The sequence below is a fragment of the Psychromonas sp. SP041 genome, assembly GCF_000470315.2.
Lineage (GTDB): Bacteria > Pseudomonadota > Gammaproteobacteria > Enterobacterales > Psychromonadaceae > Psychromonas.
Genome location: NZ_CBRF02000004.1, coordinates 1 through 115,343 on the forward strand (window position 1 = coordinate 1; position 115,343 = coordinate 115,343).

A 115,343-nucleotide genomic window follows, 5' to 3' on the forward strand; every position below is an offset into this window, starting at 1 on the left:
TTATACCGATTACATTAAATAAGTGATCTAAATTTTGCGCAGGAAAAATGAGTTAGTTCAAGGCGAAAATTGAGCTAAATGGTTGTTCCCTTTACGAAATTTACAACGAAGAAATAAGTTATTTTAACAAGTAAAATAGATAACTTAATTAGTGTGATTGGTATTACGCATCGTCTTAGTGTCAGGGTTAAAGATTGAATAATGTATTTTGATTGGTAATGGGTATATTCTTTGAATCTAAGTTGCTTCTAAATGAAGCGTTATATATTTATCTAATTTGGAGCCGATATGTCTTATGAACGAATAATGGGGTTAGAGATTATTAATGATGGCGATTATCAAAAATATCGTGAAGGTATGATGCCAATACTTCATTCATTGGGTGGCAGCTTTGGTTTTGATTTTAAAGTTAATGAGGTGTTGAAGTCGAAAACAAGTAGCTCTATAAATCGAGTGTTTACTATTGAATTCCCGAGTAAAAAAATAATGGAACAGTTTTTCACTGATCCTGAATATCTTGCGGTAAAGGCTAAATACTTCGATAGCGCGGTAAGGTCCGTTACCATTATTTCGATGCATGAAAAGTAAATTTAACAATATTGTATGGTATAAGTTTTAACTGATGATTCTAGTCGTCAACTTTAATTATACTTTACATTTTAAAACTACTTTGTCGCAGTGTTATAAGTACGCTATGGCTATTCTATTTCATAGCTACGTTATGGCATTATTTTAGTCGTTAAAGTAGATTTTTGGTTCCTGCTAACTCTGTTGAAGCCATTAATATATCGGTTCACCTATTAATGTCGGTTTAGTAATTAGAATCTTATCGGGCGCTGTTTGCGGAGATGTTTTAATTCCATCAAAAGCATACTGTTCACTTATTTCTATTGCTTGTGCTACCTCTAATAGTTCTTGTTCGATTGCATCTCGAAGTATTGGTAATCCGACAATGGAGCCAATAATCATTATGGTCATGATTAAAATAAGTTCAGTCGTTATTACAAAACCTTTCTGATTTTTTCTATACGTCATCATGTTTTATACCTATTCAGGATAATTATCTTTGTTGTACATCCATAATATTACAATGTCACAATACATAGAGCATTATGTGTGCCACCTTTAATAATATCGATAGAAATACATCATTCATTTTTAGTTTTTGTGAAACATGATGGTGTTTAAGAAATGGTTTCGTAGAGCATCACATTATCAATTGCTTTGTCTTTTGGTTCGTAATTTGCATGTCACTTAGAGTGAGCTAGTTTAATTTGACATTAATTAGTCTTAAATGTCCCAGAGAAGGTTAACTTCTTGTTAAATATCAGTCAGGAGATGGAAATGAAAGCAGTAACTACATTAAGGGTATTTGTCGCAGATGATAGTAAGCCGAGTAAAATGTTAACTATTATTTTATTACAAAGCTTAGGTTGTACTGTGACTGGCGCTGATGATGGACTTGAAGCGTTAGAAATAACAAGTAAACAACCGTTCGACCTTATTTTTTTAGATGAAAACATGCCCGGTTTATTGGGGAGTGATGTCGCTGAGCAATTGCATAATAATAAAGGTAATGATGAAGGCCTAGGAATCAATGCAAACACGCCCAAAATATCGCTAACGGGGATTGTTGGTGAAGAGTCTATCAATGATCTATATGCAAAAGGCATTACCCATCATATTGAAAAACCAGTGACAAAAACGATATTGGAAAGCTTTTTGAAGCAATGGAATGAAGACTAATTTTTTTGTTTTTTTAGAAGTAAATATAAAGAACGAATAACTTTTTTGAAATGGCGGTTTTTTATAAGTAATTGTTTTTTAAATAGATATAGGTATAGGTAAGTGTTTTTCATTCTGATGATGAAGTTAATGCTTAACGTCTCTTGTAAATACATTATAAGTTAACCATATCGTCTTTTTATAAGGTTTGGATTATTCATTTTCATTCAAGTGTTTTTTAATTCATTTTAAAACGGCTGAAATGATACTTTTCAGTTTCAGTTTCAGTATCAGTATCAATACCAATCAAATACTAAAACCCTAAAATAAATGTCTTTAATCTTATCGCAGTATCGTCATACTCGATTATTGAATGTCTAAAAACTATTTTAAACCCACTTATTTGCAAAATGCGATTCAATATAAGAATATTTAATCTCATTTTGCATATTGCTAATTTTTCGTTTGTCATTCTACTTTCCTTTTTTAAGGTAACTAACTGTTCTATAAGTTTTAAATAAATATTCATTGTATATTTTACAAGCTGGTCTAAATGTTGCGATATAACCAGAAACCCTCGAATTAAAAACATTATATGTGTTTAGTTGAAAACGAAGGTAACAGGAGAATGGTATGAGCATGATTAAATTAGTATTGGTTTGTTTTATTGGCGTCTTATTTTTACAGCCAACGGTTGCTGTAGCTGGTGGCCTTATGTTTGTAGAAACAGCGGATAGTAGAAAGTCTAAAAATATAAGAAAATTGGTGCAATGGACTCATAGCCGATTAGTCTTCAATAAAGTGCTTGAGCGTATCGCTGTTGGGCAAGAAGAAACGTTACAAATAGAAGTATTGAGTAAAAATGAGGCGTTAGTATTAGCCAAAGAAGTAGGGCGAACCAGCGTGATGGTTTGGTATTCAGATCAAACCTCAGAAACATTCTTATTTACAGTCACTTCAGATTTAAGTGTATTGCATCATGCCATCAAAGATATTCATCCTAATATATCGCTCACATTAGCACCTGATAGAGATGCGCTCGTGTTACGTGGAAAAGTGCCGACGATTAAATACCGTATTGCAGCAGAAGCCGCAGCTCGTAACTACTTTGAAGCAGGCCAAGGGAGCAGTGATAACGTGTTATTACAATCATCTCCACTGAATGCAGTAGTTGATAATTTACGTATGCAAAATAAAAGCATTCAACCTCAATCGAAAAGGAATACTCGTTCTGCTGCAATTATCAATTTGATCTCTGTTGAAACTTTGCCTGAAGATATTGTTACACGCGTTAAAACCAATATTGATTTGGTGGGTGGTGAGTCGGTTACAGTTACTCGTGTACAACATGGTGACATGCCTGATGCGAACCAAGATACTTTATTACTAAAAGGTTTTGTCGATAATCAAGTTGAGCTGGTTAGAGTGTTAACAGTTGCCTCTAGGCTAGTAACGGGGGAAGAAGTCAAAAAATCTAAAGAAGCAGTTATTTCAATTTTAGCGAATGAATCTGGTGGATTGTTTAACGGAAAGAGCAATAAAAGCTCAGGCGGTTTAGGTGGACTGGGGTTAAGTAGCGCATCTAGCGGCAGCGCTGATAACAATATTGCATCTAACATTGGGCGAGCAAAGTTGTTATCTGTCGCTGGTGGGAAATTGTTGTCAGTGATTGAAGTACGCGACTTGCCATTAATACGTGTATCGGTACAAATGTATGAAGTGAATAAACGTCGCTTAAAACAATGGCGTCCTGACTTCTCTGTGTTAAGTAATGGATATGATAAAACGGGCGGTAATTTTGGTTTAGAAGGTGCAACTGCAGACGCATCATCGTCGTCAAAAGTGAATAACGCCTTACAAATTTTAGGAGGTGGGTTAGTTAATAACTTACAAGTGATCGGTAAAGACTTTGCATTTGACTTGTTATTTTCGATGTTGGAAGAAGAAGGGATATCGAAAACATTATCTCGTCCTACTTTAACTGTTTTAGCAGGAGAAACTGCTGTCTTTTCTGCGGGTGGTGAAGTGCCACTTCCAACGGCGTTCGCACCAAGCGGGATTGTTAGTGGAGATCAAGTCGGATCAAATACATCAGGCGTCTTCAGCGGCACTACATTTAAGTCATTCGGTGTGCAATTACAAGTTCGTGCAATGGTAGATGAAAATGATCGCATCACATTGGACTTAAACCCGACCATTTCGACACCTGATACGCTTTTAACTCAACAAATATCAGATAGCACTGGCAGCGGCTTAAATACGTCTGCGTTTAATGTGAGAAGTTTAAGTACATCGACTCGTTTACGCGATGGGCAACCGATGGTGATTGGTGGGTTAGTAAGCCGTGATATTAATGACAGTCGAGACTTTACACCTGGCGTGAGTGATATTCCGATACTTGGAAAGTTGGCTGAAGCGACATCTGAATCAGACTCCGAACGAGAGTTATTCATTATCGTGACACCAACGATTGTAAGAGAGTTAAAACACGAAGTTAATTTATGGCAGTTCCCTACAACAGGAGCGTTATTACAAAAATCTGTCTTTAATGTAAATCATGCATTCAATTCTTCTCATAAGGAAACTACAAAATGAAAATTAACCTATTTTCTTCAATGTTTATTTTATTGAGTGGTTTGATCATCACTGGTTGTGCCAATAACAATACTATTAATCAAGTATATGCACCAAATGAGCAATTAGATGAGGTCTTAACACGTTATGTTAAAATTAAACAAGAGAGTCGCCAATGTGAAGCTAACCAACAGCCGTTATCAGAAGCATGTAGTTTGAGCTCAGATGGGCGTCATGAAACGTGTTTGAAAAATCAAATCAATAGTGTTAATTGTACGAATGCAACAGCCCAAAAAGCAATCGATACCAGTAAGTTAGTGATTAACCTTAATTGTCACGACATTAATCAACCGATGGTGGACTGTTTTAGATTAGCATCTGAATTGAGCGCTTTATATTTAAAATACCCCAATCATCAGCGCGTCATCATGGCAAGTGCTTTAGTTGAATTTGAAATTGGTAATACAGGTGCTAGCCAACAATTATTAGATCTGATTTTATCTAAACGAGGTGCTTATCCTGAAGCGGCAATATTACGCAGTAGAATTGCAATGGAAGAAGGTAATTTGAGTCTTGCTAGAGCAATAGTCACACGCCAACTAAATATTACCCCTTACGAATCTAATTTATATGAGCTTCAAGCTGCTTATTATTACCTTGAAGGTAAATACTCTAAAGCCTTGCTATCAATGACTTCAGCAGAACGTTTTATGGGCAATCATTGGAGAATTGGTTATCACCGTGGAATTATTTATGAAGCACAGAAGGAATGGTATAAAGCTTGTAAAGAATATAAGGGCGTTTTAGAAGAGCAGCCAAGTAATAAATTATTAAATGCTAAAGTATTGTTATTGAGAGAACATGTACCTTGTCGCCTTAATTAAAAAATCTCTAATGAACAGCTATATTCATAAAATGTCATTCATTTGAATCTGAGTATGGGTTAGCAATGACTCAATAAACCCGAGTAGTTTCGCCAATACTCGGGGTTTATTGGTTCAGTTAAGAAGTGAAAATAACTACATTCATAGAACTAAAGAGGGTAGTTATACCAATGGAATTAAATAAGTGATCAGATATTGCGCAGGAAAAATTAACACTAATAAGGCATGAGTTGTAGGAGATAGTTGTTCTCACTTCAAAACTCACAACGCAGTTAGGGGTAATTTTAACCAGCAAGAATGATCACCTTATTAATTCTTTTGGAATTAATGCAAAACATGCAGTTATCCAGTGTTAAAACCCTGTAAATAATCCTATGTAAAGTAAAAAAGATTTAACTGCCTCGTCAAACCTTCTGCAATCACACTCGTCAACTGTTATCAATATAAAATAATGAGGGTTCTATTATTTATTAAATTTAATCGTTATTAATGAGCTTATAAATGATGGCTAAATCTAAACCACTTCAGCCAAAATGAGACGAATACGTTATGATTTTCTTCATCTTTTTATATTTATATCAATTTATACACGTCACCATTCAAGGTGCAGAAATCAGCAAGTTATAAGGTAAACAGACGCTAGAATGGGAGAGGAAGATCTAACGGGTTAAGTCGAGACTTTCTAACAACGAAGGTATTTACTTCACAGCTTGCCCTCTAGGTCACCAACTTTACCTTGTAACCTTCGATAAGGACTAGCCGCTACTATTACATGACCACCATGTTGCGTTTTGATTTGGAGTCCAAGCTAACACCTGAGTAAAGCATCTTGAGGATAACGGGTATATACCTATAAATAGAGGATAATTGCTCGGAACAATACCGCCATTATGCTTTCTCTTTTAATTATTTAGTCCTTTCTCGCTTATCAGTTACTTATTAATAAGCGTATTTATTATTTATTATTTATTATTTATTATTTATTATTTGTTATTTATTATTTGTTATTTTGATGGTGAATGCCCATAAAATAATGAAGAGATAAATTACTTTGTAAAATTTTTATATCTTTTTTATTCGTATTTTAATTGTTATAGCTAGCGGTATGCCTGCTTTTATCAACTTTGATTTGCATTTTGCAATTCAGAATAGAATTAATATGAAAAAAACCGTATGCCTCTATTATTTTCCTTTTCCTATTCTTATTTTGATTTTTAATTATCTGATTGATTTTTATCTTAATTATTTTATTTTTATTTTTTATTTTTAATTTAATTAAAAGGTGGCATAACAATCGCAATAGTAGATACAAGCTCAAACGAATTGAGTTTGTTTATTACTCATTATTCATTTTTATAACAATAGAGGTAAATATCATGAAAACAATTAAAAACAACAAACTAGGCAAGAAAAAAGAAGCTGGCTTTGTAATGACTTCAGAGCTGTTATTATTGTCTACTACTATTGTAATTGGACTTGTCGTTGGTTTAACAACAATGCGTGATGCTGTTACTGCCGAAATGGAAGATGTTGCTGAAGCGATTGGCTCTCTTGATCAAAGTTATGCATTTGACGGTTTAATAAATGGTGAAGGGACTGCTGAAATCAGTGGGTCTGGTTTTATCGATGCAGTTGATGTTAATGCGGGTGATGGTCAAAAGTTTGAATTTATCGTTTCTGACTTTTCTGAATCGGCTGCTGCAATTGATGGAACAGCAAGTACAGCTGCTAATTCTTCAAGTAATACCGGTAGCCTTAAGTAACTCGAGACCTTACTGACAGGTTCAAATTAATGCGCCTGTCCTCACTTTTTATTTGATTAATGGGGTGGTTTATGAAAGTTAAATTAACGGGTAGTGCAACAGGTGCTATGCTCCTTTTTACTGCATCGGGTATGCTGGCTTCTGTTCTTGGTATTCGTCAAATTGACAAGATGTCAACGGTATCAGCTTGGACTGTCAGTAGTCATCTAGAATCAGGTCAAGTCATTACACAACGGTCATTAAAAAAAGTGCGTATCGATCAGGATGATGTGTCTGGCACCATTCAAAACCCTCGTCAATTAATGGGGAAAACATTAAAAGTAAATAAACAGGCCGGTAGTGCCATTTATCCAAGTGATCTCAAAGTTAAAGAGAAGAGGTCTTTATCACAAGCAATTCCCTCAGGTAGGGTTTTATATACCCTAGAGCATGTTCAAAAAGGCATGCCTTACGGACAAATGAGTGATGGTGACCGTTTTGATGTCGTTGTTAGAAGTCGAAATGGTGTACGTACAGTTGCACGAGATATTCAGTTGATTGGCATTAATTATCCAGCTGCTAAAAAAGCAGATGATAATGGTTTAAAAAACATGTTGTTACCTAAAAAAAGTCAAGATGCTAACCAGCCTGGTGTGTCATTAATCGTGGCGATAAGACCTTCAGACGTTCATGCATTAACCAGTATTAGAGCAAGCGATACCATTGCGATGATTTTTCATAGTGCACATGATATTGCACAGGGCACTCAACTGAATATTGATCCTAAGCAGCGCTTTCGTAATGTTGAAATGGTTGCAGGTATACGACGTTCAAATGTAAGAGTGAACCAATAATCGATGTTGTTTAGATTTTAAGAAGAGGTGGCTTATCATGGAAAACTCGAACATAACATTAGATCTTACTGAACTTGAGAAAGAAAATATTGCGTCAGAGCGTTTCCGAGAATTACGTCATTTTTTACATAATCGTCTGATTGATGGGATTGAAGAACAAAACATACATTTATTAAAAGACATCAATCAGGTAGAACGTCGTTTAAACCTGTTACTTGATGAAATGCATCCTAGATTAAATCCTAAGTTAAGTGTCAACGAACAAAAAAACTTAACTTTACAAATCATGCATGAATTAACGGGGTTAGGGCCAATATCAGGTTTAATGGAAGAACCTGGGGTGACTGATATTTTGATAAATGGCCCACATGAAATTTGGGTTGATAGAAATGGTCGTCTAACAAAAACTAATTTACGCTTTGATAATGAGAGCCACTTGAAACGTTTTTTAGACCGTATTTTAAGTACTCAAGGTAGACAGTTAGATGCACGTCAACCGATGGTCGATTCTCGTTTACCAGATGGCAGTCGATTACATGCAGTGATTCCACCTCTTTGTGAATCTGGCCCAATCGTCTCTATTCGTCGATTTCATACTGAGGATTTGAGCACTCAGCAACTGATCGATAAGGGTTTTTTAAGCCAAGCTATGATGGATTTTTTAGCATTAGCTGTGTCGACAGGGATCAATATCGTGATCGCCGGCAGTGCAGGAGCAGGTAAAACAACCTTACTGAATGCAATATCAGGTTTCATTCCTGAGACTGAACGTATTGTAACGGTTGAAGAAACGGCTGAATTACAATTAAAACATCCTCATGTTATTTCATTAGAATCTCGACATACTAATAGCGAAGGTAATGGAGCGATTAGCTTGAGTGACTTAGTTAGAAATGCATTACGTATGAGGGCAGATCGCATTGTGGTTGGAGAAGTACGAGGTGTTGAAGTCTTAGACATGTTACAGGCGATGAATGTCGGACATGATGGAAGTTTAACCACGTTACATGCGAATAGTCCAAATGACGTGATTAGTAGAATGGAAACATTAGCGCTAATGGGCAATGAAGGTTTTTCAACCGTCGCTATTCAACAAATGATTCGCTCTTCATTACAATTAATTATTCAAGTGATGCGTTTTCAGGATGGTAGTCGTCGAGTGGTCAGTATTTGTGAGTTTATTCAGAACGACGATAAAGAACAGATTCGAGAATTATTTCATTTTAAACATGCAGATAATAGCCACCCTGAGTGTATTGAGGGAAGCCATAATGCAACTGGCAATGATTCTGAGTTAGGGACTAAAGTTGCATTTAAAGGCTATACCAGCGAGCAATTTAATCGGTTGTTAAAGGTGGAGAAATGATGATAAATATAGAGTCTATCGGTTTATTTTTAAGCCTATTTATCATGTTAATTATCTTTTTTTATTGGTTTAAGAAATTGAATCTAAAAAAAGCTAATTCTAATAAAACATTTCCTGACAACACACTTAAAGCTGAGCTTCATGAGCAGACTAAGAATAAGCCCGTATCTGCATTAGGTAATCATTTACAAACGCTTAATATAAATTTACCTCCTGCGCTTATTATTATTGGTATTGGCGTGATTGCTGTCTCTGTTTTCATGTTGTTATTAGAACTTTTTCCTAAACATATTCCATTAGCGGCGATCGCGGCTATGGCGGTAACGGTGTTTTGTTTCAATAGCATTAGTGATTTAGCTAAATATAAAATAAAACGAGTAGAAAAAGGATTAGCTGAAGCGATGGATATGATGAAAGCCGCATTGACTAGTGGTCAGTCACCACATCAAGCAATTAATTTAGCCGCGGAGTCAGGAAAGGGAACCGTTAAGTTCTTGTTAATAGGTATGTTAGGGCGTTTAGATATGGGGTGTACGCCGGAACAAGCAATTAACCAACTAACGACTAAATATAATTGTGTTGCTACTCGACTATTTGCCCAGGTTATTATTGCTCGTTACCAATCAGGAAGTGATCTTACCTTTATGCTGGATTCGGTTAATCGTATTGTCCGAGATAGACAACGTCATCAATTACAAATTGATACTCATTTATCAGGGACTCGTTACGCAGCAATCTTATGCGGTGGTTTACCTTATATTTTGATCCCTATTTTATTATGGCAGCAGCCAGATTGGTTTGACACGCTATTAAAACATCCATCTGGTCCAACTTATCTTGGTGGTGCATTATTTTTACAGTTTTTTGGTTATTTATGGCTACGTCGTATTGCGAGGATAGAGCAATGAATATGTTTAATTGGTTGGATTTTATTTTTTTATTGATGTTGATTATTTTTCTCTACTTTTTAAAGCAAAGTTTAAGGGAGGAAAGTAAATTAATTGAAGACCCATTTAATCACTCAAAGAAAAGCTATTTAATTTACCCTCAAAAATTGATCCGCCAATGTGGTATTCCATTAGAACGTTTCTGGTTATGGTACTGGGCTGTAAAGTGGGGCTGTGCGGTTATATTTGTTGCATTGGCACTTGAACTCTCATTAGGTGTTTGGAGTGTTGGTGTTATCGGTATTGTCACGTTTTTATTTATGGATATTTATTTATTACTTAAACGAAACCATCGTCAAAGTAGAATAAATTTGTCATTAGTCTTTTTTATTAATTTATTAATTGTTTTTTTGAAGTCAGGTTTATCATTGAGTCAGGCCTTTCGTAAAGCCGCCCATTTCGGTTTGCAAAAAGATAACCCTTTAGCTGCTGAGCTTGAATTAATTGCCTATGAGCTTGATGCAGGTCGAGAGCGAGCCATTGCTTTTAATAACTTATCGGCAAGAACAGGTGTAGAAGCTTTAAATAAACTTGCCGTTATCATTAAAGCTGGGATAGAAGTGGGTAGCCCTGTAAGTGATGGGCTTCAGTCATTAGCTGATTTTCTCCGATTACAACAAGATCAGCAACTTACCAGTCGTATCAACAGAAAAGCATTAGAGTCTACGTTACCGATGGCAATGGTTTGTTTTCCGATGTTCTTTGTTTTAGTTTTTTTTCCCGCTGGGCAGCAAATTAGTGAAATTATGGCCTTACTTGGCGACATATTATAAGTGTGTTTTTTTTGTCACGAACTACACTAAATAGAAAAAGGAATTGATATGGCTAGATCAACATTGTGTAAAGTAATACCTGCAAAGGCTAGCTTAAATAAACAAGGTGGTTTTGTATTAACGATTGAATTAATCCTGATCATTACTATTTTAGTGATTGGTAGTTTTGTCGGAATCACTGCTATTAGAGATGCATTGTTTAAGCAAAAAATAAAACAACAAGACAGAAGTGTTTTGGTTGCAGACAGTAATAATAATGTACTGGGAGAAGTGATTAATTTTGATGAACATGACGCCCCTCAGTTACTTTATATTGACCGTACAACGACTAACCCACCTAAAAATTACCGCGCATTAATTGGTGTTCGTGATGATCGCTTTACTAGTAGAGAGCCTATTTATTACACTGCGTTAAATTGCCAAGGCGACCCTTGTATTAAACCAACCAGTAATGAGACCTTAGATAGTTCAGGCGTCAGTCGTTTACCTAATACAGGCGCGGTTAGTTATTTCCAAGCATTACAAAATGGTCCAAATTACGCGATAGGTCGTTCGCCTAATGGCCTTCCTGGCTTTTTATACAAAGAAACCTTCGAAGCTTGCCCTATGCCTGAAATTATCGGAGGCATAGGATCGCCAATCGGGTCTCGTTACATATCACAAAAAGTAGTCACAGGAGAACCCTGTGAATCGCCTGTTAATTTACCGCTAGATGCTGGACAGGCGCCATTAACATGTTCTTCATCAGATAGCAGTATTCCATTAAGTGCTAGCTGTGATTCTGCTTGTGGAACAGACAGTGGAGGACAATGTGCTTGCCCAGCAGGTTATTATTCAGTAACTGGTGGCCTAGTAGATAGGTTAGGTTTACAAGGACAATGTTGTCCTAATGGTACTGAATTAGAGGATTCAAGCCAACTAGGGATTGGTGTTAATGCTTTATGCTCAGGCCTGAACCTTAAAAAAGCAGTATCGGTACCTAATATAAATGATCAAACACAAAATGCGTTAGAACCATTTATTCCTCCTTTTCAAGTTAATTTGCCTGCTTTAGGTGGAAGAATCGATGGTGATCAATGGTTTAATACGGCTCCCAACGGAGAATAGAGCCGCTAGAAATAACAGAAAGTAATTTATGAATTAGAAGGGAAGAAGGCTTAATTGTTTCTTCCCTTTTTTTATATTTTGAATTTAAGCACCACTTTGATTGGAGGGGCGCAATTTGCAATTTGGAAGTCACGACTAATAATTTGATTTGCATTTTGCGAATGACGATAAAAGTAAATACTTAGTAAAATATAGGCTGTTATTTAATCCTTTATATTCAATAGATTACAGCGTTTATAAATGTTTTTTTATGTTGGTCTATAATTTGCAATGTTGGTATTAATCTATTTAAAGTCACGAAGGAATCAAATACTATGAAGGCATCTAAAATTCAACGCTCTGAGTTAAGCCATGACCTTAAAAAGCAATGCGTTAGCACATCATCAGTGTTAGATAACTTAACTGACATCATTGATAGTGCGATGAAAAATCAGCATTTTTCTATGGTTTATCAACCCCTTTTTTCTATGCAAAATAGTAAATTAATTGGTTTTGAAGCATTGGTTAGATGTCACTCCCCTCAATTTGGTCTTATTTCACCAGATAAGTTCATCCCTCATGCTGAAGAAAGTGGTCAGATTGTTGAGTTAGGTGAATGGATATTCCAACAAGTACTATTGGACCTAAAGCGTTTCCTTCAGTATGGCTTAAAAGATATTGTTGTTTCTCTAAATATTTCTGCAGTACAGATCGTCAACTCAGATATTTTCAGTCAAATAATGAGCCTCATGGACAAACTAGATATTCCGCCACGTTGTATCAAATTAGAACTAACTGAAACTGCATTGATTCAAAACCCAAAGGTTATTGCTAAAGTTTTTAATGCTTTTCAAAATGAAGGTGTTGAAATTTGGGTCGATGATTTTGGTACTGGTTTTGCTTCTTTAAGTTTATTACGAGAGTTTAAAGTCAATGGTTTGAAAATCGATAAAAGTTTTGTCGATGGTATTGCTACTTGTAATGATGACTTTACTTTGTGTAGCGCGATAGTCGCTATGGCTCAACGCCTAGGCATGCATATTGTTGCTGAAGGTATTGAGGATGAAGTGCAATTACAAATTCTTAATCAATTAGGTTGTGATACGGCACAAGGCTATTTATTAGGAAAGCCTGCCTCATTTGAAGATAATTTATATCGCTGGGGATGATCGATAATTAGAGCATGAGTATTCGTAGATAGAGACTTTTATCTACGGATTATGGAATGCTTAATGGCCAAGCTAACATTCAACTAACGTTGGCAATATATATACCCATCTCCACTCAATATGCAAAATCAGCAAGTCCTGCGGGGCGCCAATTCGAAAACCAATATTGCGTTGTAACATTCGATAAGGACTCGCCATTGTCATCATGTTAGACCCTTTGTTGGTATCCGAGTTAATGGCTGAACAATGCATCTTGATTGGTAATGGGTATAACTTTATATTTTATTTTATGGTTAAAGTCATTATTTAGTGAATTAAATCAATATAAATAAACCCAAATGGGGTATTTTAAGTAAACGGTACTATAGTTGTGTTGTTATTTATAGTTTGTAATGTATTGGCTAATAAAGAAGAAAATGTAAATTGGTGATTAAAATATGCATAATTTAATTGATGAAAATGTTATCGAACAAATGAAAGATGACTTAGATGATGAAACTTGCCATAAGTTGATTGGCTTGTTCATTGAGGAGACAACTTCGTTATTAGCCGATTTAGAGAAAGCGTTTGAGGTGATGGATTTACCAACAATCGAAAGTGTTACTCATATACTTAAAAACTCTGCTGCACTGTATGGGGCAGTTTCAGTTGCAATAGCCGCTAAAGATATAAATGACAGATTGTCTTCGCCATCAAAGATGATTACTCGTGAAGATAGTCAGTTGTTAGCATTGATTAATAAAACACTGAAAGTGTATAACAGCAAATATAACAAGGCTCTTTAGTAAGGGAATTACATGTCAAAAACATTACAAAAAACGTTAGTTTATATTGTAGAGGACAGTTTATCTAGTGGTGCTTTATATAGTTCTCAGCTTGAAAAGGCTGGCTATGAAACCCGGAATTTTGTTGATGGATATTCTGCTTTGGCGGCGATTAAAGAAAGAATGCCTAGTGTTATTATTCAAGACGTTTGTTTACCAGATATTAGTGGATTAAACGTTCTACAGTTCGTTAACCGTCAAGACTCACCTGCACGTGTCATTATTATCACTTCGAATAGTTCGATAGAAACGGCTGTCGATGCAATGCGTTTGGGTGGTTTCGATTTTATTGAAAAACCTTTCTCTCGTGAGCGAATGATAACGTCGGTACGAGATGCGGTGAAGCAACTTCATTTAGAAGAAGTTGAATCTAAAAAAGTAACAGTAGAAACATCGACGACACCAGAACTGTCATTTATTGGTGAATCCTTAGCAATGAAAACAGTATTTCGTCTGCTTGATAGTGCACTACGTAGTAAAGCAAGTGTATTTGTTACTGGTGAAAGTGGTACAGGTAAAGAAGTTTGTGCTCAATATTTACATAGCTTCAGTGCTAGAAAAAATGCTCCTTTAATTGCCATAAATTGTGCAGCAATTCCGAGAGATTTATTTGAATCAGAATTTTTTGGTCACATGAAAGGATCTTTTAGTGGGGCCGTCTCAGATAGAAAAGGCGCAGTAGAAGCAGCCAATGGAGGTACTTTATTTTTAGATGAAATATGCGAAATGGATTTAAACTTACAAGCTAAATTATTACGCTTTCTACAAACAGGGACGTTTAGTCGAGTGGGGAGTACTGACGTCATTCAAAGTGATGTACGAGTGGTTTGTGCAACTAATCGCAACCCTGCTGCGGAAGTTGGTGAAGGGCGTTTTCGAGAAGATTTATATTATCGTTTAAATGTAATCCCTATCCAATTACCGCCACTACGTGATAGAGGCAAAGATATATTGCTCTTAGCGAATGCTATTTTAACGGATAAAAATGAAGCTAACGACAAAGAGTTTGTACAGTTCTCATCAGATGTTCAGTCAATGTTTATGCAATACGATTGGCCAGGTAATATTAGAGAATTACAAAATATAATAGAGAATATGGTCGTTATACATTCGGGTACTGATATTACTTCTGATATGTTGCCAGAAACTTTTGGTAAAAAAAGTCTTTCTGCGATTAAACCAGCCTCTATTACAACAGACAGTCATATTAATGTATCGAGTAAAGAAGCAAATATCAAAGATATCATTCCGATGTGGTTAATAGAAAAAAACGTGATAGAACAAGCGATTAATATTTGTGATGGGAATATCCCATTAGCAGCTGCTCATCTTGGGGTTAGTGCATCGACAATTTACCGTAAAATTAAGAGTTGGCAAGGTGAGGCCATTTAATCATTTTACCCATTTAGTTGTTAACGTCATTGATTTAAAAGCCTTGTTTATCAAAGACTAGGTTTATTATATCCGTTACCGATCAAGGTGCTTTGTTCAGTCGTTAGCTTGGACTTTAAATCAAGGCGTAACATGATGACAATGGCGAGTCCTTTTTGAAGGTTGTAATGCATATAGAAAGTGTCGATTTAACCCGTTAGATCTTCCGCTTTCTACCTAGCATCCGTTCACTTCACCGCTTGTTGAATTTTGCACCTTGAATGGTCACGGTTATAAATAGAGCATTGTCTGTAAACAAACATTAATCAGAGTAGATTTCTTAAGCTTAGTCTTTTAGTTGTTAGTTATGTTATTAACAATGAGGAGCATTCTATAGGCAAGTTATTATTTGGTTTATCATTCATTACGAATATTATTGTTTTAATTAATAAAGTAACAGAAATGAACTTCGGTTAAGCAAAGTAGAAATACGATGCGGGGTTAATCAATTTATTCAATCCTTTAATTTACCTGTTTATTCATCTATTTGTTAAGCAATTTCTTTATGAGTGTATTTTACATCATAAAATGTGATGCAAATTGATTTGCATAATGCGAATCTAAATATGAAATTATTTTTAATTAATGTAGCCAATGTGAATTAAATGTTTTACTTATCAATGATGTAGCTTTGTTTTTATTTGTTCTTCTCATTATGGAGTATTAATTGCTTTATTATAAGCATTAGTCACTACATAAAGGCAAGCTGATGAAAATATTAACTAAATTATTGATGACGATTTCTTTTGTATGTTTTGTTAATCCAATAAATGCAAATTGCGCTGCAAACAAAAGTACTTCTTTAAATACACATGCTCCATTAAATAAGCATGAAACTGAAAGTATCGACACTAAAGCTTTAACATTTGCTGTTGTTCCTCAACAATCGGCCGCTAAATTAGCAAGGAATTGGATCCCCTTGCTTAAATTTATAAGTGACAAAACAGGGGTTGAACTAAAGTTTACAACCGCTCCTGATATTCCAACATTTGAAAGACGATTAGCGGCAGGTGATTATGATATCGCTTATATGAACCCATATCACTATGTAGTGCTTAGCGAGAAAGTTGGTTTTAATGCCTTGGTACATGAAAAAGAGAAGAGAATTAAAGGGATTATCGTTGCGAATAAAAACAGTGTGATCGATCAACTTGATGATCTCTCGACCCAACGAATTGCCTTCCCAGCGCCAGCTTCTTTTGCTGCAACGCTAATTCCAAAAGCTAATTTAATACAGAATAAAATTAGTTTTGATAGTCAATATGTGAACTCTCATGATGCGGTATACCGTAATGTTGCTGAAGGGCGTTTTGTCGCAGGTGGTGGCATCATACGTACTTTTAATGCATTGCCTGAAGATGTTCGAAATGAATTAAAAATTATTTGGACATCTGCAGGTTATACACCTCATGCCATTGCGACTTATCCAAGTGTTAGCGAAGAAACGAGAAAAAAACTAATAGCAGGATTTTTAAATATTGAAGTGAGTGATCAACTATTGATGCCATTAGCAATGAAAGGTTTTGTTAAAGCCATTGATAAAGATTGGGACGATGTTCGTGATTTGAAAATTAATTTCTTATTAGGAAAAAACTAAATAATTTAAGCGTATTTACAAGGAAGTTATATGTCATTTAGATTCAAAACCATGTTATTGATTGGGGTAACAGAAGCACTGTTTTTGTTGTTATTACTTTGGCAGTCTTTATCTTATATTGAGCATTCTGGTGAAGAATCTTTATATAGACGAGCGAGCGAGACGTCACACCTCTTCAGTTTATTGGCCACAAATTCAGTCATTTCATCAGATATCGCATCACTTGATGAAATTACTTTGCAAATAGCAGAACTCGAAGATATTCGCTATATACGCATAATCGATAATTTCGGTGTTCTCGCTGAAGCAGGTGATACAAGTAGCTTAGATAATGGTTTTTTTGAAGACTCTAACGTTTCTGAAATTGATGATGGCATATTTGATGCTCAAAAATTAGTGTCAGTTTCGGGGATCGAGTTTGCTAAAGTGCAAGTTGGTTTATCGGTAGATTCTTTATTATTATTTGCAAATAACGCGCGTTATCGTTTAATTATGATCGCTTTAGCCGATCTCTTTATGGTTGCTTTTGTTTCTCTTATTTTGAGCATGTATTTAACTAAAGGTTTGCTGGCTTTACAAAAAGTAGCGTTGGCCGTTACAAGAGGAGATATGAGTTCTCGAGTGAGGATCATATCAAAAGATGAACTCTCAGATACCGCTCGAGCCTTTAATGTCATGTTAGATAAAGTGAATTCTGACCAGAAAAAGCTCAATGAAAATGCCATTAACCTTACTAAAGCTAAACAAATAGCCGAAGATGCATCCCAAGCTAAATCTAGATTTTTATCACAAATGAGCCATGAAATACGTTCTCCTATGAACGCAGTTTTAGGCGCAGTTAATTTAGTTGCAGAAAAAATAAAAGAGCCACCTGAATATATTCGTTTATTAAATACTGCACAAACAAGTGGTAGTGCATTACTTGATGTCGTTAATGACATACTCGATTTTTCTAAAATTGAAGCGGGTCATATGGAACTGAAATACAGTGAAATTGACCTAGCAGCTTTAATTGAAGATGTACTTAATAGCGTTGAAGCAAAAACGGTTAAAAGTGAGTTAACGTTATTGGGTGATGTATCTCCAGGTGAAATTGGCCGTGTTGTTACAGATGGGGCTCATTTTCGCCAAATCTTAAATATTCTTGTTGATAATGCCTGTAAGTTTACTGACCAAGGTGTCGTAATGGTCACATTGAGTCGCATTATGTTAAAAACGGGAGAGGAAATGCTGCATGTTAGTGTCAAAGATTCTGGCATGGGTATTAAAGAGAGCTGTCTTTCTAAAATATTCGATGAGTTTGAACAAGTCGATTCAACATTAGAAGCCAGATCAAGTGGTACAGGGCTAGGTTTAAATATAGCACAAGGGCTTATTACTTTAATGAATGGGTTTATTGGTGTTAGGAGTGTTATTGGACAGGGAAGTGAATTTTATTTTACGTTACCCGTTGAATTTATCGATCAAGTACCATCAGAAATGCCTATGCTTGAAGGACCAATGATCCTTGTGTCCGATAATAAAAGTTTACAATCTATTTTTTGTGAAAAAATGAAAAAAATGAACATTACCTTTTTTGAATTTGATGATATTAGTACGTTACGTGAAAATATCACCGATTCGATTTTAAGTAATACAGCAATTTGGTTAATTGATGATAACGTTTTAAAAAAAGAAAATAGTCATCATGATTGGATAAGTTCTCTTAAGCTTAAGATTAATTGTATCAGTAGCTTAGGAGTTGATCTTCCTTTCCCTTATTGCGATTTTAACCGTATAAATCGTCCAATATATTGTCATGATATCTGTTATTTAAATTCAATTAATAAAACAAAATCAGTGGAAAGAACAACAATTGATCTCCACAAAAGTGTAGGTAATAAAAACACGCTTTTATTAGTCGATGATATAGAAGCCAATCGATTCATTGCAGGGGAAACCTTAAAGAATAGAGGTTACCAAGTGTCGTTTGCTTGTGATGGTATTGAAGCGTTAGAAATATTAGAAAAGCAATTGTTTGATGTGATTCTTATGGACGTCCGCATGCCAAGAATGAATGGAATCGATGCAGTTAAAAATTTAAAAGCGGGTAATAGTATTAATCAACATACGCCGGTTATCGCGATGACAGCGAATGCAGAAGTGTCAGAAATGGAGAGATGTAAAGCAGCTGGAATGGACGACTTCATTGGTAAGCCTTTTAATACTCAAATACTAGTTGAATGCATTAATCGTTGTATTTACAACACCAAAGTTAAGATGAAGTCCATCACGAAAGATAAAGCTGATGAAAATGATCATTCTGGCAACAATAACCTCACTACCAATAACATAAATAATAACTGCGAAGCATTAACAGAAGAGATCTTTTTATCGAAAGAGTCGCTTAAAGGTCTAGCTGAAGATACATCGCCTGAAGCAGTGTTAACCTTAATTGGATTTTTTATCGATGATATCAACCATCGTAGTGAGTTGATTAACCAGTCTCTTAATAACTCAGATCTAGAAGCTCTTGCGGATCATGCTCACGCACTAAAAAGTTCTGCGGGTTCGTTAGGTGCTGAAGCTATGTTTTCACTCTGTAAAAACTTAGAGCAAGCTAGTTTAGCGGAAGACTTTCTTAAAGCAAAATCTATCTGTGCAGACTTAAATCATATTGCTGAACGTACTTTGACGGCTTACAAAGACTTCATAAATAACCAAGGAGGCACTGCTTAAGATTCTGCTTAAGGCTTTGTTTAAGGTTTAGTTAAACTTGTTCAAACGCGCTGCTAGATAATAAAAAAGCGCGTTTTATTAACAGACTTGAATCTGCCAGAGTTTTAATGTTGATAATTAATAGGAAAGAATAGCAGCACAGCTTTATTGCATGTGTTGCTTCTGACGTTGTAATAACTTACTTGGTTTAGTGGCGTCTTTTACCTGTGCAGCATAAAGGTTAAGTGTGTTGAATACACTTTTAAGGCCTGAAGCCGTGTAGTCTCGCTCAAGTTGTGGCAGCACGACTTCATGTTGGTCAGGAAACAAAGCAACGACCGATTGCGAAATTAACTCGTATAAACGCTTAAGATTAATCTTATGTGTTTGTCCCGTTTCGTCGAATATCCAGTTAGAAATCGCCATAAAGTTATCAAAAGGCTTATCAGCGAGTAGGTAATCTAAGGTGTGTTTAAATCGTCCTGAATTACCAATCATATCCCAATATCTTGCAAAGCGATTAACCAATTGCATGGTGGCAAAATCGACACGATCCGTACTTAAAATATTAAACGGTGGTAACGGGTTAAAACGTAAATCAAAATTTTCAGTGTGTCTAATAATCGGGCTTCCTTTAAGGCGCTTTAAAATACCCATTTGTATTTCATGTGGCTTACACGCGTATAGCTGGTCGAAACTATCCTTAAAGGTGTCAAAAGTTTCACCTGGTAGTCCAAAAATTAAATCGGCATGAATATGTGCGGTGGTATTTTCTTTCAGCCAGATTAAATTATCTTTTGATTTTTTGTTATTTTGTTTACGGCTGATATTAGTTTGAACTTGTTGGTCAAAGGTTTGAATACCAATTTCAAACTGCAATGTATTTTCAGGGAATAGCGCTAACATTTCTTTTAGTTTTCTAGGCAGGTGATCTGGCACTACTTCAAAGTGCAGATACAAGTCATCGGTCATTCTATCTAAGAAAAATTGCATAATTTGCAGTGAGGTATTAATGTCTAAGTTAAAGGTTCTATCAATAAACTTAAAGTTACGAGCGCCACGTTCATACAGTGTGAGCATTTGCTTTAAGAACACGGTTAACTCATAAGGATTGGATTTGGTATCTAACGAAGATAAGCAAAATTCACATTTGAAAGGGCAGCCACGAGATGCTTCAACATAGAGTAAGCGATTCTTTAAATCTTCATCGGTATAATACTGATAAGGCATTTCAAGATCTTTTAAATCAACGGGTTTTGATTTCATGATCTTTGTATCTGGTGCATTATTGCTCAGAAGATCTCTACAAAGTTCATAGAAGCTGATATCCGCTTCACCTGTTAATACATAATCTGCCGTTTGAACAATAAGTTGATCTTCTGATTCATAACTTACTTCAGGTCCACCGAGTACTATTGTAACTTCTGGAGCAATGACTTTTAGTAGGCTAACCACATTAGTAGTTTCAACAATATTCCAAATATAAACCCCAAAACCTACTATCGATGGCTTGGCCGCTAGTATTTGTTCAACAATATCTAATGGACGAGTATGAATAACAAATTCTTTAACTTCACAATTATCTTGCAACTCTTTTAAGTTCGCATACAAGTAACGTAGCCCTAAACTAGAGTGAATATATTTAGAGTTAAGCGTTGAAAGTACGATGCTAGAGGGAGTTAACCCTTCAATAACGGGTACCTTCTCTTCATTGTTACCAGTACGCATAATTGTGAGTGCATTATCGAATTGTTGAATAGTCATTAAAGCTCTTAAATCTCGGGGGAATATATGCGCGACATAATACAGTAATCGCTTATTCTATTCAGCGTCTATTTTCTCTAATGAGAAAGGGAGCGATTTAATGCTTAATATCTACATAAATGGACTCTGTAAATAACTCTGTCTAACTGTGAGTTTACATTGTCTTATGCCAACGAGCTAAAAGTGTAGCGAGTTGTTTACTAGGACTCCCTTTCTTTTCACTTTCTCTGGTGAGTGCAGACCAAGCAAGGTCAAGCCCTTTGGGGCCCAGTTTAGTTGAGCTAATTCTTTGGGTTTTAAGTGCAGAACTGACCGCCCATTTTGACAATATGCTCACGCCTAGGCCTGCACTAATTAATTCAATAATCGCATCGGTCATTTCAACGATCTCTAACTGTTGTGGAATAACGCCTGAAGGGCTAATAAAACGGTCATATTCAAAGCCAGGCAATACGGTTTGGCTATAAGTGTAGTAATGTTTTTCTCTGAGATCTTCAGCTTCAATGAAGTTTTTATTGCTTAACGGATCGTGATAGGGCGTTACCAGTACTAATTCATCGATAAAAAGCGGTGTTGTTTTTATGCCTGGTGTCGCAAGGTGTCCTGGTGCAATCACGACATCGACTGAACCATGTTGTAGACTGGTTATAGGATTCTGTGTGGCTGAGGCGACTAATCTTATTTTTAAATTTGACGTATTTTGGTTAACAAATTGAATAAAAGCAGGAAGCCAGTAATAACATGAATAAGAAGCAACCCCTAAGCGTACGACTTGATTATTTAGGCTGGCATTCGCTTCAAAATCGGTTTCTGCTCGCTCTAATATAGGAAGGGTTTGTAGCGCCGCTTTTGTTATTAATGAACCTGCTGGTGTTAACTTTAAACGACGACCTTCTTTTTCAAAAAGCTTTCCTCCTAACCGACGTTCTGCTTCTGCTATGCGATGGCTTAATGCTGATTGACTGATACCTAAAGCATCAGCTGCTTGTGCAACATTACCTAACTCAGAGATAGTGCTAAGCATTTGCCAGTGTTTAATGTCGAGTTTCATAGAGAGTCCATTTAAAGTCGTTATGCTGTTATCTGCTGTTATATCAATGTTGACATCATTACCTACAACATTATCTACATCAATACTTGCACTAATACCGTTAGCTATTTTTTCTTAAAATTACTTATTGCCACGGGTTTTATTGCATGAATAAAATGCATGTTTTTAATTAAAAATTCACTTATATATTAATGTAAATTCTACTATTGTCTATCGAATCTAAACTAGAGTTAGTTTCAATGCACAGGCGTTACCATTGCTAAGATCATTTGCCTTGAAGCGTTAATCAACGATAAATAATAGGAATAAAAAATGACATCACAAACAAACGGGCCTTTATTCGTGTTATTAGCGGCTATTGGATTTGGCTTCAATCCACTGTTTGTGCAAATCTTGTTTGCTCAAGGCATGACGCCGGAAATGGTGACACTTTATCGTTTTGTTTTACCTTGTATTTTGTTGTTATTTTATCTTCCAACCCCTTTAGTTTTATGGGCTGAAGTGAGCAGAATGTTGATGTTAGGATTCGCTAATGGTCTCGCTATGTTAGTTTACTTTTATGCGTTGCAAACGTTACCATCAGCCACGGCTATTCTGATTTATTATACGTATCCGTTTTTCTCTCTGTTGATTGGTGTCTTAATGTTCCAACGTATGGTGAGCATCAATGCCTTATTATCTGCCATATTAGTGTTGATTGCCGCGTCATTAGTTATCCAGCCAGATCAATTATCAATGGAATCTAAGTGGTTGGTGATCGGTTGTTTTTTAGCGCCAATGATATTTGCTTTGCAAATTCAATATTTAGCAAAGCCTAAACAGAACTTAACGGCACTAGGGCGTATGGCTTGGGGAACCATAGGGCATTTAATCGTACTGATTCCAATGGCTATTTATAGTTGCCCTGTGATGATATTTCCTGATGGGCTAAATGGATGGTGGGCATTATTGGGGTTGGCCTTTATTGCAGCCGCGTTACCTCAATATTTATTTGTAATAGGCGCCATTAAAACAAAACCTGACGTTATTGCTATCTTGGGCGCTGCTGAGTTGGTCGTCGCTATGCTCTCTTGTTCATTGTTGCTTGATACTAGGTTAACGCGACTTGATATCACTGCGATGTTATTAGTTATTGTGGCACTTTGTATACGTGATCCTAAAGCTATTCAACATATTAAAGCTATTGCTGAAACAGACTTAGAGAAGCTTAACGTTTCGTCATAAAAGAAAGTAACTTCATCATAGGCTTTTTATCACAAGATAAGGCAATAAAGCACTGCATATAAAAACCTTGTAATAGGAGAGACTACAGAAAAATGCATAGAAATAGATTAATGCTCACAATTGCTTTTTTGATCTCCTCTACAAAGAAATAACATCATTTCATTTAACGCCTCTTTTATTGATCTAGCACTATTCTTGTCAATGTTAGACTCTTGATAATGGCTTTAAACAACAATTAGTTCTTTCTTATACCAATGGAATTAAATAAGTGATCAGAGATTGCGCAGGAAAAATTAACACTAATAAGGCGTGAGTTGTAGGAGATAGTTGTTCTCACTTCAAAACTCACAACGCAGTTAGGGGTGATTTTAACCAGCAAGAATGATCACCTTATTAATTCTTTCGGTATTAATGTCTGTTTAGCACCTTATAGGTGATTGGCTATAGATTATTGGTGAATGTTTAGGAGGCGATGAAATGCATAAATATTTAAAATATATATTGCCAATAGCCATACCATTATTGATTCTTTATTTACCATTATCTGTTTTTCCTTTTGAAGGTATGACGATTGTACAAAAACGTATTGCCGCTATTTTTGTATTCGCTACGCTCAGTTGGGTATTGGAGCCAATCCCTATTTATGCAACTTCTGTCGCTATTATCGCTCTTGAACTGTTTTTAGTCTCCGATAAAGCAATCATTTTTTTTCGTGGCTTAGAAGGAACTCCGCAGTATGGTGTTGTAATCAACCATGTCGATATCATGGCTACTTTTGCTAGTCCGATTATTATGCTTTTTTTAGGCGGTTTCTTTTTAGCTATTGCCGCTACAAAATTTCGCTTAGATGTAAATTTAGCAAGAGTACTTCTCCATCCCTTTGGCAATAACCCTCGTTATGTCATGTTAGGACTGATGTTGATCACGGGAATGTTTTCAATGTTTATGTCAAACACCGCAACAACTGCCATGATGTTGTCAATTTTAGCTCCTGTGATTGCATTGTTTAGCCCTAAAGATCCTGGTCGTATAGCTTTTGCTTTATGTATTCCTCTTGCTGCTAATATAGGTGGAATTGGAACTCCTATTGGTACGCCACCAAATGCTATTGCACTTAAATACTTACAAGGTATCAACAGTATTAATTTTGGCGAGTGGATGGCATTTGGGGTGCCTTTTGCTTTGTTAATGATGGCTTTTTCATGGTTTCTTATCAATAAACTTTTCCCTGCTAAACAACAGAAAATTACATTAGATATTCAAGGCGAGTTTTTAAAAACACCGAAAGCGTTGTTAGTTTATACGATATTTATTGTTACTATTTTATTATGGTTAATGGGCTCTGTTCATGGAATGAATTCTTATACGGTGGCAATGCTCCCTGTGACTGTTTTTCTCATGACTGGTATCATTACTAAAGATGATTTAAAGAAAATTTCATGGGATGTATTGTGGTTAGTATCCGGTGGTATTGCATTAGGTTTAGCATTAGATAAAAGCGGTTTAGCGGAATTGATCGTTTACAGCATTCCCTTTAACTCTTTTTCTCCTTATGTGGTGTTAGTTGGCGCTACCTTGATGAGTTGGTTGATGTCTAATACTGCAACAGCAAATTTGTTGTTGCCTATGATGGCAGCATTAGGCGCTTCAATGACTTCATTAGCTCCATTGGGAGGTGAAGTCGCTTTGATATTAGTGGTTACCTTTGCCTCTTCACTCGGTATGGCATTACCTATTAGCACGCCGCCTAATGCGTTAGCTCATGCTACTGGCCACATAAAAACAAATGACATGGCTAAGGTAGGTATTATCGTTGGACTATCTGGTGTATTACTAAGCTTTGTTGTCGTTTGGGTATTGAATCTATTAGGTCGAGTTTAGAACAGGCATCTACTTTAGAGGGAAATCATGGATAAATTACATCTTGTTTGTGTCGATGAAGATAGCGAAGTGACGTTTAAACTATTACATGATCTCGCGCCATTAACTGAATTTTTAACCTTCACTCAGTGCCATTCAGCCGATGAAGCTATAACTAAGTTAGATAGTATTGATAGACAAGGAGACTTTGTCGCAATATTAGTTTCTGGGTTAACTGAATGCGCTGAATGTGCAAAGCAATTGTTAGACGTTATAGCGGAAGATACTCGATTTGATCATACCAAAAGAATATTGATTGCTAATGATACGTCAAAAGAGGTACTGATTAATGCGATTAATGTGGCTCATATTAATCGTTTTTATGAATTGGACTGGGATGCTGAGCTTTTATTGCAACAAGTTAGAGTACTACTAACAAAATACATTTTTGCCAAAGGGCTAGATTATGAAAAGTACCAATCTCAGCTAGATTCTGAAACAATATTAAAGCGTATGCGAAAACGCCTTTGAGCTGTCTAAATTGATATTGGGTTAACGAATTTATTAAGTCATCATGAGATGGGTAATGAGTGGTTATTTATCATTGGTCCAATAGATAACAACTTGCTGTTTCCCCCATTCTCGCGCTTTTTTAACATCTTTACCCATGTAAATATCGATTTTCTTTTTCCAGCGTTTATTCATTTTATCTAACACTCGAAACGTGCCTTCGAAACCTTTAATTCTAACTTCTTGTTGATGAGTTAACCCCAATTTCAAAAGGTCTCTTGATACGGCAATCGATTTCATACCTGGTTTCAGTTTGTCTCCCCATGCGGCTTCGTTTGGCGTCGAATCTGTCTCGCGGATACTTGAAGTATAGGCACTTGCTGTTACCGTTAATGATTGTTCTGCTATAGCGAAACCCATAAATGACATGAGCGTTAATACAATACCGATATGAAAGTTAGATTTCATCATGAATAGTCCTTTATTATTTATACCCGTTACCGTTCAAGCTAACGACCCAGAAGGTAATCTGTGAAGTAAACACTTTCGTTGTTAGAAAGTGTCGATTTAACCCATTAGATCTTCTTCTTCCTGCCTAGCATCTGTTCACTTCACTGCTTGCTGAATTTTGTATCTTGAATGGTAACGGGTATATCTGTTTATTTATTAAAAACCGTCACAGATAAATCTAGTATTTAAATTGACTAATAGCCAGTACGTCATCGTTTTGGTTTTGAAGTTCAACTTTCCATTGGCCATGCATATTTGATTGAATGAACTTACTCGAATGACTTCTCCAACGATTACCTATGACGCCTATTCGTATTTTTGCAATATGTTCATCATTTAAACTCCATTGATAATAGAGCGTCGTATTTTTTGAGTCATCAATTTGAGAGAAAGCATAGATCGTTGCAATATTATTATCAAAAACAATGTCGTTGATAGTGCCTACTGGTTCATTATTGATGACATTTTGAGAAAGAGTAAAACGTTCAACATCATCAGAAAATATCTCTGTTTTAACCTGAGTGAATAGTACCGAGGAATTATTGGTCTTTATTACAGGTGCCTCAGTTGCCGCCGTATTTAAGGCTGTCGATGCATTAGCTGTTAAATTATTTATTTTATCTTCGATAACAGGGGATTGTTCAGTATCGCCACTTGTGACGTCAGACACGGTTGTATTGTCACTTGACGAAGTATTTTCACTTGACTGCTTAATAGCTGAAGTGATTTTTGTAAGCTCACTTTCTATGGCATTAACAGGTGTTGCATCAACACTGATATTTTCAATACTAAGGCTTTCTAATTGGGCCAGCTCTGGTTCATTTATTGGTGTTTTTGTCTCATTTGGTATGTTGGCCGTTGTTGTTGAACCTGAATTTTCTATTGTAGGAATTTGGGATACTGTTGTTGGCTCTGTACTGTCAGTCTTTGCTGCTATTGTTTGATTCTCATCAGTATTGTCTTGAGAAAAATAATAACTACCATAATAAACACTACTGCCAATGGCCATAAACACTAATAGAGAACATCCAATAATTCTCCCCCAGTGGTACTGATATTTTTTTTCATCCTGAGTGATACTATTTTGTTGCGGTTTAAAATTAACTCGGATGGTAAATTTTTCCGATTTATTCATGCTTTTGATCTCACTGAGGTTCTGATAAGTAATAAAATATTGGACTATTAATACAATTAATAATTCAAAGGTGCTTTTAGGCTTTTTTGTCTGATGTGATTATTATTTTACTTATTTGGTATGTATTTGCTACTTTTCTAAGTCTAAATCGTTAAATGAATTAATGTTAATGATGACTTAATCATTGAATAACGAGCGTTGGGGAGGGCAGCTGCACTAGATTGAGTGTTAAGTGCTGACAATAAATCTTAGTGCTGCTTACCGTCACTGCGAAGCAACGGGTTAGGGTTATTTGTTGGAAGTCTGTTTTCGAAAGCATAATAGCTGATTGTTAGCGGGCATTACGTGATCATTTATTAGATTAAGGTTTGCTGAGTTTGCCAATATTAATATGTCTTCAATGTTACGAATACCGCTGTTTTTATCTCTTTCTTTTAGCCACAAATCAAAACTTTCATTGCTTTCGCTAGTAAACTTTCCTTTATATTTAAAAGGACCATAAATACAAATATGAGCGCCTTCTGACAAGTTATGCGCAATGCCCTCAAAAAACTTAACCACTAATGGCCAGCTTATTATGTGTAACGTATTCGCTGTAAACAATGCGTCTATTGGTAATGCTTTGTTTGGAATTGGCCAATTTTCATTTAAATCAACGATGATAGGTTTTTCAATATTCGCTAATGCGCTTTCATCTAACCATTGATTAATGCCACTGTGATTGATTGGTAAATCACTGGTTTGCCAAGTTAAGTGCGTTAAATGTTCAGCAAAGAAGACGGCATGTTGTCCTGTCCCTGAACCAATTTCTAATACATGTTTATTAGACGCGAATAGGCTTGTTAAAAGATTGAGAATAGGTTTTTTATTGTTTTCAGATGCTTGAGAAAAAGGTTTATTGGTCATTTTTAATCTAATTTTTTGAAGGGTAAGAATTCACGACATTGTTCTTGATACATTAGCATGTGGCTTTGCTCTTGTTGACAAAAATCTTTAATCGCATCTTTAAAGCTAGGGTGCATTATCCAATGATAAGAGTAAGTTAAAATAGGTTCAAAGCCTCTTTGAATTTTATGCTCTCCCTGAGTACCTGGATTAAAACTTGTTAGATTATTTTCAATACAAAACTCAATACCTTGATAATAACAAAGTTCAAAATGTAAATTATTATAGTATTCAGTACACCCCCAATAACGCCCGTATAGTTGTGAGTCATCATAAAAAAACAATGCACAAGCAACATCTTCTTGGCCATTATCCGCAATGAGTAATAAGACATTATCGGTCATTTTATTGACTATATCTTTAAAGAACTCTGCATTTAAATGAGGCTGGTGACCACGTTTTAAATAGGTTAATTGATAGGTTAAATAAAAGAAATCTAAGTCTTTCTGTGTGATTTGATGATTTACTAATCGTCGAATGTTAATTCCTTGCTGAACCACTGATAACCTTTCTTTACGCGTGCTTCTTCTTTTACGTGATGTAAAAGTATTAAGGAAGTCATCGAAGCTTTTATAGTTACGATCAAACCAATGAAATTGTACGGTATTACGTTGATAAACATCTTCTGGTAACGCTGTTGTTATTTGATCGCAATAAAGTAAATGCCAACTGTTAATTTGTTCTTGTTCACAATGTTGTATTAGCGGTTCAAATAAATTGCATAAGTGTAGCTCTGAAGACAGTAATTTATCACTATTGACAGGCGTAAAAGGTATGGTCGCTACTAATTTAGGATAATAATCAATGTTGTATCTTTTAAATGCATCTGCCCAATCCCAATCAAAAACATACTCTCCCCATGAGTGACTCTTTAAATACATTGGCATAATAGCGAGGACCTCATCACCTGCTTTTGCGAGCAAGTGGTGAGGTTGCCATCCTTGTTGAGTACTAACGGACTGACTATTCTCAAGTGCCTTAAAAAAATCATAGCGAAGAAAAGGGCAGGTTGAGTTGTTTAACTTGTTCCAATCATTCTCATTGATATTTTCAATCGAATTAACGAAGTTAATGTTTATGTGGGTGGTCAATTGACATTCCTTAATTACTAATCAGTATGTGCATGGAAATATTAATACTCATTTTATGCGAATCATTATGCTGTGGTTAATTATATATTGATAATAAAACGTTTTATAAATTGTCTTTTATTTAAGATATAACGATAAACAGCGAGAGTTAAATTAACTTTTTATCGTTATTTATCTAATTAAGCGCCGTTTAGTTTATATGTAGGTATTTCAGTTGTTTTGAGTATCAGTATTACTGAATATACTTTTATATTTATAAGTTCTAGATTATAAATTCACTATAAAGTGTTAACTATTAATTTTATATTTGTAGTGGCAAGATAAGTGGTATAATGATCAATGACTTATGATTAAAATTAAAGCGTTTTTGACGATGTAGAATCGACATTAGGCTTATTGTAAACTGTTATTAGACAAATAGGTTTTGTATATGAGTAATAAAATATACCATCATCCCGTGCAGATTTATTATGAAGATACAGATCATTCTGGCGTGGTTTATCATCCCAATTTTTTGAAATATTTTGAGCGTGCTCGTGAACATGTAATTGATAGCCAACGTTTAAATAGATTATGGAATGAGCAAGGCATCGGTTTTGCTGTTTATAAAGCCAATATGATCTTTCAAGAAGGAGTGGAGTTTGCTGAGGTGTGTGATATTCGTACCAGTTTTATTATTGAAGGTAAATATAAAACATTATGGCGACAAGAAGTGTGGCGTCCTAATGCGATAAGAGCCGCAGTAATTGGAGATATCGAAATGGTCTGTTTAGATAAAGATAAGCAGTTACAACCGATTCCAAATGAAATATTGGCATTACTGGTTTAATTTTAATCATTATTGACATTTAATCACGAGCACACAATGAGTAATAAATTGTGATTACTTATATGATTGCCAATATTAATATTGAGCAATGTTACGGCTCTCTCAAACTGATTAAAATAACTTATTTCAAACTTGCAGAAATGTTATTTATAAGTCATTTTAGAACTTTGAAAAAGGGATAATTATGTATTTTGCACAAAATGAACAACGATCATTCCATCGAATGGAAATTAATTTACCTATCGAAATTATAAAAGATGGAATTACTTACCATGGAATTTGTAGCGATTTAAGTAGCACTGGAATGCGAATTTCGTTCAACAAACCCGGATTAAGTACTGGTGATGAAGTCAATATACATCTAAATACTGATGATGAACGTTTTCTTCCGTTAAATGCGACAGCCAAACTAATACGTGTTAGTGAATATGGTGGTGAAAATTTTTCGGCTGCAGTTGAATTTTTAGCTTTAAAATAATATGTGCGCCTTAAAATATATTTAGATACTAACTCACGGAATCAAGTATTAAACTGTTATTAATTTTGCTTGGTAAAATGATTCATTTCTTCGTTATAAATGCTGTAAAGAAGTGAGCTATCTACTTTACTCATGGTTTGGGTTAATTTAGTCTTAACTAAACTCTTTGAAGTTGGGTACATTGGCTCAATCTATTTAATCTAATGAGGCTAATAAATGCTTAGCATCAAAGTCATTTATAGTTTGTTGTACTTTACTCGCTCGGCATATTGCTAATGATTGCTTATTAAACATGCTTTGAATGCATTGCCAAGGTGCTTCTTTATCAAGTGTATAGTGGTCATTAAAATTAACATTAATGTTATTTGATAATCGTTTGTTAAAGTCAAAGTAAAAACTATCCAACCCTAGTCCAATACCGATGCCTGTCGCTTTAACAAAAGCTTCCTTTAGCGTCCAAATTTCAAAGAAGCGTTGCTGTTGTTGCTCCCCTAATAAATCGATCAGTTGTTCATGTTCTTGTTTGGCAAAATAACGTCGACTAATTGGTTCAATACTGATTTTACGCTTTGGGTTTTCTATATCACAACCAATATCATCACTAATACAAACTGTCATTATAATGAGTTCATTGTTATGGCTAAGGTTAAAGCGCAGATCATTTATATTATCAACTAATGTTGGTTTACCATGTTGATTGCGTATAAATTTTAAAGATCTTGGATCAGCATGGGTATATTGAGATAATATTAATCGGCATAGCGCACGGGTTATTGTCGAGGTATGTTGCGCAGCTTTGTTTTTATATTGTTTGAGTTTAAATATCTCTTCATCACTTAATAATGTTTGTAATGAAGTTATCGTTTCAATTGATAATAGATGAGGCTCAATAAACCATAAATCAATATGGTTCGTTCTTAATGATTGTGGGGAAGAGGTAGGAAGAATCAATTATTCACCATCTATAAAATAAAACATATAAAAGCAAAAAAGATAGCTAAGCTATCTTTTTATAATTAATTTTAGAACAGAATAAAAACTTATTTAGTTGATTCTGGACGTCTAAATGCATTGATTTGTTTATTCACTTCACGACGTTCTTTTGATAACTCAGCGCCTGTGATGATGTGATCGTCAACACGATCTTCGTAATCAGATTGCATGTTTTTGATAATATTAACAATATCCGCATGACTCATATTGGGTGTGATGTACTCAGATAAGTTTGTTAATAGATCCACACGTTTGCGGTTATCACGGATTTTTTTCTCATTATCAATGATTTCACGTTTTAGTTTGTTTTTACGGCGAGTGTTTTTTACCAATTCAAGAACAGTACTCATTTATCACACCTTTTTATTTATACACTTAATGATTATTCAAATAGTAACAAATAATATTATTCGTTTAATTAAATCAATAAATTGCTGATTTTTACTTAGAATTCAATTATACGCTGCATATTCATTTACGAAACCGATTTTTTAAAAAAATGTTAGATAAATAACTTATTGTTGGACTTTTATGATGCTTTTGTAAAAGATAGTCATGTCATAAAAGCGTAATAACTTACTGTTTATATAAAAACTCCACTGCAACATCATACCCAGAGGAATTATTCATGACAGATATAGCACGTAAATTTTATATACTAGATACCAATGTTTTATTACATGAACCTTTAGCTTTATATTCCTTTCAAGAACACAATGTTGTCATTCCTATGACAGTATTAGAAGAATTAGACCGAATCAAAGATAGACAAAAAGATGTCAGCAGAGACGCACGAGTTGCTATCCGTAGTTTAGAGTTACTTTTTCAAGATGCGAGTACAGAACAAATTAGCCAAGGAGTAGAAATAGATCACAAAGGTGTTCAGTTAGGTGGTGTTATTTCCATTTTTGCTGATCACCATGCCTCGTTTATACAAGAATCCTTTAGTGAAGATGAACCCGATAACCGTATTATCAACGCTGCGTTATACCTACAAAAAAGCAAAGCTCCTGCTAAAGTTATCTTAGTGACTAAAGACATTAATATGCGTCTCAAAGCCAAGGGAGCAGGGCTTAAGTTTGTAGAAGATTATAGAACCGACCAAGTTATTGATGATGTCGATTTATTAAGTAAAGGCTATCAAACAGTAGAAGGACAGTTTTGGGATAATATTAAAGAATGTGAAACCTTCAATCGTGGTGAAGATACTTACCATCAACTCAAATCAGACAAAATACATAACCCGTATACTAATCAATATGTGATTGATGAAAAAAACGATTTTGTTGGAAAAGTAACTGACCATTTTAAAGATGAAGTCGAGTTATTAGATATCGGTTACGATCGTTTAATGAATCAGCAGGCTTGGGGAATTACACCGAAAAATATATATCAAGGTATGGCCATCAATGCATTGTTAGACCCGAAGGTTGATTTGGTTATTTTAACGGGCCCAGCAGGTTGTGGGAAAACCTTACTCGCGGTTGCCGCTGCACTTGAATTGGTGATTGAAAATAAGCAGTACGATAAAATTATTGTCACGCGTAACACGCCTGATATTGCTGAAAATATTGGTTTTTTACCTGGTACGGAAGAAGAGAAAATGATGCCTTGGTTAGCCTCGGTGACTGATACTTTAGAAGTGTTACATAAAAATGATAATTGCAGTACTAGCTCAGTTAACTACATTATGGATAAAGCTAATATTCAATTTAAGTCTGTTAACTTTATGCGGGGACGGAGTATTCAAAACAGTTTTGTATTACTGGATGAATGCCAAAACTTAACGGCTTCACAATTAAAAACGATCATTACTCGATGTGGGGAAGGGACTAAAATAGTCTGCTCTGGCAATCTTGCTCAAATCGACAGTAATTATCTTACGCCTGTTACATCGGGATTAACTTATATAGTGGAACGATTTAAAGATTTTGAAGGTAGTGCCAATATTTTTCTAAATGGCGTGATGAGAAGTCGATTAGCTGAATTTGCTGAGGAGCATCTTTAATAAATTAGTTTGTATTTATAATAAAAGTATTGGCTTCTTAATAAGTATTAAGAAGCCAATACTTTATACGTTCAGTTTAGAGGTTTAGTTTTTTTCTGCTTTTTCTCTTTCTAACCTTTTGGCTTCTTTGATCATATTATTTTTGTATTTCAATTCTTTCACTTTAATTTTGTTGTTTTTATCACGGCTATTTTTAATTAAATCATTATCTAATTGATGCTGTTGTGATTTTGCTAATTTATCATAAAGAACAACATTCACCGAGGCAGCTAAATTCATGCAACCAATTGTTGGTATGTAAACCACTGCATCAGCTTTATTGATCACTTGCTGTTTGATCGTCCCATCTTCTGGACCGAATAAATACATGGCATTTTCAGGGTGTTCAAAATTAGGTAATGGAATTGCACCTTCAATTAAATCAACACAGACTAGTTTCATACCCGGCTCTAAAGCGGTTAATAGATCATCATAATGTACTAATGGGACTATCTCGTGGACTTTTTGAGTGTCTGCCGCTAAACGTACTGCTCGATTAAATCGGTCACCGGAGTAAACAACTTTTTGAGCATCATAACAACCCGCTGCACGCATCGCACCACCAACGTTAGATGAGCTTTTAGGGTTAGTAAGGGCGATCATGGTACGTATTGTTGAATTCGACTCAGTTTTTTTTTCAGACATAATAAATTGGCACAGTAATTAGAAAGGGAGAAAATGGAATAGGTTATAAACGTGTTAGGTTTTATTTACTCAGATTTACTATTATTAATAGTCTAATGTTAACGGACTGTCATTATCAGTAAATAAAAGATAGGTAGAGCTAACACGCTTTTAATGTTTAATTAACTAATTCCAATAAAGGTGAGTAAATTATAACGCTTCTATTTGGCCAAGCGCTTCAGTAAATTCTGATAAACCTAGCTCAATGTCATCTTCATCGCCAACCCAGTTAAGGCCAACAATAACATCATCTTCAACTAAATCTTCTAACCAGAACTCAAACCAATCCGCTAATGCAATAGGTGCTGGCGTATAATCTTCCCATTCTTCGATACAATGTGTTTTTGCTAGCGCTTCAGATGACCATAATGGCATTACTTCAGTTTCTTCATAGCTCATTGAATCCATCACAACCCAATCACCACTTGCTTTATCTTGTAGTGCCCATAAAACTTGACTTTCTTTAACGTCATCTTGGAATTTTTCTAATGCAGCAATGTTCTGAGTCATGGTGTTTCTCTCTTATCATGAAGTGGTAAAGCTAAAAACGCTTAGTATACGGGTTAAGGTGATAATTGATAGTCAGAAATAAGGATGTTTTGATGCAATGACTTGATAGTCAGTATTTTTTAATTCTGTCATAATTACGCTGACTTAAAAGGAAAAATCATGGAATTATTACAATTAGAGCATTACGGAAAAACACTTCGACTTGAAGCTTCAATGGCTGGTTGGCAGCAACTGCATTGGGGAGAACAAATTGTGTCGCAAATAACAGCAAGCGAGTTTGCGCAAGGCAAAAAAAATCATCAGTTTGAGCTGTTTCAAGAAGTAGCGGTAAATGAGCTTCCTTTAACACCTGAAGGAGAACATTCTGAAAGAGTATCAATAAAGTGTAAGTTAGAGGTTGAACTCGTATGGCAGCCATTTTCACTTCATTATTCTTTTTTTGAAAATGAACAATTAATAAAAGAAGGTTCTCGTAATGAGAAAGATATCGAACAACAAACGCCTGTAAAGCTCGTATCAGAGCCAAAAAAAATAAGCCTTCTTGGTTTAGGTTCGTTAGCGCTAAAACTATTTAAAAGTGCAAAAATTATTAAAGTGGTGTTAGCGGGAGCAAGTGTTGCAGCTTATAGCTGGTTTTTTTCTTTTCAATTTGCTGCTGCATTAATAGCTTGTTTGGTTTTTCACGAATATGGGCATATCCGAGCCATGAAATATTTTGGTATGAAAACCAAAGGTATTTATTTAATTCCCTTTGTTGGTGGACTCGCGGTATCAGACGAAAAAATTAACACCCGTTGGCAAGATGTGGTGATTTCAATTATGGGGCCGACGTTTGGCTTAATAATGTCATTAGTATGTTTAATCATTTATTGGTTAACAAGCAGTGAATTTTTTGCGGGTCTAGCAACATTTAATGCCTTGCTTAATTTATTTAACCTTTTGCCTATTTTACCGCTTGATGGTGGGCATATATTAAAAAGCATTAGTTTTTCTATGAACAGTAAAGTGGGCCTGTTAGCTTGCGTATTAGGTGCTGCCACAGGTGTTTTTATTAGCTATGCATTAGGATTAGCGTTATTAGGTTTTTTACTATTAATAGGCAGTGTTGAAATAGTATTTGAATGGCGAGCTCGTTTTAATAGTCATTTATTACCATTAGATCGTTATGGGCAATTATTTTCAACCGCTTGGTATTTATTAACAGTAGGCGCTTTAATTGGTATTATTTTTTATTTTGCAAAATCGGGTGATCAATTATTATCACTACCTTTAATTATATTAGGCAGTTAATTTAATAGTGAAGTTTAGTATTAAAAATAAATGCTACAAAACAGAATCTGCAAAACAAAGCTGATTCACTTTGAAGAGTAATTAATGACATAAAATATTACTCGTTGATATCATTGCTTGTTTGAAGTAGATTAACGCTAAATTTTTTACAACTTTTATACCTTTTTACAGTCGTAGAAAGGTATTTGTCATTAAGCTAGTCTTTACTGGTTTAGTTTTTATAGTTTAAAGGGCTGATTAAATCGTTTTTTCTTTAGTGATTTAACGTTTAAAAATCAACTCTTATATTCAATAACATCATTAATTACGCTTATAACTATTTTCTATATTCTATCTGAATTTGTTACTGATATTTTTCAGAGAACACTGCATAATACGCTTAAATTATATATATCCTGTGACTTTGTAAGGAAACACATGAACAATAAAAGACTAACTCACCTTAAGGCACTTGAGGCTGAATCAATTCAAATAATGCGTGAAGTAGCCGCTGAATTTGATAACCCAGTAATGCTGTATTCAATTGGTAAAGATTCGTCTGTGTTATTGCATCTTGCTCGTAAAGCCTTTTACCCAGGTAAAATCCCTTTTCCATTACTTCACGTTGATACTGACTGGAAATTCAAAGAAATGATTGAATTCCGTGATAATTTATCGAAGAAGTATGATTTTGATTTATTAGTTCATAAAAACCCTGAAGGTGTTGCAATGGGCATGGGACCGTTTACACATGGTTCAGCTAAGCATACAGATGTAATGAAAACACAAGGCTTAAAACAAGCACTAGACCATTACGGTTTTGATGCTGCATTCGGTGGCGCTCGACGCGATGAAGAGAAATCTCGTGCTAAAGAACGAGTTTATTCATTCCGTGATAAAAAGCATCGTTGGGATCCTAAAAATCAACGTCCTGAATTATGGAACATCTATAACTCAAAAGTTGACCGTGGCGAAAGTATTCGTGTATTCCCACTATCTAACTGGACTGAGCTTGATATCTGGCAGTACATTTACCAAGAAGATATCGAAATGGTGCCACTATACTTCTCTGCACCACGTCCAGTTGTTGAACGTGATGGTTCATTAATTATGGTTGATGATGACCGTATGCCACTTGAAGAAGGTGAAGTTCCACAGATGAAAAATGTGCGTTTCCGTACATTAGGCTGTTACCCATTAACAGGTGCGATTGAATCTGAAGCGAAGACACTACCTGAAATTATTCAAGAGATGCTGTTAACAACTACATCTGAGCGTCAAGGCCGTGTAATCGATAACGATTCTGCTGGTTCGATGGAAAAGAAAAAAATGGAAGGTTACTTTTAGGCCAACGCTTAAATAACCCAGTCCTATAAAGAGTTAAGGAAAAAAAATGACTAACGATACAAATCTAATCGCATCGGATATCGAAGAATATTTACGCGTTCACGAAAATAAAGACATGATGCGTTTCATCACTTGTGGCAGTGTAGATGACGGTAAATCAACTTTAATTGGACGTTTATTATTTGATAGCAAAATGATCTTTGAAGATCACATGGCTGCTATTGAAAAAGATTCTAAAAAATTCAACACAACAGATGAGTCTTTTGACTTAGCATTGTTAGTTGACGGTTTACAGTCAGAACGTGAGCAGGGCATTACGATTGATGTAGCTTACCGTTACTTTGCAACTGAGCAACGTAAATTTATTATTGCTGACACACCAGGACATGAGCAATACACACGTAACATGGCAACAGGTGCTTCAACTTGTGATTTAGCGATTATCCTGATTGATGCGCGTCATGGTGTACAAGTTCAAACTCGCCGTCACTCTTACATTTGTTCTTTGTTGGGTATTAAGCATGTTGTTATTGCTATCAACAAAATGGATGCAGTTGATTACGACCAAGAAGTTTATAAGAAAATTAAAGCGGATTACCGTGAATTTGCTAAACAATTAAACATTGCTGATGTTCGTTTTGTGCCAATTTCAGCGCTTAAAGGTGATAACGTAGTAAACCAAAGTGAAAACATGCCTTGGTATCCTGGTTCGCCGTTATTACGTTTATTAAACACAGTTGAAATAAGCAGCAATGCAATTGATCAATTCCGTTTAGGTGTTCAATACGTAAACCGTCCAAACTTAGATTTCCGTGGTTTTGCAGGTACTGTTGCATCGGGTGAAATTCGTGTAGGTGATACAATTGAAGCATTACCTTCTGGTAAGCAAAGTAAAGTAAAAGAGATTGTGACTTTTGACGGTAACTTAGAAGTTGCTTATCAAGGTATGGCGATCACACTAACACTTGAAGATGAAATTGATATCAGCCGTGGCGATATGATTGTTCGTCCGCATGAAAAACCACAATCAACTAAAAACTTTGAAGCTGATGTTGTTTGGATGGATGAAACACCACTAAACGTTGATCGTGAATACATCATAAAAGTTGGTAGTAATACAACGGTCGGTGCTGCTACTTCTGTTAACTATCAAACAGATGTTAATACAATTCAACAGAAACCAGCGACGCAATTAGCATTAAATGAAATTGGCAGTTGTAATTTTGAAGTCGCAAAAGACGTTCAGTTTGATGCATACTCAGATAACAGAGCAACAGGCGCGTTCATTATTATTGACCGTTTAACTAATGGTACTGTTGGAGCGGGCATGATTAAACGTCCACTTGAAGCAACTGCAGGTCCTAAATCAGCTTACAGTGAGTTTGAAGTTGAATTTAATGCATTAGTTCGCAAACATTTCCCTCATTGGGAAGCAAAAAATATCCTAAAAGGATAATTGCTAAATAGTGTTCGGTTACTAGTGTTAGGCTAGTAACCGAATGCTCTTAACTGATGGCCTATTCATGACTCTTCATTCCTATTTTGTTCTCGCAGTTTTCATCTTCACTATCATCGGTTTAATTAAGTTCCAAGAGCGTCCAAGTGTTGTCTTCGGCGTTGCATTAATGACTTTATTCTCCACACAAATGGTGACAACAGACCAAGTAATTAAAAGCCTCTCCAATCAAGGACTATTAACATTAATTTTGTTAATGCTTTGCTCTATTGCCCTTGAAAAAACCCGTTTATTGCGTTTAGTTGCTATGAAGGTGATTAAACCAAGTTATAATTCAACATGGCTACGACTATTCGGTTTTACTGTTTTCTCTTCTGCTTTTTTAAACAATACTGCTGTCGTATCAACCATGTTAGCGCCAATTCGTAATAACCCTAATCACTCTGCAAGTAAGTTATTAATTCCATTATCCTATGCCGCTATTTTAGGCGGTACATTAACCTTGGTTGGGACATCGACTAACTTGATTGTTAATAGTCTTGTACTTGATGCGAACTTACCCTCATTAGGTTTCTTTGACTTCACCTTAGTCGGTTTATGTTTAGTCGGGACTTGTGGTCTTACATTATATGTATGTCGCTCTTTACTGCCCGACATTGATATGAAATTAACTGATGCGCCTTCTTATTTTATTGAGGCAAAGGTTAACCCTGATTCTAGTTTAGTGGGTAAAAGCATCGACCAAAATGGTTTACGTCATTTACAGTCTCTATTTTTAGTAGAAATTATGCGTGGTGATTTACAACTTACGGCGATCACTCCGAATGAAGTGATACAAGCCAATGATAAGTTAATCTTCAGTGGCGATATTTCTAAAGTTAGCCAGTTACGGTTATTTGATGGTTTATCTATTTTTGCTGAAAATAGTGGCTTACCATTAGGTAATTTACGAGAAGTGGTCGTACGCCCTGAAAGTGTTTTAAATGGTAATACATTAAAATCAGTTGGTTTCCGTTCTTTGTTTGATGCGGCAGTCGTCGCCATTAAACGAGACGGTGAAAAAGTATCAGGAAAAATCGGTAAACTCAAAATTAAACCAGGTGATTTTTTGGTCTTAGCGGTGGGTGAAGATTTTAAATCTCGCCGTAACATACGTAAAAACTTTATATTATTGTCGGATGTCGAGCTAGATTCGCGTTTATCAGGCAAAAAAGAATTATTAGCTATCTTTGGTTTTTTTGCTGCTATCGCACTCGCGGCAATTGGTGTCATTCCTTTGTTTAAAGCGGTCTTACTATTACTTGGTGTGTTGCTCCTGAGTGGGTGTTTAACCAGTAGTGAATTAGTTCGACGTTTTCCAACGGATATTTGGGTGATTATATCGGCTGCTATTGTCTTGTCTTATGCGCTACAAAATAGCGGTGTTATAGACAGCTTTACACAAGTTATGAGCAATCATTCAGGCTCGTTCAGTCCATTGCTTGCGTTAATTGCAGTGTATGCTGTCACCTTATTGTTGACCGAATTAGTCACTAATAACGCCGCCGCTGCATTGATATTCCCGATTGCTTATGGTCTTGCGGTAAGTATTGATGCGAATCCAACTGCCTTTATTATGGCCGTCGCGTTTGGTGCGAGTGCTAGCTTTATCAGTCCTTACGGTTACCAAACTAATCTGATGGTATTCAATGCAGGGCAGTATAAATTAAATGATTTTATTAAAATTGGTGTACCTGTTAGCTTGGTTTATAGCGTGACATGTGTTTTTGCCATTGTTTTTGTATTTGGCCTATAGACTGTAAACGTTTATTAATTAAATAAGAAGTTATGCTTTATTGAGTTCACTGACTTCTGTTATTAGAGAGAATATTATGAATAACCCGTATATAGAAAAAGATGTTGATGGTGAAAAATCATCTGATGTTGTATGGCATCAAGCGAGCGTTTCACATCAAGACCATTGTCAATTAAACGGCCATAAAGCCGCAGTCTTATGGTTTACAGGCTTGAGTGGCTCAGGTAAATCTACTGTTGCTAATGCGGTTGATTTAATGCTATTTCAACACCAAGCTAAAACTTATGTATTAGATGGTGACAATGTTCGTCATGGTTTAAACGGTGATTTAGGCTTTTCTGATACTGATCGTATTGAAAATATTCGTCGAGTAGGTGAAGTGTCAAAGCTTTTTGCTGATGCAGGTTTATTAGTCTCTACTGCTTTTATATCACCTTTTGTTGCAGACCGTGAAATGGTACGTTCACAATTACCAGAAGGGCAGTTTATTGAAGTCTTTATTGATACGCCTTTAGCCGTGTGTGAGTCTCGTGATCCAAAAGGGTTATACAAAAAAGCACGTGCTGGTGAAATAAAGAATTTCACAGGTATTGATAGTGCTTATGAAAAACCAGTTAATCCAGAAATACATGTTCAAACAGATCAAAAATCTATTCAAGCTTGTGCTCAACAGGTTATTGATTACTTAAAAGAAAATAAGTATTTATAAGGCTTTAATAAGTACTTAATGAAATACTATTATGGTTAATTTATTCTGAGATGTTAGGCATGATGTTTGACAGATAGTTAAATTTTTACAATTATTGTGCATATAGTACATAAAATTAAAGCCCTCTGAGTCACTTATAGCGAGTCACTCAGAGGGCTTTATTATTTTTAGTCTCTTATTAAGCGTATATTTAATGCTTATACGCTTAAATGTTAAATTAGATTAATGACTCTTTGATAATTAACTTTTTTGCTCAATTCCGCCTAAGCATAAATATTTAATTTCTAGGTAATCATCTAATCCGTATTTTGATCCTTCTCTACCGCTACCTGATTCCTTAATGCCACCAAAAGGTGCTGCAGCATTAGATAATGCTGTTTCATTAATGCCGACCATTCCATACTGTAATGCGTCTGATACTCTCCAGACTTGATTCATATTTTGAGAATAAAAATAAGAAGCTAATCCTGCATCGGTTGCATTTGCTTGCTCAACAACTTCTGTCTCATCTTCAAAAGTCATAATTGAAATGACGGGACCAAATATTTCTGTTTGTGCAATGTCCATTTCATTATTCACATTAGTTAATACGGTAGCGGGGTAGAAACCGTCAGCTTTTAACGAGTCATGTGCTTCGTCTTTATTAGATAGTGTTAATTCTGATTGATATGCTATTTCAGCACCTTGCTCTACTGCTGAGCTGACTAATGAACTGACTTTATCAACGGCTTGTTGCGTAATGAGCGGGCCAATATTAGTCTTAGAATCAAGTCCATTACCTGCTTTAATAAGTTGAGTTGCTTTGATCACTTTTTCAGTAAACTCATTTGCGATGTTGCTGTGTACAAAAACACGGTTGATAGCAACACATATTTGTCCTGCATTTTTAAACTTATTAGAGATTAAACCATTCACAGCGGCGTCAATATCAGCACTTTCAAATACGATCAGTGGCGCATTACCACCTAATTCCATTGACACTTTTTTAACGCCTTCAGCACATTGTGCGAGTAATGTTTTTCCAACGCCCGTTGAACCAGTGAAACTGAATTTATTCACTTTAGGGTGCATGGTTAATACTTTACCCACTTCTGCTGATTCGGTGCTAACCACCACATTAAAAATACCATCGGGTAACCCAGCAACGTTAGCTAAGTGAGCTAATGCTAGCGCAGATAGTGGTGTATCAGCAGCCGGTTTAATGACAAAAGTACACCCTGCGGCTAAAGCGACAGAAGCTTTACGTAAAAGCATGGCATTTGGAAAGTTCCAAGGCGTTATTGATGTCACGACGCCAACAGCTTGTTTATTCACTAATATTTTTTGTTGGTTAGAAAGGGCTGGAATAACATCACCGTAACTACGTTTACCTTCCTCACTAAACCAATGTAAATAACTCACACCATAACGAATTTCAGCAAGCGCCTCAGAAACAGGTTTACCTTGTTCCAATGTTAACAAGCGTGCTAAATCTTGTTCATGTTCTGTAATTAATTTAGCCCAAGCAGTTAAGTGTTCCGCTCGTTCGTAGGCTGTTAGTTTAGTCCAACTTGGAAAGGCTGCTGCTGCAGCTTCAACCGCGGTTTCAGCATCATTTTTTTGTGCATTATGAATTGAGTTTAAGCATACCTGTGTGGCTGGATTGATTACTTTGAATTGCTCAGAGGGTTTGTCGGTTGTTAACCAGTTGCCATTAATGAATGAGCCAGATTTGATCAGTTCTTTATTTTTAATATCATGCATTTAGTTATATCCTACTTAAGTTGTAGTCTATTTAAAATTAGCGTTTTTTGCAGACTATTTGTGCAATAGCGCGATTTGGGTTGTGCTTAATGCCTTCAAAATAAAACAATATATCCCAATCCTTGAAAAGTGTTTTAAGTTCGTCCTTTTTTAATAAAAATTGTTCACGATGAGGTCTACCAAATACTCGGTTTGCTTCGGTGAATGTTTCATAAATAATAATACCACCAGGCTGAACCGCTTGTTGAAGTGCATTGAACAATGGTCGATGTAAATACCTGAACACAATAATACCCTGTAACTGCAGTTTATTGAGCTTGAGGGCATCAGTTTGAGAGTCAGACTCAAAGTCTGCACACCAAGTATTCTGTTGAAGAACATTGTCATCGGTGACTAAACTTTCTAATACTTGCTGTTTTATATCAGCAAATAACACATCAATACCCTGTTCTTTTAAATACAAACCATTTTGGCCTTTACCACAAGCTAAGTCTAATACTTGGCCGTGTTCTGGTTTTAAAAGGTGTCCATAGTCTTGTAATAATTGCGCACTTAACATGTTGGTAGTCTCACTTAACTTTCAGACACATCTAATATGGTAACGCATGAGACTTTGTTATTAAACCCTTGCCAAAAAATGAGTTAACAACAGAGTCTCTCACTGTGTTTCAGTTATATACGCTAGCATTTTATAGGTGCTCAGCTTAAAAGTTAGTGAAAGATAATCGCTATTGGTTATTGTAAGGCTTCGATTAACTCTCGTACGTTTTTAAGCGGAATGATTTTTTGATCGCCTTTCACAAATTGTTGCATTGAAGCGTGATAAGCCACAGAAGGGATAAAAATCTGCTTTTTTCCATGGCTTAATGCTTCACGTACACGAGGGACAATTTGTGGTATCTGACGTAGTTCTCCCGTTAAGGCTAACTCACCAATAAACACAGCATCACTCGGTAAAGGCTTTGAGTTAATTGAGCTGAGCAAAGCGGCGGTCACCGCCATATCGGTTGATGTTTCAGAATCTGCCATTTTTAAACCGCCCACTAGACTGATATTAATATCGTAATAAGTAGGAATTCCACCGTGTTTTTTGAGTACCGCGGTGATTAACGATAAACGGCTATAGGAAACACCAATACAGTTTCTAATTGATTTTTCTCCTTCAACTTCCGTCGCTAACGCTTGTATTTCAATTAATAGGTTACGAGCACCATCTTTAATCACTGAGATAGCGGAGCCTTCAAAGTGCTCTTCACTACCAGATAAAAATAAGCGACTTGGATTATCAACAGAGCGCATGCCTTTTTCGGTCATTTGAAAAATACCCACTTGCTCAGTATCACCAAAACGATTTTTATCGGCACGTAAAATTCGTACAGAAGCATCATTCACTTCAATGTGAATCGCCGTATCAATAATGTGTTTGAGTGTTTGTGGTCCCGCCATTTGCGAGTTTTTATTTACCTGACCGACTAAAATCAAGGTAATGCCGTGTTGTTTACATAAACGGTTTAATATTTTTGCACAAGTTTTAACTTGAGTGACACCACCTGCAGAGCCATCCACTGAATTTGATTCAAAAGCTTGAATGGAATCGGCAATTAAAAACTTCACTTTATTTTCGATACATTGGTTAACAATATCTTCAATGCTGTCAGTATCTGATAATAAAAAATTATCTTCATTAAAGTGTAGGTTTAACCTTTCAATGCCACGTTTAGCCCACTGGCTTAAACTTTCTTCAGCGGTGACATATAAAGTGGACATCGTCTGTGACATGACAGAGGCCACTTTAGTGAGTAGGGTGGTTTTACCAGAACCGGGGTCGCCGCTAATTAATACCACTGAGCCTAATGTAATACCATCACCCAATACGCGGTCTAATTCACTTAAACCTGTTGAGACACGTTGTGCGTTCTCTACTTGTACAGTTGAAATTCGTTGCACGCCATTAGTGGTTACACCGGCATAACCACCGACTTGATTACGATTAATGGCGGCATTAACTGATTTAGTTGTACTTGATGCTTCTCGAAATTCAGTGATTGTATTCCAAGCTTTACATTCGCCGCATTGACCTTGCCATTTAGTATAATCAGCACCACAGTCACTGCATACGTAGGAAATTTTTGTTTTTGCTTTTGCCATGAATTTTTCCGTATTATCAAATCAGACTTAATGTCTTGGAGTCTCAATCGTCTTAAGTTTTATTTAGTATTACTTTTTGTATACTGTTGTTTTTATATGATTATTTTTAACTTTAATCAATTATTCATCTAACGCTAAATGTTGATTAAATAACTTTATCGCTTGATTGGACTTTGAATAGTCATAACCATGAGAAGTAAGGTGTCTTAGTGCTTTGGTTTTCTGTTTTTGATCCTCAATTGCTACTTTGAATTTCTTAGAAAGCAGTAAACAAGCTTCATCGAGATCATTAAACGTGGGTGTTGGAAAACCTTCATTATGTGATTCAATGGCTAATGCAATAACATCGAAACTATGTCCTTTGGCCTGTAAAAATCCCATCGCTTTCTGTTTTAAATGTTGAGTGACAATTGCTTCTCGATATTTATTACTTAATAATTGCTGAGCAGCATCAATGTAATTGAACTCATTGTCATCAAATGTTTGTTTAATTAACAGTTCGCCAATGCCTTTTAATTTTAAATCTTGTTTTATACGAGTCGCGCCATAACCTTTATTTTGCGAGCCACGAATAAAGGACTCCGTAAAACGTTGATCATCAAGATAATTGTAATCTAAGCATTCATTGATGACGGTTTCTATCCACTCTTGGTTATCCGTTTTACGTTGAAGCTTTTTTAATAGTTCTGCTTGGCTATGGTCTCGACGTGATAAATGCCAAAAAGCACTTCGACGAACCCCATCAATATCCTTTGCAATCTTAATTGGCTTATTCGCAAACATAATTAACTCGCTTAAGTGTGTTTATATACAGTATAACGTTATATTACCTATTATTACAGGTATCTTGTGTTAATTGAGCAGGGAAGGAACGATTAAAAGGGTTGTATTGTGTCATTATCACCCTATAATATGCGCCCCCATATTGATATAACAATACAGTTAATTAGGTTAGCTATAAGCTATCACTAAACAGTTGGGCACATAATAAGCGGGTTCCCTCACCCCGTTGTTACATTAAAAAGTGGCAGTAAAAGCCACAATAAAAAGGTCAAAATATGTTATCACTTTCAAACACGCAAATTCGCCGTGCGCTTACGCTATTGGTTGGATTTCACATCATTATCGTTTGTGCTAGTAACTACCTAGTACAATTGCCGTTTACTTTATTTGGCTGGCACACTACATGGGGTGCTTTTAGTTTCCCTTTTGTTTATCTTGCAACGGATTTGACGGTCAGAATATTCGGACAGAAGAATGCTCGACGTATCATTTTTAAAGCTATGCTGCCTGCGTTAGTTGTCTCTTATGTCATTGGTGTATTATTTCATCAAGGTATATTTCAAGGGATGGATGCACTCGCTAATTATAATAGCTTTGTATTACGCATTGCTGCTGCAAGTTTTGCTGCGTACTTATTTGGACAATTACTAGACATTAAAGTATTTGCCAATTTACGCCTGACTAAATCTTGGTGGATTGCACCAACGGCATCCACTTTATTAGGTAACTTGCTGGATACCTTAATCTTCTTCTCTTTAGCTTTTTACGCATCAACCGATGAGTTCATGGCGGCTAATTGGCCTGAAATTGCGATGGTAGATTACGGTTTTAAATTGTTAGTGAGCCTGTGTTTATTCTTACCTGCATATGGCGTGTTATTAAAAGTGTTAGAGAAACGTATTATCAAACTGCCAGACCCAATCTCGTTAGCTTAGAAGCAATACTTTAGAAGTAATGGTTTATCAAAAACACTTTATAAACTATAAAATACTATAAAATTAATCAACCAATAAAAAGTTCAAAGGGAGAGCTTCTTATTGGTTTTTTTAGTGTTAATCCTTTCTTTAATAGGCCTTTTTTAATAACTAGTTACTCGCTTATATCGACTATCACTCATTCGTAATAACCTATTATTAGCGCTTAGCTTTAACCTTACCTTTTAGAAAATAGAATTAATGATTGTAGTTATTAACCAACAATTATCAGCTCACAAAGAAGCATTAACTCACCAAGAAGCATTAACTTATCAATAACATTAACTCGCGTGGATGAATGTCTAATATTATTAAACGTTCATGTTTTATTGGAGTGTATTACTTTGAATAAACTTGCTGTAATGAAGACCACTCAATATCTTCCCAACTATCAGGGGTAGGCCATTGTTCAGGAGGCGCTGCTAAATCAAGGTATTCAACCTTAGTGACAGGATCTCCTTCAAATACATTATCGACCACAATCTTTGAATTTGGGGCAGTGCAAATGGTTAAAGTAGTTTTAATCTTTAATAATAATTTAGGGTCAACCTTGTCATTCTGACTTTCATAATCATAAATAACTCTAATACTTTTTTGTTTAGAAACAGGGTGCTTCAATAATAAAAAATATAATAAACCACCGTGTTTTGGCTCTTTAAAACATTTCACTGATTTTACTTTATAGCGTTCAGCTTGTACTTTTTGCGCCGATAAATCAGCCTTAACATGGGTATAACCACTTTCAGAGGTGGATAACCATTTTTTCGTTGAATTAAAAGAAAATAATCCTGCAGTAACAACGGCTATAGGGAATATAACTGTTGAATAAGCACTACTAACACCAATATCGATGGAAGAAAAGGTAGTTAATATCAAACTACTGATGAACCAAAGAATACAAAAGCCGAACAATGAAAACACCCAAAATACAGCGGTATTAAGGGCCGCTTTAAGGTAGCGTTTTTTAGGTGCGGGTAACGTACCCAACACGTGAGCCAAATAGAGATGTTCTATTTCGTTCATCTCACGTAAGTGCTCAGTGTTTGTATTATGACTCTGGTTATTAGTCTCGTTCATATAGTGCTATCCACCATGATCTTGAGCAAACTTATTTTTCTTTCTTCTCTTTATTTTCTTTATCTTTTGTTTCGTCTCTTACAAATTTTATTTCTGAAAAGCCCATGCGTTCAAATTCATTTGCACGGTAGTTTTTCATGATACCTTGACCACGTGAACTCATTTCAAGTTGCTTTTCCATCGCCCAAAACGATTTTAAATCAACACCTTCTGCAGCGGCTACCGCTTCAAAAATATCAAAGTGTTGGCTGAATGAAAATGCGATGGTTTTTTTAGTGCCTTGATAAAAATAAGTTACTTGGCGTGCCATAAAAATTGTCTCTATAAATAAAAAAAAGGATTTTAACACAGCTTTAAGTGTTGCTATAACATCCTTTTAAATTTAATGAATGATATGCCTGTAATGAAGGCGGAAAGGCTATAAATAGTGAAAGTGATTACTTATTATGCAATTTAAAAGTATTCTATTTATTTTAAAGTGACTGTTTTAGGCATTATGGATAGTTTAATCCCTGAAAGTGTTATAAGACTCTGATAATCAGCATTACAATGCGCATTTTAGTCGTTTTACGTTAGGTTGTTGATATAATATTCATAAACAACTTAATCATTTATTGAATCCTGAGCTTAGTAACTAGTCACGAATCAATCGTTTACTCAAATATAAAGGCTTTAATATGTCGCTTAATCTTTCTCATAACAACTTAATGTCTTTAGCTGATCATTCATTTAAAAAATATGCGTCGAATACGTTTGTGTGCAATGTAGGTGAAGAAGGTTTTACTTACCAAGAAGCACAACAAAAAGTCATTCAACTACAGGCAATGTTTAAAGATTTAGGACTAAAGCAAGGTGATAAAATTGCGATATGCAGTGAGAATATGCCACATTGGGGAATCGTTTATTTAGCGATAACTGCAATGGGTGCTATCGCAGTTCCTATCTTGCCAGACTTTCATACTAATGAAATCCATCACATTATTAAACACTCTGAAGTTAAAGCGGTTTTTGTTTCTCAAAAATTGAGTGTTAAATTAAATGAAGATGATTTTAGTTCTAGCTTATCTTATGTGTTCTCATTAGAAACGTTTGATTTAATTGAAGATAAAACACCTAAGCATTCAGAGCTTTTTGTTAAAGGTGTGCAAACTATTGCGCAAATGAAAGACAAAGCAATACAGTTTGCACAACAAAAGAAATTGTTAAAAATGAGTGAGATAGACAACACCTTAACCATTAACCCAAACGATCTGGCTGTGATTATTTATACGTCAGGGACAACCGGTCAATCAAAGGGCGTTATGCTAAGTCATTACAACTTAATGGCACAACTTTACCAAGCGAATACATTGACAGATATACACGATCAAGATCGCTTCCTTTCTATATTGCCTTTAGCGCATACCTTTGAATGTTCAGTTGGTTTCTTAGTGCCTTTTTCTAATGGTGGTTCTATACATTACATTAACCGTGTACCTTCGCCAAAAATCATCCTAGCGGCAATGCAAACTGTTAAACCTACTTGTATGTTAAGTGTGCCATTGGTGATTGAGAAAATTTATAAAAACAAAATATTAGTTGAGTTTAATAAAAACAAACTGATCAAGTACCTGTACAACAATGTCAGCTTTGCACGTAAAAAGCTTAATAAGATAGCCGGTCAAAAGCTGATGGAAAGTTTTGGTGGTGAAATGAAGTTCTTTGGTATTGGTGGTGCTAAATTATCAAGCTACGTAGAACAGTTCTTATTAGAAGCTAACTTTCCTTATGCTATTGGATATGGATTAACGGAAACGGCGCCTATTATTGCTGGTGCTGTCCCTGGGAATACTCGTTTAGGCACAACAGGAATATTTGTACCTGAGATGGAATATCGATTCATTAAGCAAAATGAAGAAGATAAAGAAGGTGAATTACACGTTCGTGGTCCTAATGTGATGTTAGGTTATTACAAAGAAGAAGAACGCACGAAAGAAGTATTAGACGAAGATGGTTGGTTTAATACTGGCGACTTAGGTTATGCGGATGAAATGGGGATTTTAACCATTAGTGGCCGTACTAAAAATGTGATCATCAGCTCTAGTGGTGAAAATATTTACCCTGAGTCGATAGAAAACGTGATCAATCGTCATCCTTTAGTCATTGATTCAATGGTCTATGAGTTAGAAAAGAAACTCGTTGCTAAAATTTACATCGATTATGACCTGTTTGATGAGCAACATAACCTTAAAACAGAAACTGATTCTGATTTACACAAAGAGATCCTTGTGTTGTTAGAAAACATTAAAAATGAATCAAATGGACTTTTATCTTCATTCTCTAAACTGAACTCAGTGGTTGAACAAACGGAACCTTTTATCAAAACACCAACCAAGAAGATTAAACGTTATATGCACATGTAACCGAGTAAAAAAGATGCAAGTAATTAATATCAAATCAATTTAGCTTAACAAAATTAAGTAAGTAATTATTGATAGGCTAACCTGCTTATTAACTTACTAATAAAAAAGGGACTAATAAATTTACTTATTGGTCCCTTTTTTCTAATAAATATTTATGTTTCAATTCTAAATTTTATTAATCAGATTTAGAATTTATAACCAAGATTTAAAGATACAGATCGCCCTGGTGCTGGTATCCGTCCAATGGCAGAAACATCTAGTCCTCTAAAGTAATAGTCATTATCGAATGCATTATTTAAAGCGACACTCGCTGTTAAACTTTGTGTTCCTTTCTTATATAACTCAGTTGCCGCTGTTAAATTAACGACAGTATAAGCTGGTAATTCACCGACTTCACCCGTTTCATCTTCCTCAACAGTATTTGCTGAGTCAGAAAATGCTTTACTGTAATAATAAGCGCTTAAACCTAAATCAATGTCGTTATAGTTGTAAGAAGCACTTGCAGAGAATTGATGTTTTGAAGCATCTTGAAGCTCATTTCCTTTGTTATCACCTTCAAGTTGTTCTGTATCAAGATAATTGTACGAAGCTCGTAAGGTTAATTCTGGTAAGTTTTCTGGTGAAAACTGTCCTTCAATTTCAACCCCTTGGCTACGAGTTTTACCAATGTTTTCAAATTGAGTACCGGTACTGTTCGACTCTATTTTATCTTTATTATCAATTCGGTATAAAGTTAAGTTAATGCTGCTATTATGCGTTGGTGTGAAACGAGTCCCTACTTCATAGTTCCATGATATTTCAGGATCTATTGAATCAGTTTGTGTTGTGCTTGTTAAATGGGATACTTGCGGCGTACGTAATGATTTTTGCACATTTGCAAAAGTAAACCATTGCTCAGATAGGGTGTAACCTAATGTTAAACTAGGTAGCACTTCTTTAATATGCTGTTTTTGTTGTGCACCAGAGACAACTTCATCGTAAGACAAACGAACATCTTCGTACCTTATACCAGGTGTTACAACAAAACGGTCATCAAAAAATCCAATTTTATTACTTACGTAATAAGCCATTGCATTAGTGGTTACTTTTCTATTGCGTATGAGTCTTGGTTCAGTCACGCCATCATAAAAAAATCGATTAAGACTTTGATCTATATCTTCATGTACATAACGAGTCCCAACTATCCAATCTTGTGTTATCTCCCCATCAATAAAAGCTGTTGCTCTAGGTTCAATTCCAAAAATCTCAAACTCTCGTGGGGCTGTATGGAATAGTGTTGGAGGAGTTAAAGTATTGGCATCATTTTCAAATGAAAATTCTCGGTCACTTTTATTAGCAAAAGTGATCAGATCAAATTCAGCATAATCAGCAATACCAATATCACCTAATATTTGATTGTAAGTTGTTGATAAACGGATGGTGTTAGCATCAAATGCATCGTTAGTACGTAATGATTGAATTCTATCTTCTTTATAGGCAGCTGGATTTAAGGCTCCAGGTAATTCTGTATCTGCCTCATAATATTGCAATGTTGTTGCTAATGATTTGTCATCACTAATTTTCCAATTTGTTTGTAACATCCAATTCTGCACATCCGTATCAGAGTGATCTCTAAATGATTCTCCGCTTAAAATATTACCACTAAAACGAATATCAAAATATTCATTAACTGAACCACCCGTGCTAAAAGAAGTATCATATAGTACTTTTTTGTTGCCGAAAAAAGTTACCTTTTCATTTAAACTTGTTGTCCATACTTCTGGAATAGGTTTAGAAATAAGATTAATAACACCACTTACATTATTAGGACCGTATTGCACTGCTGAACCTCCACGTACAACATCAATACGATCAATCATTTCTAAGGTTGCAGGAAATAAAGATTGCCCATTATGACTGTACGGAGCAAGACTTAGAGGAATACCGTCTAATAAGAATTGAGCATGACCACTACGGCTTGATGTTACACCACGTATAGATACATTAGGTAGAACACCTGTACCTGTTTCATCTAAGATCTTTACACCCGGTATTTGTTGAAGGGCTGTATCAATAGATCGAGCGCCTGTTTTTTCCAATTCTTTTGATGTTAAAATACTACGGCTACCTGTAAATAATTTAATATCTTCAACTTCAGAGTTACCTAAAACACTCGCCGTAACAACAATTGGTTCAATTTTATCTGCTTCATCTGCTTGTACATAGCTTGATATAAGTCCTGTAGCAATAGCAACTGAGAGCGTTGTCATTTTGAAGTGAACTGTTTTACCTTTCATTCTTTATTTCCTTATAGCTTATAGTGAGTTGTTTAGGCTATTTTTTAACACTTTAAATAATAGTTTTTGAGTCTTTTCTATTAAAGTAATAGAGCCATCTTCAACATGCTTTTTGAGTAGTTTGAATATTAAAATTAACAACAAATAAATTTATGTGGTTGCATTTAAATTAGAATTAATTCTACTCGTAACACATCAAAAATTAATGAAAGAGGACATAAGTTAAAACCTTTCATTTATCTATTAATGAATTTGAGGATAGATTTATGAAGAACCAGTATTTTAGTGATAAATAATATCTACATTAATTAAACGCTAATGATAATCAATTCCGTTTGTATGGCAAGGTTTATTAACTATTGTTTTGTAAATAGATGAAAACAGGTTTATTCACGGTCAGGTCATTGATAATAATTGTCTTTAAATAAAAGATATTTTTTAAAGTTCACTGTTAAGTTGTTGATATTGTTTCAATGATTTTATTTTTCATTACTTAATTTGATCAAATGTTAATCATTTAAAGCTACTTTCTTGGTGTACATTGTTAATGCTGCTCGAGATGGTTTTTAATAAAGCAGATTTATCTCAGCTATTAGTGACAACATTAGGGACAATTAGATAGATATCTCGTTTCAGGAGTAGCAGCTTTACATTGTCTAAAAATTATTGGCTTGCAATGAAAGTTAAGATTTTTCATTGCTGAAATCATAATGTAGTTACACCGTGTTTAAATCGACCTAAATACCTAAGTATTATTTGTTATTGAGCTCAGTAATTTCTTTTGCAATTGCTTCAGCAGCTAAAACACCACTGCTTAATGACCATATATTGGGAGATGTTGTAATTATCTGGCCTGATTTTGCGACAGCTAATAACTTCCAAAGTGGATTTTTTTTCCATTTATCGATAACGGTTGTTTCAGTATATTTCCCTACAAATAACCAATCTGGGTTTGTTTTCAAAAGTTGCTCAAAGCTTGTTTGTAAGTAAGCTTTTTTGGAATTGTTTATTAACGAACTGCTTAATCCTAATGCTTTAATAACACTGCCTGCATAAGCATATTGACTATGCATCCACATTCCTTTGTCGCTGATAATGGCAAACTGATATGTTTCTTCTGTATTAAGTTGATCTTTAAAATCAGACATTAGTTGGTAGTGTTGTTTCAATCGTAAATTTACGACTTCAGTTTTATCAATGGCAGCTGCAATTTTTTGTACTTCTATTAAATTCTCACGGTAAGTTATACCTCTACTTTTAAGCATCAATGTTGGTGCTATAAGTGATAAACCACTATATATAGAGCTATGGCGACCACTATCGGCAATGATTAAATCAGGTTTAAGAGCTGAAATTGCTTCTAAACTAGGTTGGTAACGAGATCCAACTGATTTCCAATCACTAATGAGGTTTCGAACACTTTTAATGATCCGTGTTTTATCGCCATCATCGGCGATACCAACTGGAGAAACGCCTGCAATAGCAAGTGCATCGACGAACGAGAAAGCCAATACAACAATACGCTTAGGAGTTTTCTCAAGTGTTAGTGTGCCTGATTGGTGTTTAATAGTGACGGCGTTAACTTGAAAACTAAAAAAAATGAGTAGCAGGGCTAATAATATTGAAGGTAAGCGAAAGAACATCTTTAAATCCATTTAACAATAAGATGAAAATGATAACTGTTATCGGGTATGATGTCATTAGATTTTATGGGGTATGCAGGTTGTTTGTATTTATTAATCTACGAATTTTCACATTATTTAAATACAATATTCGTTAGATCTTTCTCTTTCGACCTAGCACCTGTTGACTTCGCCGCTTTCTGGATTTTGCACTTTGAATGGTAACGGGTATATATCAATAACCAAAAGAACACCTTATTTTTAATTTAGAGTACGCTATGCGCATTGTTTATATTGTTTTATTTTGTCATTTTTTAACCGCTTTTACTGCATTAGGTATGCCTTTATTTATGCCAAGAATGTTAGATAGTTTGGTTGAAGGTGAGTCGCAATACTTGATAGGTGTTATGTTTATTGTTCCACCTTTGTGTGCTGCTCTAACTGCTCCTTGGTGGGGGCGGTTTGCAGATAAATATGGCAAAAAAAAATCCTTATTAAGGGCGCAAGGTGGGTTAACCGTTGGTTTTCTATTATCGGGGTTTGCAGATAATTTATGGTTATTTTGCTTTGGTTTAATAGTACAAGGCATCAGTGGTGGAACGCTTGCTGCCTCAAATGCTTACCTTAGTAGTCAATATAAAGGCTTAGCATTAACAAAAAGCCTCAATTTAACACAGTGTTCAGCTCGTTTAGCACTAGTGTCTAGTCCTATTATATTGGGCTTATTTATTCAAATAACTGAGCCGTTACATATTTATCGTTATTTATCATTATTGCCTTTGAGCGCATTATTAATAAGTTTATATTTGAAAAATGACGGTACGAAAAATAAATTAACGAACGATTTAGAAAATACTAAACAACAAAACACCATTTTTACTAAATTGCTCTTTCTGCAATTTCTATTTTGTTTTGCAATGGTGGTGACTTTTCCTTATTTTTTACCTTATGTACAAACATTAGGAAAAAGTAGCGACAGTATGGTCGGGTTTTATTATAGCTTGCCTCATCTTGTGTACTTATTGTTCGCTTTTTTTGTCGGGAAATTAGTGTTATCGCCACAAAAGCAAAGCTTATTTGGTTTTTCTCTTTTAGGGATCGCTTGTATAGGGCAGTTTAGTTTGCAAGGCATTGATTATCTTATCTATTATCGTATTTTATTTGGGGCCGGTATGGTATTTTGTTATAACAGTTTACATTTATTACTTAGTCAACAATTACAACAGCACCAAGCTGGGCTATCTTTTGGGCGTTTTGACGCTTGGGGAAAGTGGGCTGGTGTTTTTGCTGGATTAATAGCAAGCTTCTTCGCTCATTATTTCTCTGTACATTGGCCATTTTTATTGTCTAGCATTGCTTGTTTAATAGCGATTACAATTTTAATTACTTACACCAAACAACCTTTACTCAGAGCAGAACCATCGACTCATAACGTTTCTAAGGAATCTTTCAAATAAAATTCAGTTACCGATCACATATTATTTAACCTCTTTAAACCCTTCGCTTTAATCCCGCTTTATTCTGATTCAAATCAAAGTTGTTAATGCTCTCTTTCAATACATTGTCACTACGTAGTTAGTACGCAATAACAATATAGCGACTACCTGCACTTGATTAACAAATGTTAATACTCAATGTCATTAAGGAGTTAAGAATGCAATTTTTCGCTATGTTATTAGATGATCCTGTCGTAGCGGCAGGTGTCGCAGTGATTGTCAGTACAACTTTTATTATTGGTTATATTGCTTATTATTTTATTAAAAATGTCATTAATTCTAAACCTCGTTAGTTTTAGCTAAATTATTTTATGTTTGTTTGATATGTCATAATGGTTTTATCATTTTGCTTGGTTAATGGTTAATGGTTAATGGCTAATGGTTAATTTAGTAAGGTTATTGGTAGAAACTGTATTTATTACTCAATATAAAAGTACTGGACAGAGAAGTATTGAACAGAGAAATGCTCAAGATAAAGAGGATAAGTAACCGTTTTAACTATTTATAAGGTGTATAGATTCCCCTTTAAGCATTTATTAGACGGTTATTAACTCCCTTTAAATCCTTTTTAATGACAACGTCCTTCGCCGCTTAACCACACTAGTAGTTATCAGTGAATAATAGTTATTAGTTAAAATACAGGTATAATTATGAAAAGTAATATTGTCTAAAAAGAGATTTAAATCATGGCTAAAACCGCATCAGCACTTCATATCCTAGTAAAGCATCAAGACAAAGCAGAAGATATTATTGCTCAATTAAAAAAGGGCGCTAAATTTCAAACATTAGCAAAAAAGTATTCTACTTGCCCGTCAGGTAAAAAAGGAGGGGATTTAGGTGAGTTTAAAAAAGGTCAAATGGTACCTGCCTTTGATAAAGTTTGCTTTACTGCTGAGTTAATTACCCCACATTTAGTAAAAACCAAACACGGTTGGCATGTGGTTAAAGTGCTATATAGAACTTAATCAGAGTCTCATCATAATTTGCCTTGAGTCGTCATCGTTAAGTTATGCTGTTCGACTTTTTATGGCCTTCAATCTGTACATGTTTAGCTCTGTTGCTGAAAACAATGATCTGGCTTAAATATTCCATTATTTACCTAATCACAAAGAAGTAATTACATTATAAAATGATGTTATTCAGTTATTTTTTAAGATATCTATTTGTTTTATGGTTATTTTTTTGATTTTAATGTTCCTGAGTGTCACAATCAGTTTATTAAAGATGGATCTGAATTCCGATGAAAAATGATGGCTTAATAAATACAAAATAATAAAATTACAATAAAAGTAATATTAAACCATTGACCTCAACACCTAGCTAATAAGTGCCTCATTAAAATGAATAACCATGATATTTTAGGGACAAATGACTCTTGGTCAAATAAAGCGATCAGAAAACAATTTAAATTGTTATCGCTTAAAATCCATCCGGATAAGTCTGGAACAAGTGAATTATTTAAAATTGTTCATATTGCTTATAAAAAAGTAATGAATGGGGGAGGTAATGAACATTTTGTTTATTTGCCTTCTGAAGAAGTTGTTGTTGATGAAACGACACAAGATCCTGAGTCATTAAAGATACAAGTACTTCAGTTGATCGAAGAAGTCAGGATTAAAACGGATTGTTTAGATGAAGCCAATGCGCAAATTCGCAAGCTTACCGCTGATTCTGATGTGTCTAAAATTGCAGGACAGTTAAAGTTAGCACTCAGTGCTTTGTTTATTATGATTGTCGGTGGTGCATTACTATTGACCACAAACTGGAATAATGTAGAACAGTCTATTGCTCCATCGGCTCGCTTCTTCCTTAGTTCTACGCCGAAAACGTTACCTGAAATACCAAAGCTGCTATTGAAATCTAAAAAACGTGATTGGAGTAATGTGCCTGGTTATTCTGAAGAAGGTGACTTTGGCGATTTTATTCTTATTACTGAGTTAGGCATTCCTACTTTGATGTTTGAAATTGACCAAACGTTATATCACGGTGAACAAAAAGCAAAATTAAGAAATGAAAAACACGGTTCTTGTGAAGCGGCATTAGGCATAAATGATTATCAAAAAGTGGGATTAATAAACCCATTTGCGAGAGCAACCATCGATTCTGATTTTGTATTTTCTATTTGGTTATTCGACAGTGTTGACCTTGAAATATTTAAAGACTTCAAAACACTCACGTTAATTTGTGATGACTTGATTTACAGTGCAGAGTTAAAGCTGAAAAAATAAGCGCTAAGCTTCAACTAGCTTCATCAGTTAATTAAAATTCTTATTTCTCGAATAGCTTGTTGGACTCTATGTAGCGTGCTTCTTGGAAGATAGTCTCGAGGATTTATAACTAAAGTATCGCTGCTTACTTTAAAACTCAATATTGGGAAGGTAAGCAGTCATTTTTAGATATAATTATTAACTATTCTGTTCAAGCCCAACCGGACACCTGACTTTGTATGCTTGGCGTAGCTTAACAACGAGTTTCAACTTACGCATGATGCTACGCGTACGGTGACGGCCGACTTTAAATCCTGCTGCTCTTACGAGCCTAAACTGCCACGACTGCGTTTAAATAGCTGTCGTGCAGTACGGTACATATTCAATTCTTCTTCACTGATAATTTTAGCCGATCGTTCTAGCCAATCATAAAATACACTGCGACTCACTTGTAGTACATGACAAGAATGTGGGTATAGTAGAAAAAATATCTTGGGGTGAGACTATCAATCCAATTTCTATATTATCTTCAGTTGACGATATCATTGAAGAGAGCGATTCGACGTTTTTTACGATGGGTTGTTAGCATAAATTATTAACATAGTTTATTAACATAAGGCAATGTTTTTCATAAGAGTACCGTTACATTGCCTACGTAATTTTAGTGTGATTTTAAAAGGTATTAAATGAGTAAAATAATTAAGCGTCCTGACTATATTAGTTATGATCAAAGATTCATAAAGCGTGGTGAATGGAGCCAAGAAGATATTAATAGTTTAGAGTCAGAAAGGGCATTAGCACAATGGGAAGTTAAAAATGCATTCATGTGGAAAATAGGTCCATGGGCTTTTCATTTAAAAGTATTAGCGATTCCTTTATTTATTCTCATGATTGTTTTTTTTAGCACTGGTTTTAGTCCTATGACGTTAACGGCTGTAATTTTAGTTTTTGTGATGTTTGGCCCGATTTATTATCTATCTCGCAGTCAGTACCACTATGTGGCATATAAATTAACTGATTCTGGATTTTTATTGGATAATTTGAAAGTTTATCCTCGGTTTCGTTATGGCAGGCAAGATCCGAGAAAATTTATGGCCTTTATGAGGATAGTTGCTGTTATTTTAGTGATCATTGCTCTTGTTATTAATCCTTTATATCTAATGGGGGCTGGATCTGTAATGCTTTTAAGCTTCATGAAGCCTTGGGTTGACGATGGAGAAAAAGTTTTATATGTACCTTTTTATTGGCACGATCATAGAGCCGGAGATAGAAGTTGTATATACAAAGTAAATATTTGTAAAAAACGTCGTATTGTAGAATTAAAGGCAAAAGATCCTACTTTCAGTTGCCGGTTATTCTGTACTAAACAAAATTTTGAACAAATCATTCAAATTGTCATAGATAGACTTCCTAGTGATGTCGAATATGTGCAAGATGAACCTATTTATCAATAATGATTTGGCTCTATTTTAATATAATAAATTTAGCAATTAAAAAACTTTATGAACATAAATTAATGACACGGATATAGAAAATGGGTAAACCTGCAGCAACAATTTCAAGTTATCACATGTGCCCAATAAAACGGCTAAAAAACCTCACGATTGTCGCGGGCGCGGCTAATGTATTAATTGGCGGTTTACCAGTGGCATTAATTGGCGATAAATGTGTGTGTGTGTGAAGGACCACCTGATGCGATTGCTGCAGGTTCAGCTACTGTCACTGTCAATGGTAAAGGCATCGCTCGGTTAGGTGATGCTATCGTGCATGGTGGTAAAATCATGGAAGGTAACCCAACCGTATTGGTGGGTTAAGCTAAATAATGAGGAATAAAATACTGAGTAGAAGTACCTTATAATCATATTAAGTCCAAATTTATTTTTTCTACACAAAAGCTAGATCAACTATTTAATGTTATCGGTATAAATCGTAATACACACATATGGTCTGTAAACAGGTTACAAGTTTCCATTTGATCAATGGGATTTTTCATCAATTGATACGATAACCATGGCTTTTATTGTGAGTCGTTATCCTTTTATTTAAGGGCTTATTTTTTACATTCGCCACACTCAAAAATCATAAAAAGCTTTCATTTATACAAATACGAGTCGGTTGATAGCATATTTTTTTAATTTAGAGCTTAACGTTGTGGGCTTTAATCCCAGTAATGCTGCTGCACCATCTTCACCGTAAATTTTGCCATTACAATCTCTTAAAGCTTGCTCTAAATTACTTTTCTCCAATTGTTTATGTTGTATTGCACTGATCACATTAGTATTAAGGTTTCGGCTAACGGTACGACTTTCTATATTTGTTTCTCTGCCTAAAAAATCAAAACTTAATTTATTACTTTTAGACAGAATAACCTGACGCTCTATAATGTTTTCAAGTTCACGAATGTTGCCTGGCCATGCATAATCTTGTAAATATTGCATTTGTGATAAAGGGACTTTAGGTGTTGATTGATTGAGTTGTAAACAAATCTTATCGATGAAGTGTTTTACTAATAAAGGTAAATCATCTATTCGTTCTCGTAATGGCGGTGATTTAATAGGGAATACATTTAACCTAAAATACAGATCTTCTCTAAACTTGTTTTTTTCAACTAACTTTTTTAAATCTCTGTTAGTTGCTGCAATCACTCTCACATCAACATGGCGTGTTTTCGATTCACCGACACGTTCAAACTGTTGTTCCTGTAATACTCGTAATAATTTACCTTGCAGTTGTAGTGGTATTTCTCCTACTTCATCTAAAAAGAGAGTGGCGCCATCGGCTAACTCAAAGCGGCCTATTCGATCTGTAATTGCCCCAGAGAAAGCGCCTTTAACGTGACCAAAAAATTCACTTTCAAATAATTCTGATGGAATGGCTGCGCAGTTAACGCGAATGAGTGGCCTTATTTTACGTTGACTCGCTTCATGGATGGATCGTGCAATAAGCTCTTTACCTGTACCCGATTCTCCAACAATTAACACATTGGCATTAGTCGGGGCGACTAATTCGATTTGGTTCATCATATGTTTGATTTTAATACTTTTACCAATCATGTATTGATGATTAAAATCTGCATTTATCTCTTCAAGTAGATAAGCATTTTCCATCTCTAAGCGTTGTTTAAGGGCATCAACTTCTTTTAGTGCTGTTAATAGTTTATCTTGAGTTCGTTTACGCTCGGTGATATCTCGAAAGATAACGACCGCACCGATTAAAGAACCCTCTTCAGTGAGCGGGGTACTGGTATATTCCACTGGAATCGGTTTGTTTGTTTTCGACCAAAATACTTCGTTATCAACACTGTGTACGGCTCCGTCATTAAAAGCTTCATAAATAGGGCAGGTATGTACTTCATAGTGACTGCCATTAAGGTGTGAGTGATGAATAATGTCATGTATTTTCTTACCCATTAATTCGGGTTTAGTCCAACCTAAGATTTGTTCGGCAGCTGCATTTACAAAAGTGGTTTTACCTTGTGAATCTACACCGTATATACCATCACCGACGGCTGTCAGCAAAAGTTGATTCTGTCGTTCTATTTGCTCGAAAATAGTTTCATCTTTATTCCAATGAAAAAATCCAGACTGATAATTAGATTCAATAATCGCGTTAAAGTGGCGTTTAAACGTTATGTGGTTATCTTCGCAGCTCAATAAAATATTGCACTCTAATTGAGTTGCATTGATTCCTAAATATATAGTTTTATGTTCTATATCAATACTCAAATCACTACTCCAAGCTGAACCTTGAGTTAACACTTGTTGCGTAAATAAATGTAACTTGTCTATGCAGCTTTGGAATAGCTGAGTGACTTTCTTTTGTCTTAAATCTCTTTCGTTTAATCCAAATGTTTTTTCAGCTAATTGGTTAACAGCCAATACTTGGTCGTTGATCGGGTCAATCAGTAACATGGCTGTTGGAGCATTTAAGAACAGTTGGTTCAACATATTAAGCACAGCCTTATTTTATATTCAAAATTAATAGCTTATGGCAAAGCAACTATTAAGCCAAATCAACGATATTTCGTTGAATTAGCAACTTTAAATCGTTGCTCAACGTTTTTTCGTGGTTAATTGTTTCATTAAGTATTTTTAAATTGATTAAAAAACAATAAGTTAATGCTTTCTTGTCTATTGGCATACTTAATGCAATGTATAAACGTAGACAACTATTAATTTAATAAAGAAGGTTGTCAGCAGTGGTGTAACGAGATGTTAGATAATAGTGGTTGATATTTTTGCACCATTATCGGGCGGTTTAATCTTAATTATCGTGCTATTTCATACATTCCAAAACGGTAAATAAAAAACAGTAAAGGAAAGAAAATGAAAAAAATTGATGTAACAGAAGCAATATTTGCAATTAAAAAAGACAGAGAGCTAACGTGGGAAGCTATTTCTGATGCGATAGGTATGTCTATTGTATGGACGACCTCTGCTTGCTTAGGTATGAACAGCTTTACTGAAGAAACGGCTGATAAATTGATTAAATACTTAGACTTACCGATGGATAGCAAAGCGACTTTACTTGAGAATCCAACAAAAGAATGGGACAAAGCCGTACCGCAAGATCCACTCATTTACCGCCTTTATGAAGTCGTAGGTGTTTATGGCGATACGTTAAAGGAAGTGATTCAAGAAAAATTTGGTGATGGCATCATGAGTGCGATCGATTTCACTATGGATGTAGATAAACAAGAAGATCCAAAAGGTGATCGTGTAATTGTCACGCTTAATGGGAAATTCTTACCTTATAAAGCTTGGTAAACGGTTTAAAGATTAAAGTAATAAAAGTACGCAAGGATTGTTCCTCAACAAGTATGTTGAATATATAGGTAAGTGATTTGTTAATGTATTTTATATAAATACTTACCACATAATAAAAGTGAGAAAATTATGTCTTATTTAGAACCTACAGAATTTGTTACAAAAATGGTTGATACTGGTGAATCAAAAGTTTTCATGTCAACTAAGGATACGTTAATACGCGCATTTATGGCAGGCGCTATTTTGGGACTGGCAGCGGTATTTGCTATCACAGTTGCAACAAAAACTGGTAGTCCAATATTAGGGGCTTGTTTGTTCCCTGTTGGCTTTATTATGTTGTATCTAATGAAGTTTGACTTGCTAACCGGTGTATTTACTTTAGTACCGTTAGCGTTACTTGATAAACGTTCGGGTGTGACTCTTTCGGGTGTTATGCGAAACTGGGGATTAGTTTTTATTGGTAATTTCGCAGGGGCGATGACCACGGCATTTTTCATGTCATTCATCTTAACTTATGGTTACTCAGCAGATGGTGGTGTTATCGCTGCTAAAGTAAGTAGCATAGGTGAATCTCGTACATTAGGTTATCAAGAACACGGCATCAGTGGCTGGTTTACTATCTTTATACGTGGCATGTTATGTAACTGGATGGTGTCAATGGGCGTTGTTGGTGCACTAATTTCTACTTCAGCAGGTAGTAAAATGGCGGCAATGTGGATGCCAGTTATGTTGTTCTTTTACATGGGTTTTGAACATTCAATTGTTAATATGTTTTTATTCCCATTCTCAATGATCATGGGTGGTGATTTCACTGTTTACGATTATTTACTATGGAATGAAATTCCAACGGTATTGGGTAATTTAGCAGGTGGTTTATTATTAGTCGGTTTACCGTTGTACTACACGCACGTTAAAACATCTGCAACTCGTAAAGTGTTAAACCGTGTTTAATTTTTTTAATCACAGCTTATTTAATTTTCTTTACTAATTAGGTTACAAGATAAAATAAATAATATTCGGAAGGCTCCATGATTAACGTTATGGGGCCTTTTTTGATTTTAATAGAGCATAAATATAAAGCTGATTTTTATCTTTTAATATGAAGTCCCTAGTATTAAGCCAATTAAAAGTATCGGTAGATTGTATAGGGCATGATACCTGTGTATATTAGCCTTACATTTTTGTTTTAGTGAACTTATTCTATTGACCGTCAAGCAACATAAAAACGCAACAACCACTCCAGAAATTAGAGCTTTTATTCGCGCTTCTGAATTGCCGACGGCAGTATTAGCACGTCTTTTAAAAATATCTGAATCTACTGTGCGTAAATGGCGCCAACGTGAAACGCTTGAAGATGCTTCTCATATTCCGAAACACTCTAAAACAACACTTACCTTGCAACAACAATACGTTGTGGTGCAATTACGTACCCATTTGATGCTCTCTCTCGATGAGTTATTAAAAGTGTGTCGTCAATTTATCAATGAAAACACATCCCGTGCCGGCCTACAGCGCTGTTTGAAACGACATGGTGTTTCTAAATTAGCCGATATTGACCCTGCTGGTGAATTGATTGAGCTTGAGCAACAGGTAAGCGTTGCGATTCAAGATAATACTTCCGATAAAGTAATGAACTCAGTGGTTAATCCACAAGCAATGTTAGACGTCTTAAATCAATTACGCCTCGAAGAAGTGAATAAAGAACAAAGCAGTGAGCTTGCTAACCATGCGCGAACAGCAAAAACACGTAGTTTAACTTGTTCTGATGTCGTGCAAGTGAGCGTAACAACGTTGCCTGAACTTGATAAAAAGTCAGAGATAAAGTCAGAAAAAAATATTAAGCAACATCGCCTATTAATCGCTAATGACCCTGACAGTCAGTGGGTTTATGTGGATTTATATCAAGACGATGAAGCGGATGCTGCAAGACGTTATATGAAACATGTTTTAAAGCACGCACCATTCCATATTCGTCGTTTATTAGCGGCAAATTATAATGAATTTTTAAGCAGATTTCATTTGTTGAGTGAACAGTAAAATTCAGCAAATTAATAGTAATGCCATTGGAGAAAATAATGTCAAAAAAGCAAACCACCAACACAGCGTCAGATAAGCGTATTAACTCTCGCTTACAAGAAACGCCGATTGCAATTGTTGGTATGGCTTCGGTTTTTGCGGAGAGTAAAAACCTTGGACAATTTTGGGATACCATCGTTAACTCTGTTAATGGCATTCAAGATGTGCCTGAAGATCGTTGGGCGATCGATGACTATTATTCAGCTGATAAAAAAGAAGCGGATAAGAGTTATTGTAAACGTGGTGGTTTCTTACCTGAAATTGACTTTGACCCAATGGAGTTTGGCTTACCGCCGAACATATTAGAATTAACCGATATTACGCAGTTAATGGCATTAGTCGTTGCGCGTGACGTGCTAGCAGATGCGGGTGTCAGTGAAGAAAGTAGCTTTGACCGCGATAGAATGGGTATTACATTAGGTGTTGGCGGCGGTCAAAAGCAGGGCGGGCAATTAATGTCTCGCTTGCAAGGCCCGGTATTAGAAAAAGTATTAAAAGCGTCTGGTTTAAATGCTGAAGATACCAATATCATTGTTGATAAATTCAAAAGTGCTTATATTCCGTGGGAAGAAAACTCATTCCCAGGCATGTTAGGCAATGTTATCGCTGGACGTATTGCTAACCGTTTTAACTTGGGTGGCACTAACTGCGTTGTTGATGCCGCGTGTGCAGGCTCTCTAGCCGCTATTAAAATGGCGGTGTCAGACCTTTTAGAATATCGTTCAGATATGATGTTATCAGGCGGTATCTGTTGTGATAACTCGCCTTTCATGTACATGTCATTCTCTAAAACACCTGCGTTCACGGATGGCGATTGTATTCGTCCTTTTGATGATAAATCAAACGGTATGATGATCGGTGAAGGCGTGGGAATGATTGCATTAAAACGTTTAGAAGATGCTGAACGCGATGGCGACCGTATCTACTCAGTGATTAAAGGTATTGGTAGTTCGTCTGATGGTAAATTTAAATCTATTTATGCACCACGCCCAGAAGGGCAATTAAAAGCCTTAAAGCGTGCTTATCAAGATGCTGGTTTTGATCCAAGAACGTGTGGATTAATCGAAGCCCATGGTACGGGGACTAAAGCGGGTGATGCAGCTGAGTTCCGAGGTTTAGAATTACTGTTTAGTGAGAATAATGATCAAAAACAGCATGTCGCATTAGGTTCTGTTAAATCACAAGTTGGTCATACTAAAGCAGCGGCAGGGACAGCAGGTTTAATCAAAGCAGCACTGGCATTGCACCATAAAGTATTACCAGCGACCATTAACGTTGATAAACCTAATGAAAACTTAGACATTGAAAATACTCCCCTGTATATCAACTCTGAAACGCGCCCTTGGATGCCTCGTGCTGATGGTATAAAACGCCAAGCAGGTATTAGTTCATTTGGTTTTGGTGGTACTAACTTCCATTTAGTGTTGGAAGAATATACGTCAACTCAACAGGGCGCTTATCGTTTAAATGAAGTTGCACAATCATTCTTAATCGCTGCGAATAGCAAAGCTGACTTAATTAATACGATTGAAGCTGAATTAAAGGCGATCAATGTTGATGTTGAACTGCAACCTTATGCGTTTAACCAGTTAGTTGTTTCTCATCCAGTTAAAAAGATCAAAGAAGATCACGTTCGTTGTGGCTTTGTAGCAAAAAATGCAACACAAGCTAAACAAATGCTTGAACAAATTATTAAACAATTAAAAACTGAACAGAGTAAAGAGTGGTCAACGCCAACCGGTATTTACTATCGAGAACAGGGATTAAAAACAGCCGGTAAAGTCGTAGCTTTATTCTCAGGTCAAGGTTCGCAATATGTCAATATGGGACGCGAATTGGTTTGTCATTTCCCAAGTATGATGGCAAGTCAGGTGTCGATTGATCAACAATTCCATCAAGCTGGCCAAGCTAATTTATCGAATATAGTTTATCCCATTCCTGTGTTCGACGATCAAAAAAGATCTCAGCAGGAGTTGGATTTACGTTTAACACAGTATGCACAACCGGCTATTGGTAGCTTCTCTGTTGGTCTATTTAATATCTTTAAGCAAGCAGGTTTTAAAGCTGATTTTATGGCGGGTCATAGTTTTGGTGAGTTAACTGCATTATGGGCAGCAGAGGTTATTTCAGAAACTGATTACATGGCATTAGCTATGGCGCGTGGTCAAGTAATGTCATCACCGCAAGACAGTGATCTTGATGCGGGAACGATGGCCGCAGTCATTGGCAATGTCGCAGAGATTGAACTGCAAATATCAACAATTAAAGATGTTAGTATCGCGAACTATAATGCGAATAATCAAGCAGTGATTGCGGGTAGCAGTGAAGCAATAGCGACAGCCACTACACAGTTAACTGACAATGGCTTTAAGGTTATTGCATTACCTGTTTCTGCTGCATTCCACACACCGTTAGTTGCACATGCACAGCAACCATTTGCTAAAGCAATCGATTCTGTCACCTTTAATAAACCTAAGGTTGCTGTTTATGCAAATGCGACTGGTGAAGCACACAGTGAAGACCAAGCGGCTATTAAAGCATCGTTAAAAGAACATATTTTACAGTCAGTACAATTTAGTAAAGAAATTAATAACTTATATGATGCTGGTGGACGTATTTTTGTAGAGTTTGGCCCTAAAAATGTGTTAACTCGACTTGTTGATAATATTTTAGAAGATAAAGCAGAGGTGTTTAGCATTGCAACCAATAGCAATGCTAAACAAAGTGCTGATTTACAATTACGTCAAGCTGCTATCCAATTGGCAGTGTTAGGTGTAGAACTGGATAATATTGACCCATACTCTGCCATTGCTCGTCCAACCGTTGCGCCTAAAAAGTCACCTTTAGCAATGAAGCTGTCTGGCGCCTCTTATGTTAGTCCTAAAACTAAAAAAGTTTTTGAAGATGGTTTAACTGATAACTGGAAAATCTCTAATACACAACCATCAACACCCATTGTGAAAGAAGTGATTAAAGAGATAGTGGTTGAAAAAATTGTAGAAAAGATCGTTTATGTTGATGCTCAAGGTCAGCCGTTAGTGAATCAACCTGCATCGATTCAAGGCTCATCGATTAAAGAAAGTGCGCCTGCTAATAATGACAATCAACAATTAGCTTCAAGTATAGAAAATAGTGTCGATCAATTTGTTAAGCATCAATCTGAATTACTGGCCGTACATCAAGCTTATTTGGAAGGGCCGAATCAATATGCCGATACTTTTAAAAGTGTATTAGCAGCACAAGCGGGTCAACAAACATTACCGGAAGGGTTAGATAGAACGTTAGCGATGTATCATGATTTCCAAACGGAAACATTGCGTGTTCATGAAACGTATCTGAATAATCAAACTGATAATATGCAACAAATGTTGAATACGGTATCAAATACTCAACACCTTCAGTCCAGCTCGAGCGATGTTACTTCTAATAATGTTACTTCTAATAATGTTACTTCTAATAATGTTGCATCAAATAATACTGCTTCTAATGTCAGTGAAAATGCTAAAACAACTCCGCTAGTTATTTCGAAAAGTACAACAGAACCAGCACCTGTTAATGCATTAAATTTACAACAGCAGTTACAAGCTACACATCAAACCATTCAATCAGCTCAAGCTAAACCTTCAGTTGATATTCAGCCAGTCAATAAAGAAAATAACGAAGTGGCGCCATTAAGTGGTTTATCGGTAGATTCAGCTCAAGCCATTGAAAGTACAATGTTATCAGTAGTGGCTGATAAAACAGGTTACCCAACAGAGATGTTGGAACTAAGCATGGATATGGAAGCGGACCTAGGTATCGACTCTATCAAACGTGTTGAAATTCTAGGGGCGGTGCAAGATGAAATAGCCGACTTACCAGAATTGGATGCTGAGCAGTTATCACAAATGCGTACCTTAGCTGAAATCGTCACTTACATGAACTCAGTGATGGGATCTATTGTATCGAGCTCAGCTAATACAGCATCAACTGTTGCCAATTCAGCTACGTCTATCGATACAAAAGCTATTGAAAATACTATGTTATCAGTAGTGGCTGATAAAACAGGTTACCCGACAGAAATGTTGGAACTAAGCATGGATATGGAAGCAGATTTAGGTATCGACTCTATTAAACGTGTTGAAATCCTAGGGGCGGTGCAAGATGAAATAGCCGACTTACCAGAGTTAGATGCTGAGCAGCTATCACAAATGCGTACCTTAGCTGAAATTGTCACTTACATGAACTCAGTGATGGGATCTGTTGTGTCGAGCTCAGTTAATGCTACTAATGCAACGGCTAACACAGCATCAACTGTCGCTAGCTCAACGTCATCTATCGTTGCACAAGCAATCGATATTAACGTTATTGAAAAGACCATGTTATCGGTAGTGGCTGATAAAACAGGTTACCCGACAGAAATGCTTGAATTGAGCATGGATATGGAAGCAGACCTCGGTATCGACTCTATTAAACGTGTTGAAATTCTAGGGGCGGTGCAAGATGAAATAGCCGACTTACCAGAGTTAGATGCTGAGCAATTATCACAAATGCGTACCTTAGCGGAGATCGTCACTTACATGAACTCAGTGATGGGATCTGTTGTGTCGAGCTCTGCTAATACTGCACCATCACCCATTGCTAGTTCAACGTCGTCTATCGATGCACAAGCAATCGAAAAGACCATGTTATTAGTAGTGGCGGATAAAACAGGTTATCCGACAGAAATGCTTGAATTGAGCATGGATATGGAAGCAGATTTAGGTATCGACTCTATCAAACGTGTTGAAATTCTAGGGGCGGTGCAAGATGAAATAGCCGACTTACCAGAGTTAGATGCTGAGCAGTTATCACAAATGCGAACTTTAGCGGAGATCGTCATTTACATGAACTCTGTGATGGGATCTGTTGTGTCGAGCTCTGCTAACACAGCATCAACTGTCGCTAGTTCAACGTCGTCTATCGATGCACAATCAATCGACATTAACGTTATTGAAAAGACCATGCTATCAGTAGTGGCGGATAAAACAGGTTACCCAACAGAAATGTTGGAATTGAGCATGGATATGGAAGCGGACCTAGGAATCGACTCTATTAAACGTGTTGAAATCCTAGGGGCCGTGCAAGATGAAATCACCGACTTACCAGAGTTAGACGCTGAGCAGTTATCACAAATGCGTACCTTAGCTGAAATTGTGACTTACATGAATTCAGTGATGGGATCTGTTGTGTCGAGCTCTGCTAACACAGCATCAACTGTCGCTAGTTCAACGTCGTCTATCGATGCACAAGCAATCGACATTAACGTTATTGAAAAGACCATGCTATCAGTAGTAGCGGATAAAACAGGTTACCCAACAGAAATGCTCGAACTAAGCATGGATATGGAAGCGGACCTAGGTATCGACTCTATTAAACGTGTTGAAATTCTAGGGGCGGTGCAAGATGAAATCGCTGACTTACCTGAATTAGACGCTGAGCAGTTATCACAAATGCGTACCTTAGCGGAGATCGTCACTTACATGAACTCAGTGATGGGAGCTGTTGTGTCGAGCTCTGCTAAAACTGCATCACCCATTGTTAGTTCAACGTCGTCTATCGATGCACAAGCAATCGACATTAACGTTATTGAAAAGACAATGTTATCAGTAGTGGCGGATAAAACAGGTTACCCAACAGAAATGTTGGAACTAAGTATGGATATGGAAGCGGACTTAGGTATCGATTCTATCAAACGAGTTGAGATTCTAGGCGCAGTACAAGATGAAATCACCGACTTACCAGAATTAGATGCTGAGCAGTTATCGCAAATGCGTACTCTGGATGAAATCATTTGTTATATGCAATCAGTGCAAACAGGTCCAATAGTGAATGCTCATTTTTCATTGAATGTTGCGAATGAAGAAACACCTGTTAAGCCAACACCAGAAAAATCGATTGTGCTAGATCCTTCACCAAGTGCAACGGTGGAAATAAAAAAGCTTGCTGCACTTGAGTGTATTAACTCAAGTGTTGAAAACAAACATCTGCTATTAGTAAATGATGGATTAGATAGTGGAGTAGCAACAGCTAACGAATTATCAGCATTGGGTTGGACAGTTACCGTATTAACGCCGAGTTGGGTAAAAAGTAAAATCACTAAAGCCTTTAATAAATCAATTTTACAGGTGAGTTTATCGGAGTTAACTGAGCAAACATTAAACCAGGTATTACAAACACAAGCGCAATGGTTGTCAGTTATCTATTTACATCCTAAGACGGCTGTAGAAGGCATTGCCTTTGAGAGTCAGTATAAGAAAGGCTTACAGTTGGCTTTCTTATTGGCTAAGTTAACTAAGCTTAATCAAAATGCTAATGAAAAATATAACGATGACCGTGCATCATTTTTGGTGTTAACACGCCAAGGTGGTGATTTTGCTACTCAGAATATTGATAAAAAAGCAGATCTTGTACAAGGTGGCTTATCTGGGTTAGTAAAAACGTTAGCGCATGAATGGGATAATGTGTTTTGCCGTATTGTAGATATTCCCACTAAATACAATGCTAAGAAAGTGGCGAAGATTGTCGTTGGTGAATTAAATGATAAACAACGTCTGCCAGTTGAAGTGGGTTTCAACACTGAAGGACGCTTATCTTTAGTTGCAAAAGAAACAGATAGTTATCAATTAGAAAGTGGAAATCAATTAGATCAAAATGCAGTCTTCCTGGTTAGTGGCGGTGCAAAGGGGGTGACAGCGCATTGTGTTATTGAAATTGCTAAGCAGTATCAATGTAAATTTATTTTACTAGGTCGCTCTCGTTATCAAGCGCAAGAAGATAATTGGTCACTAAGTAGTGCCACTGAAGGTGATTTAAAGAAAGCAGCAATGCAACACCTAATAAATAGTGGTGAAAAGCCAAGTCCTAAATTAATTAAGCAGATGATTGGACCTGTATTAGCTAATCGAGAAATTACACAAACATTACAAGCGATTGAAACATTAGGTGGTATTGCTGAATATGTTTCTGCAGATGTATGTGACAAAGAAAATCTTCAACAGGCTATTAATCCTATCTGTGATTTATGGGGACCAATTACTGGTGTTATACATGGTGCAGGGGTGTTGGCTGATAAGCTTATCGAGCAAAAGACATTAGCGGAATTTGACCAAGTTTATAACACTAAAATCGAAGGATTGAATGCCTTATTAGCTTGTTGTGAGTTAGAAAATATTAAGCATCTAGTACTATTTTCATCTGCTGCCGGTTTTTATGGCAACCCAGCTCAGTCAGATTATGCAATTGCTAATGAGATCCTTAATAAAGCGGCTTACCGATTTAAGGCGTTATACCCAACAACGCAGGTATTAAGTTTCAACTGGGGTCCTTGGGATGGCGGGATGGTAACACCTGAACTTAAACGTATGTTTGATGAACGTGGTGTTTACATTATCCCTGTACAATCTGGCGCAAGCTTATTAGTCAGTGAATTAGCGGCTAAACATAATCGTTGTGTGCAGATTGTTGTGGGAACTGATATGTCAGGTACTGACAACGAAAGTCTTGTTGATCAAAAGGCTGATAATGAAAATGTAGTGAGAGAATCAAGTCATCAACAGATTAAAACCTTTAATCATTTAGATAATGCTTTGTTAGTCGATCACAAAATCGATGGGCAGCAAGTCTTACCAACGGTTTGTGCTATTGCATGGTTAAAATCAACCTGTGAGAACTTATATCCAGAATATCAGTATCAAGGTATTGAAGACTTTAAACTGTTTAAAGGTATTGTTTTTGACGGCTCACAAGCTGGTGAATATATTATTGATACTAAGATCCTCGAACATAAAGTGCTTAACAGCAAAACAATCAAAGAATCTGATAATACTTTACGTATTGAAGTGACTGTAGGCAGTGAAAATAAACAAGGTAAACCTGTTTTTCATTATAAAAGTACGGTGAATCTTGCTAAACCATTAGTTGAAAATACACCATTAGCATATCAAGGGATCTTGCCTAAACTCGTTAAAAAACAATCTGTACAAGCAGCATCATTATACCTTGATGGAAGTTTATTTCATGGTCTGAGTCTACAAGGTATTAAGCATATTCATCAATTAGATGATTCAGGCTTATTACTGGAATGTGTTATTGATAAATCAGTTACTCAAGCTCAGGGTGAGTTTTTACTTGAAGAAAGCAATGTTTTTGCCAATGACTTGGTTTATCAAGCGATGTTGGTATGGACAAGTAAGCAGATGGGATCGGGTAGTTTACCTACCAGTACTGCTGCCTGGCAGGTGTTTCGTGAAGTAAAAGCGGACGAATTTTTCTTTATAAAACTCAATATCATTAAAACAACCGGACAAAGTGTATTTGCTGATCTGTTATTGATTGATCAAAGTAATAACATCATCAGTAAAATAACCGCTGCAGAAGTTACATGCAGTGCAAGTTTAAGTGAGTTATTTAAGGCCAGCGCTTAACCATGTTAGCAGTGATTGGTTTGGAGGTAAGTTTTGCATCAGTCAAAGGGATTGATGCGTTCGATTACCATCTTTATAGCAATAAACCGATCACGCTTATAAAGCAAGATGATCTTGGACTTGTTATTGATGATGCTAATTTACTGCTTGAACGTTTATTAAATACCAATCACTTAGCCGCTTCAGACGTTGAACTTATTTTATTAAACGCACCTTCAAATGATATTATCAATAGGATCGAGGTTGGCTTTGCTAATACGGCTAATGCACTGTCATTGAATGATGCTTTGTTAACGGCCTATCAGCGAAGTGAAAATAATAAGCGTGCTGTTGTCATCTTATCTCTTAATCAATTACAACGGGATGGTGTTGCTGCTGTTTTAGTGTGTGCTAAATCACTACTAACAGATGTCAGAATGATTGAACCATTGGTAACGGAAGCTGAAAAACGAGCTCAATTTCTTCAGCAGCTGAGTTTATGTCATGTTTATGCAGAAATTAATGCGTATTCATCTTGTGTTAATGGCAACAAATCAAATGTTACCTCTGACCATATCCAAGCCTTTATTGCTGACAATCAGTTACAGCCTGAACAAATTGAATCGTTATTAACAACGTCATCTTTAACGGCTCAAACCAATAAAGAACATCAATATCAATGTTTATTGGCATTTGAAAGCCTTAATGCTTCATCTTATAGAGTAGGGTGTAAAATAGGCAATGAAATAGATGATAACGTAAATCATGATGTCGCTAATGGTGCCACTAACGATGTAACTAATGCAATATCACCTGAAACGTTAAAACCTAGTTTACTTACAAACAAACCGACATTACTAACAAGTGTTGATTGTATTGAAAACACATCGGGTCATTTTAGTGCAATGATTTCTTTGGCTTCATCTATCTTATGTTTAGACCAGTATTATCGTTTAGGTTCTAAACAAAGTTTAATTGAAGAAGGTAATTCATTAATCAAAGCTCGTTGGGAAACCTCTGGTTTTTATTGCTTAGCGGATTCTACTAGTTACTTATTTTCTAAAACACAGCTATCTAAAACACATCTATCTAAAAACCAGTTACCTAAAAACGTGTTTACTGAAAAGAGCACTAAGCGTTATATGGCTGTGAGTCATATCGAAGACTCATCACATCAACTAATACTGCTTTCAAAAGATCATGATGTTTTAAAGCAAAGTACCGACTCTAAAAGTGCATCATCGAAACAGAATGCCATCAACAATGGCTTTCTTGCACAACAAACTATAAAGCCGGTTATTTTTAGTGCTCAAAGTATTGAACAGTTAATCAACACATTAAATGAAGCGCTGCTATCTGACGATCTACTCTGTGAAGATCTGTTATATGAAAAAATGAACGAAGGTCTGTCTTCAAAGCCGTATGGTGAACTTGAAAATTTAGCACTATTTAAACAATTTGCTGCGCGTCAATATGCAGATCATTTATATCAACACCAATCATCTGTAGAAACTAGTGAATCTGGTACTGATGATCACTGTTACTGTGTTGTGTTATTAGCTTGTTCATTTTCGACATTAAAAAAACAACTACAGTTAGCATTATCTGGCATCCCAAGTTCATTAGACAATAATAAACCATGGAAAACACCATGGAATAAACCATGGAAAACACCAGCCGGTAGTTATTTTAGTGCTAAGCCTATTCGCCGAACAGCAAACAAACAACAGCAACCGCTGAGCTTTGTTTACCCAGGAGTGGGGGCGTTATATGTCAATATGGGCAAAGACTTATTACGTTTGTTCCCTGAAGCCTATCAAGCACTATTAAATATCAGCGAGGATTTAGCTTTTAGCCTGCAAGATCAATTAATCACACCACGTTTATTAAGTAAACCTGACTATAGTCAATCGGTTGAGCTTGAAAAATCACTGCGTTCTGAACTCGCTAATATTGCAGAAGCAGGCGTCAGTTATGCTTGTCTGCTAACGACAATATGGCAACAACAATTACAATTAAAGGCGACCCGTGCTGCAGGCTATAGCATGGGAGAGGTAAGCATGTTTGCAGCGCTTGATTGTTGGAAAACTCCTCAGAAAATGAGTCAACGATTACGTGAAAGCCGCATTTTTACAGAGCAGCTTTCAGGGACTTTAAAGCGTTTAGAAAGTGCATGGGGAGTTTCTTCCTCTATTTCTTCTACCGTCGCAACGAGGACAGCGACTACAAAGACTTCAACTACTTCAACTACTTCAACTTCTTCAACTACAGATAGTGATGATGGCGTTTGTCATGTGAATGAGAGTGCGACTAACAACAAACCACTGTGGGAGTCTTATCACCTTAAGGCAACCGTTGAGCAAGTTGAGTCGCTTATTACATTCTTTCCACGTGTTTATATTACCATTGTTAATACTGATGAAAGCCTTGTGATTGCAGGTGATCCTGAACAATGCCTTAAGCTAGCTGAACAATTAAAAGTACGTGCGATTGCTTTAAATATCCCTAATATCATTCATTGTGATTTGGCTAAAAGTGAATATGAGAATATGCAAAAACTCTATTCATTACCGGTTAAACATAAAATATCAACTCAGTTGTATTCAAGCTCTTGTTATTTGCCTGTGCCTCTCACTGAAAAAGCAATCGCAGTAAGTATTAGTAAATGCTTAACAGAACCAGTTGATTTTCCGCGTTTAATAAACAGCATGGCCAAAGCAGGCGAAACAGTCTTCATAGAAATGGGTGCAGGTAAATCCTTAAGCACATGGATTGAGCGTATTCTAAAAAATCAGCAACAAGTGAAGCCTGTTACTTGTTTATCAGTTAATCAGAAAAATTTAGATGACTACAGCGCTATTTTAAAAACCATCGCGCCTTTAATCAGCCTTGGTTACCCAGTTAATTGCCAGTCCTTTTTTAGTGGTTCGTTAATACGTCCCGTTAAGAAACTGACGGCTTCAGTTTTAGTATCATAGAGAGTATTTATGGAAAACATCGCCGTTATAGGTATCGCTAATTTATTTCCTGGCTCAAGCGCTCCAGAAGAGTTTTGGCAGCAGTTATTACAACAGCAAGATAACCGCACACCTATCACTGAAGCGGAGTTAGGCGTTAAGCCTGAACAATATTTGGGTAAGAAGGGCGAAAGCGATAAGTATTATTGTTTGTATGGCGGTTATATCCGTGACTTTCACTTTGATGCCGCCGAATATTTATTAAACAAAGGCTCTGCGAACATTAATGCGCAGGACTTAAATCAACTAGATGATTTACATCAATGGTCTTTATATGTAACGAAACGTGCTCTGCAAGATGCTGGATATTGGCAAAGTGAACGATTAAAAAATTGTGGCTTAATTTTAGGGAATTTATCTTTTCCTACTAAGCAATCTAATTATTTGTTCATGGATTTGTATCGTGATGTCGTTGAACTTGCTTTACAACAGACGGTACATAAAGACATCTTGCTAAAGGCCTATGCTGAAACTAAACAAGTCTCAGCAGAAAATGCATTAGTTGCTGGTTACCCTGCAGCTTTATTGGCGCAAGTTAATGGATTAGGCGCTAACTACTTTGCGTTAGACGCAGCCTGTGCATCTTCATGCTATAGCGTAAAATTAGCTTGTGATTATTTGCAAACAGGCAAAGCAGATATGATGTTAGCAGGTGCGGTGTCTGCTGCAGATTCATTGTTTGTCAATATGGGCTTTTCTATCTTCCAAGCGTTTCCTGAAAATAACCGACATGCACCTTTTGATAAAGACTCTCAAGGCTTATTTGCCGGACAGGGCGCAGGCATGATGTTGCTTAAGCGACACAGTGATGCCATTAATGATGGTGATAATATTTATGCCGTCATTAAAGGTGGCGCATTAACCAATGATGGTAAAGGAGAGTTTGTCCTTAGCCCGAATAGCAAAGGGCAGGTGTTAGCCTATCAAGAAGCTTATAAAGATGCGCAGATAGATCCATTACATGTTGATTATATTGAATGTCATGCCACAGGCACCCCAAAAGGTGACAAAGTTGAATTAAGCTCTATGGAGCAATATTTTAGTCAATATGACCATAAACCTTTGTTGGGCTCAGCAAAATCAAACCTTGGTCATTTATTAACAGCGGCAGGTATGCCAGCGATGACTAAAGCCATCTATGCCTTAAACAATAAAGTGATTCCAGCCACTATCAATGTTGATAATGCTATTTCTACGCAACAAGCTTATTTCTCAGCGGCACAAATTCCGACAACCACTATTAACTGGCCTGAAAATACGCATAAACCAACTGCTGGAGTGAGTGTCTTTGGATTTGGCGGTAGTAATGCACATCTTGTTTTACAAGCCGGTGATACACCAGATACAAGCAATGACAAACCATTAAATCAAGTCGATCGGCTTGCCATTGTTGGGATGGATTGTCATTTTGGTTCGATAGACAACCTCATTGATTATCAACGCTTATTAACAAGCAATCAAAACGCTTTTAAAACCCTACCTAAGCAACGATGGCAGGGAATAGAACAACAAAAATCAGTATTAAATAAAGTCGGTTTGTCTAACGCACCCTTAGGTAATTATGTAAGCGACTTTGAGATTGATTTTTTACGTTTCAAAATTCCACCCAATGATCAAGACAGCTTAATTCCTCAGCAATTATTAATGATGAAGGTCGCCGATAATGCACTTAAAGATGCAAAGGTAACGCCGGGAACTAATGTTGCTGTATTAGTGGCGATGGGATTAGAGCTAGACTTACATCAATATCGAGGGCGAGTTAATTTACACAGTCAAATACAACAAAGTTTATTGGATCAAGGTATTGAGCTTAACGAACAACAATTAACTGAACTGATTAATATAAGCAAACAAAGCATTAATGAACCTGCTCAGTTAAACCAATATACTAGCTTTATTGGTAACATCATGGCCTCTAGAATTTCAGCACTATGGGACTTTAGTGGCCCTGCATTCACCGTATCAAGCGAAGAAAACTCTGTTTATAAATGTGTTGATATTGCAGATAATTTATTAAAAACAACCGATGTAGAAGCGGTGGTGATCGCGAGTGTTGATCTTGCGGGTAGTTTTGAAAATATCAGTTTAAGACAACGCTTTAACCCTGTTTCTGAACATGCATCCGTCGCTGCAACACCTTCACTGCAAACTCATTGGTTAGTGGGTGAAGGGGCAGGGGCAATTGTTCTTAAAACCAATGATAAAACCAACAATAAAGCTAATATTGAGGCAAATAATAAAACTAAGCAATCAATTGCGAGTGATAAAATTTACGCCCACATTGATGCTTGTTTGTTTACTACTAATAACAGTACTTTAAATAGTAATGAAACAGCGAATGATCAACTGATTACGCGTACATTAAAACAAGCAGATATAACACCAGAGCAAGTCACACAAGTTGAAGCTTTTGCAGTGGGTAGCCAACATCAGTTAACAAATGAATATTCAACACTGTCTAATCATTATAAAAATGCTGCTATTGTGTCATCTAAACAAACGGCAGGACATTGCTACAACGCATCGGGCATGGTGAGTTTAATTGCTAGTGTGTTAGCCGTTAAAAACGCATCCTCTCCTCATTTCGTGGCTATCAACGGTTTAGGCATGGACAATAGTATTGCGCATCTCATCCTTTCAAATAATAATGCGACTAAACCAATCATTGCAAGGTCGGACGTTATCAGCAAACCGAGCTTAATTAAAAAAGTGACGTTAGGTGGGAAATCAATATTTGATTCTATTTGTAAAGCGCAAAACAACCCGTTGATGATACAAATCCAACACAAATTTAATGATAAGTTTGGCAATAAGCTCGACAAGCAACTTGATTCAAACACTAAACCTAATTTTAATCTTTCTAATGTTGATCCTATGGCTGAAAAAATGCAAAGAAAAGCGACTGAAAAAATGCCAACAAAAGCACAACTATCTTCTGTAGCTGAGACTGCTCTGAACAATACAAACAAGTTAAATAAAACAGAATTGACCTCTGAAAATACAGTATTTACTAATGTCAGTCATACTATTAAACAGCAAAGTCAAACCCATCAGGCTTTTTTACGTGCGCGTTTTATGGCAGAAAAACAGATTTCGAGTTTAATTAAACTACAAGCACAAGTTTCTGCTGGTGAAGTTGAGAGTAATGTAAAAGGATCTGATATCGGTTCTCAACTTTTACAGCCTCAAGCTTTACAACCTCAACATACAGATCATCAGCAACAAGCGTCTGTCATGACTGAACCTCAAGATACGCTAAAGCCATTAGGTACAATCGCTATTCAAGGGCAGAGTGGTTATCACTATCCTGATTTACAATTAATAGAGCAATACAACAAACCAACAAAAGTGGTGTTTGATACTGCTCAACTTGTTGAATTTGCTGAAGGGGATATTGGGAAAGTATTTGGTGATGAATATAGTGTGATTGATACCTATAAACGTCGTGTTCGTTTACCAACGACAGATTATTTATTAGTCAGTCGCGTTACTGAGCTTGATGCGGAGACACATCAATATAAAAAAGCATCGATGTTTACAGAGTATGACATTCCATTAGATGCGCCTTTTTTAATTGATGGACAAATTCCATGGTCAGTGTCAGTTGAATCTGGACAGTGTGACTTAATGCTGATCTCTTATATTGGCATCGACTTTCAAAACAAAGGCGAGCGGGTTTATCGATTATTAGATTGTGAATTGACTTTTTTAGAAGAGATGGCCTTTGGCGGTCAAACGCTACGTTATGAAATTCATATTGATTCTTACGCTAAAAATGGCGAGCAATTGTTGTTTTTCTTCCATTACGATTGTTATGTTGGTGATAAAAAAGTACTGATCATGCGTAATGGCTGCGCAGGGTTCTTTGCCGATGAAGAGTTAGCTGACGGGAAAGGTGTGATCAGTACTGCAACGGATAAAGCTCAATTAGATGCGGCTAAAAAATCAGTATTTACACCGTTAATTCACAATACACAAACACACTATAACTACCAAGATATGTTGAAGCTCGTACAAGGTGATATCAAAGGATGTTTTGGTGATGCCTATGATCAACAAGGTCGTAATCCATCATTGAAGTTTTCATCTGAAAAATTCTTAATGATCGAACGCATTACTAAGATTGATAGAAATGGTGGTCATTGGGGCTTAGGTATATTAGAAGGTCAAAAAGAATTAGCGCCAGAACACTGGTATTTCCCTTGTCATTTTAAAGATGATCAAGTGATGGCCGGCTCTCTCATGTCTGAAGGTTGTGGGCAAATGGCGATGTTCTTTATGTTGTGGTTAGGTATGAATGGACAGGTTAATAATGCACGCTTTCAACCTATGGCAGGTGAAGCTCAAACGGTTCGTTGCCGAGGCCAAGTGAGACCGCAAACTAATACATTAACTTATCGAATGGAAGTCACTGATATTGGGTTATCTCCACGTCCTTTCATTAAAGCTAATATTGATATTATTCTTGATGGTAAGGTGGTTGTTGACTTTAAAAACCTCTGTATGGAAATTAAAGAGCAAGATCAGAACAGCCCATGTCCAGTGGAATTACCCACTAACGTCATGCTGATTGATCAATCACCTGCAAATAAACAATCTCAAAGTAGCTTACTTGATGGTGATATAGAGTCATCACTTAGCGGTGAAGTGTTGAGTTTAGACACACCAGACGAACGTGGTATTAAACCTTTTGTACATGTTGACCGACCTTTGATGCGTGTTGAGTCTGATTTGACCGCAGCGACTAACAAAGGTGTCGTGCCTATAAAGCATTTCCAAGCGCCATTAATGCAAGGACAAAATAGAACCCCTGACAGTGTTCCGTTTACGCCGTGGCATCTATTTGAATTTGCTACTGGTGATATAAGTCAGTGTTTTGGTCCTGACTTTGATGTTTACCAAGGTCGAACACCACCAAGAACGCCCTGTGGTGACTTGCAAGTGGTAACACAAGTCATTGATGTGCAAGGAGAGCGTATGGACTTTAAAACGCCTTCTAGCTGTATTGCTGAGTATGTTGTACCTAAGGATGCTTGGTACTTTACTAACAACACCCATCAAGATTGGATGCCTTACTCGTTATTAATGGAAATTGCCTTACAACCAAATGGCTTTATCTCTGCTTACATGGGCACCACGTTAAAATACCCAGATAAAGATCTTTATTTCCGTAATTTAGATGGTCACGGCGAGTTAGTTAAACGTATTGATTTACGTGGTAAAACCATTATTAATAAGTCTGTTTTATTGTCGACGAGTATGGCGGGTGGTGCGATCATTCAAAGCTTTAGTTTTGATTTGAGTGTTGACGGTGAAACTATTTACCGAGGTGGTGCGGTGTTTGGTTACTTTAGTGCTGACTCATTAACCAATCAACTTGGCATCGACAACGGTAAGGTCACCTTACCTTGGTTTGTTAACCACAAAATACCACAGGCAAAAATCAAACAAATTGATTTAACGAACAAACAACATAACCTGTTTACAGTAGACGAGAAAAAACCTGCATATCGACTTGCTGGTGGGCAATTAAACTTCGTTGATACCGTGAGCATTGTAGAAGGTGGTGGTGACCATAAGCTCGCCTACATCTATGGTGAACGTACTATTGATGCCAGTGATTGGTTCTTCCGTTATCACTTCCATCAAGATCCGGTAATGCCTGGTTCATTAGGTGTTGAAGCTATCATTGAGCTATTACAATGTTATGCTTTGACAAATGACCTAGGGAAACAATTTAAGAACCCTCGTTTTACAACGTCGAATACAAAAGTGGCGTGGAAATACCGTGGACAAATTACACCTTTAAATAAACAGATGAGTTTAGATATTCATCTTACAGAAATTATTACAACCGACTCAGAAGTGCGCTTAGTAGGAGACGCAAACTTATCGAAAGATGGTTTACGTATTTACCAAGTGAAAGATATTGTCCTGAGTATTGTTGAAGCTTAAAGAGAAAAATAATGACGCAAGCAGTGAATAAAACGCCATTGATCAGCATTAATAAAGCGAATGTAGATTGGAACTGGTCTGTTAAAGAAGCGAACTTAAAAAAAGATGCAATAAGTTTAAAGGAAGCATTGTTAGCGATAGATAAACCGCTCTATTTTGCTAAATTACAAGATGATATTGCGGTATGTCATGAGCTTTCGAACACCAACAATGATGCGCAGGCACAAAGCTCAGTCATTGCTTTTGCACAAGCGATTAAAGCAGAAGAATTAGGCAGTGAAGCCTTTAAAAAGGCACACAACGTAAAATATGCTTACCATGGTGGTGCAATGGCAAATGGTATTGCTTCCGTTGAATTGGTTATTGCCTTAGGCCAAGCGGGTTTCTTATGTTCATTTGGTGCAGCAGGGCTAATTCCTGATGTCATTGAAGACTCTATTAAACGCATTCAAGCAGCATTACCTCACGGTCCATTTGCGGTGAATTTAATTCATGCACCAAGTGAAGAAGCATTAGAATCAGGTGCCGTTGAACGTTTCTTAAAGTTAGGAGTAAACACTGTTGAAGCATCGGCTTTTTTAGCTTTAACTGAACATATTGTGCATTACCGTGTTGCAGGGCTGTCACAAAATGCAGACGGCAGTATTAATATTAATAACAAAGTGATTGCCAAAATATCACGTACTGAAGTGGCTGAGAAGTTCATGTCACCAGCACCACAAAAGTTTCTGGATAAGCTATTAGCAGCAGGAAAAATAACAGCATTACAAGCTGAGCTCGCGCTAAAAGTGCCGATGGCGGACGATATTACTGCAGAAGCTGATTCTGGTGGGCACACGGATAACCGTCCATTTCTAACGTTACTGCCGACTATTATTAAACAGCGAGATCAAATTCAAGCTAAATATAACTATATGGTGCCGCTACGTGTTGGTGCGGGTGGCGGTATTGGAACACCTGAGTCTGCACTCGCCGCCTACAATATGGGAGCAGCTTATATCGTATTAGGTTCGGTGAACCAAGCTTGTGTAGAAGCAGGGGCGTCAGAGCACACTAGAAAATTATTAGCCAATGTTGAAATGGCGGATGTCACCATGGCACCTGCTGCTGATATGTTTGAAATGGGTGTTAAATTACAAGTGGTAAAACGTGGCTCTATGTTTGCTATGCGAGCGAATAAGCTTTATGAATTATATAGTAACTATGCAAGTATCGAAGACATCCCAGCACTTGAGCGTGAAAAAATAGAAAAACAAATATTCCGTCAAAATTTAGATCAGGTTTGGGAAATAACCAAAGCATTTTTCCATGAGCGAGATTCGGACATGCTGGCAAGAGCAATTAACGACCCTAAACGTAAAATGGCGCTGATATTCCGTTGGTATTTAGGCCTATCATCACGTTGGTCAAATATTGGCGAAAAAGGACGTGAAATGGATTATCAAATATGGGCTGGCCCGAGTCTAGGTGCGTTTAATAGTTGGGTAAAAGAGTCTTATTTATCTGATTATGAGCAGCGTAAAGCGGTTGATATTGCTTTACACTTGTTAACCGGTGCTGCCTATTTAGCACGAATAAACCAACTCAGCTACCAAGGTGTTTCAGTCCATAGTAGCTTATTAAATTATCAACCTGAGCATTCGTTCGTAACACAATAAAGTACGATCCAATTATTAATAAGGCATTAAATGACCGTTAAAAAACAAAACAATCCATTATTTGGTTTGAAGCTTGAAGTGTTACTGACTGAACTATCAGACCATTATACTTGGCCTGGTTTAAGTGAAGCGCTTTGTATTGATCGCTTTAATTTTCATACTGGGATGAAATCAACGTCTAAATTTTTACGCAATAACCAATGGGCTCGTGAAAAAGTAGAGGTGTTTTATTTATATGAATTTAAAGCGTACCCATATCCTGAGCCTAAGTTTTTAGCCAAACCGCCAAGAGATCGTAACATTCCGGAAGATCAATTGCCTAGAGAACCTAATGCGATTACTGATGCATTAATCGATCGTGTTGATATCGCATGTAAATACCGTATTTATGACAAAGTAAGTACGATTAAAGAAGAGCCAGTTTATGACCCAAGTAATCCTTGGGGCGTTAAATAAAACAGCTTATTAAGCTTGTATATATGCATTAGCGTTAGCGTTAGAAAAAGGAATAGAAAATGTTTGCTTGGGAAGTTAAGTTTTTTTCAGAGCTATCGGCTTTACGGTTATATCAAGTCTTAAAATTACGACAAGATATATTTGTACTAGAGCAAACGTGCTTTTATTCAGATATGGATAATCTAGATCAAAAATCAATTCATGTTCTACTCATATCAGAAGAAGATGATGACGTAGTCGCTTATTGCCGAATTTTACCCGCTGGTTTGTCTGATCCTGATGTTGCTATAGGCCGAGTTGTTGTTGCTGAAAATTCACGTAATCAAGGTTTAGCTAAAAAGTTAATGAACAAAACAATCGAGTTTATTAATGAAGAGATGCAAGTGCCTGTTATTAAAGTTTCAGCACAATCCCATTTACAAGCCTTTTATCAATCACTTGGGTTTGTTGCTACTTCTGAGCCTTATGATGAAGATGACATTGAGCATATTGATATGCTATTGACAAATACAACGTTAAATTAACACTTATAAATATAGATTATGAGTGTATTTTATTACTTGTTTGATGTCCGTTTTATCTATTGTTAAGGTGAGTTTATATTGATCAACTTGGATATAATTTCTTATTACAAAGATTGTTATAAAGAAGATAGTGCAGATCTTAATCTTTGGAACGTCAATAAGTTAAAGAAGGAAGATCGCTTTCTATTGCAAGGCCAAGATGATCTTGCGAATGATTTTCTTCCTCGGCTACCTATCCCAGCTGATTTTGCTGAAAAAATGATTAACCGTGTTGAAATATATCAGCGAGAACGAGTGTTGCTTTATGTTAACTTTATGGTGGTTGGCACAATAGAGATTAAAGGAGAAAATAAGAAGATTGTTTCTCCTTTATTATTTAATGAAGCAGAAATAGAAAAAGATGGAGATGATTATTATTTTTCAGTTAGTCAAAAAACGCCTGAAATTAATGAGTCATTAACCCAAATTTTAATGCCTGAAAATAATAACCAACCAAATTCAACCTCTGTCAACAACCTTCAATCACCTGAAATATGGACTGCTTGGCTTAAAGATAGCCCATTACAATTAGATTTTTTTCCATTACTTCAATTTCCGAAACTGGTTAATTCCTCTGCTATAAAAGAAGCGTTAACAGGTAATACTCTTAAATTATTACCCATTTCAATGTTGGTGTTTGTCGAAAGATCAACAAGTAGTAGAGGAGTCGTTCATGAACTGGAAGAAATTATTGAATCTCAGTCATTGTCTAGGCCGCTTATTAGTTTAATTGAATCAACTAAAAATAATATATCTAATACGCCTGTTAAGTATGACTACCTTCCTGGCTTACTTTCAACACCTCAAAAGAAAATTATATCAATTGCTGCTAATGCTGACCTAGGTTGTGCTTATGGTCCACCCGGTACGGGTAAGAGTTATACCATTGCCGCTATTGCTGCAGAGCATATGGCAAGAGGTCAATCCGTCTTAATTGTTGCTAATAACGACACCGCATTAAATGTGATAGCAGAAAAATTAGGGGATGACTTTTCTTTAAATGACATTTCATTACAAGCAGGACAAAAAGAGTTTTTAAAGAAATTAAAAGATTATATTGCTGGTTTATTAACAGGTTACCTATCTGAAGAATCAATAAAAGACCCACATTCCTGCGAATTAGAACTTCAAACGCTCAATGCATCCTTAGCATTATTGGAAAATCGATTTGTTAAGTTCTGCCATAAAGCAATCATCAGAGGACAGCGCTTAAGAAAAGTAGAACAAAAAAATACACAGTGGATGAAACGTTTTTATTTAGCGATTGCTAGTAGGGGGATGAAAGAGTTAAAACTACATTGGGATGCTTTAAATGAGATCAATGCTCAACTCATTCAACGGGAAACATTAGCGGGCGATTATCTTAGTGCATTAAAAAATAAAAATTTATATGAGTTTGTTTCTAAAAAACGAAAATCATTGCAAGCATTTAATAAAGCGATTCGTAGTCGAACCTCTAAACGACAGTTTGAATTATTTGCAGATATTGAATTTTCAGCTCTTTTATCAGCGTTTCCTATCTGGCTTGTTAGCCTTAATACTTTATACCGAGTATTGCCTTTAGAGTCAGAAATGTTTGATCTAGTGATTATTGATGAAGCAACACAATGTAATATTAGTAGCTGTATACCTGCGCTATATCGCGCTAAACGTGCAATGATTATTGGTGATACTAAGCAGCTAAGACATTATTCATTTTTATCTAAAAAGAAAGAAGCAAAGTTAATGTCTAAACATAACTTAACGACTACGAATCGTAGTGTGGTTAGTTATCGAGATAATTCAATATTAGACTTAACCTTAGATGCAGTGAATAGTGACAAACAGTTAGGTTTCCTTGATGAACATTTCAGAAGTAAACCTGAGCTTATTCATTTTAGTAATCGATATTTTTATCAAAACAGACTGAAAATAATGCAGCATCGACCGAGTACCAATAGCGGTCATTTACTTGTTCATCGGGTAAATGGGATACGTGACAAACTTGGTATTAATCATATTGAAGCCACTGCAATAACAAACACAATTCAAACCATCATAAGTGACAGTGTTAAGACAGGAATAAAACAAAGTATTGGTGTTATTTCGCCCTTTAGGAATCAAGCAGATCATATTTCGAAACAAATTGAGATTCATTTTAAGCAATCTGACATCATTAAATATAAAATTCGAGCTGCCACTCCTTATGGTTTTCAAGGTGAAGAAAGGGATATTATGCTTATTTCTTTTAACGTTGATAATGACTCGAAAAGAGCTGCTGCTTATTTGAATAAAGCAGATGTGTTTAATGTCAGTATTACCCGAGCAAGACAAAAACAATTATTGTTCATTTCTATAGATGAAAAAATATTACCTGGAAATAATTTATTAAGATGTTACTTGAACTCGATTGATGAATTTCAAGCTAATCACTTAATCACATCAGAAATAGATAATTTTCAGCGCGCCGTAATGTCATCACTTGACAGTGTTAATATAAAAACGTGGCCTGGTTATTCAGTGGCTGGGGTTGAAATAGATATTTTATGTTGTGTTGAAGGGCAATATTTGGCTATCGACTTAATTGGCTATCCAGGACCATGGGTTGATTTCTTTGAGTTTAATACTTATAAATTGTTTAAAAGGGTAGGTATTGATGTGTTACCTATTAGTTATGGATTATGGGTTGTCGATAAACAAGCATGTATTAACGAAATTATTAAAAAATTAAAGGGTGATTCCTTAGTAAAAATATAAATATTATAATCATTATTATTAGCCATATTTCAAAACCAATAATAATATTTGAAGCTTTAACTGCTACTCATGCTTCAGTTTATGTATATAATGTACTACAAAAATTTAATGTTTAGCTTTAGGAATATAAATGTCTGTTGAATTACAACAAAACAACCCACTTCATGGTTTAAAAACTGAAACTTTATTGACTGAATTAGTCGAGCATTATGGTTGGAAAATTTTATTTGCTGCAACGCGCTTCAAGTGTTTTGACATCAATCCAACGATTAAAGGTAGTTTAAAGTTTTTGCAAAAAACAGAATGGGCTCGCTTAAAGTTAGAGAGCTTTTATTTATATCGTTTTAAACGTATGCCAAAGCCTAATGAAGTCGAGTTTCACTTAGACCCTAGAGAGCGTGGCTTTGAACATGGTATTGTGCCGTTATCTCCAATGAAGTTAACCATTGAGTCTATTGAACTGTCTCAAGCTAAAGCCGCATCTGCATTCCAAGAACGTGAAAATGATAAACGACAAAGTCGTCATCGTCATTCAGAGGAGCGTGGTCAAGGCAGCAAGCACCCAATGCGTGATAATAAAGTAAATACTAATAAACCAGAAAAAGATGAACCTAAATACGACCCAAGCAATCCTTGGAATACTTAGTATTAATACGTTACTTCTACCGCTGACTTGGTTTGGTTATACTAATTAAAGTAAGTAGATTGACATAAAAAAGGGAACGCTAATTAATGTTAGCGTTCCCTTTTTTGCATAAGCTCGATATTCTATGTTTACCAAGTAATGCTTGCGCTTAAATTATAACGACGATCAGTTTCAGTTGAGCGTAATGAGTTAACGCCTTCTTCATAGGTTGCGAAACCAATTCTGAATATATTTGCAGTATAAGCGCCTTGGTATACACCTGTTGATAAGTCTAATGCTGACCATCTATTCTCAAACACGCGAACAGACATACCAATGCGGAGTCTATCTTCAACATTATTATACCAATCAAAATAAATAGCTTATCTATTTTACTTGTTAAAACAGCCCACTTCCTCGTTGTAAATTTATACCAATGGAATTAAATAAGTGGTCAGAAATTGCGCAGGAAAAATTAACACTAATAAGGCGTGAGTTGTAGAAGATAGTTGTTCTCACTTCAAAAATCAGAACACAGTTAGGGGTGATTTTAACCAGCAAGAATGATCACCTTATTAATTCTTTTGGTATTAGTAAAGGAAACAGCCATTTACGCCTTGAATTGAACCGTTTTTCCAGCGTGAAATTTAGACAACATATTTAATATAATCGGTATTGTTTTTAGTTGATGAAGCAAAGTTGCCTGTAAATGAATCATAATATCTTGTTTTACTTACATTTAAAGCATCGACATAATTGATGGCAATGATTAGCGTTTTCTTTTTAGCATTAAAATTTGTTTTATTAATTTAGATTTCTCAAGTTTCGCTAATTCGGTAACTTGTAAGTCTGAATTAATTAATGATTCAATTTCAGCATCGTCATTTATTGTTTGTGTGTTTTGAAGTGCATCGGAAAGTTGCAGTTGAAGCTGCTTATTTTCAAGTTTACATTGTGCAAGTTGTTGCTGTAACTTTTCATCATTTCCACTGTTGTTTTTTCCTGCAAAGATCAGGGATTCTAATGTTTGGTTTAGAGGGGCTTGTTTCGCTATTTTTTTAAGTTGTTCACCCGCTTTTATAGACAGGTTAAAAGTATATAATTTTTTCCCATTGTCGCTATCTCGAGATTTCTTACTGCGCCATGCTTTAAACATTTTATTACGTAACTCTCTGCCTTCAGCTGTTGTTTCTAGCAACTGACAAAGTTGTGTAAATTTACTCTCAGTCATCTCATTCAGACTTAAGTCAGCTTCAGCGGTCAATGTTACCAGCAAGTCACTTTTAGGCATCAAATAGTTTTTTACCCAATGACTATTGGTATCATTCCATTGGAAGCTAGCAGGGGTCTCAACAGTGACCATATGAATCTCCTTGTGCCATATTAATTTATTAAATATAAAAACAGTTAAATATAATATTAAAGATAATGAAAAATAAAAATTATCTGTTATCAGTAAAACATTAAGCCGTTTTAATGCGTACTATAGTTTGATGACGTCATATTATTTATCCCTTTATTAATAATAAAGGGATATCAATATCTAATTAAAACAATACTTATTTTGTTTCACTATTTATTAACCACATTTTAAATTGCTTTTTTTGTTCGAGGTCAGCTGCTTTATATTGCTGAATTAAACTATTGGTTGTTATTTTCTTTACAGAGTTGGATGTAACTGCGATATCATTTTCATTATTATAAGCGCTAATTAAGCCTTCTATATCACTATAAGGAATAAAACCATCTCCTTGTAGTTGTTCTGCATCTTTAAGTTGGTATTGTCCTTTTTCACTTTCTACAAACCATTCTAATCCTGTTCTAAGTTTCTGAGAAGCTTGTGGGTAGCTGTATAATTTTGTAGTGGTTATTTCTGTTTTTCCTTTAACATCAACAGTAAGGATGTATGGTCTACTTTCCAATAATCCTCCATCTCTAAAGTTGTTTGTGTATTTAACTACAATTTGTTGTTTTCCATCTTCAGTTTCAAGTTTCTTTTCTCCTAAAAATGAACTTTGAACCTTTGTGCCATTTATAGCTAATACTTGGACATCGTTACTGGTCACTATTTCACCAGAAAAAGCAAAAGGGCTGATTGCTAATGTTAAAAATAATCCTGTGAATTTCATGTGTTTTCCTAATCAAAGTGTTTAATCAAAATAAAGCGTATAAATAGCATCAATATGACAGATCATTAAGCGCTTTGGTATATCAAGATGTGATCTATCACGATAAAATTAAAATAATGTTTAATGTCAGTATAAAGAATGATCGTTATCATCCTGAATTACTCAATATACGGTAGCTTGCCAAGTAATATTAGCGCAGCAGTATTCAATTAAATTTCTTTAAGTTATTAAAATTATTGATGCACTTACTGTTTTGATGACAGTTTTAGACGGCAGTTTTATAAAATACTATGTAGGTAACAGTTTTCAAGTATTAGTATTTAAGTAATAGCGTTTAAGCAGCAGTGTTTAGATATTTAATACTCGATAGTCATTTTGATTTAGTGTTGATACTGATTACTTTATATCGATTATAATAGATTAAATGGCCTTAATAAGTCATACAATATAACTGTATTTATAATAGCCAGAGGGCATTCTTGGTTCTCATTGTAACGATGTAAATAGATGTGCAATTGTTGTTTTATCTTAAAGGGAATTTACTTTAATCTTTATACACAAATCTATAAGCCTATGCTGCTATGCCATTCTCTCTATATCAATAGGCATTATTCACTAATTATACTCCCCGACGATCTTTGTTCTACTTTGGGGTAAATGACCCAATTATTTACCATGAACGGCTTACAATAAATCATCGTTTACATTCACTTATGATTCAAGTGAATTATAATTCTGTGGATAATACGGAACGCATAATCGATTCAATTATACCGATTACAATAAATATGTTATCTAAATTTTTCGCTGGAAAAATAGTTCAATTCGAGGCGTAAATCGAAGTAAATGGCTGTTCCCTTTACGAAATTTACAACGAGAAAGTGGGCTGTTTTAACAAGTAAAATCGGTAAGCTATTTATTGTGATTGGTATTATGATACTAATGGCATAAAATGAAGATAAAAAAATACCAAACATTAGTTTGGTATTTTATCGAGTGATATAGATATCTACTGAATAATTAAATGAAATTAACCTTCAGGGTTGTCTTGTATCATTTTTTCAGCCGCTTTTACCATATCAGCACTGCCACACATGAATGGGACACGTTGATGTAGTTCAGTTGGGTCAATTTCCATAATACGCTTAGAACCTGTACTTGCGATACCGCCTGATTGCTCAGCTAAGAATGCAATTGGATTACATTCATATAATAAACGTAATTTACCTTCAGGTGCTTGTGCAGTAGAAGGGTACATAAATATGCCACCCTTCAATAGGTTACGGTGGAAGTCTGCTACTAATGAACCGATGTAACGAGATGTATAAGGACGGTTATCTTCAGGGACTATTTCTTGACAGAATTTAATGTATTTTTTAACACCCAATGGGAATTTTAAATAATTACCTTCATTAATCGAGTAACATTTTCCTGTCGTCGGTTGTTTCATATTCTCATGTGATAAATAGAAGACACCTAGAGAAGGATCACATGTAAAGCCATGGACACCATTACCAGTTGTATAAACAAGCATCGTTGAAGAACCATAAATAACGTAACCTGCAGCAACTTGTTTAATACCTGGCTGTAAGAAGTCTTCAAGGATAACAGGTGTGCCGACAGGGCTAATACGTCTATATATTGAGAAGATAGTACCTACTGAAACATTAACATCTATATTAGAAGAACCATCAAGTGGATCCATCAATACAACATATTTACTATTTACCCCACGAGCACTGTCAAAGCTAACAAAATCATCCTCTTCTTCTGAAGCAACACCACAAACTTCTCCGCGCGCTTCAAGTGCTGCTTTGAATTTGTCATTTGCATATAAATCTAATTTTTGTTGTGTTTCACCTTGAATATTTTCAACACCGGTTGAACCAATAATATTGGCAATACCTGCTTTATTAATTTCACGGTTAACAATTTTAGAAGCTAAACGAATCGCCCCTAATAAACCTGTTAATTCCCCGCTAGCTTCTGGGAAATCATGCTGTTTTTCAATTATGTACTCGCCTAAAGTGATCATATTTTCTCCAATAAGTGTTGGGATTTATTATAATGGAAATAATAAAAGTTGCTTGTCAAAAGGTGTGAGCTAGTTCTGATTAATTGATTTATCAAGCCTATTGTATTACAAATAAATAATTGATGTTTCTATGTTATATATACTCGTTACCACTTAAAATACATTATTCAGTCGATAATTCGGACACCAAGACAAGACGTAAGGTAACCACCTTCGTTGTTATAAAGTCTCGATTTAACCCGTTAGATCTTTATGCTTAAAATCTGTTTATCTCACGACTTGCTGATTTTTTGCATCTTGAATGGTGACGGGTACAGCATCGATTATGTCTTTTTACCTTACTAGTAATAGCAACAAGATCACAGAAACATTAGGTTTAATTTAGTTTTAATGGGAAGAGGACGTTGTTATTTTGTTTATTTGTATATAAATTAGACGATGTTTTGAGGTGAGATTGTGAATACTTTAGTCGCCTTCCCTTAATAACTAAGGGCAGGTGACTAAAGTAATTTTAACGAAAGGAGTTAAAAGGGACTACCTTGCTTTTCTCGCTTTGTTTTTTGCTTTACGTACAACAGAAGGTTTACTTTCTGATTTACGTTTTTCTACTAATTGGTTACGCTCTTGTGTCGCTTTATAACGACTCTTTTTGAAGGTCTTTCCATCTTGCTGTACTTCAGTTGCACTATCAAATTCATACCCTGGGTAAACAATACGGTCGAACTTTCTGCCGATCAGCGATTCAATGTTATCTAAAAATTGCTCATCTTTAGGGCTAACTAATGAAATTGCATGACCACTTTTACCTGCTCGACCTGTTCTTCCAATACGGTGAACATAATCTTCTGCTAAAAATGGTAAATGGAAATTAACAACATGCGGTAAGTCTGGAATATCTAATCCACGAGCAGCAACATCAGTAGCAACTAATACACGAACACTACCCTCTGAAAATTGTTGAATCGCTTTATTACGTGCACCTTGGGTTTTATCACCATGGCAAAGCGCGGCTTTAATGCCATCTAGTTTTAATTCTTGTGCTAGTAAATTAGCACTTTCTTTCGTGCCTGCAAAAACTAAGACTTGTTTCCAGTTTTTCACACCAATCAATTCAGACAATAATTCACGTTTACGTACTTCACTTACCCAGTAAACTTGTTGCTTTACTTTGCCTGAGGTTGAATTTTGTTTAGACGTTTCAATATTTTTAGGCGTATGTAATAACTTATTCGCCAGTGTTTTTACTTTATTTGAGAAAGTAGCTGAAAACATTAATGTTTGATGCTTTTGTTTAATGATGTCAGTGATTTGCTGAATATCCGTTAAAAAGCCCATATCAAGCATACGGTCAGCTTCATCTAATACTAAATGCTTGATGTGTGCTAGATCAACTTGCCTTGCATTAACATGTTCAATTAATCGACCAGGTGTTGCAATTAAAATGTCGACGCCTTGTTTTAGCATTATCGTTTGAGGAGATACATTGGCACCACCTGTGACAACACCGGATGTTAAAGGTAAAAATTGGCTATATTGTTCAACGTTTTTTGCTACTTGCAATGCGAGTTCACGAGTCGGTGTCAGAATTAGTACTTTGATGGTACGAGAACGACCAATATTGTCAGGCTGATTTTTAGCTAAGAGATCCAATAAAGGTAACGTAAATGCTGCGGTTTTACCTGTTCCGGTTTGTGCACTTGCTAATACATCGTGACCCGCTTTAATAATTGGAATCGCTTGTTGTTGGATTGGGGTTAGTTTTGAATAACCACATGCTTTAACTGCTTTTAATAGATTTGCAGATAAACCTGCTGCATCAACACTCATAATCACACCCTAATTTGTACGCTATAAAATAATCGCGCAGTATAACAAACTCTGTTTTGTAATGTATTAAAAACATGATGTGAATGTTGTTAAGTTTATATTCGCTATTTTAAATGATAATTGATGACAAAATATAATAAATACGTTGAATTTCATGTGAATAGATAGCACTTATTATTCGAATTTAGGATAGATAATTGGTACTTATATGCTATTTTTTATTTACAATACAAACCATTACTGAATATGATGACTTGCAGCTAATATTCTTAATCTTATTTTGGAAAATATTATGTCTAATACCTTACGCTCTATTTTACCGGCTACGTTCTATGAAAAAGTACAAAACCAACACAGTTTTGTATTAAATGTTCTGGCTAGCTGGTGTTCTGATTGCACTGAACAACAAATTAATATTCAAGCATTTTCGAACCTTATGGCAGAAAATCAATTAGAAGTATTACAATTAACGGCTCAAAAAGAGAAGGGTGTGTACATTGATGCTGATCATCAAGTATTAATTGAGCAACTAGGCGGGCACGGCTATCCTCGTACTGTCTTAGTATTGAAAGGACAAATTGTCAGCAGTGATAATGTAGAAGTGATTTCAGAGAATGATTTAACGAAACTGGCAAATACTTTTAAAAACTTACTGTAATACGTTTTCTTTATTGTATTTCTACTCTATTGTATTTTTGTCCATTTTAGCTGTTATGAATATTTTACTCACATTTTCATCTGGCTGTTGCAGTCTAAGCGATGATTTAAATACACATTTTAAGGATCAAAATGTCAGCAACTAATGCTTTTCCAGAAAATAGAAAAATGACGGTAATATTCAGAATCGAACCCGGCTCCCTAGGCCCAGATGGTGTGGAGCACGTTACTGAGTTTTGTTTATTTGCACAAACCCAATTACAAGCTTGTTCAGTGGAATATTTGAAATGGTTTATTGAACCTCGTTTCGATAAAAACTTAGGTGAAATCAATTTCCAACTGAATAATAAAGCATTAACCCAAGAGCAAGCAGAAAAGTACCTTACTGTACTGGGTGAAAGTTATGAACATTTTGAAGATCAGCTTGAAAATAATTTAGAAGCGATGATTGACCAATATTTTGGACGTTAAACCATCAAGATTAAAATGGTGAAGTGGTTAAAATGATTTAAGTGGATGAGCCACTCAAAAATAGGTGAATGGCTTTAGTTTTAGATTCATATCTTCTTAATATTACTTGGATTCAGATCATACCAATCTGGATAAATAAATGACGAGATAATTACTTAGCTTGGTATTATTTATTAGTGCTGTACTTTATCTGCTGGAAATACTATCCCTGTCTGTTTACGTACTTCATTGATGATTTGAGCAGTTAGTAATGAGCGTTGTTCAAAAATAGGGCTTATTTCAGCCTTAGTAATTTGCTTCACAAACGCAATGCTTTCATAGGACATACTGTTATCAGACTGAGGTTTTGTTAAATCCACTTCAGCTTCAGACTGGAGAGAATGATCTTGGTGAATTATTTGTTCACATTGACCTACATGTTTTATCAATAATGACCCTGCTTCACCTTGAATTTCACTAAACTGGTTTGACGCTGATATTTTAGAGTGATCAATCGTCACACAAAAATCGCCATAATCTAATAGTACGCTACCACATCCATCAACACCTGAATCTAATAGGATAGCTTGTGCTTTAACTGATCGTGGTTTGCCAAAGAGTGCGGTGGTTAAAGCAACACAATAATAACCAATATCCATGATCGAGCCGTTAGAAAAAGTGGGATCAAAAGTATTTGGTTTTTTACCTTCAAGGTAAGCAGGATAGCGAGATGAATACTGACAATAATGAATATGTGCTTTACGAATTTGACCTAACTGAGGAAGCGCATCTTGAATAACAGCAAAATTAGGCAAGTGAGCTGTCATATAGGCTTCAAAGAAAATAACGTTGTTTTCTTTAGCTGTTTTATAGAGATCTAATGCTTCTTGATAAGTTGAACTTAATGGTTTTTCGCATATAACATGCTTACCGTTCTCCAACATGTGCTTGCTTTGTTGATAATGTAGAGAGTTAGGGCTTGCTATATAAACTGCATCAATATTAGTCGAAGTCGCAAGCTGTTGTAAATCATCGAAAGTCTCAATAATAGCGTCAGCGACAGAAAACTTTGCTGCGAATGTTTGTGCTCTGGTTAACTCTCGAGAATAAACGGCGCTTAATTGCATCACCTGTTTATTACCTTGCGGAGGATTTAGTGTGCCTTGAATAAATTTTTCTGTGATCCAATTAGTACCAATTACAGCGAATTTGATCATCAATAACTCCAATATTTATATTCAGGAATAGCTTTAATATATTTTCAAATATCAGCATTGAAAACAGACTTTTAGCTTTAAATTTAGCCATAAATTAACTAAATCATCAGGTTATTAACCTTAACAATAAAATCGCATCGAACAAAGTAACAAAGTGTGATAAATATAATGGCTAATTATCTGAATATATAAAGAATAATAATATGCCATCATCTATAGTCCAACTTGCCGAACTCTTAGCTAAAGAGTGTCAAATCAACACTAAACAAGCCGAAAGTGCGATTCAATTATTAGATGATGGCAATACAGTGCCATTCATTGCGCGTTATCGTAAACATTTAACGCAGTCACTGGATGACAACCAACTGCGCTTATTAGAGTCTAAATTGAGTTACTTTAGAGAGTTATCGACGCGTAAAACTAGCATATTAAAAGCGATTGAGAGCCAAGGTAAATTAACAGAATCACTGAAAAAAGAAATTGAATCAATTCAAGATAAAGTAAGTTTAGAGCATTGTTATGCCCCTTTTAAATCGGTACGAGTAAGTAAATCAAAACTCGCTGCAGATGCTGGTTTAACTCGTTTAGCTGAACAATTATGGGCATCCCCTAAACAACCTTTAGAACAAATTGCAGCACGTTACATTAATGTTAAACATGGCTTTACAAACAATGAAGAGGTTTTAGAAGGGGCTCTAGCGATTGCGGTTGATAATATAACCCAAGATATTAAGTTACTTGGTTTACTAAAACAGCATTTATTTGAGCAAGCTATGTTCACTTCAACGGTTGTTAAATCTAAAATTAATGAAGCGATAAAATTTAAAGATTACTTTGAATTTAGTGCTCGTTTAAATCGCTTACCAGCACATCGAGTTTTAGCCATGTTACGTGGTAAGTCTGAAGGTTTTTTACGCTTAAAAATTGATGCAGATCCCTTCCAAAAAGATAAGAAATCTTATAGCTATTGCCAAACCTTAATTGCTAAACATTTAAATGTATACCTCAGTAAAGAAGACCAAACATCATGGCATCGCAAAGTGATTGATACTGCATGGCGTACAAAGCTATTAGTTAGTCTTGAAAAGCAATTTTTAGTGCAGTTAAAAGAGCAAGCTGATGCAGAAGCTATTGAACAATTTGCTAATAATTTAAGTGCTTTATTGATGGCCTCTCCGGCAGGTGAAAAAGTGACATTAGGCTTAGACCCAGGCTTTAGAAGTGGTTGTAAATTAGCGGTTGTCGATAAAACAGGTAAGTTATTAGATACAGCGACTATCTATCCACATCAACCACAATTACAAACAGAACAAGCTAAACAGACGGTTAATAAGTTCATTACACAATACAAAGTAGAGTTAATTGCCATTGGTAACGGCACTGCTTCTCGTGAAAGTGAACAATTTATTGCTGATATTTTGAAGTCATTTGGTCATGATATTCAAGCCATTTCAGTTAGTGAAGCAGGCGCGTCGGTTTATTCCGCTTCGCAGTTAGCTGCAGATGAATTTCCTCAACTTGATGTAACGCTGCGTGGTGCTGTTTCTATTGCTCGGCGTTTACAAGACCCATTATCAGAACTGGTTAAAATTGAGGCAAAAGCAATTGGTGTCGGTTTATACCAGCATGATGTTCAACAAAAACTATTAGCGAGTCGTTTACAGGCTGTAGTAGAAGATTGCGTTAACAAAGTCGGTGTTGACCTTAACACCGCTTCACATTGTGTGTTAACACATGTCGCCGGGCTCAATGCGACGATAGCTAATAATATCGTCGCATATAGAGAGTTAAATGGGCGTTTCAATTCACGAGATGCCTTAAAAAAAGTCCCTCGTTTAGGTGCAAAAGCATTTCAGCAAGCTGTTGGTTTTTTAACGGTAACGGGTGGTGATAATTGTTTAGATGAAACTATTTTGCATCCTGAGCAATATGCAACCGCTAAGGCTCTTGCTACTTTTAACCGTAAAACATTGAAAGAGGTGGTGTTAGCATCAGACACCATCGAATTAACTTTACCAACAAGTAACGGACAACATGCCGTCAGCGGTGAAACCTTACAGCAACAATATCAAGATGTGATGACTATTTTAAAAATGTCTCGTCGTGACCCAAGAGATCAATTTAAAACGGCTCAGTTTGATCAAAGTATTCATAAGATAAGTGATTTAGAAGTAGACCAATTATTACAAGGTGTAGTGACTAACGTCGCTAATTTTGGTGCTTTTATTGATTTGGGAGTCCATCAATATGGGCTAGTCCATATCTCTATGCTCAGCGATCGCTTTGTGGATGACCCACATAAAATAGTGAAAGTAGGGCAGATTGTTAATGTGAAAATAGTGAGTGTTGATGTTGAACGCAAACGGATCGCATTAACCATGAAAGCAATTCAACAACCAGCATGAGTTTCTATGACGGAGACTAAAATATGAAAGTAGCTTAGATATCAAAGTAGCTTAGATATCAAAGTAGCCTAAATATCAAAGTAATTTAAATGCTTGGACTCAAATAGTAATTAAACCTATTTTTTAAAAAATAATATTTAACAAAACGACCTAATTGAAAATGAAAATAAATAAGCGCTTATTAAGCCTGTCTGAAATGGTGGATGACCATTATGACCTAGTCTGGGATTGTTGTTGTGACCATGGTTTATTGGGCATTAAAATATTAACCAACAACATCATCAAAGAAGTTAATTTTGTTGATGTTGTTCCAGATATTATTAATCAATTACACGATAAATTAACAACTTACGGCCATCATTTACCAATGGATGCTAAGTGGCAAACACGTTGCGAAGATGTCACTCAATTACCATTATTTGACCGTTATAAATCAAATCAACTTCAAGCTAATCAATTGGTAATTATTAGCGGTGTCGGTGGCGAGTTAATAGTTGAAATGTTAACCCGTTTAATGAGTCGTTATGCGGGGTTGAATATCGATTTTCTTTTATGCCCAGTACACCATACTTATAAATTGCGTCGTACATTGATTGAGTTAAATTTCAAATTAAAGCAAGAGCAGCTAGTGATCGAAAATAAGCGTGGTTATGAGTTAATGTTAATCAACCAAGGCCAAGGTGTGGAGCTTACTTTAACAGGTGATCAGTTGTGGCAACCTCTCGATGAGCATCAGCAATATCTTGCTAAGTTGATTACACATTATCAACGTATTGTTAGCGCTAATGGAGATGCTGAACCATTGGTTCAATCTGCACTGTCTGACTATCAAGCTTTATATCATAAGTTATTTTAGCAGTGAAATAGGTTAGTTAATTAGCCTAAAATGTGAATAACTAAAATCTAGTGTGATTCGTGTATTACATTTTCGAAGGCGTTTAAAATAACAAAAAAGCCACATAATAAATTATGTGGCTTTTTTATTCTGCATTAAAACTTATTATGACAAATAAATTTTAACGCTTATAGATCGTCTACATTAACTGTATCGACTAAATACCTAGAGCTTGTCCGCCACCGATTTGAATCGTTTCAGCTGTGATGAACGAAGCATCTTTACTTACTAAGAAAGAGATAACACCAGAAACGTCTTCAGGTTGACCTAAACGACCCAACATGATGCTGTCTTTCCAAGAAGCGAAAACTTCTGGTTTAGTATCTTTAATTTGTTGGTGGAATGGTGTATCAATTGTACCTGGAGATACCGCATTTACACGAATACCAGCTGGTGCTAGTTCTTTAGCTAATGCACGAGTTAATGTGTGAACAGCAGCTTTAGACGTACCGTAGATACCAGCACCTGGGCCACCAGCATTCCATGCAGCGTTTGACGTGTAGTTGATGATTGAACCACCTTCCGTTTTTTTCAAGAATGGAATCGCAGCACGTGAAACAAAGAATGCACTATCAAGGTTAAGCGCCATTACAAAACGGAAGAATTCAGTTGTCATTTCTTCGATTGGGCTACGACCACCTAAACCACCAGCGTTATTGATAACAACATCGATTTGACCGTATTTGTTACCGATTGCATTAACGTTTTCAGTTACTGCAATATCGTTAGTTACGTCAAAACCGTAGTATTCAGCTTCAATGCCTTCCGCTGTCAATTCAGCAACACGTTGTGCGCCAATTTCATCTTCGATACCGTTAAGAACAACTGTGTAACCATCTTGACCAAGACGTTTCGCAACGGCGAAACCGATTCCACCAGTAGCACCAGTGATTAAAGCAATTTTTTTAGACATATTTATATTCTCATTGACTAGTTAATAGATAGTTATGCCATGGGCATTAAGGAGGCAGTCAAATATTGCACAGATAAGCTGACATAAATGTGGGTATTAAAGAAGAAATTGCGATTCTATGAGACACAATGTCTGTCTTGCCATTTTATCAACAAAGGTGACTACCTTTTCATTTGGTTGATATTCGTTGTCATGTAATTCAAATAAATATCAACCTTAGACTCAGTAGTATTGTATTACAAATAATGCGTTTGTAAAATCGTATTCTTTGAATGTTCACTATCATTCAAGTGATTTTTTTATCGTTAACTTAATAAAAATATGGCTGATATATAAACAGATAGGTTAATCGACGTTGTTATAAAATGTTTGTTTTTTATGATTTAATTATTGCTGGTTTTTATGTAACCTTATGTATTTATGATGTTTATTTTTAATTTTGACGTGTATTAATAGCTAAGTGTAAGAATGGGATTGATTGGTTGAGTCATTTACTTACAAGTTTTTTTGCTTGTTTTATAAACAATAAAAAAAGCGTTAAAGACTTTTTTTCATCTGTGAATTGTGATCTAAGCCTCAAGAATTAAGGCTCTATTTGTTCAACATAAAGGCATTTTAAAGGAAATAACAATCATTAATATGAATTCGATTATTGAATCAGTGATAGTGAAGCTAATATTAATGATGTCGTTTTTTAGTTTATTCATCACTAGATAAATAAAAAGGCAACGTGATCGATTAACTCATAAATTATCAAATAGAAAAATAGAAGATTATATTTGTTGCTTTGCTTTGCTTAGTTTAGTCTTTCTTATGGCTTAATGCTTTTGGTTTCTTTGGTAAACAGATTACCTCATCAAGATACCCCTGTTTTATCGATTAGTAATTGGGTAGTATGCGCAGTCTTTTTCTCAAATTGCTCAACGCCATTAACTTGGTAAGCAATTTACTTTATTTAGAGAATGTTATGCGTTTATTAAAACGGGTGGTTCACCCTGCGATTACTGAAATTGATTTAACCCCAGATCATCCTGATAGTTTTACTCGTATTGCGACTCGCGCCATCGTCATCAAAAATAATAGAATTTTGTTAATGTACACTCAGCGTTATAACGACTATTCATTGCCTGGTGGTGGTGTTGATGAAGGTGAGGAGTTGATTGAAGGACTAAAGAGAGAATTAAGTGAAGAAACAGGGGCTCTCGACATAAACAATATCAATGAGTTTGGATTATATGAGGAGTATCGTCCACACAAAAGTGATAAACACTATGCTGAATATTCAATAATGCATATGCTGTCTTACTGCTTTACCTGTGATATTGCTGATCAACTTGGTGATAGTAAGCTAGAAGATTATGAAATCAATAATGGCATGAAGGTTTGTTGGGTAGATATTGATGACGCGATTAATCATAATTTAAATACCATTAAAAATGATAAAAAGCAGGGGTTATCCATTAAAAGAGAAACGTATTTAATGGAGCAGATTAAAGATGCATTGTTATAAGCTTACCTATAAATAATGATAGGAACAAGTCACACTCACCATTTTGAGTGGTTTTTAATGATTTTATCACTGCACTTATAACCTGAATATAGTGTTCTAAATCGATGCTATAAATGCAGTAATAAACAGACAATAACCTTCTACAAATTATCTAAATTCTCTAATAGTACACTGGCTTTTTCTCTGATTTCTATTTTTTGACTTGGGTCTAGCTTATCCCAATTACGGATAGGGAAACTCATTCGGTGATTTGAAGCAAGCTGCTCATAATTCTGATCAATAAAATTCCAATACAAACTATTTAATGGGCAAGCATCTTCGCCCAGTTTTTGTTTGACGTTATAACGACAGCTTTTACAGTAATCACTCATTTTATTGACATAGTTACCGCTCGCCGCATAGGGCTTAGTTGCAATCCAGCCACCATCTGCAAACAAGGCCATACTGCGCGTGTTAGGTAGTTCTACCCACTCGATAGCATCAATATAGATGCCTAAATACCAGTCATCAACTTGGTTAGGGTCTATGCCTGCCAATAAAGTAAAGTTACCCGTGATCATTAGACGCTGAATGTGATGCGCATAAGCATGTTCAAGCGACTGTGAAATAGCACTTTTCAAACATTGCATTTTTGTATCTGCATTCCAAAAGAAGGTCGGTAAGTCTCTATTTGCGGATAATGCATTTTGTTGTGCGTAGTTCGGCATGTTCATCCAGTACATACCTCTGACATATTCCCGCCAGCCTAATATTTGTCTAATAAATCCTTCAATCTGGGAAATCGTAATCTTACCCTCTGACGCTTGATAAGCCGTTAAAGCGGATTGAATGACCTCCATGGGATTGAGCATTTTACAGTTCAATGAAAAACTGAGACGCGAGTGATATAAGCTCCAAGCGTATGGAGAGGCGTCGGTCATTGCATCTTGGAAGTTACCGAAATTAGGCAACTGATATTGACAAAAATAGTCGAGTAATTGCAAAGATTGTTGACGATTTATTGGGTAATCAACATTGGTTGATTCATACCCTATCGTCTTGATCTTGTGATGTTTGATACGTTGTAAATAGGCTTCAGCGGGGTTAGTGAATATTAATGGTTTAGGGATAACCTTCAGATCTGCTTTTTTAAATGTTTGTCGATTATTTGAATCAAAGTTCCATGCGCCGCCAACGGGTTTTGACCCCTCCATTAAAATAGAAAACTCTTTACGCATAAAACGGTAAAAATTCTCCATTCTGACATGAGTTGCTACTTGAAAATGTTGTGGTAATTGGTCAAAAGGTAACAGGAAGTGTTCAGTGTCTGCTTCATAAACCGTTAATCCATCCTGGGCGGGAAGGTTGCCTAGTTGTGACCATAAACGATATTCATCAGGTCGTTGAAAAGTAAAACTTTCACATTGATGGTGAGTGACTAATGACTTTATTAAATGCGGGAGGTCTTGATATTGGCTCGACTCATCTAACGTTAGATAACAGACACGATGGCCTTTGCTTTCAAGCATTTGAGCAAAATCGGCCATTGCTGCAAAAAATGCAGTTATCTTTTTAATGTGGTGTTTAGTATAACTGGCTTCTTGGTGAAGCTCTGCAATGACATAAATGACATCATCATCGATTTGCTGGAACCAACTGTGCATAGCATTAAGCTGATCACCTAATATCAGTCTGAGGTGTTTGGCTTGCATGGTATTTCCTTATTTTATTACGCTTTAAAACTAGAATGAAGTTCGCTTTAATTATCGCTAGGTTCACTGTTCAATTTAGTTTATTTTTAGTTTGTTAGGTTTTACGTTACTTAATGTTTTTTTGTTTCTACGACAACGTTCTGAGCAATACAGAACACTATCCCAACATGTTTTCCATTTTTTACGCCACGAAAAGTCTTTTTCACAAGTAACACACGTTTTATGTAGCAGTAATAATTTTTTATGCATGGCATTCGTCTTTTATGTTTGTACTTTATGTTTGTACTTTATGGCGTTATTTTATAGTTATTACCTTACGGTTTTTATTTTAAGTTTTTTTAATCGTTTTCTTTTTACGAACATGTTTTGCAACGATACGTGCGCCTTCATTTTTACTATCCGTGCGTTTTTGAAAACCCCATAATAAATCTCGAGCTATTTTGCCTGTTTCGTCAATATCGACCATGGGTAAGGGATAGGTTTCATCCAGTTTAAATTGATAGAGTTGTTCTTCCATTGGCGTTATCAACCAAGGCGTATGGACGATCTCTTTTGGTAATTCTGATAATTGAGGTAACCATTTTTTAATGAATATCCCGTCTTTATCTTTGTCTAAAGACTGTTTTACTGGGTTATAAACTCGAATAATATTGGTACCGGTGACGCCTGACTGCATTTGAAACTGCGGATAATGGATGCCCGGTTCAAAATCGAGAAATAGGGCGGCTAGATGGGTTACACCTAAACGCCAATCAACTAATAAGTGGTGACATAAAAAACTCACTAACATCGCGCGCATACGAAAATTTATATAACCGGTTTTGATTAAACAAAGCATGGAAGCATCGACAAGTGGGTAACCTGTTTGCGCTGTCTTCCATTTGTTTAGTCGCGCTTCAATACTTAGACCACAATGATCTTCTGGGTAGCTAAAACCTATGTAAGCTCTATTAACTGGACGCCATTGCATTTCATGTTCACTTTCAAATTTCTGTATAAAGTGACAATGCCAATGAAGTCGAGAGGCAAGACCATCAATGGGTCGTTTCCAGCCAGTTTCAGATCTTTTTATTAATATGGCCTGATAAAGTTGTCTTAAACTGATATTTCCCCAGGCTAAATAAGGCGATAATCGAGAGCAACTTTTTCGACTTGCTTGTGGTTTAGAAATATTAAAATGATAGTTTTTACCTCGATCTTTTAGAAAGGATTGTAATATTTTCTGCGCCCAACGTTCTCCACCTGTCAGCATATATTGATCGGCTGTGTACCATTCAACAGGTAATACTGATTGAGGAAGTTGTGCTAGAAATTGATGACTAACAAGCGTTGTATCAGATAACGGAGGTTTAGATAAAGCATCTCTCATGATCATGCGCCAATCATTATCCCAGCCTAATCTATTTTCTTTGCCGCGTGTTACGGCGCCGGATTTAGTTTCTTGCCATGGAATATGTTGTGTTTTACACCATTGTTTGACTGCTTTATCTCGCTCAAACGTGGATAGTAATCCGGTTTCTTGGTGACTAAATAATCCAGTGATGGTAAATGATTGTTGAATGTGACTGAGGCCATCGATGGCATGACCAAGATAGACATAGACTTGAGAGTTAAATTGATTAAGTTGATCATTAATATCTTGTAGTGATTGCAACACAAAACGCCAATGACGTAGATCGTAATGAGGGTCGTTAATTAAAAAAGGTTCAAATACGTAATATAAAATCGTTAAACCAGATTCAATTGAATGATTCAAAGGTTGGTGGTCCGTTAATCTGAGATCTCGCTTTAACCATACCACGTTGACCGATGGTTTCTGCGCGAGTTGCTCGTCCATTATATTCATTGTTTCACTAGCGATGTCATTAATCATTTAACGTTGTTTCTGCTAAATGAACTTGTTGTTAATGCATTTACTGCTGAGCTTATTGTTGCCGAATCTGAGGAAATAGGCCAATCAGAGGCATCTACAGAGTCTAGTATTTGATCTAAATAAGCTGTGTTACTACTTTTATCTAGCCACTTAGCTTGATAATCACCATTAAGATCATGCGTGTTGGTTTGTTTTTTGATATTAAAATGGCGTCCTCCACGAGGGTCAACACCCACACCTGCAATATACTGCCAATTACCCCAATTAATAGCCGCATCATAATCAATGAGTTGTTCTTCAAACCATGCGGCACCGTAACGCCAATCAACACTGAGTTCGTTTACCAAGCAACTTGCAACAATCTGTCTTCCTCTATTACTTAAATACCCTGAGTGTCTAAGTTCATTCATACAAGCATTAACTAAAGGATAAGGAGTTTTACCTAAACACCATTTTTTAAATCGTTCTGGATAAAATGTTGTAAGGGGGGCTGACCCAACAAGACCTTTAAATTGATACATTTTTGCATCCACTTTAAAGTGAACCCATTGAAAATAATCTCGCCACAATAGTTCAAGGTATAAACTTTCAGTTGATTTATTGCTTTCAACAGTCTGCTCATAGTGCTTAATATGCTGCATTACTTGCCTAACAGAAAGACACCCATAGTTAATCCAAGGTGATAGTTTAGTGCTGTTTTCCCAACCATCGAGGCTGTTTCTCACTTCCTTATAAACACTTGGATTTTCTGATGCAAAGTATTGTTTGAGATGTTTTAACCCTTGCTGTTCACCGCCTTTAAATATATGGCCTTGTTCAGGTCTACCTATTGTCGAAGCTTGCGAAGGCTCAAGCTGATAAAGCGTTACTGAAGGTGTTGCTTGGAACATACAAGGCAATGCTTTCACGGCTGAACTAGGCTGTTGAATAGCGATACTGGACATGACCTTTCTAAACTTTGAATAGCTTGCTGGCAGATTGTTAATTTCAAACGGTAAAGCATTTTCTGTAAACAAAGTGAATTGATCTACTTGGTTAATTGTTAACTCAGGGTTAAGTGTATGGAGTTTAGATAGTAAGCTGTTTTCATCGGTACCTGGCACTTTGGTGGTAATGAGATCCGTTATTTTAAATTGTTCACACAGGCTACCTAAGGTTGAAAGTGTATCGCCATAAACAATGTAAAGTTTTTGTTCTAACGTGGATAAACTTTGATTAAGATCATTTAGACTGGCTTGTAGAAATTGCCATCTTTTCTCACCTAAAGGTTTAGATTGAAACTTGTTTATTTGAAACCATTTTTTGTCAATGATATACACACAAATCAATTCATTACTTTGGCTAGCCAATTGAAGCGCTGCATTATCAGCGATGCGAAGATCTTTGGTTACCCAATATAATGTACGTTTCATGTCTACCGTTCCATTTTAAAAAATTAAAAAATTAAAAATAATGTGCAATGGAAAACTATACGAATTAAAGGGAGGATGAGATCAATATTAGAGCGTCGGTGTAGGTATTTGTAACGTTCTATTTTGAGATTTTTTGCTTGATACTAGCGATTTAAAAAGGATGAGGAGTTTATTGAAAAAACCAATAGTAACGGTTTATTGTTACTATTGATTGCTGCTATTGATTGCTTTGGGGAACATGACGGCTTGAGAGGCTATCACTGATTTATTCTATTATATAAATGATACTACCTTAGCTTGCTTGGATGGCTTTATTACGACCCGTTGTTTTAGCTTGATATAAAGCAATATCAGCACGTTTTAACATTTCATCAATATCTTCATCATAAGCAATGCGTTGTGCTGTACCAATTGATAATGTGATATTAATATCTGCTTTATTATTAACAGAAATAGGGGTGTTCTCCATCACAATACAAATCTTTTGAGAAAGTTTGAATGCTTTTTCAGCACTTAGATCTGACGCTAAGATGACAAATTCTTCACCGCCTAAACGCGCTAAAATAACTTCTTTTGGTAATACCGATCTTAAGGTTGATGCAATCATTTTTAATACGTCATCTCCAACATCATGTCCGTACACATCATTGACTCTTTTAAAGTGATCCGCATCTAGCATGAGTACAGAAATATCTGTGTCTTCTTTTAAACGTTCATTAGCTTGAAGGAAGAAATGACGACGGTTACTGATACCCGTTAATACATCGGTATTTGCGATATAAGCAAGACGTTCTTCTAATTTGATTCTATCGGTAATATCAAAAGTAGATGTTCGTGCTATTGCAAAGTGTCCTTTTTCTAATATAGAGGTAGCAGAAGTCGACACAAAGAAGGTATGGTCAGATTTACATTGAATCTCCAGTACAATACCTTCTACACTTTTATCATGCTGAAGTTGCTCAAGAAAGGCTTCAAATATACCTTTACTTTTTGCGGTTAAAAATGCTGAAAATGGTTTGCCGATCACTTCTTCACGAGAATAACCAAGCCAATTTAATTCAGTTTGATTTATTTTAAGCACAATGCCGTTTTTATCTAAACTATGATAACCACAAGGAGAATTTTCATATAAGTCACTTAATTCATTTTTAATGAATAAGTCATGACGTTGTTGACGACGTTTTTGTTCGGATAAAAGTAATAGTAAAAATAAGATTGCTGCAGAACCAATGAAAATCAGGATTACAATAAATTGGCCAAAAGCAGTAAAAAAGAATGAACGTTCATGAATAGTTTCATTCGGCAAAAAAATAACTAATTTCCAGTCATTATTTTTAATAGATTGTTTTGTGACAGAGAGGTTAATATCTTGTTCAGCTATATATTTACCAATACTACTTAAACTAAAAGGGTTAATTGATACATAACGGAATATACCTTTATCAGATTTAAGAATACCACCATCATGGCTATTGATAGTTGACCAGGCAGAGGGATACAAGTTTTCAAATTTTTGATCTACATCTTCTAAACTGCCTCCCCATTCATTACTTCTGTCATGATTACTCATCCAATAACCTTCAGGGTCTATAAGCATGCCTTGACCGTTAATGCGTAATTCCATTTGATCGCGGAAGTTCTGTAACAGTTCTGTCGATAAATAGTTCATCACAATGAGCCCTAGTTTCTCGCCTTTTTCATTCATTATAGGGGTCACAAAACGGACAACAGGTTTATAAGGAATTTCTACTTCATCATATTCAACATTTAACTCCATTGGAGAAACATAAACTTGACCCTTAGCAAGCTTAATACCTTCTTGAAAGTATTTGGAGTAACGTTTGTTTTGTCGATTTTTTGCGGGGACAATATCCGTATCATCTTCACGATAATTCATACGAATCGCTTCATTACCTTGCATATCAATCAACCTAATTTGGTCATATCGATGAAATGTAATGGCTAAATTAATAAATAACTTTTCTATTTCTTGGCGACTCGCTTGATCTCCACTTTCCATAAAATGACTTAATGCTCTAGAGCGCGTCACCATTTGTAATATCTTTAACTGGGTTTGCATTTCTTGTTGTAATGCTTGGGTAGTTGAAGACACAAAGGTTTGCTCTTGCGACAGCATTTTATCCTCTAAATTTTGAGTGTATTGCTGATATGCATAGCCAATAATTAATGCTAAAAGAATGGCAGTAATCGTATACATCCAAGCGAATCGTTTAAAAATATTAGACCAAAATGCTTCTTTCTTCGTCTGAAGCTCTGCAGAGAATTGTGTTAATGTCATTTTTGACTCTTATTATTATAATTTTTATTAACTATTAAAGTGTTCGCTTAACCATAATGTGTATCTATGATCATTATTCTTGTTAAGGGATGTTGCTTTAATAGTGAGAGACCGAATTGATTAAACAGTTCGCTGATCAAGAATAAATTCTATGCCATATAGTGAAAGTGCACTGACGCTAACACTATTGTATTCCATAGCAGTGCCTAACTTAATATTTTGCTGGCGCGCTTCTTCAATGAAGTCGAGTAAATATTGAGAAGGTTGATCGAGTAATTCTGTTGCCAATGCTTTACTGAGGATTATACCCGAAATAGGTAGAAACATTAACATGTCAATTGAGAAATCTTGTGCTTCTTCAACTAGCCAGTAAACTCGGGATTGGTTTAATCTCGCCATCACGATTAATGAGAACATCGAAGAAGGCTTGACGATCGATTGTGGGTGTTTCAAATAAAAATCAATATAACTATCACCACAACCTAACTCATCGATTAATGTATTCGCTTGCTCACGATTAAAGCCATCTGGAAACCAATCAAAGATGCTTTGTACATTAATGATTTTTCTAATATGAGAGGCGCTATTAAGGTTTAATATCTGTTTTTTATTTAAACCGTAAGGGTAAAAAATAGATTCAACTTCTTTTTCATTAATGGGATGAATGTTATTACTGTCATTGATGTTATTGACGAGGAAAAGAGGTTGGGCTGATAAGTTTTCTATTTGTTTCTGAACGAGGTGTTTAAGGTAAATCTTAGAAAATAGCGTGACTAATATATGACGTGATTGCTGTGTAGTGGGTACAGTTTGCAAGCTTGCTAAAACAGGAAAACCGAGGCTATTGGCTAAATCATATAAAGCGTGGCTTAAATTGGCCTGTATATCGCCATATAATAATAAAAAGGGACGTTGATTAAGGCTAATTAAATTATTTAATACATCCATCAACTGCAAGTCAGGTGTATTCAAATTTATTATCAGTAATTGTAAGTGACTGATGCCATGCAGTGATTGTTGTGCATCATAAAAAGTCAGGTTGTTTAAACCATTTAACTGTTCGACTTGAAGGCAATGAGGCATTTTACAGATTAGCCCAACTCGATAATGATTTAACCAATGTTCAAATAAGTGATGAGTGCTGCTTTTCCAATATTGGACACTTTCAATGAGTCTTTCATTGTATTCACAATAATCAAAATGAGGCAAATCTATTGCCATACTAGGCAAATCACCTAACCAAAATATTTCTATATCGGCTCGTTCTTTCAATAATTGTAATAGGGCGTGACAGTGAGGGCTTTGTTCTATTATTTCCGTTAAAATGACTCCGCTGCCTAATGGGCAAGTGCTTAGTAGCAGCGTGAGTGTTTCAACATCAGTGACAACTTGGTAATCAATATCAACAAAAGAAGGCGTTCCACTAATACTGTAAAGTGGGAAAACCGTTTCATTTTGAGTTTGCTCGTCATTCAATAATAATTGTAATTCTTGCTCACTCAATAATGCACTTTGTTGGCGCTTAACCATTTAGATTTCTAATAGCTCAGGCAAGAAATCACCGTTATTATTTGGGTATATAATGTATTCACCGTGGTACTTAACTTTTGATTTATAATCAGTGACTTTGTAGAGTAAAAGAGATTGATCAAAAGCCGCTTGTAATGCTTCAGCAACATCACCACGAATATATAAGCTGATTGGTTTAACTAATACCCCATCTTCAAAGTGTGATTCAAACTCCTGACTACAAATGATCATTGATGCTTGACCGCCGCTATGACGATTTAACTTTTCACCAACTTCTAGATCAGTATTCACCATCCATTGTTGTTCAGTTAATTTGTCACAAAGCGCGACAACTTGATCTTTATTAACGATTTTTGGTGTTAATGCTTCATTAAATACATGTTCATAGCTTTGTTTAATGGCAGTGAACGTTTCAACTAATGCGGCATTTTTACCTAAGCTACGTGCTTTACGTTGCCATATTGTTAAAGTCGGTACCACATCACTTTCAAAACGTTTTTTCTTAATCGCATTAGTGGTCCAAGCAGCTAAAAAGTGTGTTTCACTAAGTGGATTCTTAGGAATTTTACCTTTTAATTGTGCTTCATTTAAGTCTGCTAATGCACTGGTAACGACGTGATGAATTGATGTTGAAAAACTAGTCATGGTGATCCTACTGATGAAAAATTATAAGGTTAAAAGTATGACAGGCTAACAACATAGGAACAAGTAAAGAAAAGCTAATTACTGCTATTTGCTGAGAAACATAGTGCGATGATAAAAAGAGTATGGAAGATCCGTTAAAATCTAGGCTATATAGGTCATTGCTTCCATTAAACTCACTTAAAAACTTCATAATAGAGGTAAACTTCTTTAAACTAATTACTCTTTGTTACTCTAAGGTTTTTTATGCATATCGATATCACTGGAACTACATGTACGTCAGATAAAAATATTTCGTTGGTACTTGGTAGTGGCGGTGCGCGTGGTATGGCTCATATCGGTATTATTAGATGGTTGGTGGAAAATGATTATCACATTAAATCAATTTCAGGATGCTCAATTGGGGCACTTATTGGTGGAGTGTTTGCGGCCGGTAAATTAGATGAGTTTGAGCAATGGGTATGTGGCTTAGATAAACTATCGATTATCTCATTATTAGATATTTCTTGGACCTCTAGTGGTTTATTACGTGGTGATAAAATCATTGATACGTTAAGAGAATTATTAGGTGATCAGCCAATAGAAGGGCTGCCCCTTAAATTCACTGCGGTAGCGGCTGATATTGAAAATGAAAAAGAAGTATGGATAAACTCTGGTTGTTTATTTGATGCGATTCGCGCTTCTATCTCATTACCGCTGTTCTTTACGCCTGTGTTAAGGAAAGGGGTTCAACTTATCGATGGAGGGGTCTTAAATCCTGTGCCAATTGCGCCGACGTTTAGTGATCAGACTGATTGTATTATTGCCGTAAATCTAGGCGGTGAAATGAATCATAACTGCCCTGAACCTGACACGCTAAGTGAAGTGTTGACCAGTGTTGATGAGTTATCTTTTCAACAGAAGATTGGACATTATATTAAACAATTAAGTGATAATTTAGGTGGTATTGTGCCTAAACCTTCAAGCCTAGAAGCTTACGATATTGCAGACCAAGCTTTTGATGCGATGCAAAGTACTATTGCACGCCTAAAATTAGCCGCTTATCCTGCAGATTATAATATTGTCATCGCACGGAATGCTTGTGGCACATTAGAATTTGACCGTGCAAGAGAAATGATTGATTTAGGTTATAAAAGTGCAGAAAAGATTTTAAATAATAATAAACAGCTCGTGAGTAAATAAAGGCTTATGTCATTCTTTATCTTCACAAAATATAAATAATTACATAACTGAAAAAATAGTTAAGTAGTTAAATAACTAAGTAAGTAAGTAAGTAAGTAGCAAAGTGGATAAACCGTTTAACAATCTAATAGTTTGCTATTAATAAGAAGGGAACAATGTGGACGTAGTAAGTAGTACTCAAGCGTGGGTCAATAAAGTGATCGTGAAATACAATATTTGTCCTTTTGCTAAAAAAGAGATGGATAGAGGCAGTATTCGTTATTGCGAAGACAACAGTACAGACATTGAAGGTGTACTCGACCGCTTAACGGAAGAGTGTGTCTTTCTTGATAATAATGAACAGACTGAAACTACGTTATTGATTTTGAGTGAAGCGTGTACCGACTTTGATAGTTTCTTAGATCTTGTTTACTTATCTAATCACTTATTACAAATGAGTCATTATGAAGGCGTTTATCAGTTAGCACATTTCCATCCTGATTATTGTTTTGAAGGTGATCCTGAAGAAGCTGCATCCAATTACAGTAACCGTTCTCCTTATCCCACCTTACATATCATTAGAGAAAGCAGCATGGAAAAAGCAATTGCAGCACATCCTGATGTTGATGGAATTCCAGACAGGAATATCGAGTTTCTAAATAAGAAGGGTAGCCCATTTTTTGCTGATCTATTAGCGAGTTGTCTATTGGTTAAAAGTTAATGTCTGGCTAATTGCATAGATAATAGAGGATTTAGCATAAAGGCTAACGAACTAGAAACGTAACTTGTTTGGTCATCTATTTAGCATTTTATTCGGTATTCCATTCAACCTTCTATTTTTAATGATCTGAGTCTTGATTGTTTTAAACGGAATGGTAGCGCTTTAAATTAAATGACATGGTTTTAAACGGAATGGCATACAGCCTTTAGACAGTATGTCATTCCGTTTCCACATTAAATCTTGTATTAAAAAGTATTAAAAAGTAAAAGCTAAGTTAGCTGAAACGCCTACTTGGTTTTCACCTGCGTATGAGCCTGCAATATCCACACTAACCACATCAAAAGGGCTGATGCCAATACCTGCAGTGATTGAATTATCCAGTGTTTCTTCTAAATCAATTTCGTAACCAGCACGTAATTGTGCCCAACCCCAAGCATTTCCTTCAATACCGAACCTGATGAATTGTGTATCGTCATTGGTATCAATATTTTCAAAACGTGTTTGTTTCGTTAAATCTGCATCAATAGCGGCAACAAAGTAATCAGTGTCATAAGCAACCCCGACAGTAACCTGTGTGTCGAGATTATAAGTACCATTTATATTACCTTGGTTATCTGACACATCGATTTCTTGTGCAATTAGATCTTTAACTGCCAAAGCAACACGGAAGTCTTCTTTGTACCATACGGCACCTAAATCAACGTTAAATGCACTTTTTGTTGTTTCACTTTCATCGTAGTCATCAACATCAAAGTCCTCAACAGTAGCCACTTGAGCATAGGTCGTCATTTGTTGATATTTAGGCGTTATACCAAAAGAGAAATGCTCGCCTGATATTTGAAATTGTTTTGCTAAGGCCAAACCAAGCTCAATGTATCCAAATGCAACTAAATCGACCGTTGAATTTTGGTAATCATTATTAGTTATATCGGTAGTGGCGACTATTTCAGCGTAACTATGTACAAATAAATTAGAAGCAACAATATCAGTTGGTAATGCGATGGCCAAATCGATACCAGCATTCACTCGTACCGGTTCAGCACCATCGAGTTCGTTAAGGCTTTGATTAATCGCACTTTGATTATTATCATCGATAT

General features: G+C 35.8%; 88 protein-coding genes and 1 pseudogene (1 of these 89 running past the window's edge). 53 read left to right on the forward strand and 36 right to left on the reverse strand.

Annotated features, from left to right (window positions below):
* The first annotated feature begins 288 nt into the window (after positions 1–288).
* Positions 289–588 carry a DUF1330 domain-containing protein gene (locus SP041_RS03240; protein ID WP_025565809.1) on the forward strand — a complete coding sequence of 100 codons (300 nt, stop codon included), beginning with the start codon at positions 289–291 and terminating at the stop codon, positions 586–588.
* 192 nt (positions 589–780) lie between these two features.
* Here the strand turns inward: SP041_RS03240 and SP041_RS03245 are convergent, their stop codons facing one another.
* Positions 781–1,038, reverse strand: a complete 258-nt coding sequence (locus SP041_RS03245) for a hypothetical protein (RefSeq protein WP_025565807.1) — start codon at positions 1,036–1,038, stop codon at positions 781–783.
* Between the two features lie 306 nt (positions 1,039–1,344).
* Here SP041_RS03245 and SP041_RS03250 point away from each other — a divergent pair, with 306 nt between their 5' ends.
* The 14 genes from SP041_RS03250 to SP041_RS03325 all read left to right on the forward strand — a co-directional run bounded on the left by SP041_RS03250 (position 1,345) and on the right by SP041_RS03325 (position 19,690).
* Positions 1,345–1,746, forward strand: a complete 402-nt coding sequence (locus SP041_RS03250; RefSeq protein ID WP_025565806.1) for a response regulator — start codon at positions 1,345–1,347, stop codon at positions 1,744–1,746.
* A 612-nt stretch (positions 1,747–2,358) separates the two neighbouring features.
* Entirely contained in the window at positions 2,359–4,320 is a 1,962-nt protein-coding gene (locus SP041_RS03255; RefSeq protein ID WP_025565805.1) for a pilus assembly protein N-terminal domain-containing protein, read from the forward strand.
* Complete coding sequence (locus SP041_RS03260) at positions 4,317–5,183, forward strand: hypothetical protein (RefSeq protein WP_025565804.1); 867 nt, start codon at positions 4,317–4,319, stop codon at positions 5,181–5,183. The genes SP041_RS03255 and SP041_RS03260 overlap by 4 nt, the downstream gene beginning before the upstream one ends.
* Before the next feature lie 1,376 nt (positions 5,184–6,559).
* Entirely contained in the window at positions 6,560–6,946 is a 387-nt protein-coding gene (locus tag SP041_RS03265; RefSeq protein WP_025563339.1) for a hypothetical protein, read from the forward strand.
* Positions 6,947–7,017: 71 nt separating this feature from the next.
* A complete protein-coding gene (locus tag SP041_RS03270) occupies positions 7,018–7,779 on the forward strand; it encodes an SAF domain-containing protein (protein WP_025563340.1) in 762 nt (253 codons plus the stop codon).
* Between the two features lie 37 nt (positions 7,780–7,816).
* On the forward strand, positions 7,817–9,145 hold the full coding sequence (locus tag SP041_RS03275; RefSeq protein ID WP_025563341.1) for a CpaF family protein: 1,329 nt from the start codon (positions 7,817–7,819) through the stop codon (positions 9,143–9,145).
* Positions 9,142–10,053 carry a type II secretion system F family protein gene (locus SP041_RS03280; RefSeq protein ID WP_025563342.1) on the forward strand — a complete coding sequence of 304 codons (912 nt, stop codon included), beginning with the start codon at positions 9,142–9,144 and terminating at the stop codon, positions 10,051–10,053. Before SP041_RS03275 ends, SP041_RS03280 begins: the two co-directional genes overlap by 4 nt.
* A complete protein-coding gene (locus SP041_RS03285) occupies positions 10,050–10,865 on the forward strand; it encodes a type II secretion system F family protein (protein WP_025563343.1) in 816 nt (271 codons plus the stop codon). Before SP041_RS03280 ends, SP041_RS03285 begins: the two co-directional genes overlap by 4 nt.
* A gap of 48 nt (positions 10,866–10,913) precedes the next feature.
* On the forward strand, positions 10,914–11,972 hold the full coding sequence (locus SP041_RS03290) for a hypothetical protein (protein WP_025563344.1): 1,059 nt from the start codon (positions 10,914–10,916) through the stop codon (positions 11,970–11,972).
* Between the two features lie 314 nt (positions 11,973–12,286).
* On the forward strand, positions 12,287–13,120 hold the full coding sequence (locus SP041_RS03295) for an EAL domain-containing protein (RefSeq protein WP_025563345.1): 834 nt from the start codon (positions 12,287–12,289) through the stop codon (positions 13,118–13,120).
* A 437-nt stretch (positions 13,121–13,557) separates the two neighbouring features.
* Complete coding sequence (locus tag SP041_RS03305) at positions 13,558–13,905, forward strand: Hpt domain-containing protein (protein WP_025563346.1); 348 nt, start codon at positions 13,558–13,560, stop codon at positions 13,903–13,905.
* Between the two features lie 12 nt (positions 13,906–13,917).
* The gene (locus tag SP041_RS03315) at positions 13,918–15,336 is read left to right on the forward strand and encodes a sigma-54 dependent transcriptional regulator (RefSeq protein ID WP_137297390.1); all 1,419 of its coding nucleotides are present in this window, start codon (positions 13,918–13,920) and stop codon (positions 15,334–15,336) included.
* Positions 15,337–16,084: 748 nt separating this feature from the next.
* Positions 16,085–16,972 carry a phosphate/phosphite/phosphonate ABC transporter substrate-binding protein gene (locus tag SP041_RS03320; protein ID WP_240791409.1) on the forward strand — a complete coding sequence of 296 codons (888 nt, stop codon included), beginning with the start codon at positions 16,085–16,087 and terminating at the stop codon, positions 16,970–16,972.
* A 30-nt stretch (positions 16,973–17,002) separates the two neighbouring features.
* Complete coding sequence (locus tag SP041_RS03325; RefSeq protein WP_137297391.1) at positions 17,003–19,690, forward strand: response regulator; 2,688 nt, start codon at positions 17,003–17,005, stop codon at positions 19,688–19,690.
* Positions 19,691–19,834: 144 nt separating this feature from the next.
* Here SP041_RS03325 and SP041_RS03330 read toward each other — a convergent pair whose 3' ends face one another.
* Complete coding sequence (locus tag SP041_RS03330) at positions 19,835–21,433, reverse strand: radical SAM protein (protein WP_137297392.1); 1,599 nt, start codon at positions 21,431–21,433, stop codon at positions 19,835–19,837.
* A gap of 154 nt (positions 21,434–21,587) precedes the next feature.
* A complete protein-coding gene (locus SP041_RS03335; protein ID WP_205961159.1) occupies positions 21,588–22,484 on the reverse strand; it encodes a LysR family transcriptional regulator in 897 nt (298 codons plus the stop codon).
* 312 nt (positions 22,485–22,796) lie between these two features.
* Here SP041_RS03335 and SP041_RS03340 point away from each other — a divergent pair, with 312 nt between their 5' ends.
* From SP041_RS03340 to SP041_RS03350, 3 genes are all read left to right on the forward strand, one after another.
* Positions 22,797–23,708, forward strand: a complete 912-nt coding sequence (locus tag SP041_RS03340; protein ID WP_137297393.1) for a DMT family transporter — start codon at positions 22,797–22,799, stop codon at positions 23,706–23,708.
* Between the two features lie 477 nt (positions 23,709–24,185).
* On the forward strand, positions 24,186–25,589 hold the full coding sequence (locus SP041_RS03345) for an SLC13 family permease (protein ID WP_137297394.1): 1,404 nt from the start codon (positions 24,186–24,188) through the stop codon (positions 25,587–25,589).
* Positions 25,590–25,616: 27 nt separating this feature from the next.
* On the forward strand, positions 25,617–26,099 hold the full coding sequence (locus SP041_RS03350; protein WP_137297395.1) for a response regulator: 483 nt from the start codon (positions 25,617–25,619) through the stop codon (positions 26,097–26,099).
* A gap of 63 nt (positions 26,100–26,162) precedes the next feature.
* Here SP041_RS03350 and SP041_RS03355 read toward each other — a convergent pair whose 3' ends face one another.
* The 4 genes from SP041_RS03355 to SP041_RS03370 form a co-directional block, all read right to left on the reverse strand.
* Complete coding sequence (locus SP041_RS03355) at positions 26,163–26,549, reverse strand: 3D domain-containing protein (protein WP_240791410.1); 387 nt, start codon at positions 26,547–26,549, stop codon at positions 26,163–26,165.
* Positions 26,550–26,766: 217 nt separating this feature from the next.
* Positions 26,767–27,723 (reverse strand): DUF2914 domain-containing protein, encoded by a 957-nt coding sequence (locus tag SP041_RS03360; RefSeq protein ID WP_137297396.1) that lies wholly within the window; start codon positions 27,721–27,723, stop codon positions 26,767–26,769.
* Between the two features lie 288 nt (positions 27,724–28,011).
* The gene (locus tag SP041_RS03365; RefSeq protein WP_137297397.1) at positions 28,012–28,629 is read right to left on the reverse strand and encodes a DUF938 domain-containing protein; all 618 of its coding nucleotides are present in this window, start codon (positions 28,627–28,629) and stop codon (positions 28,012–28,014) included.
* A 2-nt stretch (positions 28,630–28,631) separates the two neighbouring features.
* Positions 28,632–29,759, reverse strand: a complete 1,128-nt coding sequence (locus tag SP041_RS03370; RefSeq protein WP_137297398.1) for a GNAT family N-acetyltransferase — start codon at positions 29,757–29,759, stop codon at positions 28,632–28,634.
* Between the two features lie 430 nt (positions 29,760–30,189).
* Here SP041_RS03370 and SP041_RS03375 point away from each other — a divergent pair, with 430 nt between their 5' ends.
* Both SP041_RS03375 and SP041_RS03380 read left to right on the forward strand, forming a co-directional pair.
* Positions 30,190–30,588 carry a thioesterase family protein gene (locus SP041_RS03375; protein ID WP_137297399.1) on the forward strand — a complete coding sequence of 133 codons (399 nt, stop codon included), beginning with the start codon at positions 30,190–30,192 and terminating at the stop codon, positions 30,586–30,588.
* Between the two features lie 184 nt (positions 30,589–30,772).
* Entirely contained in the window at positions 30,773–31,066 is a 294-nt protein-coding gene (locus SP041_RS03380) for a PilZ domain-containing protein (protein ID WP_137297400.1), read from the forward strand.
* A 195-nt stretch (positions 31,067–31,261) separates the two neighbouring features.
* On the opposite strand, the gene SP041_RS03385 is transcribed toward SP041_RS03380, so the two are convergent.
* Both SP041_RS03385 and SP041_RS03390 read right to left on the reverse strand, forming a co-directional pair.
* A complete protein-coding gene (locus SP041_RS03385; protein WP_137297401.1) occupies positions 31,262–32,017 on the reverse strand; it encodes a 4'-phosphopantetheinyl transferase superfamily protein in 756 nt (251 codons plus the stop codon).
* An 89-nt stretch (positions 32,018–32,106) separates the two neighbouring features.
* Positions 32,107–32,409 (reverse strand): DUF496 family protein, encoded by a 303-nt coding sequence (locus tag SP041_RS03390; RefSeq protein WP_137297402.1) that lies wholly within the window; start codon positions 32,407–32,409, stop codon positions 32,107–32,109.
* A 278-nt stretch (positions 32,410–32,687) separates the two neighbouring features.
* On the opposite strand from SP041_RS03390, the gene SP041_RS03395 reads away from it, so the two are divergent.
* On the forward strand, positions 32,688–34,067 hold the full coding sequence (locus tag SP041_RS03395; RefSeq protein WP_137297403.1) for a PhoH family protein: 1,380 nt from the start codon (positions 32,688–32,690) through the stop codon (positions 34,065–34,067).
* Between the two features lie 84 nt (positions 34,068–34,151).
* Here SP041_RS03395 and SP041_RS03400 read toward each other — a convergent pair whose 3' ends face one another.
* Together SP041_RS03400 and SP041_RS03405 are read right to left on the reverse strand one after the other, a co-directional pair.
* Positions 34,152–34,751 (reverse strand): RNA methyltransferase, encoded by a 600-nt coding sequence (locus SP041_RS03400; RefSeq protein WP_137297404.1) that lies wholly within the window; start codon positions 34,749–34,751, stop codon positions 34,152–34,154.
* Positions 34,752–34,940: 189 nt separating this feature from the next.
* The gene (locus tag SP041_RS03405; RefSeq protein WP_137297405.1) at positions 34,941–35,300 is read right to left on the reverse strand and encodes a DUF2750 domain-containing protein; all 360 of its coding nucleotides are present in this window, start codon (positions 35,298–35,300) and stop codon (positions 34,941–34,943) included.
* Positions 35,301–35,459: 159 nt separating this feature from the next.
* Here SP041_RS03405 and SP041_RS03410 point away from each other — a divergent pair, with 159 nt between their 5' ends.
* The 5 genes from SP041_RS03410 (at position 35,460) to cysC (ending at position 41,876) form a co-directional block, all read left to right on the forward strand.
* Positions 35,460–36,590 carry a site-2 protease family protein gene (locus SP041_RS03410; RefSeq protein WP_137297406.1) on the forward strand — a complete coding sequence of 377 codons (1,131 nt, stop codon included), beginning with the start codon at positions 35,460–35,462 and terminating at the stop codon, positions 36,588–36,590.
* A gap of 417 nt (positions 36,591–37,007) precedes the next feature.
* Entirely contained in the window at positions 37,008–37,916 is a 909-nt protein-coding gene (cysD, locus tag SP041_RS03415; protein ID WP_025564457.1) for a sulfate adenylyltransferase subunit CysD, read from the forward strand.
* Positions 37,917–37,962: 46 nt separating this feature from the next.
* Positions 37,963–39,372: a sulfate adenylyltransferase subunit CysN gene (gene cysN / locus SP041_RS03420; protein WP_025564455.1), complete on the forward strand. Its 1,410-nt coding sequence runs from the start codon at positions 37,963–37,965 to the stop codon at positions 39,370–39,372.
* A 67-nt stretch (positions 39,373–39,439) separates the two neighbouring features.
* On the forward strand, positions 39,440–41,167 hold the full coding sequence (locus SP041_RS03425; protein ID WP_025564453.1) for an SLC13 family permease: 1,728 nt from the start codon (positions 39,440–39,442) through the stop codon (positions 41,165–41,167).
* A gap of 76 nt (positions 41,168–41,243) precedes the next feature.
* Positions 41,244–41,876, forward strand: a complete 633-nt coding sequence (cysC, locus tag SP041_RS03430) for an adenylyl-sulfate kinase (RefSeq protein ID WP_025564452.1) — start codon at positions 41,244–41,246, stop codon at positions 41,874–41,876.
* A 240-nt stretch (positions 41,877–42,116) separates the two neighbouring features.
* Here the strand turns inward: cysC and SP041_RS03435 are convergent, their stop codons facing one another.
* The 4 genes from SP041_RS03435 to SP041_RS03450 form a co-directional block, all read right to left on the reverse strand.
* A complete protein-coding gene (locus SP041_RS03435) occupies positions 42,117–43,619 on the reverse strand; it encodes an NAD-dependent succinate-semialdehyde dehydrogenase (protein ID WP_025564450.1) in 1,503 nt (500 codons plus the stop codon).
* Between the two features lie 37 nt (positions 43,620–43,656).
* Positions 43,657–44,178 (reverse strand): methyltransferase domain-containing protein, encoded by a 522-nt coding sequence (locus tag SP041_RS03440; RefSeq protein ID WP_025564448.1) that lies wholly within the window; start codon positions 44,176–44,178, stop codon positions 43,657–43,659.
* A 176-nt stretch (positions 44,179–44,354) separates the two neighbouring features.
* Complete coding sequence (radA, locus tag SP041_RS03445) at positions 44,355–45,767, reverse strand: DNA repair protein RadA (RefSeq protein ID WP_025564446.1); 1,413 nt, start codon at positions 45,765–45,767, stop codon at positions 44,355–44,357.
* Between the two features lie 120 nt (positions 45,768–45,887).
* The gene (locus SP041_RS03450) at positions 45,888–46,550 is read right to left on the reverse strand and encodes a regulatory protein RecX (protein ID WP_025564445.1); all 663 of its coding nucleotides are present in this window, start codon (positions 46,548–46,550) and stop codon (positions 45,888–45,890) included.
* A 275-nt stretch (positions 46,551–46,825) separates the two neighbouring features.
* Here SP041_RS03450 and SP041_RS03455 point away from each other — a divergent pair, with 275 nt between their 5' ends.
* Entirely contained in the window at positions 46,826–47,485 is a 660-nt protein-coding gene (locus tag SP041_RS03455; RefSeq protein WP_025564443.1) for a 7-cyano-7-deazaguanine/7-aminomethyl-7-deazaguanine transporter, read from the forward strand.
* 378 nt (positions 47,486–47,863) lie between these two features.
* Here SP041_RS03455 and SP041_RS03460 read toward each other — a convergent pair whose 3' ends face one another.
* Together SP041_RS03460 and SP041_RS03465 are read right to left on the reverse strand one after the other, a co-directional pair.
* Positions 47,864–48,601 carry a hypothetical protein gene (locus tag SP041_RS03460; RefSeq protein ID WP_025564441.1) on the reverse strand — a complete coding sequence of 246 codons (738 nt, stop codon included), beginning with the start codon at positions 48,599–48,601 and terminating at the stop codon, positions 47,864–47,866.
* 31 nt (positions 48,602–48,632) lie between these two features.
* Positions 48,633–48,911, reverse strand: coding sequence for a DUF2960 domain-containing protein (locus SP041_RS03465; protein ID WP_025564440.1), 279 nt, complete (start codon positions 48,909–48,911; stop codon positions 48,633–48,635).
* 367 nt (positions 48,912–49,278) lie between these two features.
* Here SP041_RS03465 and SP041_RS03470 point away from each other — a divergent pair, with 367 nt between their 5' ends.
* A complete protein-coding gene (locus tag SP041_RS03470) occupies positions 49,279–51,003 on the forward strand; it encodes an AMP-binding protein (RefSeq protein WP_025564438.1) in 1,725 nt (574 codons plus the stop codon).
* Positions 51,004–51,188: 185 nt separating this feature from the next.
* Here the strand turns inward: SP041_RS03470 and SP041_RS03475 are convergent, their stop codons facing one another.
* A complete protein-coding gene (locus tag SP041_RS03475; RefSeq protein ID WP_025564436.1) occupies positions 51,189–53,279 on the reverse strand; it encodes a TonB-dependent siderophore receptor in 2,091 nt (696 codons plus the stop codon).
* Between the two features lie 752 nt (positions 53,280–54,031).
* A complete protein-coding gene (locus tag SP041_RS03480) occupies positions 54,032–54,922 on the reverse strand; it encodes a Fe(3+) dicitrate ABC transporter substrate-binding protein (RefSeq protein ID WP_037048867.1) in 891 nt (296 codons plus the stop codon).
* A gap of 257 nt (positions 54,923–55,179) precedes the next feature.
* Here SP041_RS03480 and SP041_RS03485 point away from each other — a divergent pair, with 257 nt between their 5' ends.
* The 4 genes from SP041_RS03485 (at position 55,180) to SP041_RS03495 (ending at position 58,625) form a co-directional block, all read left to right on the forward strand.
* Positions 55,180–56,358 (forward strand): MFS transporter, encoded by a 1,179-nt coding sequence (locus SP041_RS03485; RefSeq protein ID WP_025564432.1) that lies wholly within the window; start codon positions 55,180–55,182, stop codon positions 56,356–56,358.
* Positions 56,359–56,555: 197 nt separating this feature from the next.
* Positions 56,556–56,690 carry a hypothetical protein gene (locus SP041_RS21330; RefSeq protein ID WP_276607144.1) on the forward strand — a complete coding sequence of 45 codons (135 nt, stop codon included), beginning with the start codon at positions 56,556–56,558 and terminating at the stop codon, positions 56,688–56,690.
* Positions 56,691–57,083: 393 nt separating this feature from the next.
* A complete protein-coding gene (ppiC, locus tag SP041_RS03490) occupies positions 57,084–57,362 on the forward strand; it encodes a peptidylprolyl isomerase PpiC (RefSeq protein ID WP_025564430.1) in 279 nt (92 codons plus the stop codon).
* A gap of 375 nt (positions 57,363–57,737) precedes the next feature.
* Positions 57,738–58,625: a J domain-containing protein gene (locus SP041_RS03495; RefSeq protein WP_025564429.1), complete on the forward strand. Its 888-nt coding sequence runs from the start codon at positions 57,738–57,740 to the stop codon at positions 58,623–58,625.
* A 210-nt stretch (positions 58,626–58,835) separates the two neighbouring features.
* Here SP041_RS03495 and SP041_RS03500 read toward each other — a convergent pair.
* A pseudogene (locus tag SP041_RS03500) lies at positions 58,836–59,068 on the reverse strand (IS3 family transposase); the annotation flags it as partial.
* 222 nt (positions 59,069–59,290) lie between these two features.
* On the opposite strand from SP041_RS03500, the gene SP041_RS03505 reads away from it, so the two are divergent.
* The 3 genes from SP041_RS03505 to SP041_RS21145 all read left to right on the forward strand — a co-directional run bounded on the left by SP041_RS03505 (position 59,291) and on the right by SP041_RS21145 (position 60,418).
* Entirely contained in the window at positions 59,291–60,058 is a 768-nt protein-coding gene (locus tag SP041_RS03505) for a hypothetical protein (protein WP_025564427.1), read from the forward strand.
* Between the two features lie 80 nt (positions 60,059–60,138).
* On the forward strand, positions 60,139–60,285 hold the full coding sequence (locus tag SP041_RS21140) for a PAAR domain-containing protein (RefSeq protein ID WP_240791411.1): 147 nt from the start codon (positions 60,139–60,141) through the stop codon (positions 60,283–60,285).
* Complete coding sequence (locus SP041_RS21145; protein ID WP_240791412.1) at positions 60,278–60,418, forward strand: PAAR domain-containing protein; 141 nt, start codon at positions 60,278–60,280, stop codon at positions 60,416–60,418. Before SP041_RS21140 ends, SP041_RS21145 begins: the two co-directional genes overlap by 8 nt.
* Positions 60,419–60,700: 282 nt before the next feature.
* Here SP041_RS21145 and SP041_RS03515 read toward each other — a convergent pair whose 3' ends face one another.
* Positions 60,701–62,551: a sigma 54-interacting transcriptional regulator gene (locus SP041_RS03515; protein WP_025564425.1), complete on the reverse strand. Its 1,851-nt coding sequence runs from the start codon at positions 62,549–62,551 to the stop codon at positions 60,701–60,703.
* A gap of 378 nt (positions 62,552–62,929) precedes the next feature.
* Here SP041_RS03515 and cynS point away from each other — a divergent pair, with 378 nt between their 5' ends.
* From cynS to SP041_RS03570, 11 genes are all read left to right on the forward strand, one after another.
* A complete protein-coding gene (gene cynS, locus SP041_RS03520) occupies positions 62,930–63,370 on the forward strand; it encodes a cyanase (protein WP_025564424.1) in 441 nt (146 codons plus the stop codon).
* 129 nt (positions 63,371–63,499) lie between these two features.
* On the forward strand, positions 63,500–64,321 hold the full coding sequence (locus tag SP041_RS03525) for a formate/nitrite transporter family protein (protein WP_025564422.1): 822 nt from the start codon (positions 63,500–63,502) through the stop codon (positions 64,319–64,321).
* 252 nt (positions 64,322–64,573) lie between these two features.
* Positions 64,574–65,407, forward strand: a complete 834-nt coding sequence (locus SP041_RS03530; RefSeq protein ID WP_037048865.1) for a transcriptional regulator — start codon at positions 64,574–64,576, stop codon at positions 65,405–65,407.
* A gap of 38 nt (positions 65,408–65,445) precedes the next feature.
* Positions 65,446–73,890, forward strand: coding sequence for a type I polyketide synthase (locus SP041_RS03535; protein ID WP_137297407.1), 8,445 nt, complete (start codon positions 65,446–65,448; stop codon positions 73,888–73,890).
* Between the two features lie 2 nt (positions 73,891–73,892).
* Entirely contained in the window at positions 73,893–76,847 is a 2,955-nt protein-coding gene (locus SP041_RS03540) for a hypothetical protein (RefSeq protein WP_025563370.1), read from the forward strand.
* A gap of 9 nt (positions 76,848–76,856) precedes the next feature.
* Entirely contained in the window at positions 76,857–82,841 is a 5,985-nt protein-coding gene (locus SP041_RS03545; RefSeq protein WP_025563371.1) for a beta-ketoacyl synthase N-terminal-like domain-containing protein, read from the forward strand.
* 11 nt (positions 82,842–82,852) lie between these two features.
* Complete coding sequence (locus tag SP041_RS03550; protein WP_051368466.1) at positions 82,853–84,499, forward strand: PfaD family polyunsaturated fatty acid/polyketide biosynthesis protein; 1,647 nt, start codon at positions 82,853–82,855, stop codon at positions 84,497–84,499.
* Between the two features lie 30 nt (positions 84,500–84,529).
* Positions 84,530–84,955, forward strand: a complete 426-nt coding sequence (locus SP041_RS03555) for a VF530 family protein (protein WP_025563373.1) — start codon at positions 84,530–84,532, stop codon at positions 84,953–84,955.
* A 59-nt stretch (positions 84,956–85,014) separates the two neighbouring features.
* Positions 85,015–85,479, forward strand: coding sequence for a GNAT family N-acetyltransferase (locus SP041_RS03560; RefSeq protein WP_025563374.1), 465 nt, complete (start codon positions 85,015–85,017; stop codon positions 85,477–85,479).
* A 78-nt stretch (positions 85,480–85,557) separates the two neighbouring features.
* The gene (locus SP041_RS03565) at positions 85,558–88,254 is read left to right on the forward strand and encodes an AAA domain-containing protein (protein ID WP_025563375.1); all 2,697 of its coding nucleotides are present in this window, start codon (positions 85,558–85,560) and stop codon (positions 88,252–88,254) included.
* Between the two features lie 130 nt (positions 88,255–88,384).
* The gene (locus tag SP041_RS03570; protein ID WP_025563376.1) at positions 88,385–88,900 is read left to right on the forward strand and encodes a VF530 family DNA-binding protein; all 516 of its coding nucleotides are present in this window, start codon (positions 88,385–88,387) and stop codon (positions 88,898–88,900) included.
* A 128-nt stretch (positions 88,901–89,028) separates the two neighbouring features.
* On the opposite strand, the gene SP041_RS20835 is transcribed toward SP041_RS03570, so the two are convergent.
* From SP041_RS20835 to SP041_RS03590, 5 genes are all read right to left on the reverse strand, one after another.
* Positions 89,029–89,199, reverse strand: coding sequence for a hypothetical protein (locus SP041_RS20835; protein ID WP_170968519.1), 171 nt, complete (start codon positions 89,197–89,199; stop codon positions 89,029–89,031).
* 449 nt (positions 89,200–89,648) lie between these two features.
* The gene (locus tag SP041_RS03575; protein ID WP_137297408.1) at positions 89,649–90,242 is read right to left on the reverse strand and encodes a hypothetical protein; all 594 of its coding nucleotides are present in this window, start codon (positions 90,240–90,242) and stop codon (positions 89,649–89,651) included.
* Positions 90,243–90,438: 196 nt separating this feature from the next.
* Positions 90,439–91,008, reverse strand: a complete 570-nt coding sequence (locus SP041_RS03580; protein ID WP_137297409.1) for a DUF2057 family protein — start codon at positions 91,006–91,008, stop codon at positions 90,439–90,441.
* Between the two features lie 1,030 nt (positions 91,009–92,038).
* A complete protein-coding gene (gene fbp, locus SP041_RS03585) occupies positions 92,039–93,043 on the reverse strand; it encodes a class 1 fructose-bisphosphatase (protein WP_137297410.1) in 1,005 nt (334 codons plus the stop codon).
* Between the two features lie 534 nt (positions 93,044–93,577).
* Positions 93,578–94,870 carry a DEAD/DEAH box helicase gene (locus SP041_RS03590; protein WP_137297411.1) on the reverse strand — a complete coding sequence of 431 codons (1,293 nt, stop codon included), beginning with the start codon at positions 94,868–94,870 and terminating at the stop codon, positions 93,578–93,580.
* A 292-nt stretch (positions 94,871–95,162) separates the two neighbouring features.
* Between SP041_RS03590 and SP041_RS03595 the strand changes: the two genes are divergently transcribed.
* Both SP041_RS03595 and SP041_RS03600 read left to right on the forward strand, forming a co-directional pair.
* Entirely contained in the window at positions 95,163–95,528 is a 366-nt protein-coding gene (locus SP041_RS03595; RefSeq protein WP_137297412.1) for a periplasmic thioredoxin of cytochrome c-type biogenesis, read from the forward strand.
* Between the two features lie 131 nt (positions 95,529–95,659).
* On the forward strand, positions 95,660–95,998 hold the full coding sequence (locus tag SP041_RS03600) for a hypothetical protein (RefSeq protein ID WP_137297413.1): 339 nt from the start codon (positions 95,660–95,662) through the stop codon (positions 95,996–95,998).
* A gap of 173 nt (positions 95,999–96,171) precedes the next feature.
* Here the strand turns inward: SP041_RS03600 and SP041_RS03605 are convergent, their stop codons facing one another.
* Positions 96,172–97,194, reverse strand: coding sequence for a Gfo/Idh/MocA family oxidoreductase (locus tag SP041_RS03605; RefSeq protein ID WP_137297414.1), 1,023 nt, complete (start codon positions 97,192–97,194; stop codon positions 96,172–96,174).
* 203 nt (positions 97,195–97,397) lie between these two features.
* Between SP041_RS03605 and SP041_RS03610 the strand changes: the two genes are divergently transcribed.
* Entirely contained in the window at positions 97,398–99,599 is a 2,202-nt protein-coding gene (locus SP041_RS03610; RefSeq protein ID WP_137297415.1) for a Tex family protein, read from the forward strand.
* A gap of 160 nt (positions 99,600–99,759) precedes the next feature.
* Entirely contained in the window at positions 99,760–100,455 is a 696-nt protein-coding gene (locus SP041_RS03615; RefSeq protein WP_137297416.1) for a tRNA (adenine(22)-N(1))-methyltransferase TrmK, read from the forward strand.
* A 196-nt stretch (positions 100,456–100,651) separates the two neighbouring features.
* Here SP041_RS03615 and SP041_RS03620 read toward each other — a convergent pair whose 3' ends face one another.
* A complete protein-coding gene (locus tag SP041_RS03620; RefSeq protein WP_137297417.1) occupies positions 100,652–101,407 on the reverse strand; it encodes an SDR family NAD(P)-dependent oxidoreductase in 756 nt (251 codons plus the stop codon).
* A 967-nt stretch (positions 101,408–102,374) separates the two neighbouring features.
* Between SP041_RS03620 and SP041_RS03625 the strand changes: the two genes are divergently transcribed.
* Positions 102,375–102,917, forward strand: a complete 543-nt coding sequence (locus tag SP041_RS03625; protein ID WP_137297418.1) for an NUDIX domain-containing protein — start codon at positions 102,375–102,377, stop codon at positions 102,915–102,917.
* 140 nt (positions 102,918–103,057) lie between these two features.
* Here the strand turns inward: SP041_RS03625 and SP041_RS03630 are convergent, their stop codons facing one another.
* From SP041_RS03630 to SP041_RS03660, 7 genes are all read right to left on the reverse strand, one after another.
* Positions 103,058–104,608: a cryptochrome/photolyase family protein gene (locus tag SP041_RS03630; RefSeq protein WP_137297419.1), complete on the reverse strand. Its 1,551-nt coding sequence runs from the start codon at positions 104,606–104,608 to the stop codon at positions 103,058–103,060.
* A 75-nt stretch (positions 104,609–104,683) separates the two neighbouring features.
* Positions 104,684–104,857: a DUF2256 domain-containing protein gene (locus SP041_RS03635; protein WP_081695314.1), complete on the reverse strand. Its 174-nt coding sequence runs from the start codon at positions 104,855–104,857 to the stop codon at positions 104,684–104,686.
* Positions 104,858–104,936: 79 nt separating this feature from the next.
* A complete protein-coding gene (locus SP041_RS03640) occupies positions 104,937–106,481 on the reverse strand; it encodes a deoxyribodipyrimidine photo-lyase (protein ID WP_240791413.1) in 1,545 nt (514 codons plus the stop codon).
* Positions 106,478–107,893, reverse strand: coding sequence for a DASH family cryptochrome (locus SP041_RS03645; protein WP_025562709.1), 1,416 nt, complete (start codon positions 107,891–107,893; stop codon positions 106,478–106,480). The genes SP041_RS03640 and SP041_RS03645 overlap by 4 nt, the downstream gene beginning before the upstream one ends.
* 292 nt (positions 107,894–108,185) lie before the next feature.
* Positions 108,186–110,192: a diguanylate cyclase gene (locus SP041_RS03650; protein ID WP_025562708.1), complete on the reverse strand. Its 2,007-nt coding sequence runs from the start codon at positions 110,190–110,192 to the stop codon at positions 108,186–108,188.
* Positions 110,193–110,312: 120 nt separating this feature from the next.
* A complete protein-coding gene (locus tag SP041_RS03655; RefSeq protein ID WP_025562707.1) occupies positions 110,313–111,722 on the reverse strand; it encodes a hypothetical protein in 1,410 nt (469 codons plus the stop codon).
* Entirely contained in the window at positions 111,723–112,367 is a 645-nt protein-coding gene (locus SP041_RS03660; RefSeq protein WP_025562705.1) for a DUF2913 family protein, read from the reverse strand.
* A gap of 243 nt (positions 112,368–112,610) precedes the next feature.
* Here SP041_RS03660 and SP041_RS03665 point away from each other — a divergent pair, with 243 nt between their 5' ends.
* Both SP041_RS03665 and SP041_RS03670 read left to right on the forward strand, forming a co-directional pair.
* Positions 112,611–113,546, forward strand: coding sequence for a patatin-like phospholipase family protein (locus tag SP041_RS03665; protein WP_025562703.1), 936 nt, complete (start codon positions 112,611–112,613; stop codon positions 113,544–113,546).
* Between the two features lie 157 nt (positions 113,547–113,703).
* On the forward strand, positions 113,704–114,246 hold the full coding sequence (locus SP041_RS03670; protein WP_025562702.1) for a DUF1415 domain-containing protein: 543 nt from the start codon (positions 113,704–113,706) through the stop codon (positions 114,244–114,246).
* Between the two features lie 255 nt (positions 114,247–114,501).
* Here SP041_RS03670 and SP041_RS03675 read toward each other — a convergent pair whose 3' ends face one another.
* Positions 114,502–115,343: the 3' portion of a conjugal transfer protein TraF gene (locus SP041_RS03675; RefSeq protein ID WP_025562701.1), read on the reverse strand. The gene runs 268 nt beyond the window's last position; only the last 842 of its 1,110 coding nucleotides appear in the window; its start codon lies off the right edge, out of view; it ends in the stop codon at positions 114,502–114,504.

Coding starts and splice junctions, on each gene's coding strand:
- SP041_RS03590 (WP_137297411.1), bottom strand. CDS start 94,870: ATGAGTGTTGATGCAGCAGGTTTATCTGCAAATCTATTAAAAGCAGTT.
- SP041_RS21330 (WP_276607144.1), top strand. CDS start 56,556: ATGCAATTTTTCGCTATGTTATTAGATGATCCTGTCGTAGCGGCAGGT.
- SP041_RS03535 (WP_137297407.1), top strand. CDS start 65,446: ATGTCAAAAAAGCAAACCACCAACACAGCGTCAGATAAGCGTATTAAC.
- SP041_RS03325 (WP_137297391.1), top strand. CDS start 17,003: ATGTCATTTAGATTCAAAACCATGTTATTGATTGGGGTAACAGAAGCA.
- SP041_RS03455 (WP_025564443.1), top strand. CDS start 46,826: ATGTTATCACTTTCAAACACGCAAATTCGCCGTGCGCTTACGCTATTG.
- SP041_RS03460 (WP_025564441.1), bottom strand. CDS start 48,601: ATGAACGAGACTAATAACCAGAGTCATAATACAAACACTGAGCACTTA.
- SP041_RS03255 (WP_025565805.1), top strand. CDS start 2,359: ATGAGCATGATTAAATTAGTATTGGTTTGTTTTATTGGCGTCTTATTT.
- SP041_RS03315 (WP_137297390.1), top strand. CDS start 13,918: ATGTCAAAAACATTACAAAAAACGTTAGTTTATATTGTAGAGGACAGT.
- SP041_RS03375 (WP_137297399.1), top strand. CDS start 30,190: ATGAGTAATAAAATATACCATCATCCCGTGCAGATTTATTATGAAGAT.
- SP041_RS03505 (WP_025564427.1), top strand. CDS start 59,291: ATGAGTAAAATAATTAAGCGTCCTGACTATATTAGTTATGATCAAAGA.
- SP041_RS03480 (WP_037048867.1), bottom strand. CDS start 54,922: ATGTTCTTTCGCTTACCTTCAATATTATTAGCCCTGCTACTCATTTTT.
- SP041_RS21140 (WP_240791411.1), top strand. CDS start 60,139: ATGGGTAAACCTGCAGCAACAATTTCAAGTTATCACATGTGCCCAATA.
- SP041_RS03395 (WP_137297403.1), top strand. CDS start 32,688: ATGACAGATATAGCACGTAAATTTTATATACTAGATACCAATGTTTTA.
- SP041_RS03550 (WP_051368466.1), top strand. CDS start 82,853: ATGACGCAAGCAGTGAATAAAACGCCATTGATCAGCATTAATAAAGCG.
- SP041_RS03330 (WP_137297392.1), bottom strand. CDS start 21,433: ATGACTATTCAACAATTCGATAATGCACTCACAATTATGCGTACTGGT.
- SP041_RS03340 (WP_137297393.1), top strand. CDS start 22,797: ATGACATCACAAACAAACGGGCCTTTATTCGTGTTATTAGCGGCTATT.
- SP041_RS03270 (WP_025563340.1), top strand. CDS start 7,018: ATGAAAGTTAAATTAACGGGTAGTGCAACAGGTGCTATGCTCCTTTTT.
- SP041_RS03450 (WP_025564445.1), bottom strand. CDS start 46,550: ATGTTTGCGAATAAGCCAATTAAGATTGCAAAGGATATTGATGGGGTT.
- SP041_RS03630 (WP_137297419.1), bottom strand. CDS start 104,608: ATGCAAGCCAAACACCTCAGACTGATATTAGGTGATCAGCTTAATGCT.
- SP041_RS03260 (WP_025565804.1), top strand. CDS start 4,317: ATGAAAATTAACCTATTTTCTTCAATGTTTATTTTATTGAGTGGTTTG.
- SP041_RS03525 (WP_025564422.1), top strand. CDS start 63,500: ATGTCTTATTTAGAACCTACAGAATTTGTTACAAAAATGGTTGATACT.
- fbp (WP_137297410.1), bottom strand. CDS start 93,043: ATGATCACTTTAGGCGAGTACATAATTGAAAAACAGCATGATTTCCCA.
- SP041_RS03635 (WP_081695314.1), bottom strand. CDS start 104,857: ATGCATAAAAAATTATTACTGCTACATAAAACGTGTGTTACTTGTGAA.
- SP041_RS03470 (WP_025564438.1), top strand. CDS start 49,279: ATGTCGCTTAATCTTTCTCATAACAACTTAATGTCTTTAGCTGATCAT.
- SP041_RS03350 (WP_137297395.1), top strand. CDS start 25,617: ATGGATAAATTACATCTTGTTTGTGTCGATGAAGATAGCGAAGTGACG.
- SP041_RS03495 (WP_025564429.1), top strand. CDS start 57,738: ATGAATAACCATGATATTTTAGGGACAAATGACTCTTGGTCAAATAAA.
- SP041_RS03355 (WP_240791410.1), bottom strand. CDS start 26,549: ATGATGAAATCTAACTTTCATATCGGTATTGTATTAACGCTCATGTCA.
- SP041_RS03320 (WP_240791409.1), top strand. CDS start 16,085: ATGAAAATATTAACTAAATTATTGATGACGATTTCTTTTGTATGTTTT.
- SP041_RS03650 (WP_025562708.1), bottom strand. CDS start 110,192: ATGACATTAACACAATTCTCTGCAGAGCTTCAGACGAAGAAAGAAGCA.
- SP041_RS03435 (WP_025564450.1), bottom strand. CDS start 43,619: ATGCATGATATTAAAAATAAAGAACTGATCAAATCTGGCTCATTCATT.
- SP041_RS03285 (WP_025563343.1), top strand. CDS start 10,050: ATGAATATGTTTAATTGGTTGGATTTTATTTTTTTATTGATGTTGATT.
- SP041_RS03555 (WP_025563373.1), top strand. CDS start 84,530: ATGACCGTTAAAAAACAAAACAATCCATTATTTGGTTTGAAGCTTGAA.
- SP041_RS03545 (WP_025563371.1), top strand. CDS start 76,857: ATGGAAAACATCGCCGTTATAGGTATCGCTAATTTATTTCCTGGCTCA.
- SP041_RS03625 (WP_137297418.1), top strand. CDS start 102,375: ATGCGTTTATTAAAACGGGTGGTTCACCCTGCGATTACTGAAATTGAT.
- SP041_RS03245 (WP_025565807.1), bottom strand. CDS start 1,038: ATGATGACGTATAGAAAAAATCAGAAAGGTTTTGTAATAACGACTGAA.
- SP041_RS03570 (WP_025563376.1), top strand. CDS start 88,385: ATGTCTGTTGAATTACAACAAAACAACCCACTTCATGGTTTAAAAACT.
- SP041_RS03575 (WP_137297408.1), bottom strand. CDS start 90,242: ATGGTCACTGTTGAGACCCCTGCTAGCTTCCAATGGAATGATACCAAT.
- SP041_RS03405 (WP_137297405.1), bottom strand. CDS start 35,300: ATGACTCAGAACATTGCTGCATTAGAAAAATTCCAAGATGACGTTAAA.
- SP041_RS03410 (WP_137297406.1), top strand. CDS start 35,460: ATGGAATTATTACAATTAGAGCATTACGGAAAAACACTTCGACTTGAA.
- cysC (WP_025564452.1), top strand. CDS start 41,244: ATGAATAACCCGTATATAGAAAAAGATGTTGATGGTGAAAAATCATCT.
- SP041_RS03540 (WP_025563370.1), top strand. CDS start 73,893: ATGTTAGCAGTGATTGGTTTGGAGGTAAGTTTTGCATCAGTCAAAGGG.
- SP041_RS03290 (WP_025563344.1), top strand. CDS start 10,914: ATGGCTAGATCAACATTGTGTAAAGTAATACCTGCAAAGGCTAGCTTA.
- SP041_RS03610 (WP_137297415.1), top strand. CDS start 97,398: ATGCCATCATCTATAGTCCAACTTGCCGAACTCTTAGCTAAAGAGTGT.
- SP041_RS03380 (WP_137297400.1), top strand. CDS start 30,773: ATGTATTTTGCACAAAATGAACAACGATCATTCCATCGAATGGAAATT.
- SP041_RS03280 (WP_025563342.1), top strand. CDS start 9,142: ATGATGATAAATATAGAGTCTATCGGTTTATTTTTAAGCCTATTTATC.
- SP041_RS03240 (WP_025565809.1), top strand. CDS start 289: ATGTCTTATGAACGAATAATGGGGTTAGAGATTATTAATGATGGCGAT.
- SP041_RS03345 (WP_137297394.1), top strand. CDS start 24,186: ATGCATAAATATTTAAAATATATATTGCCAATAGCCATACCATTATTG.
- SP041_RS03515 (WP_025564425.1), bottom strand. CDS start 62,551: ATGTTGAACCAACTGTTCTTAAATGCTCCAACAGCCATGTTACTGATT.
- SP041_RS03365 (WP_137297397.1), bottom strand. CDS start 28,629: ATGACCAATAAACCTTTTTCTCAAGCATCTGAAAACAATAAAAAACCT.
- SP041_RS03265 (WP_025563339.1), top strand. CDS start 6,560: ATGAAAACAATTAAAAACAACAAACTAGGCAAGAAAAAAGAAGCTGGC.
- SP041_RS03390 (WP_137297402.1), bottom strand. CDS start 32,409: ATGAGTACTGTTCTTGAATTGGTAAAAAACACTCGCCGTAAAAACAAA.
- SP041_RS03645 (WP_025562709.1), bottom strand. CDS start 107,893: ATGAAACGTACATTATATTGGGTAACCAAAGATCTTCGCATCGCTGAT.
- SP041_RS03250 (WP_025565806.1), top strand. CDS start 1,345: ATGAAAGCAGTAACTACATTAAGGGTATTTGTCGCAGATGATAGTAAG.
- SP041_RS03335 (WP_205961159.1), bottom strand. CDS start 22,484: ATGAAACTCGACATTAAACACTGGCAAATGCTTAGCACTATCTCTGAG.
- SP041_RS03660 (WP_025562705.1), bottom strand. CDS start 112,367: ATGACTAGTTTTTCAACATCAATTCATCACGTCGTTACCAGTGCATTA.
- SP041_RS03615 (WP_137297416.1), top strand. CDS start 99,760: ATGAAAATAAATAAGCGCTTATTAAGCCTGTCTGAAATGGTGGATGAC.
- SP041_RS03485 (WP_025564432.1), top strand. CDS start 55,180: ATGCGCATTGTTTATATTGTTTTATTTTGTCATTTTTTAACCGCTTTT.
- SP041_RS03360 (WP_137297396.1), bottom strand. CDS start 27,723: ATGAATAAATCGGAAAAATTTACCATCCGAGTTAATTTTAAACCGCAA.
- SP041_RS03465 (WP_025564440.1), bottom strand. CDS start 48,911: ATGGCACGCCAAGTAACTTATTTTTATCAAGGCACTAAAAAAACCATC.
- SP041_RS03560 (WP_025563374.1), top strand. CDS start 85,015: ATGTTTGCTTGGGAAGTTAAGTTTTTTTCAGAGCTATCGGCTTTACGG.
- SP041_RS03400 (WP_137297404.1), bottom strand. CDS start 34,751: ATGTCTGAAAAAAAAACTGAGTCGAATTCAACAATACGTACCATGATC.
- SP041_RS03655 (WP_025562707.1), bottom strand. CDS start 111,722: ATGGTTAAGCGCCAACAAAGTGCATTATTGAGTGAGCAAGAATTACAA.
- cysD (WP_025564457.1), top strand. CDS start 37,008: ATGAACAATAAAAGACTAACTCACCTTAAGGCACTTGAGGCTGAATCA.
- cynS (WP_025564424.1), top strand. CDS start 62,930: ATGAAAAAAATTGATGTAACAGAAGCAATATTTGCAATTAAAAAAGAC.
- ppiC (WP_025564430.1), top strand. CDS start 57,084: ATGGCTAAAACCGCATCAGCACTTCATATCCTAGTAAAGCATCAAGAC.
- SP041_RS03665 (WP_025562703.1), top strand. CDS start 112,611: ATGCATATCGATATCACTGGAACTACATGTACGTCAGATAAAAATATT.
- SP041_RS03275 (WP_025563341.1), top strand. CDS start 7,817: ATGGAAAACTCGAACATAACATTAGATCTTACTGAACTTGAGAAAGAA.
- SP041_RS03425 (WP_025564453.1), top strand. CDS start 39,440: ATGACTCTTCATTCCTATTTTGTTCTCGCAGTTTTCATCTTCACTATC.
- SP041_RS03640 (WP_240791413.1), bottom strand. CDS start 106,481: ATGATTAATGACATCGCTAGTGAAACAATGAATATAATGGACGAGCAA.
- SP041_RS03580 (WP_137297409.1), bottom strand. CDS start 91,008: ATGAAATTCACAGGATTATTTTTAACATTAGCAATCAGCCCTTTTGCT.
- SP041_RS03305 (WP_025563346.1), top strand. CDS start 13,558: ATGCATAATTTAATTGATGAAAATGTTATCGAACAAATGAAAGATGAC.
- SP041_RS03605 (WP_137297414.1), bottom strand. CDS start 97,194: ATGATCAAATTCGCTGTAATTGGTACTAATTGGATCACAGAAAAATTT.
- SP041_RS03475 (WP_025564436.1), bottom strand. CDS start 53,279: ATGAAAGGTAAAACAGTTCACTTCAAAATGACAACGCTCTCAGTTGCT.
- radA (WP_025564446.1), bottom strand. CDS start 45,767: ATGGCAAAAGCAAAAACAAAAATTTCCTACGTATGCAGTGACTGTGGT.
- cysN (WP_025564455.1), top strand. CDS start 37,963: ATGACTAACGATACAAATCTAATCGCATCGGATATCGAAGAATATTTA.
- SP041_RS03600 (WP_137297413.1), top strand. CDS start 95,660: ATGTCAGCAACTAATGCTTTTCCAGAAAATAGAAAAATGACGGTAATA.
- SP041_RS03295 (WP_025563345.1), top strand. CDS start 12,287: ATGAAGGCATCTAAAATTCAACGCTCTGAGTTAAGCCATGACCTTAAA.
- SP041_RS03595 (WP_137297412.1), top strand. CDS start 95,163: ATGTCTAATACCTTACGCTCTATTTTACCGGCTACGTTCTATGAAAAA.
- SP041_RS03620 (WP_137297417.1), bottom strand. CDS start 101,407: ATGTCTAAAAAAATTGCTTTAATCACTGGTGCTACTGGTGGAATCGGT.
- SP041_RS03440 (WP_025564448.1), bottom strand. CDS start 44,178: ATGTTAAGTGCGCAATTATTACAAGACTATGGACACCTTTTAAAACCA.